Below are 109,433 nucleotides of genomic sequence, written 5' to 3'. Positions count from 1 at the left end.
CATGACCAACATCCGCGCCGTGATCGGCGAGATGGAACTCGACGCCACGTTATCGGGGCGCGAGCGCATCAACTCCTCGCTGCTCGCAATCTTGGACGGCGCGACCGACCCCTGGGGCGTGAAGATCGCCCGCGTCGAGATCCGCAAGATCGAACCGCCCGAAAACCTCATCCGCGCCATGAACCTGCAGATGACCGCCGAGCGCGAACGCCGCGCCACCGTCGCCAAGGCGGAAGGCGAGCGCGAGGCTGAGATCAAGCGCGCCGAGGGTGAGAAGCAGGCGCTCATCCTGCAGGCGGAGGGCCGCAAGGAAGCCGCCTTCCGCGACGCCGAGGCGCGCGAACGCTCCGCCGAGGCCGAAGCCAACGCGACGCGCATGGTCGCCGAGGTCGCCGCCGGCGCCGGCACCGACGCGCTGCGCTACTTCATCGCCGACAAATACGTGAAGGCATTCGAGGTGTTGGCCGGCAACACCGCGCAGAAGCTGGTGATCGTGCCGATGGAAAGCAGCGCGCTGGCCGGCGGCATCGCCCAGGCGATGGAATTGCTGCGCGCGCCGGATGGCCAGTTCCCGCCCCGCACGCCGCGCCCGCCCGCCGCCCCGCCGGAGGTGCCCTCGCCATGGACCCAGCGCTGATCTGGATCCTCGCCGGGTTGGTCCTGCTCGGCGCCGAGACGCTCATCCCCGGCGTCTTCCTGCTGTGGGTGGGGCTCGCCGCCATCGGCACCGGCCTGATGCTTCTGCTGATCACGCCGCCCTTCTGGGTGGTCGTGACGGTGTTCATCGTTCTGCTGGCGGCCGGGATCGGCCTCGCGCTGCGGCTGCGGCGTACCAGCCCGACCAGGCCGCAGGTGAATACGCCAAGTTCCGGCCTGGTCGGCCGCATCGGCGTGCTGGCCGAGCCGAATTCCACCGGTCCGCGCGTGCGGGTCGGCGATTCCGATTGGGCGGCACGGCTGGCCGGCGACCTCGCCGGCGTGCCGGCCGGGACGCGGGTGCGGGTGGAAGGCGTTGACGGCACGACGCTGGTGGTGCGTCCTGAATAGCCCGCCTTGTTCCCGATCAAGGCACGCGGCCCCGGCAATGACCATGCTGACGCTGTTGAGGGAGCCAGGTTCCACATGAATACCACCGAAGCAACCATCGAAGGCGGCCACGCGCACCGGCTTTTCGTCGTGGCCAATGGCAGCCACGGCAAGGCCTATCTGAAGCGCCTTGGCGAGACCGGCTACGATGCCGTCCTGGTCTGGGTGTCGCCCGATGCGCGTGCGAAGGACTCGACGCTCGGCGAGGACCGGCCCGGCCGCGCCTTCGCCAGCGCCGGGGCGACCGCGCGCAGCGCGATGGAATATGACGGCAAGGACGACAGCCCCAAGGAACACGCCAAGCGCGACCTGGCGCGGCTGATGGCCGAGGAGATCGCCTCCGCGCTGCGCGCCGGGACGGTGCAAAGCGTCGTGCTGGTCGCCCCCGCGCCGGTGGCCACCGCGATCCGCGAGCATCTGCCGAATGACCTCCGCAAGGCCCTGGCCGGTGAGGAACACCGTGATTTGACCGCCCTGCCGGTCGCGGAAGTCTTCGAGCGGCTGGATGCGCTGCGTCACGGATCGTAACGGCCCTTGATCCGGGGCCGGGCATGGGCCACGTCACTGAGGCTATGGAAACGCATCGCCGCCCCCCCGTGATCGACATGACGCCGGACGGACAGTTCCGAGATCCCGTCCCGCCACGCACCATGGGCACCTTCGACCGGCTGCTCGCCCGCATCGGCGGCATCGCCATGCTGGTGGCGCTCGGCGCCGGGGTGCTGGCGCTGGCCGGCCTCGCCGTGCTGGCGCTGAGCGTGCTGCTGCCGATCGCCCTGATCGCCGGCCTCATTGGCGCCGGGTCGCTGTGGTGGCGCATGCGCCGCCATGGCGGCCAATCCGTCCGCTTCGTCTTCATCCGCCGCTGACAATCGCCAGCGGGCCCGCGCCGCGATAGCTTCTCGCCCGGAAAACCTGGGGAGGGCGGCGCATGGCGCTTTGGGTTCGATTCGCGCGGCATGACGGGGCCGAGGGCTTTGGCACGCTCGGCGAGGCGGCCGGCAGCGTCGCCGCCCATGTCGGCGATATCTTCGACAGCCCGACCCCTACCGGCGAGACGCTGCCGCTCGAGGCCATCCGCCTGCTGGCCCCCCTTCGTCCGGGCAAGTTCATCGGCCTGTGGAACAACTTCCACGACCTCGCCGCGAAAACCGGCGCGGCGATCCCCGAGACGCCGCTGTGGTTCCTCAAGGCCGGCACGTCGTTGCTCGACCCCGAGGGCACCATCCGCCCGCCCACCGGCTACACCGGCAAGGTGCTGTATGAAGGCGAACTCGGCCTGGTCATTGGCCGCCGTTGCAAGGATGCCGGCGAGGCCGAGGCCGCTGCCGCGATCTTTGGCCTGACCGCGGTGAACGACGTCACCGCGCTCGACATCCTCACCTCCGACGCGTCCTTCCCGCAATGGGCGCGCGCCAAGTCCTGCGACAGCTTCGGCCCGGTCGGGCCTGCGATCGCGACCGGCCTCGACTGGTCGGTGCTGCATGTGCGCGTGGCGCTGAACGGGCGGGTGCGGCAGGACTATCCGCTGGCCGACATGATCATCCCGCCGGCGCGGATCGTGTCGCTGATCTCGCGCGAGGTGACGCTGGAACCGGGCGACCTGATCGCCTGCGGCACGTCGGTTGGCGCATTGCCGATGCGGGCGGGAATGACCGTCGAGGTCAGCATCGAGGGCGTGGGCACGCTGCGCAATGTGATGGCGGGCTGACAAACAGGGAGGGTCTTCTGCCTCTCCAAACCACCCCGCCGAACGGCCGAGGACTTTGGATGCCGCAACCCCGCCTCGCCAAAGGGTCGCGTTCAATGGCGTCGCTGCGCGACACGATCTGGACGAGTTGGTGAGGGCGGCCGGTCGGCACATTCCAGCGTGATTGTCACGACCATCCACAAGAAAGTTGGCTGTTCGAAACCAACGGCCTGAGCGCGCGGCACGAACCGCGCCGCCGGGTTCCGGGCTTGCCGCCACTGAGCCATGGGGCGACTGCCGGCAGGGGCCTCAGAAGTCGGCTGCGACAGTCGCGACGGAACCCTCACGCGTCGCCATGTCAGTCGCGTGCTTGTGGGGTGCCGACTGCAGGGCTCGACCCGCCGGCCTTGCTCCACACTGGACCGCCATCGCTCGTGCGGTCCGGTCGTGGCGGGATGGCGGCAATCCGGCCGCCCTGCGCGTGCAGCTTCCGTGTGATGTGATCGGCGGATCGCTTCAGATCCGAACGGTGCGGCTGCGACGCCAACATGGGTGCCAGGGCATCGAGGGCATCCCGCAATCGTCCCTGCGATTCGAGAGCCTTGACGAGATGGATTCCCAGCCATCGAATTGTCGGGAACCGCTCCATTTCCAGCCGTATCACCGTCTCGGCTTCCTCCGGGCGGTTCATTTCAATCAGAATGGCAGTCAGCAGCCATGCGGCGCCAGGTACACGTGCCGTCAGCCGATCGGCCCGACGCGCAGCGCGTTCGGCTTCGTCCAAGCGTTTCAACCGAAAGTACCGTCGGGCGCGTGCCCACAAGATACGCGTTTCAAGATCAGGGAGTAACCGTCGCCTTTCACGAACAATCCTGTAAATGCGTGATACATCATCGGCGAAGATGGCGTCGAAAAGGGCGCGCATTGTTGCAGATGACAAGAACAAAGCCCACGTATCATGTCCGGCCAGCGACGCTGGAATTTCAATGATGTCAGTTGCGGCGGCAATTCTCTTGGCGTGGTGACTATCAGAATTCATATCATCGTAGATTAGGTATATTTTTCCCCCACAATCATCTTTAACAACTTCCATGTTCTCCACGCATTCGTCCAGGAAATGCAGATAGCGGCGTTCCCAGGGCGCAACGTCGGGTCGGATAGACCATTGCGGAGACATGGCAAGGACGTGAGTCGCTCCCAGAATTCGACTGTGCTTGATCGCGCCGTAGCCCCCCATGCTGAAACCATAGGAGATCCGGCGAGGATACTGTGCCAATATCGGCTCCAATAACGGCAGGACGACCTCAATATCCGCCCTGGGATACCAGTTTCCTTGCTTTGGCATGAACCCAATGGCGGGCATATTGAGACTGGTCGCCACAGGCTGGCCGATAAAACGGACCCCGTCTGCCCGTGATTTGAGTCCGCCAAAGGCCATAAGTAGACCGTCAGCCTCTCCAGGTTGATAAAGAACCTGAATTCGTGACGTTTCTGCTATTACTTCAGCTGTCCCTGCAATCATTTTTTGCTCCAGCGTTATAGAAATGGCTAAGTAAGAGCGTCTTGCCGGACACCAGGCTCGGTCATGCTATCCATTTGCGCGGATTTCGTAAGTTCTGATATCCATTATTAGAATCTGCCACATCCGATTTCAAGCAAATACCGTACTGTCTTTCAGGCGATGCCATAATCACAGTATGGAGCGCGAAAGGAAGCGCAGTGAACATTCAGAGGAAGATTGTTCTGTGCGGAATTTGAGTCAGTTATCGAAAATCCGTTTCGAATGCATTTAGAGATCAATAAGCAGATTGATGAAAGATATGATGACCCTGCCTTGCGCGTCGATCGTCTCGATCTGAGATCTTTCGTAATTTAAGTAGCGGAATTGACCAAAAAACGGTATTTCGACCATCTGGGCGCTTAGTACGACGAGATCCCATCAATGGCCGCCGCTCGTGCGCCTCAAGCGACGCGGCATCTCTCGTCGCGCCGTTCAGCGCTCCGGCATCTCGCGAGATGGAATCCCCGTCCGGCCAGGGCAGCTCGACCAGCCCGGAGCCCGGAATCGGCCTAGAACGGCCTTGGCCCTTTTGCCGCGGCGAAGCGCCCTGCGTAACCCGTCGTGTGACGGCGCCTACGCCGCCGCCATCGCGGCGTCATCGGCGCGCATGCCGAAGACGTCCGCCAGCAGTGTGTATGATCGCCGCCGCGCCGCCGGATCGTGGCAATGGGTGATCACCGCGAATTCCGCAATGCCGCCATGGGCCTCCGACAGCGCCTCCAGCTTTGCCTTCACCTGCTCCGGCGTGCCGACCATCGCACCAGCGCGCATCGTCTCCACGCGGGCCAGTTCCAGTTCTGAATAGACGTAGTCCTCCGCCTCCTCGACGCTGGGCAGCGGCAGGTAAAGCCCCCGGTCGCGTTTCAGCCGCCACAGCTCGCGCGAGCGGAACAGCCGCTTCGCCTCGGCCTCGGTATCCGCCACCAGGCAATAGACCCCGAGCGCCGGATGCGGCGCCGCCAGGCGTCCCGGCATGTCCGGCTTGGCCTGAAAACTCTCGCGATAGACCGCGACCGCCTGTTCCGAGCCGCCGCCATCGGAGAAGAAATGCGCGAAGCAATAGGGCAGGGCGAAATACCCCGCGACCTGCGCCCCGTAGTCGGATGAACCGAGGATCCACATCTGCGGCCGCGTCTCCACCGCCGGCTGGGCGATGATCGACCGGAACGGGTGGTTTTCAGGCAGCCCGTCGCCAAGCCAGCCGAGCACTTCCATCACCTGCTGCGGAAATTTGTCGGCCGCCTGGTTGGCCTGCGGGTTCAGCGCGAAGGCGGTGCGCCCATCCGAGCCCGGCGCCCGCCCGACGCCGAGATCCACCCGCCCCGGTGCGATCGCCTCCAGCATGCGGAACTGCTCGGCGACCTTCAGCGAGGCGTAATGCGGCAGCATCACCCCCGCGCTGCCGATGCGGATGCGTTTCGTCGTCGCGCCGATGGCGGCGAGCAGCACCTCCGGCGCCGTGCCGGCATGGGACGCGCTGTTGTGGTGCTCGGCGCACCAGTACCGCCGGAACCCCAGCGCGTCGCAATGCTGGGCGAGGGCGATGGTCTCGCGAACCGCCTCGCCCGGGGTACGGCCGGAGGCGACGGAGGATTGATCAAGCGCGGACAGCGTGAACCTGGTCATGCCCGTAAGCCTAGAGCAGATCCCGATCGGGTGGGATCACCTGATCGGCCGACGATGCGGCCAAGGATCATGAGTAGGGGTGCGGGCACATAATGGCCTTGGGAATGCGTCTTAGGACGCGCTGCCGAACGAGCTCTCAGGCGACGTCCACGTGCGGGCCGGGCAGGGGGATCACGGCGGCCTGGCTGGCGGCCGACAGCATCGCGGGGCGCGCGCCATCCGGCAGCAGCGCGTCGAGCTGGGCGCCGACCGGTGGCGGCGCATCGTAATGCGACAGCACCCGGCGCAACGCCTCCAACCGCTGAAACGGCGCCGTGGCGCGCAGCGACATGAGGATGGCGTGCTCCTCCTGTCGGAGTTCCTCGATCAGCCGATGATCCATGTCGCCCTCCCGCGATGACCGGCCACCTGCAACGCAGGCCAAGAACTAGTGAACGTGCATGACGAATAGTGAATCGCCGCAGGGTTGCGGGCAAGGCTCAACCTATGTGTGCGCAGGGCTCGTCTTGCGATCCTTGTGAGATAGCCGCCGCTGTTGCTCGCCGGCCACAAATGCTGACCGGACAATTCGTTCTCGCATCGGGCTATGCGATCGGGTGAAGATGCGAAGCACAACGCGGCGGAGGATCGATGGCGGAGGCAGGGTTCATGCGAGGCACCGTCATGCCGGCCCGCGACGCACCAAGGCGTCGCCCGCGCGCACCGGCGATCCACCAATCGACGCCCCAGGCCGGCGAGGTGCCGTCGTGAGCGGCCCACCCCCCGGCGCGCTCATCCTCGCCGTCACCGGCGTACAGGGGCCGGCCGACGGCGCCGCGGTGGAAACCGCGCTGCGGCGGCGCGACCCGACCATCCGGATGTGGACCGACTGGCCGCGCGGCCGCGTCGCCATCCAGTCAGCCGCCTCGGTCAAGACGTTGTGCGCGGCGGTCCAGGGCGCGGGCTATGGCGTGCTGGTTCAGCGCGCCGATGGCCGGCCGGCGGCGCGCGGCAGTGTCGGCGGCATTTTCGGGCGGATCCTGCTCTATGCCGTGCTCGGCGCCGTGCTCGGCGTGGCACTCGGCGTCGGCGTCGGCCTGGCGAACTCCCTGCTCAATCCGGACTGCACGCGGCCCGGCAGCAGCGGCAATTGCGCCATCGGGGTCGGGGTGTTCGGCTTCCTGTTCGGCGCCGGCGGCCTGCCGCTGGGCGCGCTCGCCGGGCTGGTCCACGGATTGATCCGCCGCCATGGCTGACACCCCATGACCGTCGCGCCGCCACCTGGCGCGGTGCTGCTGGCCGTCAGCGGCCTGCAGGGCGCGGCTGACCAGGCCGCCGTGCTGTCCGCCATTCGCGGCCGCGACCAGGCCGCTCATGTCGATGCCGATTGGCCGCGCGGCCTGCTCATCGTGCAATCGGACCAGCCGCCCGACGCGCTGCGCCTCGCCGTGCAGGATGCCGGCTTCATCGCCGCCCGGCTCACCCACCTGCCGCGCGAGGTCACCGCCCGCGGCGTGGCAGCGGCCCTCATGCGCATCATCGGCTTCGGCTTCGCCGGCGTGGTGACCGGCACGCTGCTGGGCACCGTCGGGGCGATGGCGCTGATCGCGCTCGACTCGACCTGCGCGGGCTCCGGCAATTCCGGTGGCTGCGCCATGGGCATCCCGCTCTTCGCGATCGGTGCGGGGATGATCGGCGGCGTGCTCGGTGTCTTGCTGGCGGTGATCCGCGGCCTATGGCGGCGCTGACGCGCTGGCCGGGGCCTCGCACCCGGCGCAGGATGCGGCGTGGCCGGACAGGGGTGGGTGCCGATGCTGACCGTCTGGGGGCGCAAGACATCGTCCAACGTGCAGGCGCTGATGTGGTGCATCGGCGAACTCGGCCTGCCCTATCGGCGGCACGATGCCGGCCACCGCTTCGGCGGCACCGACACGCCCGAATTCCTGGCCATGAACCCCAACGGCACCGTGCCCGTCCTGCGTGACGGCGGCAGCGAACCCTTGTGGGAGACCGGCGCCATCCTGCGCTACCTGGCCGGCCGCTACGGAGCCGCGCCGTTCTGGCCGGCCGAGAGCCTGGCGCGGGCGCACATCGACAAATGGGCCGAGTGGGCGAAGATCAACGTCACCCTCGGCTTCACCGAGCCGGTCTTCTGGCGGGTGGTCCGCACAGCACCGGCGAAGCGGGACCCGGCGGCGATCGACCGGGCCGTGGCGGCGCTCGACCGCATCCTCGCCGTCGCCGAGGCGCAGCTTGCGCGCAGTGCCTTCCTCGCCGGGGAAGCGTTCACCCTGGCCGATATCCAACTGGGCCATGTGCTGTTCCGCTACTTCGACATCCCGATTGCCCGCCCGGACCGTCCGGCCCTGCGGCGGTACTACGACACCCTGGCGATGCGCCCTGCCTTTCGCGAGCACGTCATGGTCTCCTACGAGGAATTGCGCGTCCTCGACTGAATCCCGCCGGGCCGTGTGCTGGATCACCGGGCAACGCGGCCGATCGGCCTTGCGGCGAAAACAATTCCCGCGGGGCCTCGGTATCGGGGCAATAGGGTGACAGCCTGCCGGGACCGCCGCATGGCGTGATCCCACCGCCGCGGCATCGCCGCATGGCGGCCGGGCGGGCAGGACAAGGCGACGTCGCGATGGGTGCCGTACAGAACCTGCTGTCGATTTTGCTCGGGTTTGGCATTCCGGCACTGATCGGCTTGTGGATGCCGAAGCGCTGGCGGGTGGTGGCGCTGATCCTGTGGTTGCTCGGCCCCGCCGTCGTGCTGCTGGTGCTTGGTGGGATCGAAGCCGCGAGCAACCCGACGCAGGACGACCTGGCCAAACTGCTCCAGGGCCTGGCGTTGATCGGATCAGTCCTGGTCCTGCCTTGGATGGTTGCCGGCCTCACCGGCTTCACCCTGGGTAGCGTGCTGCGCGGCAGGCGAGGGGCGACTGTTCTTGCGCCAGCTCGCCCGGCCCCGGCGCATGATGACGGCCCCCTGCGGGCCAATGCCGCGGTTACCCGTCTCACGGCGCCGGATGGTTCCCTGATGGTCGAACTGGAAGCCATAGAATGGCGCAACGGCGATTGGGTCCAGGCGCCGCGCGTCACCGAACTCGCGACAGGCCGCCGGCTGCTTGACCTCAGGGGGTCGGACTGGCACGCCGGCGCGACATTTCCGCGTGAGCAGGCGGTGCGCCTTTCGATGCATTCCTATCGCCGCGGCACCGCGTTCGCGCTGGAGATCGACTTGGTGACGGGCCGCTACACCGTCGAGGGGAGCGCCGATTCCGGCGCCATTGCCGACCTCCCTGCCGTGTTCGACGGCGACGCGCGCGACCCGCACTTTGGGCCGTATGCCTCCAGCCGTTTCCTGCCACCCGCCAGGCCCCGCGCAACGCCACGCGCCTATGGGGTTGCCTTCCTTATTCTCCTCGGTGCGCTCCTCGCCATCGGCGCGGCGACCTATCTCACGCTGCGGCTGGCCCCCGATCACCGGCCGCAGAAGCTCGATCGCGTGCCGGCCATGCCTCGGTTCTGACAAGGCGCCACCAATAGCGCCGGCTGCCGCGCCTACCCCGCCACCCGCCCGAACACCGCGCTCAGCAGCGCGAACAGCGCCCCGCCGGCGAGGAAGCCCACCAGCGTCCCGTTGATGCGCACATACTGCAGGTCGGCGCCCACCCGCAGCTCGATCTTGTCCGCCGCCGACTTCGCATCCCAATTGCCAACCACGCCGGCGATGAAATCCGATAGCTGCGCCTGCGCGCTCGGCAGCAGCCGCAGCAGCACACCCTCGACACTGCGGTTCAGCTTCTCGCGCGCCGCCGGGTCGTCGGCGAGAAGCGCCCCCGCATTGGCGAACAACCCCGACAGTAGCGTCACAGTCCGCCCATCCGGCCGTGCCGCATCAGCCAACAGCGCGGCACGCAGCCGCCCCCACACGTCAAGCAGCCACACCGCGACCGAAGGATGCGCCAGCGCCTCCCGCAACACCCGCCCTATCGCCGCGGCGCGTTCCGGGTCGGTTTCCAGCCGCTCGATCTCATGGCCCAGCCATTCGGCGAAGGCGGCGCGCAGGTCGGAATCCTCGGGCTCGACCTTGCCGAGCTCGTTGTTGATTGCTGCCAATACGCGCTTGGCGACCGTCGCCCCGGCCAGCCAGCCGATCACCGCGCCACCCTCGGCGCGGATGCGCTGCTCGATCACCGTGCGCAGCGATTCCTCGCGTGCCGTCAGAAGCACCTTGAGTTGGCCGATCGCCAGGCTGAACACCTCCTGATGCCGCCCCGAGGCAACGAAGGCGCGCAGCACCCGCGCCACCAGCCGCGCCCCCGCCGGGCCGGAGACGATCCGCGGCAGCAGCCGCACCAGCAGCTTGCGCGCGCGGCCATCCTCGAGGCTCGCCAGCAGCTTCGGCATGCTCGCCGCCAGCGCCTCGGCGGCCGGGCGCGAGGCCGCCGGGTCGGCAAGGAACTTCTGCACGATGCGCGCCAGATCCAACTGCGCGATCACCCGCCGCAGTTCGGTCTCGGTGAATACATGTGACGAGACGAAGCGCCCCAGCGCGCGCCCCAGCCTCTCCTTCTGGTTCGGCACGATGGCGGTATGCGGGATGGGAATCCCAAGCGGATGGCGGAACAGCGCCGTCACCGCGAACCAGTCCGCCAAGCCGCCGACCACCCCCGCCTTGGCCGAGGCCTGCAGCAGGTCCGTCCAATACCCCGCAGGCATGAAATAGGTGCCGACCAGCAACCCCGCCATGCCTCCCAACATGCCGGTGGCCAACAACCGGTGGCGACGCAGGCTGCGGCGAAGGTCGGCATCGGGGTCGGGGATCGTCAGGCTGCCTTGCATCATACGCGCAGATTAGCCGCCCCGCCGCCCTTGCCCAGCCGGGGCCGTATGTTACATCATAACCTTATGACGCTGCTCCCGACCGATCCCCTGGCGCTGTCCTCCGGCGTGGCGTCCCGCCTCGTCATGGCGGGCGGCGTGGCCGTGTTGTTGTGGGTGGCCGTGGCCTGGGCGTTGGCGGCATGACCTCCACGCGCAACCCCGCCGGCATCCGGCTCGTCGACCTGACGCTGACGCACGGCCGCCGCCCCGCCGTCCATCACGTCTCGGGCCATTTCGCGCCAGGCAGCCTGACCGCCGTGGTCGGGCCGAACGGGGCGGGCAAGACTACGCTGCTGCGCGCCCTCGCCGGGCTGCACAAGCCCGAGAGCGGCACCATCGCCCAGGACGGCACCGCCCGCATCGCCCTGCTGCCGCAACTCGCCGCCCTCGACCGTGCCTTCCCGATCGCCTGCCTCGATGTGGTGATGCAGGGGCTGTGGCCGCGCCTGGGCGCCTTCCGCGCCGCCTCCACCCAGGACCGCGCGCGCGCCACCCAGGCACTCGCCGCCGTCGGCCTCGATGGCTTCGAGAAGCGCCCGGTCGGCTCGCTCTCCGCCGGCCAGACGCAACGGCTGCTCTTCGCCCGGCTGCTGGTGCAGGACGCCGACATCCTGCTGCTCGACGAACCCTTCAATGCGGTGGATGCCCGCACCTCGGCCGACCTGCTGCGGCTGGTGCGCGAATGGCACGGGCAGGGGCGCACCGTGGTGGCGGTGCTGCACGACCTCGACCTCGTCGCCCGCGAATTCCCCGAAACGCTGCTGATCGCGCGCGACGCCATCGCCTGGGGGCCGACCGCGCAGGCGCTGACGGCCGGCAACCGTCTCAAGGCGCGGATGATGGCGGAAGCCTGGTCGGACGAGGCGGAGGTCTGCGACCGCGCAGCGTGACCGGGAAGGGCTTTGCCCCTCCCGGACCCTCCCCACCAAAGGCCTAAGGGCCTCTGGACACCTCGATTTGGCGCTTGGCGCCGCGGGCAGGATCAGTGCCGAAATCCACCTTTGTGCACGGCGCGCCCTTCGCCCGCCCGGCACCCATAAATGGCATTCCAAAGGCCCCGGGCCTTTGGTGGGGGAGGTTCGGAGGGGGCAACGCCCCCTCTGACGCGCCATGCACGACCTCCTGATCGCCCCCTTCGTCGAGTTCGGCTTCCTGCGCCGCGCGCTCGTCGGCTGCCTGGCGCTGTCCGTCTCCGCGCCCGTGCTCGGCGTCTTCCTCGTGCTGCGGCGCATGAGCCTGACCGCCGACGTCCTCGCCCATGGCGCCATGCCCGGCGTCGCGCTGGCCTTCCTGCTCGCCGGCTTCTCCGCCCCCGCGCTCTGGTTCGGCGGGCTCGTCGCCGGGTTGCTGGTGGCGGTCGGCGCCGGGGCGCTCTCTCGCGCGACCGGCGGGCGGGAGGATGCGACCCTCGCCGCGCTCTACCTGCTGGCGCTTGGCGCGGGCGTGGCGATCATCTCGATCGGCGGCGGCGGCGGGGTGGACCTCGCCCATATCCTGTTCGGCAGCGTGCTTGGCGTCGATGACCCTGCGCTCCTGCTGATGGCGGGCGTGGCGACGCTGACGCTGGCGGTGCTCGCTTTGGGCTGGCGGCCGCTGGTGCTGGAATGCTTCGACCCGTCCTTCGCCGCCGCGGTCGGCGCGCGGGGGGGCGCCTGGCACCTGGTGTTCCAGGCGCTGGTCGTGCTGAACGTGATCTCCGCCTTCCAGGCGCTCGGCACGCTCATGGCGGTAGGGCTGATGATGCTGCCGGCGATCGCCTCGCGGCATTGGGCCCGGCAGGTCTCGGGCATGGCCTATGCGGCGGTGGGCATCGCGGTGCTGGCCTCGGTCACCGGGCTGCTGGTGTCCTACCATGTGGATGTGCCGACCGGGCCGGCCATCGTGCTGATCGCGGGGGGCATCTGGGCAGTTTCGGTTCTGGTGGGGCCGGTCGATGGGCTGGCGCACCGGCTGCTGCGGCGGCGGCATCTGGCGGGGTAGCCCCACCCGTTCCATCCTGCGCGCAACCAATCGCCCAGGAGGACATCCCGCATGGGATCCAAGCTGTTTTCGCCGCTGACCTTGCGCGGCCTGACCATCCCCAACCGCGCCACCATCCCGCCGCTGTGCCAGTATTCGGCGGTCGAGGGCATGGCCAATGACTGGCACATGGTCCAGCTCGGCCGCTTCGCGGTCGGCGGCTTCGGCCTGGTCTTCTCCGAGGTTGTCTCCGTCCTGCGCGAGGGCCGCATCACCCATGGTGATCTCGGCTTGTGGTCGGACGACCACATCGCCCCGCTCAAGCGCATCACCGACTTCATCCGCGGCCAGGGCGCGGTACCGGCGGTCCAGCTCGGCCATGCCGGCCGCAAGGGCGCGATGCAGCGCCCCTGGGAGGGCAATGGCCCACTCGGCCCCGACCAGTTCGCCCGCGGCGAGACCCCCTGGGACATCGTCTCCGCCGCCGCCACCCCGATCGGCGAGGGCCACCTGACGCCCACCGCGCTCGATGCCGCCGGCATGGCGCGCATCGTGGAAGGCTTCGCCATCGGCGCCCGCCGCGCTCGCGCCGCCGGCTTCGACGCGGTGGAAGTCCACTGCGCCCATGGCTACCTGCTGCACCAGTTCCTCTCCCCGCTGACCAACACGCGCAATGACGGCTTCGGCGGCGACCTCGCCGGCCGCATGCGCTTCCCGCTGCAGGTCATTGAGGCCGTCCGGGCCGCCTGGCCGGAAAACCTGCCTGTCTTCGTGCGCATCTCCGCCGTCGATGGCGTGGATGATGGCTGGACGATGCAGGACAGCCTCGCCTTCGCGGCCGCGATGAAGCCTCTCGGCGTCGATGTCATCGACTGCTCCTCCGGCGGCATCGGCGGCTCGGCGACGGGCTCGAAGCGTATCCCGCGCGGCTATGGCTTCCAGATCCCCTACGCCGCCCAGATCCGACGCGACCTCGGTCTCGCGACCATGGCCGTCGGGCTAATCATCGGCCCGCACCAGGCCGAGGCCGCCCTCGCCGCCGGCGAGGCCGACCTCATCGCCATTGGCCGCGAGGCGATGAACAACCCGAACTGGGCGCTGATGGCCCGCGGTGTGCTGGAACCAGGCAACACCGAGGAGGTCTTCGCCCCCTGGCCGCCGCAACATGGCTGGTGGATGGAAAAGCGCGGCGCGGTGATGGCGGCACTGGGCACGCCGCCGGGGTAGGTAGGGGGCCGCCGCCCCTCGTGTTCAATACTCGAACTCGAAGGACAGCCCGATCCGGTCCCCCGCGCTGCTGTTGCCGCCGGTCTCGGCTTCCACCCGCACGCGCGGCAGCACATCCACCTGCACGCCGACGCGCGGCGGCCCGCCATCGGTCCCCTGCCGCACGCCGAGATAGACGCCATCGGCGACATACCGCCCGGTCTCGAGCGAGGCGCCCTGGTTCCGGCTGTTGCTGTTCTCCTGGCTCTGGTCCGTGCCGACCGCCAGCCGGTCCAGCGCCAGGAACCGCCGGATGCGATCCAGGATGCCGCCCGCCCCGGGCGTCTCCAGCCCCGCCGCCCCCGCCAGCACCTGCGCCAGCTGCGCCAACTGGAACGGGCTGAGTTCACTGGCCCGCCGGTCGAACAGCAGCCGCGACAGCACCTCGTCCTGCGGCAATTCCGGGGTGGAGGAGAATTCCAGCTTCGGGTCATTCGCCGGCCCGGTCACCGTCACATTCACCGTCACCTCGCGTGCCCGCGCCGTGGCCAGGAAGTCGAGCGACGGCACCAGCGTCCCGGCATCGAAATTGATGGTCCCGCGCCGGAAATCGAGTTGCCGGTCGAAGACGGAAATCCGCCCGCGCCGCATGGTCAGCCCGCCGGTCACCAGCGGCGCGGCGATGCTGCCGCCAATGCCGAGCGTCCCGCCGAATTCCGCATCGATGCCGCGCCCGCGCACGAACACCGCACGCGGCGCCGCGACCTCGATCTCCAGCGCGATATCCGGCAAGGCGGACCCCGCCGTCACCGGCGCCGGCGGCGCCAGCGGCGGCGTGCCCGCAGGCCGCTGCCCGACTTCCCGCACGCCTTCGAGCGTGCGCACGCTCGGCGGTAACCCCTCCGGCACGGTGATGTCCAGCCGCCGCACCGTCACCGTCCCGGTCACCCGCGCCTGCTCCGACAACCGCCCGGACAGGCGCAGATCCGCATCGAACAATCCGGTCACGATGTCCGAGCGCAGCGGCCGTGCATTGCGCGCCGTCAGGGTGATCTCGGCCGGCAACCCCGGTGCGGCCGGCGAGAGCGACCCGCCCGCATTCAGCGTGCCGCCGCCCGGCGTGCGCGCCTCGAAGCGGTCGATGAGCACCTGGTCGCCCTCGCCGCGCAGTTCGGCGGTGATGTTCGACAGTGTCACCCCTTGCGCCAGGTCGCGGAACGACCCATTCGCCAGTGACAGCCGCCCCGACGCCTGTGGCGCGGCGACGGTGCCCGTCACGGACGCGCGCAAGGTCGCCCGGCCACTTACGCGCTGGGCGCCGGCGGCCAGCAGCGGCCCGGCGATCACGCCGACATCGGCATTGGCGTCCACCTGAGCACTGATCGGCGCATTCCCCGCGAAGCCGCCCGGCAGCCGGGCCGTGCCGGTGGCGCGCAGTGCGGCGCCGGCATTGGCCTCCATCCGCACCTCCGCCGCCTTCGCGCTCGCCGTGCCTTCTACGACGATCCGTGCAGCCGGCAGCCCCCGGGTGTTGGGGTTCACCACGCGCAACCCGCCCCCCTCGATCCGGAACCGAGCGGATGGATCGCCGACCGGTCCGGTGATGCTTGCCTCGCCGCTGATGCTGCCTTCCGCCGTCAATTCGGGTGAGGCCAGCGCCGCCAACCCCGCCACCGGCAGCGCCGCGAGCGTCGCGCGCAGATCCGCCTGTTCCGGCCCCCAGCGCCCTTCGGCGCGCAGCGTGCCGCCGCGGCTGGTGGTCAGCGCCAGCGCCTCGATTGCCACCCCGCCATCCGCCGCGACGAGGATGCGCGCCGGCGCGACCAGCCGCAGGCTGTCCGCCCCCCGGCGCAACAGCAGTTCGGGCACCTCGACGCGCCGCGCCGCGCCATCCTGCGTGATGCGCGCCTGGGTGGTCAGCCGCGCATCCTGCGCCCGCCCTTCCAGCCTCGCCTCCAACGAGGCCAGCGTGCCCGCCGCCTTCAACGTGCCGCCGAGCGGCGTGCCGCCGATGCTCGCCTGCGGCACGTCCAGCGACACATCGAAGCCCTGCACCCCGTCGCGCAGGTCGAGCGTCGCGCGCATCGCCCCGCTGCCGGTCATCGGCGTGCCGGCTATCGCGGCGAAGGGCGCCAGTTCCGGCACATCGAGGCTCGCCTCGCCGACGAAACTCGCCGCCTGCGGGTCGAGCAGCCCCTGCGCCGCCAGCTGTGCCGGCCCGAAGCCGGCGGTCAGCGCCTCGATGCGCAGCTTCTCGCCCTCCGGCAGGCCGCGCAGGTCGAGCGTCACCGGCAACCCGGCATAAGTCGCCCGCAGCGTCCCCTCCGCGCGCGGCGCCGACAGCGGCGTGGCGACGCGCAGGTCGAGGTTCAGCGCCTCCAGCGCCTGCCCCCCGCGTTCCAGCCTTTCGCCCTGCGCCGTCAGCGCCAGGGAAGGATCGCCGCGCGGCCCGGTCGCGCGCAGTTCCACCTGCAGCCCGCCGGCCAGTCCCGGCACCAGTGGCGCGAGGTCCGCCACGGTCGCGCGCAGTGTGGTATCCAGCGTCTCGCCCACCTGGCCCTCGGCGGTGACGTGCAGCGCTGCACCCTCCAGCGTCAGCGCCTCGATCCGATCAGGCAGGGTGGCCCGCACGGCCAGATGCGGCGACGGCCCCAACGCGGCGACCACCTGCGGAATCGCGCTGCCGAAGCCCTGCGTCGTGAGGTCGAGCGCCACCGCCGGCGCCGCCATCGCCCCCGTGGCCCGCGCCTCCAACCGCAGCGATTCCCAGCGCGCCGCATCCGGCACCAGCGCGCCGAGCACCGCGCTGCTCCTGGCCTCGACCGTCCCGCCGATGTCGATCGTCCCGGCCGCGAGATCGGCGCTGCCTTGCGCGCTGACCCGCCCGAACGGCGCGCGCAGCGTCAGCCCACGCAGCGCAACCTTCTGCGCGGCATCGATCCCGGCATCGAGCGTGACGCTCATCGGCATGGCGGCGGCGCGCAGATCCGCCGGCAGCAACGGCGCGGCGGCGACATCCATGGTCAGCCGCGCCCCGGCCGCGCCATCGGGCGCGGCATGTACATCGCCCGTCGCGGTCAGCGTGATGTCGGGCCCCAGCGTCGCGCGCAGATCGAGCCGCGCCCCGCTCGCCGGCCCATCCAGCGTCAGCAACGCCTCGGTGGCGCGGTCGGGCAGGCCGAGCATCGTCGCCAGCAGCCCACCCGGCGGTTCGCGCGCCTGCAGCCGCGCTACCAGCCGATCCGCCCCGGGGGCCAGGTCCAGCGTCAAATTGGCCTCGGCCGGCGCATCCAGCCGCAGCACGTCGACCCGCGCTGACAGCCGCCCCTCGGCATAGACCGCCTCGCCATCCAGCCCGAGCACCGCCGCCACCCCGGCCACGGGTTCGCCGAGTTCGATCCGCTCTACCGCCAGCCGGTCGATCCGCACCGCCACCGGCAGTTGCGGCAGGGCGGGGATCAGCGGCGCATCCGGGTCGGGCGGCGGCGGCTCGGCGGCGGGCGGCAGTCGGTGCACGGCCACGCGCCGCGCCGTCAGCGCCGTGACCCGCGCCTGCGGATGCAGCAGCGCCGGCAGGTCGAGCGCCAGCACGGCGTCCTCCAGCTCCAGCCACGGCCCATCGGCATCGGCCATCACCAGCCGCCCGACGCCGAGCCGGCCGGGCAGGGGGCCGCTCATCCCTTCGATGGTCAGCCCCGGCACGAGGCTGCCCGCCAGCCGCTCCACGGCCGCACGGCCGGGACCGGTATTCACCCAGACCAGCGCGCCGGTGACCAGCACCAGCACCAGCATCGGCATGCCGAGGAACAGGAAGATGCCCAGGCGCAGCCCGGCGCGCAGCACGCCATGTGGCGTCGGAACCAGGCGGCGCATCATCCCGGCCACTCGCGGCATTTCAGAAGGCCTGCCCGATGCCGACATACAGCCCATAGGCCGGGTCGCCCTGCTGCGGGTTCAGCGGCACGCCGATATCGACGCGGATCGGCCCGATCGCGGTCAGGTACCGCAGCCCGGCGCCGACGCCCACGCGCAGCGTGCCGGTTCCCGGCGTCTGGTCCTCGCTGACGGTGCCGGCATCGACGAAGGCCACCGCCCCCCACGGGCCGGAGATCACCTGCCGCCATTCGGCGCTGAGTTCCAGCAGGCTCGCCCCCCCCAATGGCCGGTTGCCCGCATCGCGCGGCCCGATCGACTGATAGGTATAGCCGCGCACCGACCCACCGCCGCCGGCATAGAAGCGCTTGTCCAGCGTGATCTGGTCAAAGCTCGCCCCGAGCGCCGAACCGACGGATGTCCGCAGCGCCAGCACCCCGCGCTGGTCCCCGGTCACGTCGAGATAGGTGCTGCCGGTCGCCTGCAGCCGCACATAGCTCGTGCCATCCAGCAGCGAGTAGTACGGCGTGGCGTTCACATTGATCCGGTAGCCACTGGTCGGGTTCAGCAGGCTCGTGGTGGTGTCGTAGCGCAGCCCGGTGACGAAGCCGAGCAGCGTATAATCCTCCAGCACGCCATAGCGGCCGATCCGCCCCGTCTCGAAGGTTGGTCCGGCCTGGGCGGTCAGCCGCTCGGTCAGCCGCCGCTGTGCGATCGCCGAGGCGATGAAGGCATCGCGGTCATAGGCTTCGAGGTTCTCCTTCACCGCGCCGACCCGCGCGACCATCTGGTAGTCGCGCTCGAACAGTTCCGGCAGCGTCAGCGTGGCGAAGGTCCGGTACGTCGCATTGCCGAAACTGCCATCGGAAATGCGCGACGCCTCGGCCTCCAGCCGCAGCCGCTCCGCCCCCCCGAACAGGTTGCGGTGTTCCCAGAACACGCTGACGGCGAGGCCGAAATTCGTCTCATAGGCCACCGTCCCGCCCACCGCGCGCAGCGGCCGTTCACTCACCACGAAGGCGATCGGCAGCGTCCCATCGGGCCCGACCTCGGTGCCGGCCTCGACCCGCACGCTGTCGAAGACGCCGAGCGAAACCAGCGCGCGCCGCGCCCGCTCGACCGCCGCGGGCGAATAATCCCGCCCCTCGACCTGCCGCGCGACGGTCCGCCGCAGCAGCCCGGTATCGGTGCGGTCCTGGCCGCGCACATCGGGCGTGGCGAAGCGCGCGCGCGGCCCCGGCGCGAAGCGCCAAGCGATGTCCATCGCGCGGCGGTCATGGTCCACCGTGATCTCGCGCCCCGCCACGGCGGCCAGCGGATGGCCCGCATTGCGCAGCGCGTCGCGCATCGCCGTCTCGGCGGCAAGCACCGCTTCGGCGCGGGCCGGATCGCCTTCCATGAAGCCGGCCGCCTGCGCCGCCTCGCGCACCACATCAGTGTATGCCGCCGGCTCGGCGGTGATGGTGACGCGCCCGACGCTGTAGCGCGGCCCAGGCGTGAGCGTGATCACCACCGGCACCGGCGCGCGCGCCGCCTGCAGTCGGGCGGGCAGCGCCGGGTCCTCGGGCGACAGGCCATCGATCGTCGCGCCGACCTGGCCGCCCCAATACCCCTCGGCCCGCAGTGCTTCCTGCAGGCGCGGCAGATCCGCCCGTACCCGGCCGATCAACCCGAAGGCATCGGTCGGCGCGCGCTCGCGCAATGTCACCGTCTGCGCCACCGCCTGCGCCGTCGCGGCCAAGCCCGATTCGTCGCCGGCACGGACCTCGGCGGTGTAGTCGACATTGGGCGGCTCGGTGCTGGCGGGCGCGGCTGCCTCATCCGGCGTCGTCGCCGGCGCCTCCTCGCCCTCGACGAAGGCAGGGGCGGCGCACAGCACCACAAACAGCGCCGCCGCCGAGCGGTGGGCTGTGGTGCGGTACGGCGCGGCGGGATAGGCTCTTCTGGTCATGCACAACAATCTCGCCGCGACCCTTACATCCTGGCGCCGCCATCTGCACGCCAACCCAGGCCTCACGCTTCACGAAGGAGAGACGGCGGCCTTCGTCGTCGCCCGGCTGAAGGAGATCGGCCTTACCGACATCGTGGAGAACGTGGGGGGCCACGGTGTGGTTGCCACGATCCAGCGCGGCGGCGGCAACCGCTCCGTCGGCCTGCGCGGCGACATGGATGCGCTGCCGATCCAGGAGCAGAACGAGGACATCCCCTGGAAGTCCACGAATCCGGGCGTCATGCACGCCTGCGGCCATGACGGGCACACCACCGCGCTGCTCGGCGCCGCCCGGGTGCTGATGGACGACCCGAGCTGGACCGGCACGGTGCGCCTGGTGTTCCAGCCGGCCGAGGAAGGTGGCGGCGGCGCCCGCAACATGATCGCCGACGGCCTGTTCGAACGCTTCCCGATGGAACGCATCTTCGGCTGGCACAACTGGCCCGGCCTCGCGGCGGGCACCATCGCCGTGCACGACCGCGCGGTGATGGCCGCCGGCGCGCGGTTCGAGATCGTCTTCGACGGCCATGCCGGCCACGCCGCGCTGCCGCACCTCACGCGCGACCCGATGATCGCCGCCGGCCACGCCATCGTCGCCATCCAGTCGATCATCGCCCGCAACCTCGACCCGCTGGCCGGCGGCGTGGTGTCGATCACCGTCGTCGAGGGCGGCGAGGCACAGAACCAGATCACCGCCCGCGTCACGCTGAAGGGCACTGCCCGCTGGCTGCGCGACGAGGACCAGGCGACCATCGAGGAAGGCCTGTCGCGCATCGCCCACGGCGTCGCCGCGACCTATGGCGTGTCGACCACCTTCTCCTTCCGCGCCGGCGTGATGGTCACCGCGAACCACCCGGCCGAACGCGACCTTGCCGCCGAGGCCGCCGCCGCCGTGACCGAGGTGCGACGGGACATGCTGCCGGCGATGACCGGTGAGGATTTCGCCTGGTACCTGAAATGCGTTCCCGGCGCCTTCGTCTGGATCGGCAATGGGCCGGCGGATAACGGGCGGGAACTGCACCACCCGCGGTATGATTTCAACGACGAGGTGCTGCCGACGGCGGCGAAGTTCCTGGCGGAGACGGCGAAGCGGGCGCTGGCCGGGCAATAGCCTGCGGGGCCGGATCACGGGCACATTGCTGCATCGCAGCAGGACAATTAGGCTGTCCGCATGCAATCCTTGCCCGCCCCGCTCCCGAGCTTCGACCTGCTGCCGGACGCGGCCGACAGGTTGCGTGCGTTGGAGGCGCGGCTGGCCGAGGAACTCGTCTTCCTCAACCTGCCGGGCAAGCCTTGGGTGCCGTCGACGCCCTGGGCCGGGGGTGAATTGCTCGACGTCGCCATCATCGGTGGCGGGCTGAACGGGTTGTGCGCGGCCGCGTCGCTCAAGCTCAACGGCGTCTCGCGCATGGCGGTGCTCGACCGCGCCCCGGCCGGGCGCGAGGGGCCCTGGATCACGACGGCGCGCATGAACACGCTGCGCACGGCCAAGGAGGCCGCCGGCCCCGCCCTCGGCATCCCGTCCCTGACCTTCCGCGCCTGGTTCGAGGCACAATACGGCCGCGAGGCCTGGACCGGCATGTTCCGCATCCCGCGGGCGATGTGGATGGACCATCTGGTCTGGTATCGCCGCGTCATGGCGCTGCCGGTGCGCAACGGTGTCACCATCACCGCGATCCGGCCGCAGGGCGAGGCGCCGATCGCCATTGCCACCGAGGCGCATGGCACGCTGCATGCGCGACGGGTGGTGCTCGCCACCGGCATCGACGGGCTTGGCGGCCCCGCCATCCCGGCGGTCTTCGCCGGGCTGAGCCGGGCGGTCTGCGCGCATTCCTACGACGAGATCGACCTGGCCGCGCTGGCCGGCAAGCGGGTCGGCGTGATCGGCGCCGGTGCCTCGGCGATGGACAATGCGGCGAGCGCGCTGGAAGCCGGTGCGGCCTCGGTCGACCTGCTGATCCGCCGCGCCGCCATGCCATTGGTGGACAAGTTCACCGGCATCGGCAGCAAGGGCATGGCGCATGGCTATCTGGGCCTGCCGCCGGCCGATAAATGGGCGCTGTTCCATGCCGGCAACCAGGCGCAGCTGCCCGCGCCGCGTTCCTCGGTGCTGCGCGTCTCGCGCCATCCGAATGCGCGCTTCCACTTCGCCTGCCCGGTGCTGGCGGCGCGCGAGGAGGGCGACGGGCTGCGCGTGACCACGCCGCGCGGCACGCTGCGGCTCGATTTCCTGATCCTCGCCACCGGCTTCGAGGTGGCACCCGAGAAGCGGCCGGAACTCGCCGCCATCGCGCCGCATATCCGCCGCTGGTCCGATGCCTTCGCCATGCCGCCAGGGCAGGAGGATGCGGGCCTTGCCGCGCACCCCGACCTTGGCCCCGGCTTCGAATTCCTCGAACGCACGCCCGGCGCCTGCCCGGGGCTCGACCGCATCCACTGCTTTGCCTTCCCCGCCGTGCTGTCGCACGGCAAGGTCACCAGCGGCATCCCTTCGGTCACCGAGGCCGCGCGGCGCCTGACCGAGGCAATCGCCCGCAGCCTGTTCGTCGAGGACCGCGCAGCGATCCGCGCCGCCTTCGACGCCTATGACACGCGGGAACTGCTCGGGGATGAATGGACGCCCTGGGAAGGTCCGCTCGGAGAAGACAGCCATGAAGCCGCGTGATCCCCGCCCATGACGCTCGCCCATGATGATCCGGAGATCATGGCCCGTGCCGCCGCGCTGCATGCCAGCGCGGTGGTCTTCGACGGCCTGAGTACCTGCAATTGGAGCCGCACCATCTTCGAGGAGATGCGCGCCGGCGGCGTCACCGCCGTGAACTGCGCCTCCTTGCTGTGGGAGGATCTGCGCGGCGGTCTCGACAACGTGCTGTTCTGGAAAAGCATGTTCGAGGAACACGCCGACCTGCTGCGGCCGGTGAAGACCGTGGCCGACATCCACGCCGCCAAGGCCGAGGGCCGCACCGGCATCTCCATCGGCTGGCAGAACACCTCGCCGATCGAGGACCGGCTGCACGACGTCGCGATCTTCAAGGATCTCGGCGTCAACATCATGCAACTGACCTACAACACGCAGAACTACTCGGGCGCGGGCTATCTCGAACTGACCGATTCCGGCCTGACCGGCTTCGGGCGGGAGGTGGTGCACGAGATGAACCGCGTCGGCGTGCTCTGCGACCTCAGCCATGTCGGCGAGAAGACCAGCTTCGATGCCATCGCCTGGTCGAAGCAGCCTGTCTGCATCAGCCATGTCCTGCCGCGCGCGATGCATGACGTGCCGCGCAACAAGACCGACGCGCTGCTCGCCGCCTGCGCCGAGCGCGACGGGCTGATCGGCATCAGCCTGTTCGCCCCCGGGCTGCGCGCCGGCAACGACGCGACGGTCGAGGACTACATTGACGCCATGGAGCATGTGATCGCCCTGGTGGGCGAGGACCATGTCGGGCTCGGCTGCGACTTCTCGCTCGACCACCCGCGCCCCGGGCCGTACCAGAACTACGCCAGCCGCGACAAAGGCTATGCGCGCAACCTGACCGAGTTCGCCACGGCGAAGATCAACAAGCCGCGCGGCATCAGCCGCACCAACGAGATCCCGCACATCACCGCGGCGATGCTCCGGCGTGGCTGGAGCGAGGCCACCATCGTCAAGCTGCTCGGCGCCAACTGGCTGCGGCTGCTGGAACGCGTCTGGGGCGTGGCGGCATGACGTCGCGCGATCGATCGAGGAACACCGATATGACCATCTCGCGCCGCGGCGCGCTCGCTGCGACCCTTGCTCTTGGCGCGCTGCCGGCCGCCGCGCAGGCGCCCTGGGCCCCCACCCGGCCGGTGCGCATCGTCATGCCATTTCCGCCGGGGCAGGGGTCGGACATCCTGATGCGGATGCTCGCCGAGCGGCTGCAACCGCTGCTCGGCCAACCGGTCGTGGTGGAGAACCGCGCCGGGGCCGGCGGCACCGTCGGCATGGAATACGGTGCGGGCCAGCCGGCCGACGGCACGACCATCATCATGGGCGGCAGCGGCCCGACCACCATCGCGCCGAGCCTTTATCCGCGCCTGGGCTATGACCCGCTGCGCGACATGACGCCGATCTGCCTGATCGCCTCCGTGCCGCAGCTGTTCATCGTGAACAACGACTTCCCGGTACACGGCATCCAGGACCTTATCACGCGCGCCAAGGCCAATCCGGGCGGTGTCTTCTATGCCTCCTCCGGCAATGGCACGACGCAACACCTGAATGTCGAGTTGTTCGCCTCGATGACCGGCACGCGGCTGACGCATGTGCCCTACCGCGGCTCGGGCCCCGCGCTGGCCGATTTGATGGCCGGCCAGGTGCCCTTCATGTCCGACACGCTGGCGGCGGTGGGCGAGATGGTGCGCACCGGTCGGGTGCGCGCGATCGGCGTGACCTCGAAGGAACGCTCGCCCTTCTTCCCCGATGTTCCCTCGATCCATGAACAGGGAGTGACGGGCTATGAATCGGTGGGCTGGATCAGCCTGCTCGGCCCGCGGGCCATGCCTGATGCCATCGCCGCGCGCTTCGAGACGGAGGTGGCGAAGGTGCTGGAACAGCCCGAGATCCGCCAGCGCCTGACCGAGCAATCCTTCACCCCGACCTTCCTCAATCGCCGCGACTTCACCGCCTTCATCACCAGCGAGACCGCCAAGTGGCGTGCCGTCGTGCAATCGTCGGGCGTCACAGTCGATTGAGCCGCGGCGGCGGCGACACGCACAATCCGGTCAGGCAGCCGGATTGTGGAACGGCCGCCCCGCCCAACCCTCATGCAGCGGCGCCAGGAAGTAGAAGGTCAGCCGCCGCGCGGCGAAGCGCCACACGCCGTCCCGCTTCACCATCTCATCGTCGTAATGCCCGGCCGAGACGTAGGACACGCCGTTCATCACCGACAGATACTCCATCGAGATCCGGCCGCTCGCTCGGTCACCCTCCAGCACCACCGTCCCGTTCGAGCAGAAATGCCAGAACTCCTCGGTCATCGCCGGCACCCGATGGGCAAAGAACTCAGTCAGCGCCGCCCGGCCACGCACCGCCGATAGCCCCTCGAACACGCCATCCTCGGTGAACAGGTCGATGAAGGCAGGCCATTGCCGGCCATCGAGCAGATGGCAGTACCGCCCCCGCAGATCAGCGATGGCAAGCTGGTCCTCGACCGCGCGAAGCCGGTCCTCGATGCTGCCCATGTCGCGCTTCCTCCTGATTCATCGGGACGATAGCCGCCCCCGCGCCATTCCGCCCAGCCGCCAGCCAAGGCTATCCTGACGCGATGCAGCATGACCCCCCGCCCGGCCTCCGCGCACTCGAAGCCCGCCTCGCCGAGAGCCTGGAACGCCTCCAGGAACCCGCCACCGACTGGGTGCCGCCGACCTTCGCGCCGGACGGCTCGACCGCGCTGGACGTGGCGATCCTCGGCGCCGGCATGGCCGGGCTCGCGGCCGGCTTCGCGCTGAAGCGGGACGGCGTGCTGCGCGTCGCCCTGTTTGACCCCGCACCGGAAGGCGAGGAAGGCCCCTGGGCCACCTATGCCCGTATGCGCACCCTGCGCAGCCCGAAACAGCTCGCCGGTCCGGCGCTCTCCTTGCCCGACCTCACCTTCCGCGCCTGGCACGAGGCGCAGCATGGCGCCGCCGGCTTCGCGGCGCTGGGTAAGATCCCGACGCTGATGTGGATGGACTACCTGCGCTGGTATCGCCGCGTCTCGGGGCTCGATATCCGCAGCGGCGTCGCCGTCACGCTGATCGAACCGGACGACGCGCTGTTTCGCCTGAGGCTGTCGGACGGCGCCACGGTCTTCGCCCGCTATGTCGTGCTCGCCACCGGGCGGGACGGCCTGGGCGGGCCGCGCCTGCTGCCGGGCTTCGCCCCCGAATGGCGTGGCGCGCTCTGGGCGCATTCCGCCGATGCGGTGGAATTCGCGGCGCTGGCCGGCAAGCATGTGGTCGTCATCGGCGCCGGCGCCTCCGCCTTCGACAACGCCGCCGAGGCGCTGGAAGCCGGCTGCGGCCGCCTGACCATGCTGCTGCGCCGTGCCGCTCTTCCGCGGGTCAATTCCGGCAAGGCGCTGGAGGGCCGCGGCATCTGGCATGGCTGGCACGACCTGCCGTCCGAATGGCGCTGGCGCCTGGCGCTCGCCGTCGAGCGCCGCCAGACCCCGCCGCCGCATGAAAGCGTCCGCCGCGTCGCCGCCCACGCCCATGCCACGCTTTTGACCGGGGCCGGGATCGAGGCTGTCGCGCGTGATGGCGATGCCCTTCTGCTGACAACGCCGCGCGGGAAATACCGGGCCGACTTCACCATCCTTGGCACCGGCTTCCTGCAGGATGCGGTGCTGCGGCCGGAACTCGCCATCATCGCTGGCCAGATCCGCCTGTGGCGCGATGCCTATGCGCCGCCCGAGGCGGAACGCGATGCGACGCTCGGGCTGAATCCCTGGCTCGACGACGCCTTCGCCTTCACCGAACGGATGCCTGGCACTGCGCCGCACCTCGCCCGGCTGCACTGCCTGAACTTCGCCGCCACGCTGAGCCACGGCAAGCTGACCGGTGACATCCCGGCAATCAGCGCCGGGGCGCAGAAGCTCGCGCGCGGCATCTGTGCCCGACTGCTGGCCGCCGACATCGTCCACCACGCCGCCCGCCACGCCGCCTTCGACGAGCCGGAGATCACCGGCGATGAATGGCCTGGCGTCGCGTTATAGAGCGCGATTGGTTCACCAACCTCGCTCTGACCGTTTGTCTGATCGCGTGATTCAGACCTTCGGTGGCTTCGCACCTGCGGCCATCACGCCCTCGCCTTCGCTGCCCCAGAGGCCCGCTGAAGGCGGGCCGACAGCCAGAAAAAGGAGGGGGATTCGGGGGAGTTCTCTCCCCCGACCTTGCTTTTCCTAACGCGCAAACCCCGGCTGCGCATCAACGAACCGGTTCGGCTTGAGAAACACGGACAGGAAAACCGCCCCTTCGGGCGCCCGCGCCACATGGGTGTTCCCCGCTGGCCGCCAGACGAATTCGCCTGGCCCGCAGCGCCCTTCATCGTCCTCCAGCGCGCCTTGCAGCACGAAGGTCTGCTCGATGTCGGTGTGCTCATGCAGCGGCACTTCGCTGCCTGGTGCCATGCGGAACAGGATGGTGGACATGCCGCGGGCCTCGTCGCGGCATAGTAGTTTCATGTCGATCCCCGGGAATTCGGTCGGTTGCCAGGGCATGGCATCGGGCGTGAGGTAATGCGAGGCGAGGCGTGGGTCGCCTTTCTGGGCCTCGATGCGGGCGCGGGTCTGGGCGTCGGCCATGATGGTTCCTCCCTGATGGCGGCTGGCGCAGGGTGTCAGGCAAGTGGCTCGTCGAGCAAGGCGGCGGCTTTCGCTACCGCCCGGCCCGATGACGCGGCGCGCTCCATCGCGCACGGCAAGCCAAACCGCAGGCCGGGGGAGGTGGTCAATCGCACTGCCATCCACGAGTCACGCTAACCCGGCAGGAGGTCGATCCGCGCGGCGCGCACCGGGCAATCGTCCGCTCAATCAGCCGAGAGATGCATATCTCGTGCGATCGCCTGCCACCGCATCGCGCTCGCCGCGATCCAGGCATCGCCTTCGGCCACCGGCACGCTGATCGGCTCGACGAAGGCCGTGCGCAGCCGCGCCGCCGTCTCCGGCGTGCCGATCTTCCCCACCGCCTCGCGCAGCCGCGCGACAATCGGCTCCGGCGTCCGCTTCACCACGGCGAGGTTGAACCAGATGCCGAGGTCATACCCCGCCACCCCGGCTTCCTGCATGGTCGGCACATCCGGCAGCGCGCCGGCCCGGCGGGTCGTCGTCACCGCCAGCGCGCGGAAGGCGCCCGAGCGGATATGCGCGGTCGAGGTCGCCGTGGTGTCGAAGCCGAAATCGACATCCTTCGCCAGCATCGCGGCGACCAGCGGCGAGGAACCGCGATACGGCACATGGGTCGCCTCGATCCCCGTCATCTGCAGGAACAGCGCCGCCGACAGATGCGAGGAGGAACCGTTGCCCACCGACCCATAGACCAGCGGCCGGCGCTTCGCTTCCTCGATGAAGGCCGCGACATTCGTCGCCTCGACCCGACCGGGGATGACGGAGAACACATTCGCCACCTCGCCGAGCATGCCGAGTGAGGTGAAATCGCGCAGCGCATCGACGCCGGAGCGCGCATAGACGATCGGGTTGACTCCGAACAACGCCGTCGTGCCGAGCAGGATGGACAGCCCGTCGGCCTCCGACTGCACCACCGCCTGGGTGCCGATATTGCCGCCCGCGCCGGCGCGGTTCTCGATCACCACCGCCTGGCCGAGCTCCCGCGCCAGCGGTTCGGCGACGATGCGCGCGACGATGTCGTTCACCCCGCCCGGCGGATAGGTGACGACGATGCGGATCGGCCGGCTCGGCTGCCAGGGCTGGGCGCGCAGGGCAGGGGCGGCGAGGAAGGTGCCGAGGCCGGCAAGCGCGGCACGACGTGCGATCTCAGTCATGGACGGTCCCGTATTCGGATTGACGCGCACTTCCTAAACCCTGCACCTAGGTAGGGCCAGGGAGGCGCGCGCAAAATCCAGCCGCTGAACCGCCCCGGCGTGCCGCGTCAGAAAGACCGCGTCGCCGAACCAACGACGCCAGATCCCGCCCGCGCCGATGCCGGCACGTCGTCAGCCAAGCATGCGCCCCAGCCAGGCGCCGGCTTCCGCCACCGCCCGATCCGACGCGCCCACATGCCCCATCGCCCGCAGGAAGCCGTGCAGCACGCCGGGGAAGGTGGTCGCTTCAACGCTCACCCCCGCCTCGCGCAGCCGCTTTTCCATCGCGTAGTTCTCCCCCGACAGCACATCGAGTTCCGCGACATGCATCAGGCAGGGCGGCAGGGCGGCGAGGTCGGCCAAATCCGCCCGCAACGGCGCGGCGAGGGGATGCAGCCGGTCCGCCTCGCGCGGCGCATAGCAGCGCCAGTAGAAATCCATCTTCTCGCGCGTCAGCGTGTGACCGGTGGCAAACTCTTCATAGGACGCCGTGTCGAGCCGCGAATCATACACACCGTAATTCAGCAACAGCCCGGCGAGCTTCAGCTCCGGGTCGGTCTGCCGCAGCAGCAGCGCGACCGCGATCGCCAGGTTGCCGCCCGCCGAATCGCCGCCGATCACGATGCGCGACGGGTCCAGCCCCCACTCCGCGCCGTGCTTCGCGACCCAGCGCACCACCGCCGCGCATTCCTCCAGCGCCTGCGGGAAGGGCGCTTCGGGGGAGAGCGCGTAATCCGGCCCGACCACCGCGCAGCCCCCGGCGGCGGCATAGCCGCGCATAATGTGGTCATGCGTGTCGATGCTGCCCCAGACCCAGCCGCCGCCATGGATATAGACCATCACCGGCAGCGGCGCGTCGCCGCTCGGCTTGTGCACCCGGCATGCCAGCCGCCGCCCGCGCACCGCGAGCCACCGATCCCCGCTCTCGGCCATCTTCGGCCCGCTGACCGCCGCCAGCGCTGCCCCGGGCCCGTCATTCGACACCCGCGCCCCATCGAGCGGCAATGCGAGCGTCACCGGCGGGAAGGCGCGACCGCGCTCCTCCATCATCGCGGTGAAGGCGCGCATTTCGGGGTCCCAACGATCCTGGCTCATTCCACCATCCCTCATGATGGCGCAGTGGAAGACGCCTGGACGAAACCGGCAAGATGCCGGCGGCACCGATACGAAATCCCGGGTTGCCGCGCCGCGCCCTCAACGCCATGTTGCACTGCACAATGCCCGAATTCCTGACCCTTGCCCCGCGTGGTGGCTTCCGCCCTTCCGCCCTGTTCCACCCGTCCAGCGTCGTGCTGGTGGTGGGTGAGGGCAGTGCCGAGGCGCCCGTCCTCGCCCGCAACCTCGCCGCTGGCGGCTTCCGCGGCCGGCTGATGGCCGTCGGCGCCAGCCCGGATGGCTTGGAAGCCTTCCCCGACATCGCCGCGCTGCCGGTGACACCCGACCTCGCCGTCCTGTGCCTGCCGCCCGAGGCGCTGGAAGCCGCCATGACGGCCCTGGCCGCACGCGGCTGCCATGCCGCCATGGTGCCCGGCCCGGCCCCCGACCTCGCCGCGCTGGAGCGGCGCACCGGCATGCGGGCGCTGGGGCAGGGCTCCTTCGGCATCGCGGTGCCGGCGATCGGGCTGAACGCCACGCTGTCGCATGTCCAGCCGGCCAAGGGGCGTCTCGCGCTGGTAACGCAGTCCTCGGCCATCGCGCGGGCGGTGCTCGACTGGGCGGCCGCCGAGGCGGTCGGCTTCACCCATGTCGTCGGCATCGGCGGCAACCAGGGGCAGGGCTTCGCCGGCGTGCTCGACTGGTTGGCGCGCGACCCGGGCACCGGGGCCATCCTGCTCGACATCCGGCGCATCAAGAACCGGCGGATGTTCATCTCCGCCGCCCGCGCCGCGGCGCGCACCCGCCCCGTGGTGGCAATCCGCGCCGGCGGGCGCCTCGCCGATGCCTCCGGCCAGGCCGATGCGGTGATGGAAGCCGCGCTGCGCCGCGCCGGCGTGCTGCGCGTCGCCGGGCTCGAGGACCTTCTCTCGGCCGCCGAGACCCTCGCACGGGTGCGCGTCTCGCCACGCCCGCTGGCCGGGGCGGGGGACCGCATCGCGGTGGTCACCAACGGAGTCGGCCTCGGCAGCCTGGCCTCGGACGCGGCGCTCGCCGGTGGCGGAAGGCTGGCCGAGATCGACGACGACGCGATGGCCGCGATCGCGGTCGGCCTGCCGGCCGGCTGGAGCGGTCGCAACCCGCTCGCGCTGGCGGCCGGCTCGGCGCCGCGTCTGGGCGAGGCGGCGGCGATGCTCGCCGGCCTGCCCGGCGTCGATGCCGTGGTCGCCCTCTGCGCCCCCGAGCCCGACAGCGACCCCGCATTGGTGCGCGAAACCCTGACGGCCGCGGTCAAGGCCAGCCGTGGCGCCCCGATCCTGGTCGGCTGGCCGGGCCAGGCCACCGCCGGCTCTCAGCGCGCGCGTCTGGCCGAAGCCGGGGTCGCCGTTTTCCCCACCCCCGAGGCCGCTGTTCGCGGCGCGCTGCATTTGGCGCAGGACCGCCGCAACCGGGCCGCTGCGGCCGAATTGCCGCCCCGCGCGGTGCTCAACCTCGCCCCGGACCGCGCCCGCGTGGCGCGCATCTTCGCAACCGCCCGCGCCGCCGACAGGCGGGAACTGACCGAGGAGGAAGCGCTGTCGGTGCTCGCCGCCTATGGCATCCCGACCGTGCCGGGCCGCGCCGTGGCCGGGCCGGCGGAAGCCGCCGACGCCGCCGCCATGCTCGGCTTCCCGGTGGTGCTGAAGATTCTCAGCCCCGATATCGGCCGCAAGACCGAGGTCGGCGGCGTCACCCTCGGCCTGTCCAGTCCGGCGGCGGTGCGCGTGGCGGCCGAGGCGATGGCGGCCCGCGTCGCGGCGGCGCGGCCCGAGGCGCGGCTGACCGGCTTCCTGGTGCAGCGCCAGGCCGGGCGGGTGCAGGAACTCCGTCTGCGCCTGGGTGATGACACCATGTTCGGCCCCTGGATTGCCTTCGGCCGCGGTGGCACCGCGGCCGATATCGACCCCGATGAGGGCTTCGACCTGCCGCCGCTGAACCTTACCCTGGCCCATGCGCTGATCCGCCAGACACGCACCGCGCGGCTGCTGGACGGCTGGCGCGACCATCCGCCGGCCAATGTGCCGGCGATCGCCGATGCCCTGGTGCGGCTGTCGCAGATCGCGGTGGATTTTCCCGAGATTGAATTCTTTGGAATCAATCCGCTGGCGGCCGATGCTCAGGGTGTGCTGGCGCTCGACGCCTCCCTGCTGCTGCGCCCGTCGGGCCAGTCATCCCTGCTCGCCATCCCGCCCTATCCGGCAGAGCTGGCGCGCTCGTGGCGAGGCAAGGATGGCCGGAGCGTCGTGGTCCGCCCGATCCGCCCCGAGGATGCCGCCGCCCATGCCGAGGCCTTCCGTCGCCTGACGGCCGAGGATGTCCGCTACCGCTTCTTCTCCGCCATGACCGAGCTTGGCGCGGCACAGATCGCCCGGATGACGCAGATCGACTACGACCGGGAGATGGCCTTCGTCGCCGCCGAGCATGTCGAGGGCGGGCCGGACCTGACGGTCGGCGTCTCCCGCCTGATCCGTGAACCGGGGGGCGAGAGCGGCGAATTCGCGGTGATCGTGGACCCGAGCTGGAAGGGCCAGGGCCTGGCGCGGCACCTGATGGAGCGGCTGTTCGAGTGGGGCCGGTTGGTCGGCATGAAGGCGATCGTCGGCCAGGTGCTGGCGACGAACCGCCCGATGCTGGGCTTCGTGCGCGCCCTGGGCTTCGAACTGCATATCAGCGCCGAGGATCCGGACATCATGGAGGCACGCAAGCAGCTGTAAGGACTGGGGCACCGCCCCGGCTGCGTCCTGGCGGCACGGGTTGAACGGCACCCGCGACAGCCCGCGGCGCAATACGAGGGGCAGGATCAAGGAAGCCCACGGCAGGGGGTCCGGGAACGGTCGTGTCTTCGGAAAGGGCTGCCCCCTCCAGGTTGGAAAGAACATCAAATAACATATCTAACTATATGCCTTTAAATGTTTTGTCTTCGCTGACGCTACTGCGCCGCCGCCCTTGCAAGGTCGATCCGCCCCTCAGCTCCGGCGCACCTGTCCCGGCGACAGGCGGCACCGACTGATCCGGCCCGGTGTCAGGCCGCGGCGTGCAGGCGGATCAGCTGGCGCACCCGCGCCGCGGCCTCGGCGCCCTTCAGGGCGTCCCGCCAGGCGGCCTCGGCGACGCGCTGATGGGTGCCGACCGCCTCGTCGGCCGAGGTGATGAAGGCGACGCCGGCGGCGGCGGTGGGATGCGCGTCCGGGGCAAAGGCGCTGCCGATGACGTTGGCGCGCTCGCGCCCACGCAGCACCAGGAAGGGCCCGCTGGGTTCGGACCCGGCGATCAGGCCGAGCTGCAGGCCGATCGGCACGGTCTCCATCTGGTCGGCGATGGCGTCCGCTTCCGACCGCGCGGCGAGACGGCAGCGCATGCGCGCGCGCTCGGACAGCGGCAGGCCCGCGGCGATCCCGTCGGCCAACAGCCGCGCAAGGGTCGTCTCGCCGAGCAAGGCGATGATGTTCGGCTTGCGCGCCTGCTGCAGCTTCTTGCGGGCGGCCAGCAGGCCGAGCATCTGCTCGACCTGGGTCCGGGCCAGCAGGCGGTCCGGCTGGCCGTCAGCATGCTCGGTCCAGGCCTCCGCCAGCGCGCCGTCGAACGCTTCGGACGTGACCGGGTAGCAAAGGCCGCCACCGACCTGGAGCACCTGGTCAGCTTGTTCCTCGACCTGTCGCAGCCGTTCCTGAAAGGCGGCCGGGCGACCGAAATATTCGACGCCGATCCCCAGCAGGGACAGTGGCGAGATCTTCAGCAATTCGGCGAGACGGCGGATGGTGTCGAGCTTGATCACCTCGCCCTTCTCGTAGCGATAGAGCGCCGCCCGTGACACACCAAGACGCGCCGCGATTTCCTCGGCACGAAGGCCGGATTCCAGGCGGTAGGCCCGCAGTTGCTGACCGATTTCGGCGAATCGCATTTCAATCATCCCGTCGTCGGAGAGAATTCACGTTACTGGGTTTCAGGTTGATTTCCGAGACATAATCTCACGCACGCGGCTTCGTGACGATTTCTATCCACGGGTCGCGCGCACCGAATGCCGAGCCGTCACCCCGTGGGTCGTCGCCCGAACGGCTAGGCGCGCGACGAAACGCGCCACACGGCGCGACGCTGCGTCCGGCTCGCCGCTCGGAGCAGATCCCGATCAGCCGGAATCGCTCGGTCGGATTAAAATATTCGTAAAAACAATATGTTATGGCGTCCTCCAATCAAACGACATCGACCCGCATCCCCACCCAGCCGTCCAGGTCAGTATCCTGGAATGGGCAAGGCTGCGGGCCGGTGCCGGACGTGAAACGCGCCGGATGGCCAGTGCCGAACGGACTCTCAGGCGTCCTCGGCAACCTTGTGGGCGGCGAGCGTCTCAAGCGCCTTCACGAGACTGGAATGGTCCAGCTCCGCCCCGCCCGCCGCCGACACCGCGGCGAAAAGCTGCTGGGTCGAGGCCGTGTTGGGCAGCGCCACGCCAAGGTCCCGCCCGGCCTGCAGCGCCAGGTTCAGGTCCTTCTGGTGCAGCCGGATACGGAAGCCGGGCGCGAAGGTGCGCTTGATCATCCGCTCGCCATGCAGTTCCAGGATGCGCGAGGTAGCCAGCCCGCCCATCAGCGCCTGGCGCACCTTGGCGGGATCGGCACCGGCCTTGGAGGCGAAGGTCAGCGCCTCGGCCACCGCCTCGATGGTCAGCGCGACGATGATCTGGTTGGCGACCTTGCAGGTCTGCCCGGCGCCGACCGGCCCGACCAGGGTCACGTTCTTGCCCATCGCATCGAACAGCGGCTTGGCGCGGGCGAAGGCGGCGTCCGACCCGCCGACCATGATGGTCAGGCTGGCCTGCTTGGCGCCGACCTCGCCGCCCGAGACGGGCGCGTCGAGGTAGTCGCCGCCCTTGGCCGCGATCTTCTCGGCGAAGGCTTTCGTCGCGGTCGGGCTGATCGAGGACATGTCGATCACCAGCGTGCCGGGCTTCAGCCCCTCGGCGACACCCTTCGCGCCGAACAGCACGGCCTCGACATCGGGGGTGTCGGGCACCATCAGGATGGCGACCTCGGCCCCGGCGGTGGCGGTGGCGGCATCCGGGGCGACGGCGAAGGCGGCGCGGTCCTCGGCGGTCAGGCTGGCGCGCTCGACGACGGTGATGTCATGGCCGGCGGCCTTGAGGTGGCCGGCCATGGGGCGACCCATGATGCCGAGGCCGATGAAGGCGATCTTCATGCGTTTCTCTCCGTAAGGGGCGGGCGGCGAGGCCCATGGATCGGCGCCATCCGGAGCCGGCCCGCACAGATAGCGGAGTCTCGCGCGCGGGAACATGCGAGGCTCGGCGTCCCGTCATGACGGTCTTCGCCTCCGAGGGCGGAGGGCCGCGCGTCAGGCTGACGGCGCGGCGGCCGAAGCGGGCCGGCTACGCCTTGTACGGCGCGAACCAGCCCAGCCCGGCCACCGTCTCGCCCGCCGGCCGGTATTCGCAGCCGATCCAGCCGCGGAAGCCGAGTGCATCAATCCGCTCGAACACGAAGGGCCAGTTGACCTCCCCGGTGCCCGGCTCGTTGCGGCCAGGATTGTCGGCCACCTGCATATGAGCGATCAGCGGCAGGTGCTTCTCGACCCGCTTGACCACGTCGCCTTCGGTGATCTGGCAGTGATAGAGGTCGAACTGCATCCCGAGCTTCTCCGGCCCGACCGCGGCGATGATCGCCGCCGCCTGGTCGGTGGTGTTGAGGAAGAATCCGGGAATGTCGCGGTGGTTGATCGGCTCGATGATCGGCTTCACGCCGACCTTCGCGCATTGCTCCGCCGCCCAGGCGAGGTTGGCGCCATAGACCGCCGTCATCGTGTCATGCGCGACACCCTCGGGCTTCAACCCGGCCATCACATGCAGCCGCGGGCATTCGAGCTCCACGCTGTATTCCAGCGCTCGGGCGATGGCGTCGCGGAACTCGCTTTGGCGGCCGGGCAGGGCGGCCATGCCGCGCTCGCCCTTTGTCCAGTCGCCCGGCGGCGCGTTGAACAGCACCTGGGACAGGCCGTTATCCTTCAGCCGCGTGGCGATCTCGGCGGCCGGGAAGTCGTAGGGGAAAAGGAACTCCACCGCCTTGAAGCCGGACTTGGCGGCCAGCGCGAAGCGGTCGAGGAACGGCACCTCGTTGAACATCATCGAGAGGTTCGCGGCAAAACGAGGCATTCCGGCTTTCCCCCAAGGAAGCGTTATGCCGGCAGGCTACCGCCACCATGGCCGGCGGGCCAGCCCCGGGCTCGCCGCAGCCCCGCGCTTCGGGCAGGATGACCGCATGCCCATGGATACACCGCGCGCCGCGCGCATGATCGGGATCACCGCGCTGGCCGCGCTCGCCGCGGCGTGCCTGCTGGTGCTGCGGCCCTTCATGTCCGCCCTGCTGTGGGCCGTCATCCTCGTCTTCTCCACCTGGCCGGTCTTCACCTTCGTCTGCCAGCGCGCCCGTCTGTCGCGCGGGGCCGGCGCGGTGCTGATGGTGGCCGCCCTGTTCCTGCTGATCGGGCTGCCCATCGTGCTCGCCGCGCCGACCAGCCGCGAGGAGGTCGAATCGCTGCGCGCCAGCATCGAGGCGCTGCTGACCGAAGGCCTGCCCGGCCTTGGCGCCTGGCTGTCGAGCCTGCCGGTGGTCGGCCCCTGGATACACACCTGGATCGGCGAGACGGAATTCGACCTGCTCGGCCTCGCCGGCCTGCTGCGGCCCTACGCCGGCACGCTGACGCAACAGGCGCTGTCCGTGCTGCTCGCGGTGCTGTCGGGGCTGGCGGAACTGCTGCTCGCGATCCTGCTGGCCTTCTTCTTCTATCGCGACGGGCCGGCCATGGCCGTCCGCGCCAAGGGCCTGATGCACCGCCTCGGCGGCGCGACCGGCATCCGCATGATGAACCTCGCCGCCGACGTGACGCGGGGTGTGGTCTGGGGCCTGGTGGGCACCGCGGTGGCGCAGGGCATCCTGGCGGGCATCGGCCTGTCGATCGCCGGAGTGCCGCAGGCGGGGCTGCTGGCCGTGGTCACCGGGGTGATCTCGATCTTCCCGGTCGGCGCGCCGCTGGTCTGGATCCCGGCCAGCCTTTGGCTGCTGACCCAGGGCCAGACCGGCTGGGGCATCTTCATGGCGCTGTACGGGGCGCTGGTGATCTCCTCGGTCGACAACATCATCCGCCCCTGGGCGATCGCGCGCGGGGCGAACCTGCCGCTGCTGCTCACGTTGATGGGCGCGCTGGGCGGCGTGCTGGCCTTCGGCTTCCTCGGCTTGTTCCTCGGGCCGGTGGTCCTGGCGGTGGGCTATACCCTGCTGCTCGAATTTGCGAGTGGTGTCGAGGAGGAAGCCTCGCAAACCTCTTCCGTGCCGCCACCGCCGGCCCTATAGCCGAAGACTTGCGCCAAATCCGGCCCACAAGGTGCCGGGGGCCGGGAGACATGGAGGCAACAGGGATGCGTAAGCTGCTAATGGCGGCCGCACTGGCCGTGGGGCTGAGTGCCGGGATGGCGGAGGCGCGCACGGTGCGCTGGGCCGCTTCGGGCGACCCGAACACCATGGATCCGCACAGCCAGAATGTCGGCACCGTTACCATGGTGCTGCAACAGATCTACGACCCGCTGATCCAGCGCACGCAGGAACTCGGCCTCGCCCCGGGCCTGGCCACCCGTTGGGAGCAGGTTGAGCCCAACCGCTGGCGCTTCTGGCTGCGCGACGGGGTGAAATTCCACGACGGCCAGGCCTTCACCGGCGAGGACGTGGTGTTCAGCATCATGCGCGCGCGGGAGCCGACCTCGAATTACGGCATCTATGTCGACACGGTGGAGCGCGCGGTCCTCGCCGAGCCGATGGTCGTGGACGTCATCACCAGCACGCCCGACCCGATCCTGCCGAACAAGATCGCCTCCGTGATGATGATGTCGCGCGCCTGGTCGGAACAGCACAACGCCACCCGCCCACAGAACACCCGCGCGCGGGAGGAGATGTTCACCACCCGCAACACCAACGGCACCGGCGCCTTCCGCCTGCAGTCCCGCGAGCCGGACGTGCGCACCGTGATGGTGCGCAACACGGAATGGTGGGGCTGGAACGAACCCGCCAGCCGCGAGGCCAACATCACCGAGATCATCTACCGCCCGATCACCTCGGATGCGACGCGCGTCGCCGCCCTGCTGTCGGGCGAGGTGGATTTCGTGCTCGACCCGCCGCTGCAGGACCTCGCCCGACTGCGCGCCGCGCCGAACATCAAGGTGACGGAAGGGCCCGAGGTCCGCACCATCTTCATCGCGATGGATGTGAACCGCGACGAACTGCTCTATTCGGACGTGCGCGGCCGCAATCCGCTGAAGGACCTGCGGGTGCGCCAGGCGCTCTACCAGGCGATCGACATCCAGGCGATCCACCGCACCACCATGCGCGGCCAGTCGGTGGTGACCGGCACGCTGTTCCCGCCGCAGGTCAATGGCTACACCGCCGCCGAGGATGTCCGCCTGCCCTACGACCAGGCCCGCGCCCGCGCCCTGCTGGCCGAGGCCGGCTATCCGAACGGCTTCGAGATCACCCTCGACTGCCCGAACAACCGCTACATCAACGATGAGCAGATCTGCCAGGCGGTGGTGGCGATGTGGGCGCGCGTCGGGGTGCGCGCGCGGCTGAATTCCATGCCGCTCGCCCCTTTCTTCGCCAAGATCCAGCGCGACGACACCTCCATCTACCTGCTCGGCTGGGGCGTGCCGACGCTCGATGCGCTGTATTCCTTCCAGTCGCTGCTGCGCTCGCGCGATGGCGGCGCGGGCAACGGCATCTGGAACTATGGCCGCTATTCCAACCCGCGCATGGACGAGTTGATCGTGCGCATGCAGACCCAGTCGGGCGAGCCGCGCAACGAGGCGATCCGCGAGGCGCTGCGCCTCTATCGCGAGGACGTCCCGCACATCCCGCTGCATCACCAGATGATCCCCTGGGCGATGCGGTCCACCTTCACCATCCCGCACATGGCGAATAACCAGCCCTACTTCCGCTGGGCGCGCATGAACTGAACAGCATCGCAGGCGCGGCGGGATGGCCGGCCGCGCCTGCACCGGAGTGAATGAATGTTCGCCTTCATCATCAATCGCATCCTGCAGGCCATCCCGGTCATGCTCGCCGTCGCGCTGATCTCCTTCGCGATGTTCGCCTATGTCGGCGACCCGGTGGCGATCATGCTGGGACAGGACTTCACCGAGGCGCAGCGCGACGCGCTGGTCCATGACCTCGGTCTCGACCAGCCCTTCTGGGTGCAGTTCGCGACCTTCACCGGCCACGCCATCCGCGGCGAATTCGGCCTGTCCTACCGTCTTTCGCGCCCGGTCGCCGAACTCATCGGCGAGCGCGCGCCGGCCACGCTGGAACTGGCCTTCTGCGCTGCGGTGCTGGCGCTCGCGGTCGGCGTGCCGATGGGCGTCTATACCGGGCTGTACCGTAATTCCTGGCTGTCGCGCTTCTTCCTGACCTTCTCGCTGGTCGGTGTGTCGCTGCCCACCTTCCTCATCGGCATCCTGCTGATCCTGGTCTTCGCCGTGTGGCTCGGCTGGCTGCCCTCCTTCGGGCGGGGCGACACGGTGCAACTCGGCTGGTGGTCCACGGGCTTCCTCACCTGGTCGGGCATCAAGGCGCTGATCCTGCCCTCGATCACCCTCGGTCTGTTCCAACTCACCCTGATCATGCGCCTGGTGCGCGCCGAGATGCTGGAAGTGCTGCGCACCGACTACATCAAATTCGCCCGCGCCCGCGGCCTGCCGAACCGGGCGGTGCATTTCGGCCATGCGCTGAAGAACACGCTGGTGCCGGTCATCACCATCGTCGGGCTGCAACTGGGGGCCATCATCGCCTTCGCCATCGTTACCGAGACGGTGTTCCAATGGCCGGGCATGGGGCTGCTGTTCATCCAGTCGGTCGGCGTCGCCGACATCCCGGTGATGAGCGCCTACCTGCTGCTGATCGCGCTGGTCTTCGTCTCGATCAACCTGATCGTCGACCTGCTCTACTACGCCGTCGACCCGCGGCTGCGGATCGGTCGCGGGAAGGGGGGGCACTGACCATGGCCGCTGCCATCGCGCGCTTCTTCGATTCCGACGTCTGGTGGTCGTTCAAGCGGTCGCCGGTCACGGTCGCCTCGGCCATCGTCGCGGCGATCTGCATCATCGGCGCGGCACTCGCGCCCTTCATCGCCCCGCACAACCCCTTTGACCTCGCCTCGCTGAACCTGATCGACGCCTTCAAGCCGCCCTCCTGGGCCGAGGAAGGCACGGCGGAATACCTGCTCGGCACCGACGACCAGGGCCGCGACATGCTCTCGGCCATCATGTATGGCGCGCGGGTGTCGCTGCTGGTCGGGCTGTCGGCCACGCTGTTCGCCACGCTGCTCGGCGTCTCGGTCGGGCTGCTGGCGGGCTATGTCGGCGGCGCGGTGGATGGGTTGCTGATGCGCATCTGCGACGTCCAGCTCACCTTCCCCTCCATCCTGGTCGCCCTGCTGGTCGATGGCGTCGTCCGCGCCGTCGTGCCGCGCGAGGTTCATGACCAGATCGCGCTCTTCGTCGTCATCTTCGCCATCGGCATCAGCGAATGGCCGAAATTCGCCCGCACCGTGCGTGGCTCCACCCTGGTCGAGCGCAACAAGGAATACGTCCAGGCGGCGCGCGTGATCGGCGTGCCGAAGCTGCGCATCATGGCCAGCCATGTGCTGCCCAATGTCGTCGGCCCGGTGCTGGTGGTGGCGACGCTCAATCTCGGCCTAGCCATCCTGGCGGAAGCGACGCTGTCCTTCCTCGGCGTCGGCGTGCCGCCGACCCAACCCTCCCTCGGCACGCTGATCAGGATCGGCAACGACTTCCTGTTCTCCGGTGAATGGTGGATCACCATCTTCCCCGGTCTCGCCCTCGTCGCGATGGTGCTCTCTGTCAATCTGCTGGGCGACTGGTTGCGCGACGCCCTCAACCCGAAGCTCCGCTGATGTCCAACACCGCCCCCCTGTTGCAGGTGAAGAACCTGCGCGTCGAATTCCCCACCCGGCGCGGCACGCTGGTCGCGCTCGACGACGTGTCCTTCGACATCGCGCCCGGCGAGGTGCTCGGCGTCGTCGGTGAATCCGGCGCCGGCAAGTCGATGACCGGTGCCGCCATCATCGGCCTGCTGGAACCGCCCGGCCGCATCGCGCGCGGCGAGATCCTGTTCGCCGGCAAGCGGATCGACAACCTGCGCTACGAGCAGATGCGCCGCCTCCGCGGCAAGGAAATCGGCGCGATCTTCCAGGACCCGCTGACCACGCTGAACCCGCTTTACACCGTCGGCCACCAGCTGGTGGAGACGATCACCACCCATCTGCCGCTCAACCCGGCCGAGGCCCGCAAGCGGGCCATCGAATGGCTGGAACACGTCGGCATTCCGGCGGCGGCGCAGCGCATCGACAGCTACCCGCATGAATTTTCCGGCGGCATGCGCCAGCGCGTGGTGATCGCCCTCGCGCTCTGCGCCGAACCGAAGCTGATAGTCGCCGACGAACCCACCACCGCGCTCGACGTCTCCATCCAGGCGCAGGTCATCGCCTTGTTGAAGACGCTGGCGCGTGAGAAGGGCACGGCGATGATGCTGGTCACCCATGACATGGGCGTGATTGCCGAGACCGCCGACCGCGTCGCCGTCATGTATGCCGGCCGCATCGCCGAGATCGGCCCGGTGCGGGAAGTAGTGAAGCACGCCAACCACCCCTATTCCGCCGGCCTCATGGCCTCCATCCCGCCGCTCGACCGGCGCGTGGAGCGCCTCGCGCAGATCGACGGCGCGATGCCACGCCTGTCGGCCATCCCGCAGGGCTGCGCCTACAATCCGCGCTGCCCGCAGGTCTTCGGCAAATGCCGCGAACTGCGACCGGACCTGCTGGATGCCGTCACCACCCGCGCCGCCTGCTGGCTGTATGACACGGAGACCGCCCGTGGCTGACGCGACCCCGATGTTCGAGGTGCGCGACCTCGCGCGCCATTTCGACGTCTCCCGCCCCTTCCTGCAACGGCTCGTCGCGCGCGAGGAGAAGCGCATACTGCGCGCGGTGGACGGCATTTCCTTCGCCATTCCCAAGGGCACGACGCTGTCACTGGTGGGTGAATCCGGCTGCGGCAAATCGACCGTCGCCCGGCTGTCGGTCGGGCTCTACACGCCCACCGCCGGGGCGGTGATCTTCGACGGACGCGACCTCGCCGAGGCCCGCGCGCTGGCCGACCAGCGCCGGCGCATGCAGATGATCTTCCAGGACCCCTACGCCTCGCTGAACCCGCGCTGGCGCGTGGCGGACATCATCGCCGAGCCGATCCGCGCCTTCGGCCTCGTCACGTCGCACAGCGCCCAGCAGGACCGTGTCGCCGAACTGCTGACGCAGGTCGGGCTCTCCCCGCTCGACCGGCAGAAATTCCCGCATGAATTCTCCGGCGGCCAGCGCCAGCGCATCTCCATCGCCCGCGCGCTGTCCTCCAACCCGGAATTCCTGGTCTGCGACGAACCGACCAGCGCGCTCGACGTCTCGGTCCAGGCGCAGATCCTCAACCTGATGAAGGAACTCCAGCAGCGGCTGGGCCTGACCTACCTGTTCATCAGCCACAACCTTGCTGTGGTGCGCCAGGTCAGTGACCGCATCGGGGTGATGTATCTCGGGCGCCTCGCCGAACTCGCCCCGGCCGAGACGCTGTTCCGCACCCCGCGCCACCCCTATACGCGCGCCCTGATGGAGGCGATCCCGGATCTCGAGATGACGGGGCGCGAACGCATCCCGGTCGGTGGTGAAGTGCCGTCGCCGATCACGCCGCCGTCGGGCTGCGCCTTCCATCCGCGCTGCCCGCTGGCCAATGACCGTTGCAAGCGGGAGCGGCCGGAACTCAAGCCGGCCGGCGATGCGATGGTCGCCTGCCACGCGGTAGAGGAAGGCCGCGACGACGCCATGCCGATGCCGGCGATCGCGCGCGACGCTGCGTGAGGTCGGGGAGGGCGCCGGGGCAGATCCTGATTAGGTGGAATCATCAGGTCGGGTAACGATACGCCCGACAACAAATGGTCTGAGCGATTTCCGTGAGCCCATGCGACCGGAATCACCTCCAGCAGCCCCACGGTGGAACCGAAGAACGCTTCGCCCCTCTCCGGACCTCACCCCGCCAAAGGCCTGAGGGCCTATGGAAACCTCGACTTAGTGTCGGGCGCGACTGCTTGTCCCGGCATGTGAGTGTCGCCCGGGACAGCGTAACCAATATTGGCACCGATCCTGGCGGCCATGCCACCTGGCACGTAGCCTTCCAAAGGGCCCGGGGCCTACGGAAAGCCCCCTGCCGCCCTGCCCGAGAGACATCGCTGGATCTGGTCGTGAGTTCTTGGTATGTTCACTCCATCGCATGGCGTTCCGCATCCAGCGGCAACGGACGTCGAGGCCGATAAAATCCTAAAATCTTAAAATGAGTAAAATCAGAGACTTGATTCGGCGTCGCCGCTGGACCCAGGCGCCAGGTTTCGGTTTCCAGGGCCGCGGGCCATTGGCGGGATGAGGTCCGGAGAGGGACGGCGCCCTTCTCCGTGCCACCGTGGCGTCACCGATACGGCACCACCGCCACCGCGTTGAACGGCGACCCTTCAACCAGCCGGGTCGACCAGGCGAGATAGACCACCGCGTGCTGTTCCTCATCGATGAAGCGCTGCACGCGTGTCTCCTTGAAGAACAGCGATGTGTTGCTCTCATAGACCTGCGCGCCGCGCTCGCCGCGGCGCGCGGCATCGGACACGCGCACCTCGCCGGTGCTGACGCAGGTGAGCGAGAAGCGCCCCGGATCCTCGGCGAGCCCCACCATGCCGGACACGCCCCCGGTGCGCGCCTGGCTGATGTAGCAGGACACGCCCGAGACCTCGGGGTCGGCAAAACGCTCGACCACCACGCGATGGCTGCGCGTCAGGCCGAGATTGGTCATGGCGGTGTTCACATAGCCGATCTGGCGGGTCTCCTCGGCCCGTGCGGGGGTGGCGAGAGTCAGCGCCAGCAGGGCGGCAAGGGCGGCTCGGGTCATGGGTTGCTCCTTCATCCGCATCCTACAACGCGCCAGGGGCCGTTCAGTCACCGATCGCCACGCCCTCGCGACGCGGGTCGGCGCCACCGAGCAGCCCGTCGGGCGTCACGCGGATGATCTGCAGGCCCGAATTCATCTCGGCAGGCCGCACTTCGTGGCCCATCGCGCGCAGGGCGGGGGCCAAGGCCACGGCCGCCGTGCCGGCTTCGAGGTCGATCGGCCCGCCCAGCGTCCCGACATGCGGCAGAGACGCCGCCTCCTGCGGGGTCATGCCCCAATCGAGCAGCGCCACCAGCGCCTGGCCGACATACATGATGATGCGCGCCCCGCCCGGCGCGCCAACCACCGCATTCAGATGCCCTTCGCCATCCAGCACGATGCTTGGCGACATTGAGGACCGCGGCCGCTTGCCGCCCTCCACGCGATTGGCGATCGGCCGGCCGTCGCGGTCAGGCGAGAAGGAGAAGTCGGTCAGCTCATTGTTCAGCATGACGCCGCGCACCATCAGCCGGGCGCCGAACAGCGCCTCGACCGTGGTGGTCATCGAAACCGCATTGCCATCCGCATCGACGATCGAGACATGGCTGGTGCCGGTCTCGAAATCCTGCATCTGTGGGGCGAGACTGGTTTCGCGCCAGGGCGGGTTGCCGGCGCGCGGCGCAGCCACCGCGTGGTCGCGATCCATCAATTGCGCGCGCACCGTGAGGTAGCCGGGGTCGGTCAAGCCACGCGTCGGCACCGAGACGAAATCCGGATCGGCGACATAGGCATCGCGGTCGGCGAAGGCGAGCCGTCCGGCATCGCCGAGCAGATGCGCCGCCGTGGCACCCCGCGGGTCGAGCCGCGCCATGTCGAAATGCCCCAGCAGCCCGAGGATCTGCGCGACCGCGATGCCGCCCGAGGATGGCGGCGGGAAGCCGCAGACGCGATAGCGGCGATAGCCACTGCAGATGACCTCGCGCCGATGCGGCGCATAACTCGACAGGTCGGTCGCCGTCATCAGGCCGGGATTGGTCGGGTGGCTGGTGATGGCGGTGACGATGGCCTCCGCGACCGGGCCGCGCGCCAACGCCTGCGCGCCTTGGGTGGCGATGGCGCGCAGGGTTTCGGCGAGCGCGGGGTTGCGCAGGCGATGCCCGGCCGGCAGCGGCGCCCCGGTCTCCGAGAAGAAGTACGCCCTGGCCTCCGGGTCGCGCTGAAGCCGGCCGGCATCGGCGGCGATGTCGCGTGCCAGACGCTCGCTGATCGGGAAGCCGTCCTCGGCGAGGCGGATCGCGGGGGCGATCAGGCGTGGCCAGGGCAGGTGGCCATGCTCGCGATGCGCGGCTTCCAGCATCGCGACGGTGCCCGGCACGCCAACGGCCCGGCCGCCGACAACGGCTTCGATGAAGGGCATCGGGCGGCCGTCGCGCAGGAACAGGTCGGGGCCGGCGGCGGCGGGCGCGGCCTCCCGCCCGTCCCAGGCGGTCACGCGGCCCGTGCCGGCATTGAACTGCAACAGCAACGCGCCGCCGCCGATGCCGGAGGATTGCGGTTCGACCAGCGTCAGCACCATTTGTACGGCGATGGCGGCATCGACGGCATTGCCGCCATCGCGCAGCACCTCGACGCCGGCGGCGGCGGCGAGCGGATGGCCAGCGGCGACCATGAAATGCCGTGCGGGTGCCTGCGCCGAGGCGGCGCCGGTCACCAGGAGGAGCAGGAAGATGGCGCGGCGCAGGATCATCGCGGCAGGATAGCGCAATGAGCGATCGCGACGAGCATGCACCTCGGCTGTTGCGCGGCCGCCGCGCCGAGGCGTCCGGGCGGGATGCGGAGGGCATCGCGGCTGCGGCGCTGCTGGGTGAAGGCTGGGCCGTGCTGGCCCGGCGCGCCCGCACGCCGGCCGGCGAGATCGACATCGTGGCGGAACGTGATGGGCTGCTGGCCTTCGTCGAGGTGAAGGCGCGGCCGTCGCTGGCCGAGGCGGCCTTCGCGCTTGGGGCCAGGCAACGGGCGCGGCTGATGGCGGCGGCGGAATGCTGGCTTGGTGCGAATCCCAGCCATGGCGCGGCGGGGATGCGGTTCGATGTGGTGATCGTGGCGGCGGACGGCACGGCCCGACGCATCGCGGACGCATTCCGGCTCGGGGACTAGCAGGCTGCGGAATCTCTCCATCGGACGCGCAGCGACCGACGCCAGGGAATCTATCCGCGTCGTCGCCTGAATCGTCCTCTCGTGCCGGGAGAGACCCATGAATCAATGCTGCGTCGGCCGCCGTCGGAAATCGAACTTCGGCAGCCGTCTGGAGCAGGGCGCAATCAGATGGAGCGACATGATCGGGTGACGACGCTCGCTACCACAATGAGCAAAAGCGCAACTCGTCAACCGGAGTGAACGGGGCCCGCTGCAGGCCCGGATCAGCGCGCGCTGGCCCCGTATCCCAACCCAGCCAACCATTCAGTATCTCGTCTTTGAATGGCCGGGCGGGTGCGAGGACCAATGCCGTATCCGGCAGGAGGTGACGTGGTCTACGCGACCGCCGCGCGCCCCGGCACCCGGTGGCGAAAGGCGAGCGCCTCGGCGACATGCGCGCGTCGGATCGTCGCGCTGGCGGCGAGGTCGGCCACGCTGCGGGCGACGCGCAGCGTCCGCACATGCGCGCGCGACGACAGTCGCAGCCGCGTCGCCGCCATTTCCACCAGCGCGCCGGCCTCGGCATCCAACAGTGGCATCAGGTGACCGATCTCGGCCTCCGCATTGTTGCGCGGCCCATCATTGCCCCAGCGCGCGCGCTGGGCATCGCGCGCCGCCTGCACGCGGGCGGCGACGACCGCACTGGTCTCGCCGGCCGGCGCGCGGGTCAGCTCGGCGGCGGGGATCGGCATGACCTCGATCGTCAGGTCCATGCGGTCGAGCAGCGGGCCGGAGAGTCGGCCCTGGTAGTCCTCGCCACAGCGCGGCGCGCGGCCGCATTCACGTCCCGCATCGCCCAGATAGCCGCAGCGGCAGGGATTCATCGCCGCGATGCATTGGAACCGTGCCGGGTAGGTGACATGGGCATGGGCGCGGCTGATCGTGGTGCGCCCGGTCTCCATCGGCTGGCGCAGCGACTCCAGCGCCGGGCGCGGAAATTCCGGCCATTCGTCGAGGAACAGCACGCCGCGATGCGCGAGGCTGATCTCGCCAGGCCGGGCGCGATGCCCGCCACCGATCAGCGCCGGCATCGAGGCCGAATGATGCGGTTCGCGAAAGGGCGGTCGCGTCACCAGCCGCCCGCCTTCGAGCTTGCCGGCGATGGAATGCACCAGGGAGACCTCCAGCGCCTCTGCCGGTGAAAGGTCTGGCAGCAAGGCCGGCAGCCGGGCGGCGAGCATGGACTTTCCCGCCCCTGGCGGTCCGACCATCAGCAGGTTGTGGGAACCGGCGGCGGCGATCTCGATGGCGCGCTTCGCACTTTCCTGGCCCTTGACCTCGGATAGGCAGGGGCCGGCGCGCGGCGCGGCATCGAGGTTCGGCGGCGCCGGCGGGGAGAGCATCTGCGTGCCGCGGAAATGGTTCAGCAGGGCGAGGATGTCGGGGGCGGCCAGCACCTCGATCTGTCCGGCCCAGGCGGCCTCGCCACCCTGCGCGGCCGGGCAGATCAGGCCGAGGTCGCGCGCGCTGGCGCCGAGCGCCGCCGGCAGCACGCCGGCCACCGGCATGATCGACCCGTCGAGCGACAATTCGCCGAGCGCCGCATAGCCCGCCGCATCCTCCTTCGGGATGATGTCCATCGCGGCCAGCAGGGCGAGGGCAATGGGCAGGTCGAAATGCGAACCTTCCTTCAGGATGTCCGCCGGCGCCAGGTTCACCAGCACTCGTTTCGGCGGCAGCGACAGGCCGAGCCCGGTGAGCGCCGCGCGCACCCGTTCCCGGCTTTCGGCCACGGCCTTATCAGGCAGGCCAACCAACAGGAAGGCAGGCAAGCCGGGGGCGATCTGCACTTGCACCTCGACCGGCACCGGTTCGATGCCGGAAAAGGCGAAGGTGGCGATTCGGGCGATGGTCATGATGCCCGGTCAGGGTGAAGTGACTTTGCTGGAAAATCAACCAACGCGAGAATTAAGTGACGAACGATTTCCGGTAACCGGTTTTTTCGCCCGACCCTGGCCATTGTCATTCGCAACGACCGGCGCGGACACGCCGGCGTCGAAGGCGGTCACGCGCGCGGCCAGCGGCCATTGCTGGGCGGCGAGCGGGGCCGCGATGAGCAGAAGAGCGACGAGGATGACATGTCGCATGGGCGTGCATCTCCCTGACGTGTTGGAGAGACGCGGTTCAGCCCATGGCCGCGTGCCGCGCGAGCCGCATCATCCGGCGAAAATTGCCCGACCAGAGCAGGTCGATCTCGCGCGGACCATAGCCGCGACGATGCAGTTCCGCCGTCAGGTTCATCGTCTGCGAGGCATCGGTCCAGCCCGGGATGCCACCGCCGCCATCGAAATCCGACGACAGGCCGACATGGTCGATACCGATCCGTTTCACTGCGTAATCGACGTGATCGACCATGTCCGTCACGGTCGCCGGCGACTTGCCGCCCGGCGGTGCCGCGCGCAGGAAGGCATCGAGCGCGGTGATCTGCACCAGCCCACCGGTCGCCCGCAGCATGTCGAGTTGTTCGTCATCGAGGTTGCGCGGATGGTCGCACAGCACGCGGCAGCAGGAATGCGTCGCCACCACCGGCACGCGCGACAAGTCGGCCGCCTGCATCATGGTGGACTTCGCGCTGTGCGAGACATCGACGAGCATGCCGAGGCGATTCAACTCGCGCACCACATCGCGCCCGAAGGCGGACAGCCCGCCATGCTCCGCGACACCATCTCCCAGGTCGGGCTTCGGCCGCGCCGCGTCGGCGAGATCGTTGTGCCCGTCATGCGTGAGGGTCAGGTAGATGGCGCCGAGATCGCGCCAGAGCTTCAGTCGCGACAGGTCGCGCGCCAGGGCATTGCCGTTCTCGACCGCGCTGAGCACGGCCAGCGCGCCGGCCGCATGCGCGGCTTCAAGCTCGGTGGCGGTGGTGCAGAAATGGCGGGTCGTGCCATTCGCGCGGGTGCGGATGTGGCGCAGCATCGCATCGGCGCGGGCGGCGACGGCCGCGAGGCTTTCATCGTCTCGCTTGCCTTGGGCGGTATAGGCGATGAACACCGCCGCCTTTAGCCCGCCGCGCTGCATTTTCGGGAAATCGACGCGACGGTCGGTCTCGCCCGTGGCGTCCGGCGGCTCGGGCCAGCGGATGTCGATATGGGTGTCGAGGGTCAGCGCCGCGGCGTGGATCGTGGCAGCGTCGGTCATGCGGCGCTGCTCCAGCCGGTCAGGAAGCGTTCAAGCAGGGTGCCGATCGTATCGACATTGTAGCCACCCTCTTGGGTGATGGCGGTCGGCAGCTTCAAACCCCCGATCATGGCACCCGCCCGCGCGAAGCCATCCTCGGTGACGGCCAGCGCGCCGAGCGGTTCGTCCTTCGACGCATCGAAGCCGAGCGGGACCACCAGCGCATCCGGCTTGAAGTCGCGAATGGCGGCGAGGGCGTAGCGCAGCGCGTCGAGCCAGCCATCATCGGCGGTGCCGAAGGCGAGCGGCATGTTCATGTTGCGCCCGTCACCGGCACCCGCGCCGCGTTCGGCGGTGCGTCCAACGAACCACGGATAATAATTGTCGGGGTCGCCATGGATCGAGATGGTCAGCACATCGCCGCGTTCCCAGAAGATGCCTTGGGTGCCGTTGCCATGATGGCTGTCGATGTCGAGCACGGCGACGCGGCCGGCCCCGGCATCGCGCAGCGCCTGCGCGGCAAGGGCGGCATTGTTCACATAGCAATGACCGCCGGCACGCGCGGCATAGGCATGGTGGCCAGGGGGGCGGCACAGCGCATAGGCGGTGCGGCCCTGCGCGGCCTCGCTGGCCGCGGCCAGCGCACAGGCGGCCGCGCCTTGGATCGCCGCCCAGGAACCCGGGCCGATCGGGCAGGCGGTATCGGCCGTGTACCAGCCGGTCTGCGCGATGATGCTGGCACCGACCCGCGCACCCTGCGCGATCATCTCGGGTGCGGGATGGATGTTGGCGACGACCTCCGGCCCCGGTTCGGGCAGCTTCGCCCAGGCAACCGCCGCGCCGGCGAGGAAGGCGAGGTAGTCGGGCGTATGCACCGCCTCGATGGCGCGCGGCGGCAGCGGCGGCGGTGCGGCGGGTGGCAGGCCAAGCCGATGCAGCGCCGTCTCGAGCGCGGCGGCACGTGCCGGGATCTCGAAATTGCGGCGCACCTGGCCACGCTGGAGAAAGAAGGTCGGGGTGTGCCCTGCCTGATCGGCATGCGCGAAGGTCTTCATGGTGATGCGAGGCTAGGCAGCGGCGTGCGCCTTGTCCATGCGAGGCATGGATCGGCACCTTGTCCCGGTGTGCGTCGGGGGGATAGCCTCGCCGCATCGTTCTGGGAGAACTCACGATGGCCTTCTCGCGCCGCGGCCTGATGGCCGCCGCTGCTTCCGCGCCCGTGCTGATGCGTGCCTCCGACGCGCTGGCGCAGGGCATCGCCCCGCGCCGCGGCGGCACCTTGCAGATGATGCTGACCCCGGAGCCACCGGTGCTGCAGATCGGCGTGAACCAGCAGGGCCCGACGCTCGCGGCCGCGCCCAAGATGTTCCAGGGGCTGGTCACCTTCTCGCCGACGCTCGAGCCGCTGCCGCTGCTGGCGAAGTCCTGGACGACCAGCCCGGACGGCAAGGAATATGTCTTCAGCCTGCAGGAGAACGTGAAGTGGCATGATGGCCAGCCCTTCACGGCCGACGACGTCGTGTTCTCGATCATGAAGTTCCACACGGAACTGTCGCCGCGCGCGCGGGCGATCTTCACGCTGATCGAGACTTGCGAAGCGAAGGACCCGCTGACTGTGCGGATCGTGCTGAAGCAGGCCTTCCAGCCCTTCATGCTGATGTTCGACGCGACGGCGGCGGCGATCGTGCCGAAGCATCTGTTCGACGGGCGCGACTATCGCACCGCGCCGGCGGTGCAGCACCCGATCGGCACGGGCCCCTTCAAGTTCACGGAGTGGCAGCGCGGCAACTTCGTGCGCATGGACCGCTTCGACGATTACTGGAAGCCGGGGCAGCCTTACCTCGACACCATCATCTACCGCATCATACCCGACAGCCAGAGCCGGCGCCTGGCGCTGGAATCCGGGCAGGTGCTGCTGAGCCAGGCCTCGGACATCGAGCCCTTCGACATTCCTCAGTTGCGCCAGCGGCCGAACCTTGAGGTCAACATCAAGGGTTGGGAGTACTTCTCGCCGCTGTCCTGGGTCGAGCTCAACCATCGCGTGAAGCCGCTCGACGATGCGCGGGTGCGGCGTGCGATGTCGATGGCGATCGACCGCGCCTTCATCGTCAACCGACTTTGGTTCGGCGTCGGCAAGCCGGCGACCGGGCCGGTCGCCTCGACCACGCGTTTCTTTGATGCCGATGCGAAGATCGCCGCCTTCAATGTACGGGAGGCGAATGCGCTGCTGGATGCCGCAGGGTATCCGCGCAAGGCCGATGGCACGCGCTTCACGCTGAAGCACATCCCATTGCCCTATGGCGAGATCTGGACGCGGCTGTCGGAATATCTGCGCCAGGCGATGCGGCAGATCGGCATCGCCTTCGACCTCGAAAGCACCGATGCCGGGTCCTGGGCGCGGCGCGTCGGCAACTGGGAATACGAGACGACGATCAACTTCGTCTATCAGTTCGGCGACCCGACGCTCGGTGTCGAGCGCACCTATGTCTCGACCAACATCCAGAAGGTGACCTTCACGAATACCGGCGGTTATTCCAACCCGCAGGTGGATGCGCTGTTCCTGCAGGCGCGCAGCGCGGCCGCGGCGGCCGACCGCCAACGCGCGTTCAGCGAGGTGCAGAAGATCCTGGTGCAGGAAGTGCCGCAGATCTGGCTGACGGAACTGTCCTTCCCGACTGTGCACGACAAGAAGGTGCAGAACGTCATCACCACGGGCCTTGGCGTCAGCAAGTCCTTCGACGACGTCTTTATCGCCGGCTGACGGATGGAGCTGTCCCGGCTGCCGGGCTTCCTGCTGCGGCGTGGTATCAAGGCGATGATCGTCATCCTGGCGATCGTCGTCTGCAATTTCCTGCTGATCCACGCCGCCCCCGGCGACCCGGCGAGCGTCATCGCCGGGCAGTCGGGTGCGGCCGATGAACGCTTCCTCGCGCAGCTGCGCGAGCAGTTCGGGCTCGATCGGCCGCTGTACGAACAGCTTTGGATCTATCTGAAGGGCGTGCTGACGCTTGACCTCGGCTTCAGCCATCGCCAGCAGCAACCGGTCTGGACGCTGATCAGCGAAAGGCTGCCGGCGACGCTGATCCTGACCGGGGCGGCCTTCGCCTTCGCGATCGTGGCGGGGGTCACGCTCGGCACGCTGGCGGCACGGCGCGTCGGCAGCTGGTGGGATTCGGTCATCACCGTCATTGCCCTGACCTTCTATGCCACGCCGCTGTTCTGGGTCGGGCTGATGCTGGTGCTGTTCTTTTCCGTCTGGCTGGAATGGTTGCCGAGCTTCGGCATGGGGACCGTTGGCGTCGAGATGCACGGCATCGATGTGCTGCTTGATCTAGGCAAGCACCTGATCCTGCCGGCGGCGACGCTCGGGCTGTTCTACCTCGCCGTCTACGCGCGGCTGACGCGCGCGACGATGTTGGAGGTGGCCGACCAGGATTTCGTCAAGACCGCGCGCGCCAAGGGCGTGCCGGAAGGCCAGGTGGTGCGCCGCCATGTGCTGCGCAATGCGCTGCTGCCGGTCATCACCTTCGCGGGCATCCAGGCGGGCCAACTGGTCGGCGGATCGATCCTGGTCGAGACGGTGTTCGCCTGGCCGGGCATCGGGCGGCTCGCCTTCGATGCGCTGCTGGCACGCGACTACGCCGTTCTGATGGGCGTGTTCTTCTGCACATCGGTGATGGTGGTGGGCTTCAACCTGTTGACGGATTTGCTCTACGCCGTGGTGGACCCGCGCGTGGAGGTGGAAGGATGAGCGACTTCTGGCGTCGCTTCCGCCGCAATCGCGGCGCGGTGGTCGGGCTGGTGATCCTGGCCCTGGTCTTCGCCATGGCGGCCTTTGCCTCGGTGCTGTTCCCGGGCAGCCCGTGGGACATGGCGACTGCACCCTTCGTGCCGCCGGGCGAGGAAGGCATGCTGCTCGGCTCCGATAGCCTAGGGCGGGACGTCGCGGCGGGCATCGCGCATGGCGCGCGGATCTCGCTGATGGTGGGCGCGGTCTCGACCGTCGCTGCACTGTTCATCGGTGTCACGCTCGGGGCCGTCGCAGGGTATCTCGGTGGCTGGGTGGATGATGCGGTGATGCGCTTCACCGAATTCTTCCAGACCATCCCCTCCTTCGTCTTCGCGATCCTGCTGGTGGCGATCTTCACGCCGACCATCGGGTCGGTGGTCTTCGCCATCGCCGTGGTGTCGTGGCCGCCGGTCGCACGCGTGGTGCGGGCGGAATTCCTGTCGCTACGCTCGCGCGAATTCGTCCAGGCGGCGGAGGTGCTGGGCAAGTCGCGCATCGCCATCGTGGTGACAGATATCCTGCCGAACGCGATGTCGCCGATCGTGGTGTTGTCCTCGCTGATGGTGGCCTCGGCGATCCTGCTGGAATCCGCGCTGTCCTTCCTCGGTCTCGGCGACCCGAACCTGATGACCTGGGGCTTCCTGATCGGGTCGGGGCGATCGGTGATCCGCATCGCCTGGTGGATGTCGGTATTTCCGGGACTCGCCATTTTCGTGACCGTGTTGGCGCTGAATCTGGTGGGAGAGGGGTTGTCGGATGCGCTGAACCCACGCCTCGCCCGTCAACGCGGAGGCGCGGCATGAGCCTGCTGAGTGTCGAAGGCCTGTCGGTCGCGCTGCCGCCGGGCGGTGACCGTCCCTTTGCGGTGGAGGACATCACGCTCTCCGTCGATGCGGGCGAGATCGTCTGCGTCGTCGGTGAATCCGGCTCCGGCAAGTCGATCACCGCCAATGCCGTAATGGGGTTGCTGCCGAAGGCGCTGCCGGTGCGCGCGGGACGCATCTCCTTCGAAGGCAGGGAATTGCTGACGCTCGGCACCGAGGCGATGCGCAGGCTGCGCGGCGACCGCTTGGCCATGATCTTCCAGGAGCCGATGACGGCGCTGAACCCTGTCATGCGCGTTGGCGAACAGATCGCCGAAGCGATGCGCGTGCACGGCTTTGGCGGCGATGCTGCGAAGCGTGTGCCGGAATTGCTGGCGGCGGTGAACCTGCCGGACCCGGCGGCGACAGCGCGGTCCTATCCGTTCCGACTCTCGGGCGGGCAGCGGCAGCGCGTGATGATCGCCATGGCGCTGGCACTGGAACCCTCGCTGCTGATCGCCGATGAACCGACCACGGCGCTCGATGTCACGACGCAGATGCAGATCCTGCGGCTGATCCGCGAGATCCAGTCGCGTCGCGGCATGGGCGTCATGTTCATTACCCATGATTTCGGCGTGGTGGCCGAGATCGCCGACCGTGTCGCGGTGATGCAGAAGGGCTGCATCGTCGAACAGGGCAGCGCGGCGGAGGTGCTGAACAACCCACAGCACCCCTATACGCGTGCGCTGATCGCCGCCGTGCCGCATGGCGCGCCATCGACGGCCGGGGCATCGACCGCTCCGTTGGTGCTGGAAGCGCGCGGCGTCGAGAAAACCTATCGCCGCCCGGGTGGCTGGTTCGGCCCGAAGCCGGTGGTGCGGGCGGTGCACGATGCGGATTTCATCCTGCGTCGCGGCGAGACGCTGGGCCTGGTCGGCGAATCCGGTTCCGGCAAATCCACGCTGGCGCGTTGCGTCGTGAAGCTTGTGGAACCGGAGAAGGGTGAGATCATCTTCGAAGGTGAGGATCTGCGCCCGCTGTCGCGCGGCGCGTGGAAGCCGTTTCGCAAGAAGATCCAGATGGTGTTCCAGGATCCCTTCGCCTCGCTGAACCCGCGCCGGCGGGTCGGCGACATCATCGCCGAGGGGCCGATCACGCACGGGCTGGAACGTGGCGCGGCGATGGCGCGGGCCCGCGATCTGCTGCGGCTGGTGCAACTCGACCCTGGCGCGATCGACCGATACCCGCATGAATTCTCCGGTGGGCAGCGGCAGCGCATCGGCATTGCGCGCGCCTTGGCGATGGAGCCGGAGTTGCTGATCGCGGATGAGCCGGTCTCCGCGCTGGATGTCTCCGTGCAGGCGCAGGTGCTCGATCTGCTTGCCGATATCCGCGCACGTCTTGGCCTGACGATGCTGTTCATCACCCACGACCTGCGTGTCGCGGCGCAGATCTGCGATCGAATCGCAGTGATGCAGCGCGGCGCCATCGTCGAACAGGGCCCGACGGCGGAGGTTTTCGGCAATCCGCAGCACGCCTATACGAGACAGCTGCTGGACAGCATTCCGGGCCGTGCCTGGACGCCGCCCGTCATCGCTGCCTGAGGAGTAGGCCTGTGACCGAACCGCTCGACCCCGGCGCGCGCCGCGCGATCCTGGCAGCCGTGGACGCGCTGCGTGACGACGCGGTGCATACGCTCGAACGCCTGGTGCGCTGCCCGTCCACCCTGGGCAATGAGGCCTCGGCGCTGAATGAGATGGCGCGCGTCTATGAGGGGCTGGGTCTCACGCCGCGCCGCGTGCCGACGGTGCCGGAACAACTCGCCGCGCATCCTGGCTTTTCGCCGCCGCTGGTCCCCTATGAGGGTCGCGACAATGTCGTCGCCGTGCATGTGCCGCGCGAACGCAAGGGCCGCAGCCTCGCCCTGCAAGGCCATGTCGATGTGGTGCCGGAAGGCGCCGCCGACATGTGGGAGACGCCACCCTACCAGCCCGTCATCCGCGATGGCCGCTTGTATGGCCGCGGCGCCGGCGACATGAAGGCGGGCATCGTCAGCTATGTCAGCGCGTTCAAGGCGCTGCGCCTCGCCGGCCTGCAACCGGCCGCCGAGGTGCAGATGCAATCGGTCATCGAGGAGGAATGCACCGGCAATGGCGCGCTCGCCGCCATGCTGGCCATGCCGCGCACCGATGCCGTCATCATCCCCGAACCCGGCCCGGGTCTGCCGGCGATGTATTCGGCGGAGGTCGGTGTGGTCTGGGCCTGGGTCACCGTCTCCGGCCGTCCGGCGCATGTGCGCGACATGCAGGCGGGGCTCAACGCCATCAAGGCCGCCAACGCCATCGCCGCGCGCTTCGAGGACTACCAGGCCGAGATGAACAAGGCCGAGCGCATCCATGCGAGCTTTCGCGGCGTGAACCATCCGGTGAACGTCAATTTCGGCACGATCGAAGGCGGCGAGTGGAATTCCTCCGTGCCGACGCGTGCCCGTATCGGCATGCGCGTCGGGGTGATGATGGGCTACACGGCGGCGCAGACGAAAGCCGACATCGAACGCCTGGTCGCCGAGGCCGCGCTCGACCCCGCGCTCAAAGGCGCGACGGTGAAGCTGGAATTCAAGGGCTTCATGGCCGACCCCTGCGTCTTCGACATGAATGCGCCGATCGTGACCATGGCCAAGGGCCATTTCGCCGATGTCTCCGGCGGTTTCCTGCGCGACTATCCCGCGACGGGTCTGACCGACGGTCGCTTCTTCACCCTGTACCAGGACACGCCTGTCGCCTGCTTTGGTCCCGATGCGCAGGAAATCCACGGCATCGACGAAAGTGTTGGGCTGGACTCGATGCATGACATCACCCGCACCATCGCGCTGACCATGGCCGAATGGTGCGGGGTGGAGAAAGCCGCATGACCATCGCCTTCAACACCGACCGTTTCTGGGACAGCCTCGACCAGATGGCGCGCATCGGCGCGACGCCCGATGGCGGCGTGAAACGCCTCGCGCTCTCGCCCGAGGATGACCATGCGCGCAGGCTGCTGCGCGACTGGGCGACCGCCGCCGGCTGCACCGTCACCGTGGATCGTCTCGGTAGCATGTATTGCACCTATCCGGGTGCCGATCCGCAAGCCGCGCCGGTCGCGGTGGGCAGCCATCTCGACAGCGTGCCGACGGGCGGCAAGTACGATGGGCCTTATGGCGTACTGCTCGGCCTTGAGATCGTGCGCGCGCTTCATGAAGCCGGGCGCCGGACGAAAGCACCGATCGTCGTGGTGAACTGGACGAATGAGGAAGGCTCGCGTTTCAGTCCCGCCATGTCGGCGAGCGGCGGCGCGATGGGTGTGATCGAGGAAGCCAAGGTCCTCGCCGCGCCGGACAATTTCGACCCGTCTTTCACCTATGCCGACGCGTTGCAGGCGACCGGCTGGGCCGGCACGACCGACCCCGCCGAGGCGCGAAACTTCGCCGCCTATTACGAAGCGCATATCGAGCAGGGCCCGATCCTCGAACGCGAGGGCATTCCCATCGGCGTTGTCACCCACTGCATCGGCGTCGAGCAATGGGACGTGACGGTGACCGGCACCGATGGCCATGTCGGCTATCCCATGGCGGGGCGGCAGGACGCGCTGGCGGCGGCTTCCGAACTCATCCTCGCGCTGGAACGCACGGCCATCGAGACCGGCGGCATGGGCACCGCGACGCGCATCACGCTGCAGCCGGATGCGCGCGGCAACATCCCCTCGATGGTGCGGTTCGCGGCGAACATCCGTCACCCGGATGCGGACGGCAATGCGCGCATGGAAGCCGCCTTCCGCCAGGCCGCGGCGGGACTCTCCGCGCGACGCGGCGTGCGGGTCCACATCGACCGCGTCGGCGGCTATCCCCGCGTACCCTTCGCGCCGCCGCTGCTCGACACGCTGCGCCGCGCCGCCGATGCCGCGCAACTCAAGCATCGCGACATGCCCGGGCCGATCCCGCAGGATGCGCTGCATGTCGGCATCGTTGTGCCGTCGGTGCTGATGTTCATCCCCTGCCATGGCGGCGTCAGCCACCACCCTTCCGAGAGCATCTCGCGCGACTGGTGCGCGGCGGGCCTCAACACCATGGGCCCGGCAGTGATCGAGACGGCAGGAGGCCTCGCATGACCAACATCCCGCTTTCCGGCGCCCGCCTGTGGGACAGCCTGATGGAGATGGCGCGCATCGGCGGCACCGCGAAGGGCGGCAGCAACCGGCAGACGCTGACTGACCTCGATTCCGAAGGCCGTCACCTGCTGCAACGCTGGGCCGAGGCCGCCGGCTGCACCATGCAGGTCGATCGCATCGGCAACATGGTCCTCACCCGCCCGGGCCGCGATCCGTCGCGCAAGGCGGTTGCTATCGGCAGCCATCTCGACACACAGCCCACCGGGGGCAAGTTCGATGGCGTGCTCGGCGTGCTCGCCGGGCTCGAAATCCTGCGCGCGGTGCAAGAGGCCGGCATCGAGACCGAAGCCCCGCTCATGCTGGTTAACTGGACCAATGAGGAAGGCGCGCGCTTCTCCCCGCCCATGATGGGCAGCGGCGCGGCGATGGGCATCTTCACGGAAGCCGAGGTGCTTGCCACCGCGGATTCCGACGGCAAGTTGTTTGGCGAGGAACTGACGCGCATCGGCTGGCAAGGCGATGCCGACCCGGCCTCGCTGCAGACCATCGGCGCTTATTTCGAGTTGCACATCGAACAGGGCAAGCTGCTGGAGGATGCCGGCAAGCAGGTCGGCGTGGTGACCCAGGCGCTGGCGCAGACCTGGTACGAGGTGACGGTCGAAGGCGAGGAATCCCACGGCGGGTCCCCCATGGCGGGCCGCCACGACGCGATGATGGCCGCCGCCCCTCTGATCGCTGCGATCGAGGAGATCGCGCTCAACGCCGTCGCCGCCAGCGGTGAACCTGGCCGCGCGACGGTCGGGCGCCTGACCGTCTATCCCGACAGCCGCAACATCGCGCCCTCGCGCATCTGGTTCAGCATCGACACGCGCCACGCCGACCCGGACCTGCTCGCGAAGATGGGCTTGGAGATCCGCGCCAGGGCCACCGCCATCGCCGCCGCGCGTGGCGTTGCGATCACCGTCGCGGATTTCTGGCACTCCCCGATGGTGCCGTTCGACGCCACGCTGGTCAGCCGCGTGCGCGATGCCGCGCAACGTCTCGGCCTGCCCTACATGGAAATGCCGACCGCCATTGGCCACGACGCTGTCTATGTCGCGCGACGCCTGCCGGCGACGATGATCTTCTGCCCGTGCCATGGCGGCATCAGCCACAACGAAGCCGAAAGCATCACCCCCGAATGGGCCGAGGCCGGCCTGCGCGTGATGGCGGATGCGGTGCTCGCCACCGCGGGCGTTGCGAAGGAACAGTGACCATGCGTATCGCCATCGGCGGCTTTCAGCACGAAAGCCATTCCTTCGCCCCGCGACCGACGGCGTGGATGGATTTCGTCAAGCCCGGCGGCTTTCCGCCTGTGCAACACGCGGCAACCCTGCTCGACACGCTGCGCCCGACCGGCGTGCCTTCCGCCGGCGCCATCGCCGCAGCCGAGGCCGAGGGGGTGGACCTCGTCCCGCTCGCCTGGGCCTTCGCCAACCCGGCGGGCCCGGTCACGCGCGAGGCCTTCGAACGCATCACCGCGCTGATCGTCGCCGCCCTGTCGGACGCGCTCGATGCGGGCCCGTTGGATGGCGTCTATCTCGAACTGCACGGCGCGATGGTCTCGGAGGATTTCCCCGATGCCGAGGGCGAAGTGCTGCGCCGCGTGCGCGCCGTGGTCGGCCCCGATGTGCCGATCGCCGCGAGCCTCGACCCGCATGCCAACAAGACCGCGGCGATGGTCGCGCTGTCGGATGTGCTGGTGCCCTATCGCACCTACCCGCATATCGACATGAAGCCGGCCGGCGCGCAGGCGATGCGGTTGCTGCTGCGCATGGCGCGCGACGGCTCCCGCCCGGCCAAGGCGTTTCGCGAACTCGACTTCTGGACCCCGCTCCCCGGCCAATGCACCATGGTCGCGCCGATGGCCGATGTGATGGCCGAGCGCGCGCGCCTTGGCGAGACTGATGGCGTCTGGGAACTCGGCTTCTGCTTCGGCTTTCCCTATGCGGATTTCCCCGGCTGCGGCATGGCGATCGCCTCCTATGCCGACACGCCCGACCAGGCCGTCGCTGCCGCCGAAGCCCTGGCCGGTTTCATCGCGAGCAAGGAGCCCGACTTCGCCCTCGGTGTCGCACCCGCGGCCGAGGGCGTCGCACGCGCCATGGCGACCCGCGATGCGACCGGCCCGGTCATCCTGGCCGACACGCAGGACAATCCCGGTGGCGGCGGCCATGGCGACACGACGGGCCTGCTCGCCGAACTGATCCGGCAGGACGCGCAGGGTGCGGTGCTCGCGCCGATGAATGACTCCGAAGCCGCCGCCGCCTGCCACGCGGCGGGGGAGGGAGCGGAAATCACCCTCGACCTCGGCGGCAAGAGCGACGGCGCGCCGTTGCGCGTCACAGCGCTGGTCGAGAAGTTGTCGGATGGCCGCTTCACGCTCACCGGCCCGATGGGCAAGGGCAACCCCGCCGATCTCGGCCCCTCGGCATTGATCCGCGTCGCACCCGGCGTGCGCGTGATCGTCGTCAGCCGCAAGATGCAAGCGCATGACCAGGCGCTGTTCCGCTTCATCGGCATTGAGCCGGCCGACCAAAAGATCGTCGCGGTGAAGTCGAGCGTGCATTTCCGCGCAGATTTCCAGCCGATCGCCTCGGAGGTCATCGTCGTTACCGCGCCGGGCCCGGTCGTCGCCGACCCGGCCGTGCTACCCTTCACCAATCTGCGGCCGGGGTTGCGCCTGCGGCCGGGGGACAATCGGCGTACCGGCTGACGCGCCGGAGATGCGGATCAGTCGCGTGGCGACGCTGCCCGAGGGGCTGCCGGACCTTGCGCGCATCGCTGCGGCGGAAGGGTTCCGCATGCTTGATGTGCTGGCGCGCGACTGGGCCGATGGCTCCAACCGCTTCACGGCAACAGGCGAGGCGCTGTTCGCCGCGCATGACGGTGCGGGTCGATTGCTCGGCATGGGCGGCATCACGCGCGACCCCTGGGTGGAGGCGCTGCGCATGCGTCGCTTCTACGTCCGGCCTGTTGCGCGTGGCGACGGCGTCGGGCGTGCGCTGGCCGAGGCGGCGCTCGATCATGCGCGTGCATCGGAGATCACCATGGTCCGGCTCCGCGCGCCCGCTGTTGCCTTCGCCTTCTGGGAAGCGTTGGGCTTCGTGCGGCTGCCGGGGGATCCGGTGGCGACGCATGCCCTGACGCTGCGGCACGTCTAGAGCGGTTCCCCCCGAGAGTGGAACCGCTCTCTCCTTGTTTGAGCAAGCATCTTCACTCGCCGGGGTGATTCCACCCGGACGGGATCTGCTCTAGCGGCCGGCCGCCTCCATCTCGCGCAGCACCGGCCGCAGCACAGGCGGGGCATGGCCCATGCTCCACATCACCGCATGCGCCTTGCCCTGCCAGTGGCGGGTGATCGAGCAGGTCATGTCGGACGGCGCGTCGGGCGGCATCCGCTCGGAGCCTGCCTCGTCGAGCAGCACCGCGATGCGGTCATAGGCCGCGTTGGTGTCGAGCCTGGTCTCCTCGATCGGGGCGCCGGCCCGCGCCCGGCCCAGCCGCAGCACGGCGCTGTCTGCCTCGATGCGCAGGCCACCGCCACCGCCGGTGACGCCGCCGCCGCAATAGCTGACGATATCCTCCGCCGCCGCCTGCCTCGCGCCGCCGAACAGCAGCGGCAGCACCAGCAGGGCGGCGAGGCGCGCGCTCATGGGCCGAGCAACGCGCGCACCGCCGCCTCGCGCGGTATCGGCGCGACCGCGCCATAGCCGGTGGTGGACAAGGCGGCCGCCGCATTGGCGTAGCGCGCGGCGGCCAGCGGGTCCTCCCCGGCCAGCAGCCGCGCGAGCAGTGCGCCGGCGAAGGTATCCCCCGCACCGGTCGCATCCACCGCATTCACGCGATGCGCGGGGATGCGGCTGCGGCTGTCGCGCGTGGCGACGACGCAGCCTTCGACACCGCATTTCAGCAGCACCAGCGGGCAGAGCCGCAGGTAGAAATCCGTCACGTCATCCGGGTCGGTCAGGCCGGTCAGCGCCGTCGCATCGTCCAGCGAGGGCAGCGCGATGTCGGCCAGCCCGATCGCTGCATGGATCACGGCGGCGGCGCGCGCCGGCGGCCACAGGCGCAGCCGCAGATTGGTGTCGTAGGAGACCCGCACCCCGGCCGCCCGCGCCACGTGGATGGCATGGAACACGGCGTCGCAGGCGCTTTCCGAAATGGCTTGGCTGATGCCCGACACATGCAGGATGCGCGCGGCGCGGATCGCGTCCTCCGGCACGTCCTGCGGTCGGTATCGCGCGGCGGCGCTGCCGTTGCGATAGAAGTTGAAGTGGTGCCCGGCCGGGCCATGGGTGACGAAATAGATCCCGGTCGGTGCCTCGGGGCGGCGGATGACTGTCGCCGTCTCGACGCCCTCGCGCGCCCACAGCGCCATAAAGCTCTCGCCGGCAGCATCGGTGCCGACCGCGGTGATGTAGCCGACCGAGGCACCCGACCGCGCCGCGGCGATGGCGGTGTTGGAGGTGTCGCCGCCATGGCCTTCAAGATACAGCAGCCGCCCCTCGGGGTCAGGGGGCTGTTGGTTGAACTCCAGCATGGGTTCGCCCATGCAGAGCAGGTCGGCCATGTCAGGTCCTCACGATGCCGAGGGCTTCCTCGGCGGCGCGTTGCACGGCGGCACGGTTGCCGGCGGCGATCAGGGCTTCGTCCACCAGCCTGCCGCCCATGCCGACGAAGGCCGCCCCGGCGGCGATGTAGTCCGGCACGTTGCGGGCATCGACCCCGCCGGTCGGGCAGAAGACGACATCGGGGAAGACGGAGCGCAGTGCCTTCACATGCGCCGGCCCGCCGACCGAACTGGCCGGAAACACCTTCACCACATCGGCCCCGGCGGCGATGGCGGCGCGCACCTCGGTCGGCGTCAGCGCGCCGAGCATCAGGCAGGCGCCGGCATCCTGCACGGGTGCGACGAGTGTTGCGTCGACCCAGGGTGCGACGATGAATTTCGCTCCGGCATCGAGGCATTGTTCGGCCATGCGGGCATCGGCGACGGTGCCGGCGCCGACCAGCAGGTCAGGGTCGGCGGCAAGGGCGCGGATCAGCGCGGGGGCCTCGGGCACCGTCATGGTGATTTCGAACACGCGCAGCCCGGCTTCCTGGAGCCAGGCGACGGCTGTCGCGGCCCGGGCGGCGGTGGAGGTACGCACCACCGGGATGATGCGGGCCTCGCGCAGACGCGGGATCAGGGGATGCATGGCGGCGGTTCCTCCGGCGGCCATGCTGGGCCGGGCCGAGGCCCGACGGCAAGGGGGGCGCTAAACCACCATGCGGTCGGCGGTGGCCTGCAGGCGGCGGCTCGCGGCCAGCGCTTGTTCGATCTCGCCGGCGGCATTGTCGAGCGCGCCGCGGAAGCCGGCCACGGACTCGCCCAGGCGGGACATGGTGCGCGACAGGTCGCCGATCGCATCCCGCAAGCCGGCGGCGGCCATGGATTGTTCGCCGATTGCCTCGTCCAGCCGGCGCAGGGCCAAGCGGAGCCGATCCTCGGGGCGCTGCGGGAAGACAGCGACGATCGTCGCGTCGGCACCGTCGGTCTTTGTAGTGGGATCCGGCATGGGGCCTCGAACTCGCGTGTTAAGGCTTTCTTAATCGAGAGTTGCGACCGATGCGAGCAAAAATTGTCGCGTAAATCGAGCATTGTCTCGAAAAACGATGAACTCGACGCGATGCGATGGCCTGGGATACGGTCCGGGTCATCAGGCATTTACGAATGCACCCCTGGCTCTCACGGCAAGCGTGATGGCCCATCGCCCAGGCCGGGCAGCCAGCCAGCACGGCCGATGCGTTCCATCCGGTGCGGTTTTCCTCTAGAAGCCGCGCGGAGGGTCTTTCTCACCCATGGGCACAGCCCTCGAAATCGGCGTCATTCTGCTGCTCGTTCTGGTCAATGGCGGCTTCGCCATGAGCGAACTGGCGATCGTCTCCTCGCGGCGCTCACGCCTGATGGCGCTGCAGCGGCGCGGCAGCCTCGGGGCGGAGGCCGCCCTCGCGCTGGCCGACGACCCGCAACGATTCCTGCCCACGGTGCAGGTCGGCATCACGCTGGTTGGCATTTTCGCCGGCGCCTTCGGTGGCGCCAGGCTCGCCGGCACGCTGGGGGAGGCGCTCAGCGTCGTCCCGCTGCTCGCCCCCTATGCCCCCGAGATCGCCTTCACGCTGGTCGTGATCGTCATCACCTATCTCAGCCTGATTCTGGGCGAGCTGGTGCCGAAGCAGGTCGCGCTGCGCAATCCGGAACGCGTGGCCGTCTTCGTGGCTCGGCCGATGGCGGCGCTGTCGCGTTATTCATCGCCGGTGGTTTGGGTCCTCGGCAAATCCTCGGCCGTCGTGCTGCGGCTGTTCGGCCCCGCCGTCCCCGGCGAGCAGTCGGTGACCGAAGAGGAGGTGAAGGCCGTGGTCGCCGAGGGCGCCCAGGCTGGCGCGCTGGAGACCGAGGAGCAGCACATGATCGAGCGCGTGCTGCGCCTCGCCGACAAGCCGGTGCGCGCGCTGATGACACCGCGCAATGACCTCGCCTGGCTCGACCGCTCCGACCCGCCCGAGGAGATCGCGGCGCATCTGCGCGCCAGCCGCGTGACGCGCTTCGTGGTCGCCGATGGCCGGGTGGACAATGTGGTTGGCGTGGTGGCGGCCAAGGATCTGCTCGACCAGATACTGGAAGGCGCGCCGATGTCGCTCGCCGCCGCGCTGCGCCAGCCGCTGGTGCTGCCCGATACGCTGACCGCGCTCGATGCGCTCGAGCGGCTGCGTGGGGACCAGCTCGGCATGGCGCTGGTGATGGATGAATACGGGTCCTTCGAGGGCGTGGTCACGGCGTCCGACCTGTTGGAGGCGATCGTCGGCGACCTCGGCCCGATGGAGCCGGTCGAGGATGGCGTGGCGATCGAGCGGGCTGACGGGTCGCTGCTGCTCGATGGCTCGATGCCGTCGGACGAATTGCGCGCGCGGCTCGATTTGCCGGAATTGCCGGGGGCGGGGACCTACCACACGGTGGGTGGGCTGATGCTGGCGCTGCTGAAGCGGGTGCCGAAGGAGGGCGACCGCATCGTCTGGGCCGGCTGGCGGTTCGAGGTGGTGGACATGGATGGCCGCCGCGTCGACAAGGTGCTGGCCAGCAAGGAAGAGGCGGTGGCCTGACGCCGCTACTTCGCCGCCGATTTCGCGATCGGCGCGATGAATTGCGGCTCGGTGTCCCACGGGAACATGATCCAGGTGTCCTGGGACACTTCCGTGATGAAGGTGTCGACCAGCGGATTGCCGGCGGGCTTCGCATAGACCGTGGCGAAATGCGCCTTGGGCAGCAGGGTGCGGACCACGCGGGCGGTGGTGCCGGTATCGACCAGGTCGTCGATGATCAGCCAGCCCTCGCCATCGCCGGCGGCGGCCGGCGGCTTGGCCACCTTGGGTTCGCCGCGAACCTCCTCGTCATAGGTGACGATCGAGACGCTTTCGATCAGCCGGCAATCCAGTTCGCGGGCGATGATCGCCGCGGGGATCAGCCCGCCACGGGTGATCGCGACGATGCCGCGCCAGGGGCCTTTCTCCAGTAGCCGCCAGGCCAGCGCCTTGCTGTCGCGGTGCAGCTGGTCCCAGGTGACCGTATAGTAGCGCGGCGCCATCTCAGAACATCCTTCCGCCATTCGGCACCTGGAGGTCCGGCTTCACCAGCACAACGGCGCCGCTTTCATCCGGCACGCCGAGCACCAGCACCTCGCTCTCGAAGCCGGCGATGCGCCGGGGCGGGAAATTCACCACCGCCATGACCTGCCGGCCGATCAGCCGGTCCGGCGCGTAATGCACGGTGATCTGCGCGGCGGAGCGCTTCACCCCGATGGTGCCGCCGAAATCCACCCACAGCCGGATCGAGGGCTTGCGCGCCTCGGGGAAGGGCTGGGCATCCACGATGGTGCCGGCCCGGATGTCCAGGCGGTCGAAATCCTCGATGGTCGCGGCTGTGTCCATGTCTCGCGTCTAGACCGGAACGGGCGGATGCGCGAGGGGCAGTGACGCTGCAGGAGTGGGGCGGGTTCTGTCCCGCCCGGACCTTGGCGACAGTGGCGCCCCTCCGTTCCCGGCGCCAGCGCAAAGCGCGCGCCCCGTTCGTTTCACTTTTAGACTTTTAGGATTCTACTTCTTTTCGACATCGACGTGACAGACGCAGGGCTGCCGTTGGCTGAAAAGAACATATCGCGAACGAAGCGCCGAATGCCACATCCCGGAATGGGCCTTCGGGGCCGGCCACTGCCGGATATGAGAATGCGCCATTGGGCGCATCCTCAAACGGACACTCGCATCAGATGCCGCCCGAGGCATCGTACGATCTCCGCGAAGGCCTCCGCTGGCGCCGGTACACCGGCGTCGCGGAACTGCGCCCTGTTCCTCAGAGAATTTGCAGAGCGGCCGCTACTCCGGCGCGGCGCAGGGCGCGGTGGGCGCGTGCCGTGTCGCTCAGCGGCCCGCCTCCGGGCCGAACGGCCGAAGATGCCCATGCGGCGCGGGGCGCGCTCGGCCACCAGGGCGCGCCAGACCGCGATGGCATCCTCCAGCGCGGCCGGGAAGGGGTGGTCGGGCCTCTCGTCTTGCGATGGCCGATAATCGGCTGGTGCCGGCGGCACGGTGCGACCCGTGACGGCGTGATCGACGCCGTCCGGACCGGGCTTTACGACGCGGTGGCGGCCGTGCCAGCCGTCGCGCCAAGGCCGAGCTCGGCAGCGATGCCATTGCCAAGCGGTGAGCCAAGGCCGCAGCAGGCATTCCACGGCGCGCCGGCCGGATAGCAGGCGTAGGGCGTCATCTGACCATCAAGGCCGGGCGGCGGTCCGTTGTTGCCATTGAGGATCGGCGTGCAGCAGGCCGCGCCGGCGCCTTGCTGCGCGTACAGCAGCGGCGTCAGGAAGCCGATCGCCTGTCCGGCGTTGCGTTCGACCAGCAACGCCGCCAGGGCGGCCCATATCGGCGCGGCCGCGCTGGTGCCGAAACCGTCGCCGGTGCCCTGGGGGCTCAGCGCATAACCGCTTCGGCTGGCGGCATTGCCCGCGACATCCGGCATGCCGCGCCCCGCGGGCTGGCCCGGATTGAACGGCGGCGGCAGGGTGATCCCCTGCTGGTACTCGGGGACGGTGAACAGCGTGCTGATGCCGCCGCCGGTTGCCCGCTTCTCGCCGGGAGCCTGCATTTCGTTCCACACGACCTCGCCGGTGAGGACGCGCGCGCCACCCTGATCCTGCAGCAGCAACTCGGTGCCGCCGCAAGCGAGGCAATAGGACGAGGAGGCCGGAAAGGCGCAGTTCTGGGCATAGGCGCCGTCCGGATTGCCCGGCGCGCCGTAGTCGCCCGAGGCAACGCAGACGGTGACGCCGAGCAGGCCGGCGATGGCGAACAGCACGTGCACGGCGAGTGCGGTCTGTTCCGACCAGTTTGATTCCGGCTGGCCCAGGCTGATCGACATGACGTTGCAGGGGTCGGTGTCATTGTCGAGCGCGGCTACGAGCGCATCGATCCAGGGATCGGAGGAATAGCCGTAGGATTGCGCGAGGCTGTAGCCGACCAGGGTCGCGCCGGGCGCCACCGCGCCGACGAGCTTGAGGTCCATCATCGCCTCGCCGTTGAGCGTCGGTGTGTCGCCGTCGGCGGAGGCTGCATCCGGTCGCTCCAGCACGATGGTCACCGGCGGCAGGCCGAGGCTGGCGAAGAAGGCCTGGATGGCAGCGAGGTCCACCACGAGGTCGGATTCCATGAAGGCGACGATCGCGCCCTTCCCGGTCACGCCCTGTGGATACTGGTAGTAATCGAAGGCAACGGTGGTCGGCAGGTTGCCCGGGATCGAGGGAGGTTCGGTGTATTCCATGCCCGCCCGACGTCCGGCGGCGAGGCGTGACACCTCGTCGAGGCCAAGCACCGCCGCGACATGTGGTGCGAGTTCGGCGGGCAGGCGTAGAGCGCCCTCATAGGCGCGCAGCAGGTGCCCGCCCATCCGGTAGAGCCCGAGTTCGACCCCGAAGGCGCGGCCGAGGTCCTGGGCACGCCCGGCGACGGTGACGAACAACCCGCCGAGGGCCGAGCGTTGCAGCTCAAGGCTGTGGTCGTCGCAGAATGCCGCGACGGCCTTCGCCGCCTCGGGCGAAGGGCCGAATGCCGCGGCGAGCGATGGACGCGGCAGGTGACGGCGAGCCGCCGGCATCTGCCCGCCGAGACGCATTGCAGCGTCGAGCAGCGCCTGGTCTCCGCCGCGTGCCGCAAGGCGTAGCGTGACACGGAGCCTCTGCTCCGGATCGGCCGCGCCGGTCCGGGCCTTCAGGAGATGCGCCGGCAGGGCGCTGCCCGCCAGGGGTGACGTCCGTTCCTGCTGCCGCACCGGTCGCTCCCATCCTTAAACGAGGGGCACAAGGCTAGCGCATGACGCGTCATGGTTGAGAATTGGAATAACGATGCGCGCGGGCACGATGTCGTGGGGTTCGGCCCGGAGGTTGCGACGGAGCGACATAGCCGTCCGGCCGGCCATTCCTCCGGTGCAGGGCAGGCCAGCCATTGGCCCGGCCTTTCCAACGCCCCCGTCCCGTTGCATGGAGAGGGTAACACTTGCTGGAAACGGACCCTCCGATGCGCGATTTCCATCTGCCTGGCCGCTCGGCCGCCTATGGCACCAACGGCATGGCCGCCACGTCGATGCCGCAGGCGACGCTCGCCGCGCTCGACATCCTGCGTGCCGGCGGCAATGCGATGGATGCCGCCATCGCCGCCTGCGCGGTGCAATGTGTGATCGAGCCGGCCTCGACGGGCATTGGCGGCGACAATTTCTGCCTCTACGTCCCGGCGGGGTCGTCGAAGGTCATCGCGATGAACGGCTCGGGCCGCGCGCCGGCGGGGGCGACGCCGGAAGCGCTGCGCGCCGCCGGGATGACCGCCATGGTCAATACCTCGGCCCATTCGGTGACGGTGCCTGGGGCGATCAGCGCCTGGGACCTGCTGAACCGGACGCATGGCAAGCTCGGCCTCCACCGCATCCTGCAGGCGGCGATCGGCTATGCGGAGGAAGGCTTCGCCGTCTCCCCGCGCGTGGCCTGGGACTGGCAAGGTTCGGTGGGGAAGCTGTCGAAGCATCCGGCCTCGGCGCGGCGCTTCCTGCGCGATGGGGAGGCACCGGCGCTGGGCAGCCGCTTCACCCAGCCGGAACTGGCCAGGACGCTGCGGGCCATCGCGGCGCGCGGCAAGAAGGCCTTCTATGAGGGCGAGGTCGCGGCCGACATCGTCGCCACGCTGCGCGCCGCTGGCGGGCTGCACACCGAGGAGGACTTCGCCCGCGGGGCGGATGTCGCCGAGTTCGTCGAGCCGATCTCGATCAAGTGGCGCGATGTCGAGGTGTTCCAGTGCCCGCCGAACGGCGTGGGGATGCATGTGCTGCAGATCCTCGGCATCCTCGGCAAGAAGGCGACGCCGGAGCAGGGGCCGCTGAGCGCCGAGCGCTTCCATCGCCACATCGAGGCGGCGCGGCTGGTGTATCGCGATCGCGACGCCTTCCTCGCTGATCCGTCGATGGTGGATGTGCCGGTCGAGAAGCTGCTCTCGGACGAGTATCTCGGACGGCTGGCCAAGATCATCAGCGATGAGCAGGCCATGGCGACGCTGCCGCCGGCCGGCGAGAGCGACCTCGCGAAGCACAAGGACACGGTGTACCTCTGCGTGGTGGACAAGGACGGCAATGCCTGTTCCTTCATCAATTCGCTGTTCGAAGGCTTCGGCACAGGCATTCTCGCCGAGGGCGCGGGCGTCATGCTGCAGAATCGCGGCTTCGGCTTCCGCCTGCAGGAAGGCCACCCGAACTGCATCGCGCCGAACAAGCGGCCGCTGCACACCATCATCCCCGGCATGGTGATGAAGGATGGCCAGGCGATCATGCCCTATGGCGTGATGGGCGGGCGCTTCCAGCCGACCGGCCACACGCTGTTCCTGACCAACCACTTCGAGTTCGGCATGGATGTGCAGGAGGCGATCGACTTCCCGCGTCTGATGCCGCAGGACGGGCCGAAGGGCGACAAGGTGCAGGTGGAGCGCGGCATTCCGGGCCAGGTGGTCGACCGGCTGAACAGGCTCGGCCATGATTGCGAACTGGTGGACAAGCCGCATGGCGGTGGCCAGGCGATCTTCATCGACCGCGAGAAGGGCTGCCTGGTGGGTGGGTCGGACCCGCGCAAGGATGGGTGTGCGTTGGGGTACTGATCCCCGGCGCGGGTCAGCCGGCGGGGGCCATGGCCCCGTCCACGAGGCGGAAGCGCTCCCTGCGCCGCTGGCTCGGGCAGCAGCGCGGGTCGCGGGGGCCATAGGCGAGGCCGTTCACCTCGATCGCGCCATGGGTGACGGTCGCCGCGTCCACCATGAAGCCCGGCGGGTGCGGCTGCGGCACTTCGGTGACGCGGCCGTCCTGTTCGTAAAACACGCCGAAGACGCGGTTCCAGTCGTTGCTGCCGCCGCAGCCCTCGAGCGTATAGACCACCACCACCACGGGGCCGGGTGCACCGGGCAGGGGGCCACGATAGGTCTCCTCCGGCCGGTAGATGTCGCAGCCGTGATTGGCGCGCGCGATATGCGCGCGGATGGCATCGGCGCTCTGGGCCCGGGCGCTCGTCGCGGACAGCAACGCCATGGACGCGAGGCCGATGATGCGGAGCATGCTGTCTTCCCTCAGGTCCGGTCCGAGCATGCCGCCACAGGCAGGTCCGCGGCGTCAACGCAACGGCAGGTACAGCATGGTGACCGCCTCGTGGGCCGGGACGTCCGGGAAGATGTGCACCCGCTTGCAGAAGGGCGGCGCGTCGCGCGCTTCCTCCCCGCTGGCGGGCAGCCAGTCACGATACAGGAACAGGGCGGCGGGTTCGAGATCCTCTCCATTGCCGACCACGCGCAGCGCGGCACAGCGCCCGCCGGGGATCATGCCAGCGGTCACGCCCTGGTCGTTCGGTGCGACGGGGCGGTCGGTGCCGGCACAGAGATCGAGACGGAAAGCCCCGGGCGGCTCGATGTCGGGCGGCGTGTGAAAGACGTTCCAGGTCGTGCTGACCTTGGGCGGCAGGCCGGCCGCGCGGCGCCAGGCGATGAAGCGGCGGATCGTCTCCGCCATCCCCTCGGGCGGGCCGCGATGCGTCATCACCGCGACGGGGGTGTCGGGCAGCGCGACGATGGTCACCTGGTCGGTCGAAAAGCTCTGCGTCATGAGGAGGCTCCGGGCCGTCTTGAAGGGGGCGAGGGTGGTGCGCCAGGCGGCGATGTCCGGCGCTGCGCGGAAGGCCGAGGGCGTCTGCCCGAAGCGCTGGCGGAAGGCGCGGGCGAACGCATCGGGGCTTTCATAGCCGGCATCGAGGGCGATCTCCGTCACCGGCTGCCAGCGCAGATAGGCGAGCTGATGCGCCGCGCGCCCGAGCCGGCCGAGCTGCACATAGCGGTGCACCGGCAGGCCCGTGCAGGCGCTGAACTGCCGATGGAAATGGCAGGGGGAAAAGGCCGCGATGTCGGCAAGCGTGGCGAGGTCGAGATCGGCCGCCGGATGCCGGTCGATATGGGCCAGCACGCGGCGCATGCGGGCGCGGTATCGGTCGGCGGCGTCGTTCGTCGTCATGTGGCGCTTATGGCGTGCCGCGTCTCCGCGCGCCCGGCCGATCTTGCGTTTCGGCTTGAGGCCCGCGCGCCGTCATGCCACGCAGCCGGGCAGGGAGGTGCCACCACATGACCCTGCGCGCGATCCAGGCCGACATCACCACGCTGCCGGTCGATGCCATCGTCAATGCCGCGAATGACAGGCTGCTGATGGGCGGCGGCGTCTGTGGCGCGATCTTCCGTGCCGCGGGGGCCGGGGCGCTTGCCGAAGCCTGCGCACGGGTCGCGCCATGCCCGACCGGGCAGGCGCGCATCACGCCCGGCTTTGCCCTGCCGGCGCGGTACGTCATCCATACGGTCGGTCCGGTCTGGCAGGGTGGCGGGGCAGGGGAGCCGGCGCTGCTGGCGGCCTGCTATCGCGCGAGCCTCGCCCTGTTGCGCGCGGCCGGCGGTCGGTCGGTGGCCTTCCCGGCGATCTCGACCGGCATCTTCGGCTATCCGGCCGATCGCGCGACCCGGATTGCCGTCGCGGCGGTCCGGGAGGATGTTGCGCGCCACGGTGACCTCGACATCACCTTCGCCTGTTTCGACCAGGCGATGCTGGATCTCTACCGGAAGGAACTTGCGTCATGACTGAACCCTGCGACCTCTCCGCGCTCGAGGCGCGGCGCCTGATCGGGCGCAAGGCGCTCTCCCCGGTGGAGCTGATGGAGTCATGCCTCAAGCGCATCGGCGAGGTGAACCACGCCGTCAACGCGATGGTCGCGATGGATGAGGTCGCGGCGCGCGCCGGGGCCAAGGCCGCCGAGGAGGCGGTGATGCAGGGCGGGCCGCTCGGCCTGCTGCACGGCTTGCCGGTCGGCATCAAGGATCTTGAGGAGGTGAAGGGGCTGCGCACCACCTATGGCAGCCCGCTCTTCGAGGATTTCGTGCCCGAGGCGGATTGCATGATGGTCGCGAACCTGCGCGACGCGGGTGCGGTCGTCATCGGCAAGACCAACACCCCGGAATTCGGCGCGGGCGCCAATACGCGCAACGCCGTCTATGGCGTGACGGGCAATCCGTTCGACCAGACCAAGTCGGCGGCCGGGTCGTCGGGTGGGTCGGGCGTGGCGCTGGCTTGTGGGATGGCGCCGATCTGTTCGGGGTCCGATACCGGCGGGTCGCTGCGCAACCCGGCGGCGTTCAACGGGATTGTCGGGTATCGGCCGTCGCCGGGGCTGGTGCCGTCGGAGAAGCGCGCGCATGGCTGGTCGGGGCTGCCGGTGCTCGGGCCGATGGCGCGCAACGTGCCGGATGCGGCGCTGATGCTGGCCGCCATGGCGTCGGATGATGCGATGGATCCGCTCGCCTACACCCTGCCGGAAGGGCCGGTGCGCGGCGTGCCAGAGGCGTTCTTCCCGATGCAGCCGATCGACCTGGCGTCGCTGCGGCTGGCGATCAGCGTCGATTTCGGTCAGGCGCCGGTCGAGAAGTTGATCCGCGAGGCCTTTGCCATCCGTGCCAAGGCGATCGCCCCGCTGTTCGGCGCGGCCGAGGAAGCTGACCCGGATTGCCGTGGCGGTGACGAGGCCTTCGAGGTGCTGCGTGCCATGGCCTTCCTGACCGCCCATGCGCAGAAGGTGCGCGACAAGCCTGACATGGTCGGCCCCAATGTGCGGGCGAATGTCGAGGAAGGGCTACGCTACACGCTGGAGGATGGGTCGAAAGCGGCGGCGGCGCAGACGCGGATGTATCGCGCCTGGCAGCACTTCTTCGCCCATCATGACGTGCTGATCACGCCGGCGATCACGCTCTCACCGCGGCCGTGGAAGGAGCTGTACCCGGCCGAGATCGACGGCAAGCCGACGCGCACCTACTACCACTGGCTCGCCTGCGCCTATTACGTGACGCTGTGCGGGCATCCGGCGATTTCGCTGCCGATGGGCGTGGATCGGCTAGGGATGCCGTTCGGTTTGCAGATCGTCGGGCCGCGCGGCGGCGATGCGCTAGTGATGCGCGTGGCGGCGGCGATCGAGGAAGCCTTCGCCGGTGACGCCGTGCTGCGGCGGCCGGTGCCGGACCTCGCCGCGCTGGCCGCGGCACAGCCGGTCAAGGCGATGCCGGGCGCGGTCGGCTGGGACTGAGCCCTTACCAGCGGCGGTAGTAGCCCCGGTCGCGCTCGGCATAGCGCGGATAACCGCGATAGCGGGGCTGCTGGTAGTAGCGGTCGTTGTGGTTGTTGTTATTGGCGGCGACCGCGACCAGCCCGACCAGGGCCGCCGCGCCGATGCCGAGCGCGGCGGTGCTGCCCCAGTCGGTCTGCCCGTCCGGGGTCTGACAGGCGCCGAGGGCGAGGCTGGCGGAAAGGGCGATGGCGGGGAGCAGGCGCATGGCGGGGGTTCTCCTGGCTTGCGCATCATCCGTCGGCGGCGTGTCGGTCCTTAGGCGGAACAATGGCATGGCGGCGGTGTCTTTGCGGCGGCGCCGCCATCATTGATGTCCGCAAAGAATCGATTGTCGAAAATCGCAAATCGAGTCATTCCTGGCTTCATGAGCCCGACCGACATCCTCGCCTCACTCGCCACACGCCACCTGGCTGCCACCCGCTCCATCCCGGCGGCGGTGGCGGAAGCGCTACGGGAAGGCATCCTGACCGGGCTGCTGCCCGCGGGTGCGCAACTCAAGCAGGATCACCTGGCGCGCCATTTCGGCACCAGTCGCGCGCCGGTCCGTGAAGCGCTCCAGGTTTTGGCGGGGGAGGGGTTACTGACCGTCAGCCGGCATCGTGGCATCGCCGTCGCACCCGCAGATCCGGCGGACCTGCAGGAGATCACCGAACTGCGCAGCCTGCTCGAAGGCCATGCCATGCGCTTGTCGATCCCGCACCTGACCCGTGCCGACAAGGACGCCGCCGCGGCCGTGCTGGCGGAAGCCGAGGCCGCGCCCGCCGACCCCATACGGCAGTCCGACCTGCATTGGCGCTTTCACCGCATCCTCACCTCCCGCGCCGACCGACCGCGGATCATGGCGCAGATGGAGCACCTGCATATCGCTGTGTCGCGCTACCTGATGCCGGCCTGGACCGCGGCGGGGCTGTCGGTCGGATGGGTGCGGTCCCATCGCGACATGCTCGAACTCGCGGGGCGCGGCGACGCCGCCGGCGCGGCGGCAATGAACGCCGGCCAGGTCGAGGAGGCGCGCGCACGCGTTGCACAATGGCTCGCAACACAGGAACAGGCATGACCTTCGACACGACCATCGACGCGACCGACCGGCGCGTCCTGACCTTCGATTGCTACGGCACGCTGATCGATTGGGAGAGCGGCATCACCGCGCGCGTCGGCCCCTGGATCGCCGAAGCGGGGCGTCGCGAGATCCCGCCCGACCTCATCCTTGTCGCCTTCGCGCTGCATCAGTCGCGGCACCAGCAGCCGCGGCCGGCATTGCCCTATCGGGAGGTGCTGGCTCGCAGTTGGGCGGATGTCCAAGCGAGTTTCGGCCTGCCGGAGGACGCGGCGCAATGCGAGGCCTTCGCGCAATCCTGCGGCGACTGGCCGCCCTTCGCCGATACGGTCGCGGCGCTGCGGCGCCTGGCCTCCCGCTTCGCCCTTGGCATCCTGTCCAACGTGGATGATGCCTCACTGGCTCGCAGCCTGCGGCTGCTCGAGGTTCCCTTCCTGCTGACCGTCACTGCTGAGCGTGTCGGGTCCTACAAGCCCGGGCTGCCGCATTTCGAGACCGCGGTGGCGGAGCTCGAAGAGCAGGGCGTGCCCAAGGAAGCGATCCTGCATGTTGCCCAAAGCCGCCACCATGATGTGGAACCGGCGGCGCGGCTCGGCATACCCACGGTTTGGGTTGATCGGCGGCATGGCAAGCGCGGCATCGGCGCGACCATCGCGAATACCGCCCAGCCCGCGGCGCGGGTGCCCTCGCTGGCCGCCCTGGCGGATGCCCTCGGTGTTTGATTTTCGACAATCGACAAATCGGAGATTGGCATGATCGGATTGCTTCGTTCACTCGGCGTCGCTGCCCTGCTGTTCGGCGGTGCGGCGCAGGCCCAGGCGCCGGCGACGTTGTCGCCGACCTTCGATGCGGTGCGCGCGCGTGGACACGTCGTCTGCGGCACTGCCCCCAACCTGCCGGGCTTTGCCGCGGTGGACAGCCGAGGCGCCTGGTCGGGTCTGTATGTCGATGTCTGCCGCGCCGTCGCCGCGGCGATGTTCGGTGATGCGTCGAAAGTACGATACGTCGCTACCACCACGCAGAACCGGCTGCCGATGTTGCAGGCGGGCGAGATCGATATCCTTGCCTCCAACACCACCTGGACGCTGACGCGCGAGGCGAGCCTCGGCCTCGAATTCACGGGGGTCACCTTTTATGACGGACAAGGCTTCCTGGTTCGCCGCTCGCTTGGCGTGTCCGCCGCGCGGCAGTTGGATGGCGCGACGGTCTGCGTGCAGCCCGGCACCACGACTGAGTTGAATCTGGCCGACTACTTCCGCCGAAGCGGAATGCGCCTGACACCACTCGTCATCGACACGCTGGAGGAATTGCGCACCGCCTTCCTCGGCGGTCGTTGCGACGCCTACACGATCGGGACGGCAGCATTGGCCGCCTTCCGTGCCGGTCTTGGGGAGCAGGGGCAGGACTTCATGCTGCTGCCCGACGTCATCAGCAAAGAGCCGCTCGGGCCTGTGGTTCGCAAGGGGGACCAGCGCTGGTTCGACCTGGTGCGCTGGGCCGGCTTCGTGCCGCTGCTCGCCGAGGAATTCGGCATCACCTCCGCCAATGCCGAGGCCCGGCTCGACGATCCCGACCCCGAGGTGCGGCGCTTCCTCGGACGCAGCGGAGGGTTCGGCGGTATGCTGGGCGTGGGTGACGATTGGGCATTCCAGATCGTCCGGCAGGTCGGCAACTATGCCGAACAATGGGATCGAAACGTCGCGCCGCTCGGTCTGCAGCGCGGGGTGAACCGGCTATGGACCGATGGCGGCGTCCACTACCCGCCACCGGCACGCTGAGGGCAGGGCGTCAGGGCCGGTCGCGGGCGTCCGTGCGCGGCTGTGACACCGCCCCACCCGCCGTGCCGACCGACCCGCCTACACTCATGGTCAGCGACCCCGGGCGCGTCGCTGTCGGCGTCGTGCCCGTTCCCGTGCCACCGCAACCCACCAGGACTGTGGCGCACAGCAGCAGTGCCGGCCAAGTTTGGATGGCAGGGCGCATGGCGTCAGCCCCGCGCCCCGGAGAAGGCGTTGAAGGTCTGCAGCGTGTAGGTGTCCTTCACGCCGGGGACGGTCTGCACCGTCTCGACCACGAATTCGCCGATGTCGCGGTCGGGGGCGAGGTAGAATTTCCCGAGCAGGTCGTATTGGCCGGAGATGGAATGCATCTCCGACAATTCCTCGATGGTGTCGGCCATGTCGCGGGCCACGCGGTAGGCTTGGCCCATCTCGCATTTGATCATGACGAATATCGCGCGCATCGCCGGTTCCGTCGCTGCGGCGCGGCGTGAGTGCCGGCGCCTACTTCGCCGGCTTGTACATCATGCAGCGGTCCCAGTCCCAGAACAGGTGGCTGTTGAACCAGGCCACCGTCTCGGTGCCGCGCCGGCCGTCGTCGCCGCCCTGCTGGTCATCGGGGTCGTTGATGTGCAGCGTATCGCCCTCGATGCCGGTCAGCACGATGGCATGGCCGAAACCGTACCAGTCGCCCACCGCCCAGATCGGGCCGTACTGCACGAGCCAGCGGAAGATGTCCCAATTCGTGGCGGTGTGCGCGCCGGTGGGCAGCGGGACGGGCTCCAGCCCCTCAACGGCGGCGAGGCGGGGGAAGTCCTGCTCGACAATGCCGCTATCCGCGTTCCATTCCCGCGGCAGGCCGAGGCGCGGGCCGGCTTCCTGGTAGTAGGCGACCATGCAGGCGGCGGCGTACCAGCAATCCATCGACCGCACCTGGCCGACCACCGGCACGTCCAGCACCAGCGACGGTCCGCTTGAGGAGATGGCATTCGACCGGCTGCGCCCCGGAAAGCGATGGGCGCCGATGGTGAGCGACATGATGAAGCCTCCTGCCAGGCTGGTTGGTCCGATCCGGCGTTGAAACTGGCATCGAATCGGCGGCCTTGCCCATGAAGTGTTGCGTAACCGCGATGCCGCTCGCGCGGGCGGACCGCCCATGGCTTGTGCAACCTGGCCGCACCGGGCGGAGTTGGTCCTTGCCGGGGCGCGGCATGGCGGTTGCTTGCCTCCTGGCCATGAGCAGCATCTCCCAGTCGCCCGACCGTGGCGGACCCGCGCAGCCCCTCCTCTCCGTGACGGGGCTGGTGAAGCACTTCCCGATCAATGGCGGGCTGTTCGGCCGCCAGGTGGCGGTGGTGCGGGCGGTGGACGGGGTGGACCTGTCGATCCTCAAGGGTGAGACCCTCGGCATCGTCGGTGAATCCGGCTGCGGCAAGTCCACCACGGCGCGGCTGCTGATGCGCCTGATGGATGCCAATGCCGGCACCATGGTCTTCGATGGCGAGGAAGTGGGCGGCAACGACCAGACCGGCGGCGTCGCGCTGCGCGACTATCGCCGCCAGGTGCAGATGGTGTTCCAGGATTCCTATGCCTCGCTGAACCCGCGCCTGACCATCGAGGAGACCATCGCCTTCGCCCCCAAGGTGCATGGCGTGCCGGCCGCCGAGGCGCGCGAGCGGGCGCGCGAGCTGCTCGCCGCCGTCGGCCTCGCGCCGGCGCAATTCGCGCAGCGCTACCCGCATGAGCTTTCGGGCGGGCAGCGGCAGCGCATCAACATCGCCCGCGCGCTGGCGTTGCAGCCGCGGCTGGTGATCCTGGACGAACCGGTCTCCGCCCTCGACAAATCGGTCGAGGCGCAGGTGCTGAACCTGCTGATGGATCTCAAGGAGAAGTTCGGCCTGACCTATGCGTTCATCAGCCACGACCTCAGCGTGGTGCAGTACATCTCCGACCGCGTGCTGGTCATGTATCTGGGCAAGGTGGTCGAGCAGGGGCCGGTGGACGAGATCTACGAACGCCCCGCGCACCCTTACACCCGCGCGCTGCTGGCCTCGCGCCCCTCGATGGACCCGACGAAGCGGCGCACCGTGCCGCCGCTGACCGGCGACCCGCCCAACCCGGTGAACCCGCCTTCCGGCTGCCGTTTCCGCACGCGCTGCCCGATGGCCGAGGGGGTGTGTGCCGAACGCGAGCCGATCGCGGCGACGCTCTCGCCCGGGCATGAGGCCGCCTGCCATGCGGTGACGCCCGGCAGCGGGCACACGCTCGCGCCGAGGATGGCGGCATGAGCGCGGCGGTGAAGATGGACGCCGCCACGCCGCTGGTGCGCGCGCGCGACCTGTCGGTGCGCTTTGTCAATCGCGACACCACGGTGCACGCGGTCAATGGTGTCGACCTCGACCTCGCGCAGGGGGAGGTGTTGTGCCTGCTGGGTGAATCGGGGTCGGGCAAGTCGGTCACGCTGCGCGCGCTGATGAAGCTGCTGCCGAAGCAGGCCAAGGTCGGCGGCTCGATCGAGGTCGCCGGCCGCGATGTGCAGGCGATGTCGGAGGGGCAGCTCTCGGCCTTCCGCGGCGGCGATGTCGCGATGATCTTCCAGGAGCCGATGACCGCGCTCGACCCGGTCTTCACCATCGGCGGGCAGATCGCCGAGGCGGTGCAGCGGCATGAGGGCGCGTCGCGTTCGGCGGCCGATGCGCGGGCGCTCGAATTGCTGGAACTGGTGCAGATCCCGTCGGCCAAGCGACGCCTCGCCGCCTACCCGCATGAGTTGTCAGGTGGGCTGCGTCAGCGCGCGATGATTGCGGTGGCACTCGCCTGCAAGCCAAAGTTGCTGCTGGCAGATGAACCAACCACCGCGCTCGACGCCACGGTGCAGATCCAGGTGCTGCTGTTGTTGCGCGAGTTGCAGGAGCAACTCGGCATGGGCGTCATCTTCGTCACGCACGACCTTGGCGTCGCCGGCGAGATCGCCGACCGCATCGCCGTGATGTATGCGGGGCGCGTCGTCGAGGAAGGGCCGGTCGTGCCGTTCATGGCCGGCCCGCTGCACCCCTATCCGCAGGGCCTGCTGGGCGCGACGGTGCATGGCGGCATGCGCGGCAAGCGGCTGACGACCATCCCCGGCGCGCCGCCGAGCCTCGACAGGTTGCCGACCGGCTGCGCCTTTGCGCCGCGCTGCGAAATCGCCGAACCGGCCTGCCTCGATGGCGTGCCGGCAATCCGGCCTTTGGGTGGCGGGCGGATGGTTCGTTGCATCAAGGTCGGAACTTCTTGACGCGCTGCCCATCGGCGTCTTGCCGAATGCTTGCCTTGCGGTCATGTATTCGGCGTCGGCAGGTGGGCTCACCATGAGAACAATGACGCAATTGGCGATCCTTGCCGCGATCGGCGGGGCTGGGGCGGGCTGGCAGATCTATGGCGAGCAGTTCGGTCTGCGGCCGCCGCTCGAGATGTTGGGCCTTCGCCAGGCGTCGACCCAGGGCGGGGCCCGTGGCGGCGTGCAGGGCGGCCCGGTCGCGGTCATCGTGCAGCCGGTGCGCGTCGGCCAGGTCGTCGAGCGGGTCGAGAGTGTCGGCACGGTGCGCGCCCGCGAAGCCGTCACCATCACCACCAAGGTCGCCGGCATCGTCGAGGCGATCCGCTTCACCGAAGGCGAGCGGGTCGACGCCGGGGCGACGCTGGTGCAGCTCGACGCCGCGGCGCTGCGCGCGGAACTCGACCAGGCGCGCGCCATGCTGGATGATTCGCGAAGCCAGCTGGTGCGCGGGCGCCAGCTCCAGGCGGGGGCGACGATCGCCGCCCAGCGGCTCGAAACCCTCGAAGCCGTGGCCCGCCAGGCCGAGGGGCGGGTGCGCCAGGCGGAGGCGCGGCTCGAGGAGTTGCGCGTGATAGCGCCCTTCGCCGGCCGCGTCGGCCTGCGCCAAGTGAGCCCCGGTGCGCTGATCCAGCCGGGGACGGTGATCACCACGCTCGACGACACCGTCCGCGTGCGCGTCGAATTTTCGGTGCCCGAGGTCTATCTCGCGCGCATCCGCGTCGGCAGCGGCGTGACCGCCCATAGCAGCGCCTATGAGGGACGACGCTTCCAGGGCACGGTCGCGGTGATCGATACGCGCATCGACCCGGCGACGCGCTCGGTGCGCGTGATCAGCGAATTCGACAATGCGGATGAGGCGTTGCGCCCCGGCCTGTTCCTGACGGTGGAACTGGTGCTGGAGCAACGCGACCGCGCCCTGTTGGTGGCCGAGGAGGCGATCGACCCGGTTGGCGACCATGCCTACGTCTATGTCGTTCGCGATGGCCGCGCGCGGCGGCAGGAGGTGCGGCTCGGCCTGCGCCTGCCCGGCGAGGTCGAGATCCGCGACGGGCTGAATGCCGGCGAGCCGGTGGTGGTGCGCGGCGTCCAGCGGCTGCGCAACGACATTCCCGTCCGGGTCACCGAGACCCTGACGCGACCGACGAGCTGACGGGAGCGAGGCGCCGATGGTTCTCTCCGACGTCTCGATCAAGCGCCCGGTCTTCGCCACCGTCATCAGCCTGATGCTGACGGTGCTCGGCATCTTCGCGCTGCTGCGCATGCCGATCCGCGAATACCCGGCGATCGACCCGCCCGTCATCCAGATCACCACGACCTATACGGGCGCCTCGGCGCCGGTGGTGGACAGCCAGATCACCGAGCTTCTCGAAGCTGCCGTCGCGGGGATCGAGGGGATCAAGACGATCTCCTCGCAGTCGCGCGACGAGCGCAGCCAGATCACGCTGGAATTCCAGCTGACGCGCAATGTCGATGCCGCGGCGAACGACGTGCGCGACAAGGTCGCCCGCGCGCTGGCCCGGCTGCCCGAACAGGCCGACACCCCCGTCGTGGCCAAGGTGGATGGCGACAGCCGCCCGATCTTGTGGATCGCGCTGGCCTCGGACCGGTTGACGCCGCTCGACCTCACCGACCTCGCGCGGCGGCGCATCGTTGACCGCCTGGCCATCGTCGAGGGTGTCGCGCAGGTCATCATCTCCGGTGAGCGGCGCTTCTCGATGCGGGTCTGGCTCGACCGCCAGGCCTTGGCGGCGCGCAACCTGACGGTACAGGACATCGAAGAGGCGATCCGCCGCGAGAATGTCGAGCTGCCCGGCGGGCGCATCGAGAGCCAGCAGCGCGAGCTGACCGTGCGCACCGACAGCCGCATGTCGCGTCCCGAGCAGTTCCGCGAGATCGTCGTGAGCCGCAATGCCGGCGGCGCCCAGGTGCTGTTGGGCGAGGTGGCGCGCATCGAGGTCGCCGCCGAGGACACCCGCGGCGGCTACCGCATCAATGGGCGTCCGGCCATCGGCCTCGGCATCCTGCGGCAATCCACGGCCAATACCTTGTCCGTCGCCAATGGCGTGAAGGCCGAGATGGCGCTGATCACCCCATCCCTGCCCGAGGGCGTGGACGTGATCACCGGCTATGACGAGAGCCTGTTCATCAGCCAGTCGATCTATGAGGTCGAGCACGCGCTGATGATCGCCCTCGCGCTCGTCATCGGCGTCATCTTCCTGTTCCTGCGCTCGGTGCGGGCGACGATCATCCCGGCGGTCGCCATCCCGGTCTCGATCATCGCCTCCTTCATCGCGATGTCGGCGCTGGGATTCTCGGTGAATGTGCTGACGCTGCTGGGGCTGGTGCTGGCGATCGGCCTGGTGGTGGACGACGCCATCGTCGTGCTGGAGAACATCCATCGCCGCATCGAGGAAGGCGAGGAGCCGTTGCTTGCCTCGCTGCTCGGCGCGCGGGAGATCGCCTTCGCGGTCATCGCGACGACGCTGGTGCTGGTCGCGGTGTTCGTGCCGCTGTCCTTCATGGGGGGCAATACAGGGCGGCTGTTCACGGAATTCGGGCTCGCATTGGCGGCCTCGGTGCTGTTCTCCGGGCTGATCGCGCTGACGCTGACGCCGATGATGTGTTCGAAGCTGCTGAAGGCGCATCAGGGCGAGACCTGGTTCGTGCGGGTGACGGAGCCCTTCTTCATCGGCCTGAACGGGTCGCTGCGCTGGACGCTGGACCGCGCGCTGCGCGCGCCGGTGCTGGTGCTTGGCGGGGCGGCGGCGCTGTGCGGGCTCGCGGTGGTGCTCTATGCGATCCTGCCCAAGGAATTCGCGCCGACCGAGGACCGTGGCGTGGTCATCATTCCGACCACCGGGCCGGAGGGGGCGTCCTTCGGCTATACCATCGACCATGTGATGCAGATCGAGCACCTGCTGCAGCGCTATGTGGACAGCGGCGAGGCGAGTGCGGTCTTCGCCACGGTCGGCGGCTTCCAGCGACCGGCCATCGGCAATATCGCCAACATCTTCATCCGCCTCGCACCCTGGGCGGAACGCAGCCGCAAGCAGCAGGTCATCGCCGCCGAGGTCTTCCCGCTGATCGCCGGTATCCCCGGCATCCGGGGCTTCGCGCTGAACCCGCCCTCGCTCGGCGCGCGCGGCTTCCAGCCGCCGGTGCAGTTCGTCATCGGCGGGCCGGACTACGATACGCTGGTTGACTGGCGCGACCGCTTCTTGGAGCGGGCGCGGACCAATCCGCGGCTGCTCAACCTCGACCACAATTTCAAGGAGACCAAGCCGGAGATCCGCGTCAGCATCGACCGCCGCAAGGCGGCCGATCTGGGTGTGTCCATCGCCGCGGTGGGCCGCACCATCGAGACCATGCTGGGCTCGCGCGAGGTGACGACCTACGTGGTCGGCGGGCAGGAATACAAGGTGCTGCTGCAGGCGCCGGAGGAACTGCGCCTGTCGCCCTATGACCTGCAGAATGTCTTCGTGCGGACCTCGTCGGGCGGGCTGGTGCCGTTGTCGAATGTGGTGACAATCTCCGAACGCGCCCGCGCCCAGACCCTGGCGCGTGAGGATCGGGTGCGCGCCATCACCATCACCGCCTCCCTCGCGCCGGGCTATTCGCTGGCCGATGCGCTGGGCTTCCTCGACGGCGTCGCGCGGGAGGTGCTGCCGAGCGAGGCGCGTATCGCCTATCGCGGCCAGTCGCTGGAGTTCAAGGAATCTTCGGGCGCGCTGTATGTCACCTTCGCCATGGCGCTGCTGGTGGTGTTCCTGGTGTTGGCCGCGCAGTTCGAGAGCTTCATCCACCCCTTTGTCATTCTGCTGTCCACGCCGCTCGCCATCACCGGCGGGCTGCTGGCACTGTGGTGGACTGGGCAGTCGCTCAACATCTTCAGCCAGATCGGCATGATCCTGCTGATCGGGCTCATGGCGAAGAACGGCATTCTGGTCGTCGAATTCGCCAATCAGTTGCGCGACCGCGGCATGACCATTCGCGACGCGGTGCTCGAAGCCTCTGTCGTGCGGCTGCGGCCGATCCTGATGACCTCGATCGCGACGGTGTTCGGGGCGTTCCCCCTGGCGATGGCGACAGGGGCGGGGGCGGAAAGCCGGCAGGCGCTCGGCGTCGTCATCGTGGGCGGCATCAGCCTGTCCACCATCGTCACGCTCTATGCTGTGCCGGCGCTGTATCTGCTGCTGGCACCTTATACCAAGCCGATCGGGGCGATCGCGGCGAAGCTGGCGGATCTGCAGGCCGGACACGGCCCTGCCGGCCATGGCCATGGGTCGCAGCCGGCGGAGTGACGGGCGGGGCGGGAGAGGCTAGCCTCCGCCCCGATGGTTTCCGAATCACGGGAAGGATGTCCGTATGACTGAGGGTCGGCGCGCCACTACGGGGCGCACGGGGGGCAAGCTGCTGGCCGATGCGCTGGTGGCCCAGGGTGTGACACACGCCTTCTGCGTGCCGGGCGAATCCTATCTCGACCTGCTCGACGGTCTCTATTCGGTGCGCAACCAGCTTCAGCTGGTGACCTGCCGTTTCGAGGCCGGCGCGGTTCATATGGCCGAGGCCTACGGCAAGCTGACCGGCAAGCCGGGGGTGGCGATCGTCACGCGGGGCCCGGGTGCCTGCCATGCCGCGATCGGCGTGCATGTGGCGTTCCAGGATTCGACGCCGCTGGTGCTGCTGGTCGGGCAGATTCCGGTCGATGAGACGGATCGCGAGACCTTCCAGGAAGTCGATTACCGCCAGATGTTCGGCCCGCTGGCCAAATGGGTGACGCAGATCGATGACGAGAAGCGCATCCCCGAATTGATGGCGCATGCCTTCGATGTCGCGACCTCGGGCCGACCTGGCCCAGTGGTGGTCGCCATCAGCGAGGAGATGCAGAAGCGTCTCGCCAATGTGCCGGATATCGGCCCGGCCGAGGTGCTGCCGGCCAACCCCGCGCCCGAGGCGATGCCGCGGGTGATGAAGATGCTGGCGGCGGCAAAGAAGCCGCTGGTGGTGCTGGGCGGGTCGCGCTGGTCGGAGCAGGGCAAGGCCGACATCCGCGACTGGCTGCTGGCCAATGACCTGCCGGTCTCGGTGGCGTTCCGCCGCATGGGGCTATTTGACGGGACCTCGGCGAATTACGTCGGCGACCTGGGTGTCGGCGCCGATGGCGGACTGGTCGCCAAGGCGAAGGAGGCCGACCTCATCCTCGCCATCGGGACGCGCATCGGCGAGCCGGTGAGCCAGGGCTACACGTTGCTCGACATGGCGGGGGCGACGCCGATCGTCCATGTCTATCCGGACCAGGCGGAGATCGGGCGCGTCTATCGGCCCGCGCTCGGCATCGTGTCGGAGGTGAATGCCTTCGCCGCGGCGGCCAAGGCGGCCGGGGCGGTGGCCAAGCCAGCCTGGGGTGGCTGGACCAAGGAACTGCGCGCGCTGCGCGTCGCTCAGGCGGTGCCGCCGGTCTATGAGGGGCCGCTGAACCTCGCGACTGCCTTGCAGGAGCTGGAGGCGGTGCTGCCCAAGGACACCATCTTCACCACCGATGCCGGCAATTTTGCCACCTGGCCGAACCGCTTCATGCATTTCAGCGAGAAGCAGGATTTCCTGGGCCCGACCAATGGCGCGATGGGGTATTCGGTGCCGGCGGCGATCGGCGCGAAGATCACCCATCCGGATCGCACCGTGGTCGCCTTCGTCGGCGATGGCGGCTTCATGATGACAGGGCAGGAGATCGCCACCGCGTTCCACCATTCGGTGAACCCGATCATCCTGGTGTTCAATAACCAGATGTACGGCACGATCCGCATGTATCAGGAGCGCACCTATCCTGCCCGCGTCTCCGGCACCGCGCTGACCAACCCGGATTTCGCCAAATTCATCGAGGCGTTCGGCGGGCATGGCGAGATCGTCGAGACCACCGAGCAACTGGTCCCGGCGGTGAAGCGGGCGATCGCGTCGGGCAAGCCGGCGCTGGTCGAGGTGCGCACCAACCCCGAGCAGGTGACCAATCGCGCCACCATCGCCGACCTGCGCGCGCAGGCGGCGAAGTCGGAGGGTGCCGCGGCGCCGGCGGCCACTAGCCGGACGGCGCCCGCACCCGCACCGCGGCGCACCGGGCCACGCATCCGCTAAGGAAGATCGCGCCTGGCTGGTCTCAGTCAGGCGCGTGACGATGCTCGAACAAGGAAGAGGCGGTTTAGGGCGAGGTCGGTGTCGCGCCGACCTCGCGCAGGACGTCCTCGGCCGTGCGCATCGCCGCGATGGCGGCGGGGAAGCCGGCATAGGCGCAGGCATGGGTAATAACCTCGGCGATCTCCTCGGGTGTGCAGCCATTGTTCAACGCACCGACCAAGTGGCCGCGCAGTTCGTGGTGCTGGCTCATCGCGACCAACATGCCGATCGTCACCATGGAGCGTTCGCGACGCGTGATGACGTCGCGCGTCCACAGCGAGGCGTAGGGGAATTCCTCCGACAAATGGCGCAGCGCCTGGTTCAGCGGCGTGGTGGTGGTGTCGCGGCGGGCGGTGTAGGCCTCGCCCAGGACCTCGGTCATCGCCTGGCGGCCGGTCGTTTGCAGCGCGTCATGCGCAGCCTTGTCGGTCATCGTGGTTCCTCCTGCATGATGGGACGCGAGCATAGACGCGAGGGCCTGCGATGACGAAGACGCTGCTGGTGGTGTTCCATTCGATGACCGGCGGGACGCGGCAGATGGCGCAGGCGGCGGCGCGCGCGGCGGCGGGCGAGGGCGTCGCCGTGCGGTTGCTGGAAGCGCGGGACACGACGGCGGAGGATGTGCTGGCGGCGGATGCGTACATCTTCGCAACGCCGGAAAACCTCGCCGCCATCGCCGGGATGATGAAGGACTTCTTCGATCGCACCTATTACGCGGCGCTGGGGCGGGTCGAGGGGCGCGCCTACGGCTTGATGGTCTGTGCGGGCAGCGATGGGAGCAACGCGGTGCGGCAGGTGGCGCGCATCGCGACGGGGTGGCGGCTACGGGCCGTCGCCGAGCCGATCATCGTGTGCACCCATGCACAGACGCCGGAGGCAATCCTCGCGCCGAAGACGATCGCAGCAGAGGACATCGCGCGCTGCGAGGAACTTGGTGCGACCATCGCCGCCGGGCTGGCGATTGGGATGTTCTGAGGAAAGATCGAGAGGCGCCGCCCCTCGAGCACCCCGCCAGGAAACGGAGGTTCCTGGACCTTCGGGCGGTTGCTGCGCAATCGATCAGGGGCGGTGCCAGCCGATCCAATCGCAGACGGCGCCACCCATCACACGCTCCAGCGCGGCACCGTGCAGCCAGGGCAATTCCTGGGTGAACAGTGTGATGCATTGGGTCCATGAACACGGCATGCGGGTGATGTCGGTGCCCCAGAAGAATCGATCCGGCCCGAAGGCGTCATACAGCCGGTGCAAGCCGTCATGGATGTCGCGGAAGGGGTAGCCTTGCTGCGAATAGCCCGGTGCACCCGTCGCCTTCAGCGCGACATTCGGCAGTCGCGCCAGGTCCGTGACGGCGTCGATGTTGGAGAAGGCGGCGGCGCCCTTCTCGTGCCGGATCAGGCCGCAATGGTCGATGATCAGGCGCAGTTGCGGATGGCGTTCGGCGATGCGGGCGAATTCCGGCAGGAAGCGCCAGGCCATGGTGGCGACGGGAAGGCCCTCGGCTTCCGCTACGGGCCAGAGCCAGTCGAGCGTGCCGTCGAAGGGCCAGTCCTTCTGGTCGGCACGGATCAGCGGGTAGCGCAGGCCACATTGCCCGGGGCGGTCGCGCCAGCCCTCGAGCAGCGCGCGGCTGGTCTCCGGCGTATCGAGTGGCACCTGGCCGAGCACGGCGAAGCGGCCGGGGTATCGCGCGGCGGCAGCTTCAGCCAGCGCATTGGCGTCGGGGTCCCAGGAAACGGGCGGGTGGATCACTGCGCCATCGACGCCGGCTTCCGCCATTTCGACGAGAAGTTCGTCAACGGTGAAGGACGACACCTGGCGATGGTCGCCGCTCGGCGTGCCGCTGGCCCAGATGTGCACCTGCGCGTCGATGATACGCATGGTCATGCTCCCGGCAGCTTCATGGAAGAGAAGCGATTGTCGAGATGTTCGATCTCGAGGAAGCCGGCATCGGGACCGAAGGCCTTGTAGATGGCGAAGGTCTTCAGCATGCCGAGCGTCGCGGCACTTTCGAGCGGCGAGATGAATCCGCAGTCGAGATCAAGGAAGTGCTTCTGCCGCATCCAATGCGCGAGTTGCGGCGCCGAGATCGCGAAGAAGCCGGCATGGGGGTTCGGCGCGCGGCGGAAGGTGACCGGGGCGCGGCCCGGCATCGGCAGATGGAGGAAATCCTCATCCGGCAGCGGGTCGCGCCAGCGTTCGATGGCACCGGGACGTAGGTCGCCATCGATCCAGGTCTTCAGCGTCGGCCCGGCGGGGTTCCATTCGAAGCGGTTCGGCATCAGCAGCCGCTTCGGGCCGAAGGCGTCCTGGAAGGCGCGCAGCCTGTCGATGAAGCCGGCATCGGCGATGCGCAGGTCATCCTCGGAATAGCAGAACAGGTCGTAGGCATGGCGCATGTCGGCAAACAGCCGATGGGCGGCGAAGCCGAGCATGCGCGGGTTGTCCACCTGCGCCGTCACGTGGCGCACGCCGCGTGCCTTCGCGTGCTCCTCATTCAGCAGATGGTCGGTACCGTTGGTGACGACGACGATGTCGAGGCCATCAACCGCGCCGCGCATCCGTTCGAAGCGCTTGGTCTCGATGTTTAGCGTGGTGGTGGCGCCAAGCGTGCCGCGCCAGGAATCGATGACCCGGCGCAGCACCGCCGCGCGTTGCTCGCGGCGGCGTTCATCGGTGGAGGAATGGCGCGAATCGGCCTCGCCCTTGAAGTAGTGCAGCAGGGCGAGAAGGACACGCATCAGCGGCCGACCGCATAGCCCTGCATGCCACGCGGATTGGCGCCGGCGCGGATGGTGCCGTCCGCTTCACGCCGCGCGCCGGTCAGCCGGCCTTCCGACCATTCGCCGCCCATCTCGGCGGCATGGCCGCGGGCGATCAGGTCATCCAGCACCGCCTGCGTATAGCGGCCTTCGATCACCGCCTTGTTGGGCTTGGCGCCGCGCGGCCAGAAGCTGCTGATCCAATGTTCGGAATGGAAGGAGGGCAGGTCGATCGCCTGCTGGATGTTCAGCCCGTGATGGATCATGCGCATCAGCATGATGGGCTGCCACTGGTCCTGCTGCTCGCCGCCCGGCGTGCCGAAGGACATCCAGGGCTTGCCGTCGCGCAGCACCATCGAGGGCGAGAGCGTCGTGCGCGGCCGCTTGCCGGGCTTCAACCCGTTCGGTAGCGTTTCGTCGAGCCAGAACATCTGGCAGCGCGAGCCAAGACAGAAGCCGAGTTCCGGGATCGCCGGCGAGGATTGCAGCCAGCCGGCCGATGGCGTCGCGCTGACCATGTTGCCGTGCTTGTCGATGACATCGACATGGCAGGTGTCGCCGCCGGAAGCGCCGAGGCGCGAGACGGTCGGCTCGCCCGAGCCCATCGCCGCCGCGAGGTCATTCGAACGACGGATCGCCGCGGCGTAGTCGGTGCGCGGCACCAGGCCGTCGGGCTGGCCGGGGCGGAACTCCAGCGACGCCGTGGCGCCCATCAGCGCGCGGCGCGCATCGTTGTAGGCAGGCGAGAGCAGTGTCGCCATTGGCACATCGGTGAAGGCCGGGTCGCCGTAGAAGGCCTCGCGATCGGCGAAGGCGAGCTTCTGCGCTTCCAATACGTAGTGGATGAAGTCCGCGCCGACGGGGTCCATCGCGGCGACATCGAAGCCGCCCATCAACGCCAGCGTCTGAAGCATCGCCGGGCCCTGGCTCCAGGGGCCGCATTTCAGGACGGTGTGGCCGTGATAGTCGAGCGTGGTCGGGGCTTCGATGCCGGCATGCCAGCGCGCCATGTCGTCGGCGGTCAGCACGCCGCGATTGCGCCGGCCGGAGGTGTCCATCGCCTCGGTCGCGGCGACGAACTTGCCGATCGCCTCGGCGACGAAGCCGCGATACCAGGCATCGCGCGCAGCATCGACCTGGTTCTCGCGCGAGCCACCGACGGCCTCGGCTTCGCGCACGACGCGTTCGTAGGTATCGGCTAATGTCGGGTTGGCATAGAGGCCGTTGGGCTCCGGCCCACCATCGCGCAGCCACAGCGCGGCGGAGGTGGTCCATTCCGTCTCGAACAGTGGGCGGACGCTTTCGATCGTTGCGCGGATGCGCGGGACCATCGGCGCGCCGTTCCGCGCATAGCCAATGGCGTAGGCCAGCACCTCGCGCACGGACCAGGTGCCGTGGTCGCGCAGCATCACCATCCAGGCATCGAAGGCGCCGGGGACAGGCGTGGCGAGCAGGCCGGTGCCGGGCATGATCTCCATGCCAAGCTTGTCGCGCATCAGGCCGACGGTGAGGCCGGATGGCGCCGGGCCCTGGCCGCAGATCACCTGCTGCGTCCCGGTGCGCACGCTGTGCAGGATGATCGGGCAATCACCGCCCGGGCCGTTCAGATGCGGTTCGACGATCTGCAGCGCGAAGCCGGCGGCGGCGGCAGCGTCAAAGGCATTGCCGCCACGTTCGAGCACCGACATGCCGACCTGGCTGGCGATCCAATGGGTCGAGGCAACGGCGCCGAAAGTGCCGATGATCTCGGGGCGGGTGGTGAACATGCTCGGCGCCTCCTTGGCGGGGAAGCCGATCATTTCCGGCGTGACGACGGACATGTGGGCGGTTCCTCGATCTTGCGGTGAAACTCGTCGCGCGGCAGAGGGGGCGCGTCAATCCTACGCGGGGGCGTGCGACGATGTTGATGGCGGTGGTGGGGCCTTCGGGTGCCGGCAAGGACACGTTGATGGCGCTGGCGCGCACGCAAGTGGAAGGCGATGCGCGCTTTCGCTTCGTGCAGCGCGCCATCACGCGGCCGGCTGAGGCGGGGGGCGAGGCGCATCGCCCGCTCAACCTTGCCGCCTTCGAGGCAGAGCGGGAGGCCGGCCACTTCGCGCTGTGGTGGAACGTGCACGGTCTGTTCTATGGCATTCCGCGTAACATCGAGCAGGATCTCGCGGCGCGGCGCGTGGTGGTGGCGAATTTGTCGCGCGGCGTGCTGGCCGAAGCGGCGTCGCGCTACCCGCTGCGCGTGCTGGTGGTGAGCGCGCCGATCGCGGTGCTGGCGGCTCGGCTGACGGCGCGCGGGCGCGAGAGCGTGGCGGATATCAAGGCGCGGTTGCAGCGCGAGATGACACTGGCGCCGGGCCTCGACATCGCCACGGTGATGAATGACGCCACACCCGAGGAAGGTGCGGCGCGCGTCGTCGCGGAACTCAGCCGCGCAGCGGAAGACGCTCGGCGATCGTGAAGGGCGCGCCGGGGGCGGGCTGCACGAAGAGGCTGAGCGTGCTGACGCGCCGCGCGAGACCCGGCGCATCGCCGAGGTAGTCGGTGACGGCCGGCATGACCACGGCCTTCTCCCCGGCGGTCAGGCGCCGCGTCAGCGTGACGTGGAAGCGCCATTCCTCGAAGACGTAGGGGTAGCCCCAGCGGGTCAGGTGTTCGCGCTGCGGGGCGGTCAGGCGGTCGGGGCGGCGGCGGGCGAGTTCGGCCTCGTCGGGCGGCGTGCGGTGGTCGTCGAGGCCGGTGACGCAGGCATCGGCGAAGGCGTGCAGGGCCGGGCAGGGCGCGGTCTCGCGCAAGGCGAGGAAGCCGTCGAGGTCATGCACCGCGAGCGGCGGCAGGTCGAAGGGTGCGGTGCGGGCGGCGAGGGCGGCCGCCGCCTCGCGCGCCGCCGCATAGCCATGGGCGAGGCGGAAGGGCGGCTTCAGCGTGGCGTGCAGGCCGTAGCCGCGCGGGTCGGCGGTCAGCGCGGCGATGTCGTGGCCGGGCAGGGCTGGCTGCAGCAACGGCGCACCGGCCGCCGCGTCACGGCCGAGCCAGGTGGAGCCGCGCGCATGCAGCGCGTCGTCATCCGGCGGCGCCCAATACAGCGCGAGGCGATGGGGCGTCATGCGACGCGGTTGCCCTCGCGCCACACGCGGCGCACCACGGGCATGTCCTGCACCGGGCGGACCTGCACGAGGTCCGCGCGCAGCCCGGCTTCGAGCCGGCCGCGGTCGGGCAGGCGGGCCATGCGGGCCGGCGCGTCGGCGATCATCGCCACCGCAGCCGGTAGGGAAATGCCGGTCTGTTCCACGGTGCGCCAGGCGGCCTCGATCATCGAGGCCGGCACGTAGTCGGAGGCGAAGGCGTCGGCGGCGCTCGCGCGCACCAGGTCGGCGGCGGCGACATTGCCGGAATGGCTGCCGCCACGGACGATGTTGGGCGCGCCGGCGATCACCGCGACGCCCGCATCGCGCGCCGCCTCGGCGGCTTCCATGGCGACGGGGAATTCGCTGATGGCGATGCCGTCGGCGAGGTTGCGGCGCACCTCGTCGGGCGAATCATCGTCATGCGAGGCGATCGGCAGGTCGCGATGGCGGATGCGGTTGAGCAGCCAGGCGCGCTGCGGTTCGCGCAGGCGTTCGCGCTGGGCGAGCAATTCGTCGATACGGCCCTGCACCTGGTCGATCGTCAGGCTGGTCTGCTTGCGGCGCATGGTGACGTAGCGCGGGATGTCGCGGTACTGGCCGACGCCGGGGGAATGATCCATCAGGCTGACCATGCGTACGCGCGGATGGTCGCCGACCGGGTCGAGCGCGGGGACCATGTCGGCGGCGGGCAATTCGCAGCGTAGATGCAGGAAGTGCTCGCTGCGCAGCACGCCGGTATCGGCCAGCGCGTCGAGATCGGCGACGCCGTCGAGGAAGGTCTGCCCGCGGCCCTGGTCGAAGCCGAGGTCGCCGAGGCAGAGCGCGTCGAACACCGTGGTGACGCCGGCGGCGGCGCATTGCGCGTCATGCGCGATCATCGCCGAGCGCGACGGCCAGCGGGCGTTCTGCCGCGGCTGGACCTGGCGTTCGAGATTGTCGGTGTGCACGTCGACCACGCCGGGGATCAGGTGGTCGCCATCGAGGTCGCGCGCGGTGAGCGCGTGGCTGCGGCCAGGCTGGATTTCGGCGATGCGGCCGTCGCGCATCACCAGCGTACCGTGGATCACCTCGTCGGGCAGGACGAGGAAGACGTTGGTGAGGATGGTCTCGTTGGTCATGCGGCGTCCTGCTGGGGGAGCACGTCGAAAAGGCGGTCGGCCACGGCTTCGCGAACTTCGGCATCGTGGACGATGCCGATGATGGCGGCACCCGCGGCCTTCGCCTCGCGGATCAGGGCAATGACGATGGCGCGGTTGGCGGCATCGAGGCTGGCGGTCGGTTCATCCAATAGCAGCACGGGGTAGCCGGGGGCGAAGCCGCGGGCAAGGTTCACGCGCTGTTGTTCGCCGCCCGAGAAGGTGGCGGGCGGCAGGGCGTGCAGGCGCTCGGGCAGGTTGAGGCGGTGCAGCAGGGCGGTGGCGCGGGCCAGCGCCTCGTCACGCGCCATGCCGCGGGCGATGAGCGGTTCGGCGACGATGTCGCGCGTCGCCACGCGCGGAATGACGCGCAGGAATTGCGAGACATAGCCGAGCGTCTCGCGCCGCGCCTCGATCACCGTGCGCGGGTCGGCGGTGGCGAGGTCGAGGTCAGCCCCGCGATGGCGCAGGATGATGCGCCCCGTCCCGGTGCCGTAGTTGCCGTAGAGGCAACGCATCAGCGTCGATTTGCCGGCCCCCGACGGGCCCCACAGCGCGACGCATTCGCCCGGATGGACGGCGAGGTCGACGCCACCGAGGACCGGGATATGCGTGCCGCCTTGGAGGTGCAGGGTGAAGGCCTTGCCGAGGCCTTCGGTGCGGAGAACGGGGGTCATGCCGCGAGCACCGAGGAGACGAGCAGTTGCGTGTAGGGATGCTGCGGGTCGTCGAGCACCCGGTCGGTCAGCCCCTGTTCGACCACCACGCCGCGGCGCATCACCAGGATGCGGTCGGCGAGCAGCCTGGCGGCGGCGATGTCATGCGTCACGATCAACACTGAAAGTCCGAGTTCGCGTGAGAGGGAGCGGATCAGGTCGAGCAGGCGCGCCTGCACCGACACATCAAGGCCGCCGGTCGGTTCATCCATGAACACCAACTTCGGCTGCGTCACCAGCGTGCGGGCGATCTGCAGGCGCTGCTGCATGCCGCCGGAGAAGGTGCGCGGCAGGTCATCGATGCGGTCGGCGTCGATCTCGACCTTGGCGAGCCAGGACAGGGCTTCCCCACGGATATTGCCGTAGTGGCGGGCACCGACGGCCATCAGGCGTTCGCCGACATTGCCACCGGCGGAGACGGCGAGGCGCAGGCCATCGCGCGGATTCTGGTGGACATAGCCCCATTCGGTGCGCATCAGGCGGCGGCGCGCGGCCTCGCCCATGGCGAGCACATCCTGGCCGCGCCAGAGCACGCTGCCGGCATCGGGCGCCATCATGCCCGACAGGACGCGCAGCAGCGTGGTCTTGCCCGATCCGGATTCACCGACGATGGCGACGACCTCGCCGGCGGTGATGTCGATGTCGACATCGATCAGGGCGGGGATGGCGCCGAAGCGCAGGGTCAGGCCCTTCGCGTCGAGAAGGGGGGTGGTCATTCGGCGGCCTCCTGCGCGGTTGCCTGGCGTTCCGCGCAATGGTCGGTGTCGGAGCAGACGAACAGGCGCCCGCCGGCATCGTCGGTGATCACCTCGTCGAGGTAGGTGTCCGTGCTGGCACACAGCGCGCAGGCATGCGGGGCGCGGATAGGGCGGAAGGGGTGGTCCTCGAAATCCAGGCTGCGCACATCGGTATAGGGCGGGATGGCGTAGATGCGTTTCTCGCGCCCGGCGCCGAACAATTGCAGCGCGGCCATGCGGTGCATCTTCGGATTGTCGAAGGCCGGGATGGGCGAGGGCGACATCAGGTAGCGGCCATTGACCATCACCGGATAATCGTAGGCCTTGGCGATGTGGCCGAAGCGGGCGATGTCTTCGTACAGCCGCACATGCATCAGCCCGTAATCGGCCAGCGCATGCAGGCGCTTGGTCTCGGTGCGGCGCGGTTCGAGGCGCGACAGCGGCTCGGGCTGCGGCACCTGGTAGACGATGATCTGGTCCTCGCGCAGCAGCCTTTCGGGGATGCGGTGGCGGGTCTGCACCACGGTCGCCTCGGCGGTGTGTTCGGTGGTCGCCACGCCAGCGACGCGGGTGAAGAAGCGGCGGATCGAGATGGCGTTGGTGGTGTCGTCGGCGCCCTGGTCGATCACTTTCAGCGTGTCGGTCGGGCCGAGGATGGCCGCGGTCACCTGGATGCCGCCGGTGCCCCAGCCATAAGGCAGCGGCATTTCACGCGCGCCGAAGGGGATCTGGTGGCCGGGAATGGCGACGGCCTTGAGCAGCGCGCGGCGGATCATCCGCTTCGTCGCCTCGTCGAGATAGGCGAAGTTGTAGCCCTCTAAGGTCGTGCTCATTCGGCGGCTTCCTGCATCGCCTGTTCGGCGCTGCGGCGGATGGTGCGCAGGTTCTCGAGTTCGCTCTGGAAATCGACGTAGTGCGGCAGCTTCAGATGTTCGACGAAGCCGGTCGCCTCGATGTTGTCCGAGTGATAGAGCACGAATTCTTCATCCTGTGCCGGGGCGGTGATATCCTCGCCAAGCTCGCCCGCGCGCAGGGCACGATCGACCAGCGACATCGCCATGGCGCGACGTTCGCCATGGCCGAAGACCAGGCCGTAGCCGCGGGTGAATTGCGGCGGCTCGGTACGGCTGCCCTTGAACTGGTTGACCATCTGGCATTCGGTGATGCCGATCTCGCCGAGTTCGATCGGGAAGCCAAGTTCCGGCGGGGTGAATTCGACCGCGACATGGCCGACACGGATTTCACCGACGAAGGGGTGGTTGCCGCCATAGCCGCGCTGCGTCGAGTAGCCGAGCGCGAGTAAGAAACCCTCATCGCCGCGCGCGAGGTTCTGCAACCGCAGCGGCCGCGCGGCCGGGAAGGCGAGGGGCTGGCGCGTCAGGTCGCCAGGTTCTTCGTCCTGCTCCGCCTCGCGCTGCATCAGGCCTTCGCGGGCGAGCAGTTCGGTCACGCGCGGCACCTCGGCCACCGGCGTCTCGGCCTGGGGTACCGCGACTGCGTCGCCGGCTTCGGCGGCGAGGGCGAAGTCGAGCAGACGGTGCGTGTAGTCGAAGGTCGGGCCGAGCACCTGGCCACCGGGCAAATCCTTGTAGGTTGCGCTGATGCGGCGGCGCAGGCGCATGCGGGAGGTCTCCAGCGGCTCGGAGGCGCCGAAGCGTTGCAGCGTGGTGCGATAGGCGCGCAGCAGGAAGGCGGCCTCGATCAAATCGCCCTTGGCCTGCTTGATCGCCAGGGCGGCGAGGAAGCGGTCATGGCAGGAGCCTTCCGCCATGACGCGATCGACTGCCAAGCCCATCTGCTGTTCGATCTGCGCGACGGTGAGTTCCGGTACGGCGGGATCGCCGCGCCGCGTCTCGTCCAGCCAGGCATGGGCGGCGCTGATCGCGCGCTCGCCACCTTTGACGGCGACATACATCGTTCAGCCCTCCGCGATCATGGTGGTGCGGGGCAGGGCGGCGAGCCGGTCCCCGACGCAGAGCACGACATCGACACCGAGCGGGAAGCTCGCGCGGTTTACCGCCCAGGCGGCAACGAAACCGGCCGGCGCACCATCGACATGCAGGCGGTGTTCGGTCTCGATGCCCGGACCGATCAGGCGCCAGCCGGTGCCTTCGGTCAGGGCATTCACTTGCAGCACGAGCGTGGCGCCGGCCTGCGGTTCCTCCTCGCTGCCCTGGGCGAGCGACGCGAGCGCCGGCGGTGTGCCGGTGGCGAGCACGAAGGCGGCCTGAGCGCCCGGGACCAAGGGCATGCCGCAATGGAAGCGCAGCCAAGCTTCTGCGGCCACGCCCGCGTCATGCGCGAAGCCGGTATCGGCATCGGCCAGCGTCAGCAGCACCGCCGCCGCCGCCTGGTTGAGCGGTGCGGGTGGGCGCAGCGCGCTGCCGGCACGCTGCACACGGCCGGGGCGGCTCATCGCCTCCAGTACCGCGCGGAAGGTCGCCTGGCCGTCGAGGACGGGGTCGGCGAAGCCGGGGGTTAAGCCAGCATCGGCGAAGCCGGGGGTCAGGCCGTTCATCGCGTGGTCTGCATGGCGAGGAAATCCACCCGTGTGGCGGCGGCGCGGCGGGCTTCGGCCTCGCGTGCCGACTGCTGGCGTGCGGCCAGCGGCGTGATGACGGCGTCCATCAGCGCGTCGTGCCGCGCCGGGTCCTGCAAGGCAGCGTCGAGCACCGCGGCGAGTTCCGCCTGCTGCTTGTCGCGGCCGGCGACATAGGCGTGGCCGACCTGCGCGCCGAGCCGCACCGCACAGCGCGTGACGGTCATTTCGCCGAGGTTGAAGGGCGTGCCGTCGCCGCCCGCGCGGCCACGCACCATGACCAGGCCGGTCTCGGGCGGGCGCAGCTTTTCATGCGCCGGCAAGGGGGGGAGAGGGGCGAGGAGGGCGGTGATCGCCTGGGCCTCGGCACGGGCGAGAACCGCCATCCAATGGCGGCGCTCGGGGGCGGGATGTGGGGCGGATTGGGTCATCGGATTTGTCTAGACAGATAGACATCCATCCGCCACTTAGTCCACACGGATATCCCACGGACATGATCGGTGATGGTTGAAGTTTCCATGACAGGTGCGCCGCTTGCCCGCGGCCAGGGGGTGGCGCTGTGGCGCCAGATCGCGGCGACGATGGAGGCGGAGATCGCCCGTGGCAGCAAGGCTGCCGGCGAGCGGCTGCCGACCGAGGCGGCGCTCACGCTGCGCTTCGGGGTGAATCGCCACACGGTGCGTCGCGCGCTGGAGGACCTTGAGGCGCGAGGCCTCATTCGCGTCGAACAGGGGCGTGGCGCCTTTGTCGCCGAGGATGTGGTGGATTACCGCCTCGGGCCGCGAACGCGTTTTTCCGAACTGGTGCGCCGGGAGAATCGCGAACCCGCCGGGCGCATCCTGCGCGTCGCCGAGATCCAGGCCGAGACGATGCTCGCCGAGGCGCTCGGGGTCCGGCGCGGGCGGCTCGTGCTGCGCGTCGATCGGCTGGGTCTTGCCGATGGACGGCCTGTGGTGCTCGGCACGCATCACCTGCCGCTGCCGCGCTGCGCGGCGGCGCAGGAGGTGCTGGAGAGCAAGGCGTCGATCACCGCGGCGCTCGAGGCCTGCGGCATTCCTGATTATCGGCGGCAATCCTCGCGCATCACCGCGCGGCTGCCGACGCCCGATGAGGCGGATCTGTTGCAGCAATCACGGTCGCGCCCGGTCCTCGTCGCGGAATCCTTGAATGTCGATCCGGCTGGCCAGCCGGTGGATTGGACCATCGCGGTCTATGCCGCGGGTCGCGTGCAATTGGTGGTGGAGCCCTGACGGCATGAACTGGGTATTGAATGGCGGCACCGTCCTGCGGGACGGCGCGATGGATGCTGACGCGCTGGCGTTGGTGGACGGTGTGGTGGCCGAGACGGCGTCGGCCGATGCGGCGCGCTTCGATGCGTCCGGCCTGCTGGTCCTGCCGGGGCTGGTGGACATCCATGGCGATGCGCATGAGCGCCAGTTGCAGCCGCGCCCGGGGGTCGATCTGCCGGTCGGCCTGGCGTTGCGCGATTCCGCCGCGCAGTTGATCGCCTGCGGCATCACCACGGCGTATCTCGGCGTCACGCTGTCCTGGGAGCCGGGGCTGCGTTCGCTGGCCGGGTGGCGGGCGTTGAAGGCGGCGCTGCCGGCGGCGCGGGCGCAAGCAGCGACCGACCTGCGCGTCCATCTGCGCTTTGAGGCCGACAATTTCGACGCGCTCGATGATGCGCTGGCGGGGATCGCCGATGGCTCGGTGCATCTGCTTGGCTTCAACGACCACACCATGGCGATCGTGAAGAAGCTCGGCGATCCAGTGCAGACGGCGAAATACGCTGGCCGGGCCGGCGTCGCGGCGGGCGACTATCGCGCGCTGGCCGAGGCCGTCGCGGGGCGGCGGGACGAGATTCCGGTAGCGCGGCGGCGGCTGGCCGATGCGGCGCAGGCAGCCGGCATTCCCATGTTGAGCCACGATGATGCGACGCTGGAGGATCGCGCGCTCTACCGCGGCATCGGTGCGCGCATCTGCGAATTCCCGATGGCCGAGGCGGTCGCCGCCGATGCGCGCGTGGCCGGCGAGCATGTGGTGATGGGCGCGCCGAATGTGGTGCGCGGCGGCAGCCATCTCGGCTGGGCCTCCGCCGCGCCGCTGGCCGAGCGCGGGCTCGTAACCGTGCTGGCCTCCGATTACGTCTGGCCGGCGATGCTGGAAGCCGCCTTTGCCATGGTGAAGCGGGGCGTGCTCGATCTGCCGCGCGCCTGGGCGCTGGTCTCGGCGAATCCGGCCGCGGCGTGCGGGCTGGCCGATCGTGGCCGGCTGGCGGCGGGGCTGCGCGGGGACGTGGTAGTGGTGGACCCCGACCAGCCGGCGCCGGTCGCCGTGTTTGCCGCCGGCCGCCTGGCCTGGATTGCGCCGGGGGCGGCGGCGCGCTTGGCGGGCTGATGGCGGTCCGGGCGAGAAAGTCTTGATCCGCGTCAAGGTATGAGCATTTCGTTACGCCTAGGAATCCGTGGCGGGTCGGCTTTGCGATGGCCCGCCAAGCGGAGGAGAGCGCGGATGAGCGTTACCGGCGACAATCTGAGCGCGCAGGCGATCTGGGACCAGATCGCGCAGCAGAAGAAGCGGGCCGCGGATGAGGCGCGCGCGCAGGAAGCGGCGAAGAGGGCCGAGCGCGACCTGATCCGCGAATCCTTTGTCACGCGCGAGGTGCAGCCCGAGGCGATGGACCGCATTGCCACCGTGGTGCGCCGTGCCGTCGAGAATGGCGAGAAGCAGGCGCTGGTGCTGCAGTTCCCGTCCGAATGGCTGCCGGATTCGGGGCGGTCGCTGACCACCCATAATCCGAACTGGCATGAGAAACTCGATGGCTTCCCGCGCCGCGCCTATGATTTCTACACCAAGGAACTGGCCCAGCGCGGCTTCCAGCTGAAGTTCGAGATCATCGACTGGCCCGGCGGCATGCCCGGCGATGTCGGTTGGTACCTGACTTGGCAGCATCCCGAGGAAGGCTGACAACCCGCGTCACGACCACTGGGGAGGCAGACAAGATGGCGAAGAAGAACAGGAAGCATGATGACGCCGCACCGGATGGCGAGGTGACGCCCGCCCGTGATGCGCGCTTCCGCGCCGATGGCCGCTTGGCGCGCAAGGAATATGAACGTCTGCTGCACGACCTGCATGTGGAGCTCGTGAAATTGCAGATGTGGGTGCAGAAGACCGGCGCGAAGGTCTGCATCGTCTTCGAGGGCAGGGACGGTGCCGGCAAGGGCGGCGTCATCAAGGCGATCACCGAACGGGTCAGCCCGCGCGTCTTCCGCGTCGTCGCATTGCCGGCGCCGACCGAGCGGGAAAAGTCGCAGCTCTACATCCAGCGCTATATCCAGCACCTGCCGGCCGGCGGCGAGATCGTGATCTTCGACCGCTCCTGGTACAATCGTGCCGGGGTCGAGCGCGTCATGGGCTTCACGTCCGAGAACCAAGTCGAGCGCTTCCTGCAGATGGCGCCCGCGACCGAGAAGGCCCTGGTCGATTCCGGCATCATCCTGCTGAAATACTGGCTTGAGGTGAGCCCGGAGGAACAGACGCGCCGGCTCACCGCGCGCATCGATGACGGGCGGAAGTTGTGGAAGCTCACCGCCATGGATCTGAAATCCTACAGTCGCTGGTACGACTATTCGCGCGCGCGTGACGCGATGTTCCTGGCGACCGATACCGCCTGGGCGCCGTGGTTCGTCGCCCAGTCGGACGACAAGAAGCGGGCGCGGCTGAACATCATCCGGCACCTGCTGCGCCACATTCCCTATGAGGCGCCGAAGCGGGAAAAGGTCGAATTGCCGAAGCGACAGAAGCCGGGCGACTACGTGCCGCCGGAATATGCCTATAAGTTGGTACCTGATCTGGACGGGGCGTCGACGGCATGACGGCCGGGCCGGCCGGACGCGCTCATCGCTGAGGTTGCGTCAGCCGGAGCCTCTGCGTTTCCTTGGCGGCACGACGTCCTGCCGCGCGGGCTGCTCCAACGCGCAGCCGAGTTGCGGGAAGATCCCGCCGGAAAGACCTGTCATTTGCAAGGCGGCTTCCAATCGCTCGCACTCCTCGCGCGCCCGGCGGACGCGGAGCTTCACCGCCTCCAGCGCGTCGCACGCTGCGGTGTGTTCAATACAAGCACGCGCGTAGGCGTCTCGTAGCGCCTCGCCCATTCTCAGCCTCCTTGTTCATTGGGCCCGGAGGCCGTGCGGCAGTGTAGCCGCGTATGGCAGGAATGTTGCCAGTGCATAGGCAAAAATAATCGCCGTGATGTTGAAAATTGATCATATCGCGCCCAACGCGGCGCCGTGACGGGCGACATCGCTTCCCGGTCGCCGCCTGGCGGACGAGCCTGCCACATTACAAACTGTTGCACTGCCAAATGCGCGCTGGCGAAAAATCGGCGACCATCCATCATGTAACGGGAGAAGATCGTAGGCATCGCGGGTGACAGTCGGGCTAAAAATCCTTGTCGAAGGATGGCGTGGAATTAATCATTCCTATGCCATGGTGAATCAATGGCAGATTCTTGAATTGCTGCGACGAGGACAGTCGATACGCTTCAGAGACACGCCATTTTTCAAGCAGCAATGGAACAGACACACTAATTCAGGCGGATTTGACAAGGATCAGGCAGGAGAAATAGCGGCACTACGAGCCCCGGATTACGGAGAAGCAATAGATGCCACCTTCCGTATTGCCTATCCATACGACTTCTCGGCGGCCCGTTTGGGTCGTCTTTTCGTTTTCGGCACAGCAGAGGATGGTTCGATCGACGGCATGGTGCGCGACGGGCTCGATTTCGAACAGGCGCGGCGCAATGGCGTGCGCATCGTCACCCCGTCCGACTGGTCGAAAATCGGCTTCCTCGACTTCGGATTCGCCGAATCGGACATCGATGTCGTGCCGCATGGGGTCGATCCGGGCGTCTTCCGGCCGGCGGACCCGGCCGGGCGCGAGCGCCTGCGCAGCATGCTGGGCTTCGGCCCGGATGAGGTCGTCCTGCTCTCGCTCGGCAGCATGTCGAAAAACAAGGGCGTGGACCTGCTGCTGCGGGCCTATGCGGTGCTGAAGCGGCGCTACCCGCAGTTGCGCCTGGCGTTGAAGGATTCGGCCGACCTTTATGGCTGGCAGGGGCAGGGGATCCTGCGCGGCCTCATGGCCGGCCCCCATGCCGGCGACTTCACAGAGGCGGCGCTGCGCGGCATCGCCTTCATCTCCCGCAACCTCAATGTGCGGCAGATGCAGGCGCTGTATGTCGCGGCGGATTGCTACGTCTCGCCCTACCGCGCCGAGGGCTTCAACATGCCCCCGCTCGAAGCCGCGGCCTGTGGTGTGCCGATCATCGTGACGCGCGGCGGATCGACCGACAGCTATTTCGATCCGCGCCTCGGCTATGCGGTCGAAAGCCGCGTCGTCGCCGAGGGGCGGCGCCGGACGCTGGAGCCTGATTTCGACGCGCTGCTGCACAGCATCGAGACGGCGATCACCCGGCCGGGCGCGGTCGGCGGCGCGGCGGGCAGCGCGCTGGTGCATGAGCGCTTCTCCTGGCAGGCGATTTGCGACCGGCTTCTGTCGGTCATGTTCGACGCGCGCTGACGCGGCGACGCCGCATCAACCGGCGCAGCACGGCGCATCCACGACATTCCTTCAGCGCCGCAGGTCGGTCTCCACCGTTCGCCGCCCCATGGCGAGGGCGGGCAGCGCGGCCGCCAGCAGCCCGACCAGCAGCGCCGCCGCCGGCGCCAATAGGTCCTCCCAGGCCGGCGCCGCCACCACGGACAGATCAAGCGAACCGCCCGCCAGCATGCCCGCCCCGACGCCCAGCGCCCAGCCGAGCGGCAGGCCGGTGGCGACGCCCGCGCCGAGGATCGCGGCTGCTTCCAGCCATGCCGCGCCGGCGATGAAGCCTGGTGGCGCGCCGATCGCCCGCAGCACCGCGAAATCACGCCGTCGGGCGAGGAAGTTGGCCGACAGCGCCAGGAACACTGCCGCCAGCACCAGGGCGAAGCCACCCCAGGCCATGCCGGCCACCAGCCCCCGCACATCACCGAGCGCGCGCAGCAACGGCACCAGCACCTCGGCGGGGAACACCGCGACGCTCGTCCCCGAGCGGTATTGCGAGCGCAGCCGATACGCATCGGCGATGCCGGTGGGCGCCACCACCACGGCCGGCACGCCGGGCGGCGCGATCCAGGGCGGGCCGAGGCGCGTCTCGTCGCCGCCATGGCCCTCGCCGAGGCCGTGCAGTTCCCAGACGCTTTCGATCGGCACCAGGATGGCGCGATCCCAGGCATTGCCCTGCGGCGGTAGGCGGCCGACCACGGTGTAGTCGGTGTGGTCATGGCCGCGCGGCGCTTCATCGGCGCTGCTATGGCCATGGCCGGGCTCGAATTCCGCCCCCGTCGCCAGCGGCACCGCGGCGCCCACCACCGCTTCGAATGGTGCGCCGAACGGCTGGCCCTCGGCGAGCGTCCAGCGGCCGCCGCGCGTCACGAAAGCCTCGGTGACGCCGACGATCGGGTGGCCACGCCAGGAATCGCCGAAGCCGATCGGCGAAGCCCAGCGGATGCCGGGCTCGGCCATCAGCCGCGCCAGCGTCTCGCCGGCCAGCAGCGGCACCGCTTCCGGCCGAAGGAACACCGAGGCGAGCACCAGCTGTGTCGGGCTGCCGGGCGCGCCGACCACCAGGTCGAAGCCAGCGACGGCGCCGATCGAGCCTTGTCGCACGGCGCGTTCCACCGCGCCGACCGCGACGCCGAGGCCGACCGCGAGCGCAACCAGCAAGGCCAGCGCGGCTGAGGTCCAGGGCCGCCGCCGCAGCGCGGCGCGCGCCACTGGCCAGGGATTCATCATGGCGTCACCAGGCAATTGCCGACGATGCGCAACTGCCATTGCAGCCGGCCGAGCAGCGCCCGGTCATGGCTGGCGACCAGCAGCGTCGCGCCGGTTTCGGCGGCGAGGCCGACCAGCAGGTCACCAACCGTGGCGCCGGCTTCGGCGTCGAGGCTCGCGGTCGGTTCGTCGGCGATGAGCACGGGCGGGCGGAACAGCAAGGCGCGGGCGAGGGCGACACGCTGGCGTTCACCCCGGCTCAGCGCCGCAACATCGGCGACATCGCCGCGCACGCCGAGGCGGTCGAGCAGCGCCATCGCGGCGGCGCGTTCGGCGGCGCTTGCGCGCGTGCGGCCGAACAGCGCCGGCAGCAGGACATTGGCCAGGCTGCTGAGGCCCTCCACCAGGTGGAAGTCCTGGAACACCATGCCGACATGGCGTCGCCGCCAGGCGTCGCGCGCCGGCGCGGGCAGGGCGGCGAGGTCGGTCTCGCCCCAGGCGACGCGACCGGCGCGTGGCGTGGCGATGCCGGCCAGGATATGCAGCAGCGTGGTCTTGCCGGCCCCCGAGCCGCCCTCGATGCCGAGGCTGGCGCCGGCTGGCAGGTCGAGTTCCGGCACGGTGAGCAGCGGGCGCCAGCCCGCCGCGCGGTCGGGCACGGCGATCTCGAGACCGCGCAGGCTCAGCGTACCCGATGGTTCAACCGCGGGCGAAGCTGGCATTGCGAAGCCGCAGTTGACTGACGAAACCGGTCTCCGGGTCGGTCCAGGAGCCCGCTTCGAGCCGGCCCGTCACCTCGATGCGCATCGAGGGGTCGAGCGGCAGGGCGCGGCGGCGCAGATAGACCACGACGATGTCGGGCGGCCATTCGGCGTCGGACGAACAGAAGGGGCAGATCGAGAGCGGTTCGCGGGTCAGCACGAAGAAGATCGCCTCGGCCGATAGCGGCGGCGCCATGAAGCCGCGCATCGTCACATCCTGGCCGGCCAGGCGCTGGACCTTGTCGGAAAAGCGTAGGCCGGTCACCGACCAGGCGCCGTAGAGGTCGTCAAAGCCGATCCTCTCCGCCGCCCGGGCGCCGGAGGAGAATATCAGGCCGGCCGGCGCACCAAGGATGGCGCGCCGGCCGCAGCGATGGACGTTACTGGCCAAGCCCGAGCGCCTCGGCCATGCCACGGAACACGTAGGTGTTGTCGACGAAGCCGTGGAAGCGTTCGCTCCCTGGGCCCCAGGCGCGCAGGATGCCGTCATCGACGGCATGGACGCCCTGGTTGACCGAGCGCGGCATGTTGCCTTCGCGCCGCAGCGAACCGGCCTGGCGGCACAGGTCCTCGTTGGCGACGTAGTTTTCGCCCTGGCGCACCGCGGGCACCCGCTGGCCGTCGAGGCTCGGGCGGAAGGTCTCGCAATAGTCGGGGTAGGCCGCATAGAACACCGCGAGGCGGCGGCTGACATCGACGCTTGGCGGATAGCCACGGGCATCGGCCGGCGGGTAGTTGGGGAAGCCGGCCTCGGCATAGGTCCCGACGCGTTCACGCATGTCCCGGCCGGGGCGGTTGTCGTCCACCGTGCCGATGATGGCCATGCCGTGGGTGTGGTCGGGCACGACGACGATCATCGTGTCATTGCGGTCGGCCGCCCAGTCGCGCGCCACGCGCACCGCGTTGTCGAGCATGATGGTGTTGTAGACCGACCGTTCCCAGTCGAGCGGGTGGTTGTCCTTGTCGATCAGGCCGCTCTCGACCATCAGGTAGAAGCCGCCCGGGTTGCGTTCGAGCACCTGCAGCGCGGCGCGCACCTGCTCGGTCAGGTCGGGCTGGTTCGGGAAGCGCTCCACCGTGCCGCGGCGCAGGTAGAAGCGGTCGAGCGGGCCGTCCATGTTGCTCAGGTTGAACAGGCCGAGCAGGCGGCGCGTGCCGGTCTGCGCGGCGGCCTCGGCCAGGCTGCCGGCATCCTCGGCGAAGACGTAGCCCTGCTGGCGGAAGGCATCGAGCATGTTGCGCTGGTCGCGCCGGCGCGACCCCGGCGTGCCCTGCGGCAGCAGGGAGGCGGACCCGCCGCCCATCAGCACATCGACGCCGGAGGCCAGCATCTGGTCGGTGATCGGCAGGTAGTCCGAGCGGCGGCGCGTATGGGCGAAGACCGCGGCCGGGGTGGCGTCCTGGATCTCGGTGTTGGTCACCACGCCGACGGACATGCCGCGGGTGCGCTGGACGATCTGCGCCAGCGTCTCGACGCGCGGATGCGCGAGGGTGTCGCGCGCGCGGCTCGGATAGACGTTGAGCGCGTTGACGCCGGATTTGTGCCCGGTGTTGTAGGCGGCGGCGGAATTGGCGCTGTCGGTCGCGATGCTGTCGACGCCGGAGGTGCCGACCGTCGCCATCACCGGGAAGCCGTCGATCACCAGGCGGCCGTTGTAGCGGCCCTCGCTGATGCCGCGGGAGAGGATGCGCGCGGCGGTGACGTTGGCGACCGTCATGCCGTCGCCGACGAAGAGGATGACGTTGCGCGCCTGGCGCTGGCCGCCGGCATAGACTTCCCACGTTACCGAGGCGGTGTGCTCGCCATCCGTCGCGCGCAGGTTGTAGACGCCCGGGGTGGCGAGGCTGGCATCGCGCAGCACGATGCTGCTGGCGGGCTGGTCGTTTTCGCGTTCGATGAAGTCGGGCGCGCGGCCGAACACCCCGGCCACAGGGCGGCCATTCACCGTGACGGCGACGCGGTCGGCGGCGACGAGGCCGGGGAATTCGACCTTCAGGTCGAAGCGGCTGCCGGCGAGGATTTCCGCGCGGTCGACCGGGAAGATGGTCTGCGCCTGCACGGCGGGGGCAGCAAGCACCGCCATGACGGCGAGCGTGGCGAGGTGATGTCGGCGCATGAATGTCTCCGGCTGGATGCGGCCGGACACTAGCCGCCGAATCCGGGGCTGGGCGGGCGTCGTCAAAATTTCATGGCGGGCCGGGGCGGCGGATTCGGGCACGTCGCGCAACGGACGTCGCGCCTCCCCGCGCACCGGGAACTTGCACCGGTGCGGGGGATGATGGCGGGATATCGGAAGTGGCTTGGCTCCCCGAGTAGGACTCGAACCTACGACCTAGGGATTAACAGTCCCGCGCTCTACCAACTGAGCTATCGGGGAAGGAGCCGGGCGCCGCGTATAGTCTGGCGCGACACCAGTGTAAACCCATCCTGCGCGGTGGAGGTCCGGAGCGGAATCGAACCGCTGTAGAGGGTTTTGCAGACCCTTGCCTGACCACTCGGCCACCGGACCGCGCGGGCGCCTCTATCGGGGCATCGCGCCGCCGGGTCAAGCGCCGGCTTGGCGTGAGGCTACCCGCAGACCTATAACGCCCGCTCAGTTTGCAAGGGCGCTCACAGATGGATTTCGCCGAAGCGCGCCGGTTCATGGTCGAAGGTCAATTGCGGCCGAACCGCGTCGAGGACCCGCGCATCGTCGCGGCATTGCGCGATTTGCCGCGCGAACGCTTCGTGCCGGCCGCGATGGCCTCGCGCGCCTATGCCGATGCGGATGTGCCGCTGCCGGGCGGGCGGGCGATGATGAAGCCGATGGTTCTCGCGCGACTGGTGCAGCTCTCGGCGCTGCGGCGCGGCGAGCGGGCGCTGGTGCTCGGCGCCGGCACCGGCTTCGGCGCCGCGCTGATGGCCGCGATCGGCGCCAGCGTCACCGCGGTCGAATCCGACCCCGTGTTGCTGGCGATCGCGCGCATGGCGATCGCGGCGAGCCTGCCGGCCGGCGCGGTCACCCTGGTGGAAGGGCCCTCCTCGGCCGGTCATGCCGCGGGTGCCTATGACGTCATCATGATCGAGGGCGGCGTCGAGGTGGTGCCCGAGGCGGTACAGGAGCAACTTGTCGAGGGTGGCCGCCTGGTGACCATCAGCCTGGCCGGTGGCCCGCCGGGGCGCGCCCTGCTGATGCGGCGCGCTGGCGGGACGGTGACCACCATCGTTGATTTCGATGCGCATGCGGCGGCGCTGCCCGGCTTCGCGCCGGCGCCGGCCTTCGCCTTCTGAGTATCGTTGGCGGCAGGTGCCCGATGGCGCCTGCCGGGGGTGACAGCCTGCCCGGACAGGGCGGCCAATGCCTTGAAGCACTTTCTTTTCCCACCCCGGGCTGGCGCAGGCCTGTTGCGGTGCGTTAAGACTCCCACGTTAGGCTTCGGGCGCCGCGCGGACCCTGTCCGTGACCGCGCGCCATCCAGTTGGGGGATTGCGGACGTGATGACCAGCCTGCGACGGACCATGCTCCTTTCCGCCGCATTGACCGTGCTGCCCGCTGCTGCGTCCTGGGCCCAGACCCTGCAGGAAGCGCTCGCCGCCGCCTATGCCAACAACCCGACGCTGCTCGCCGCCCGTGCCCAGACCCGCTCGGTGGATGAGGGCGTGCCCCAGGCGCTGTCCGGCTGGCGTCCGACCGTCGTCCTGGGGGCCGCGGGCGGGTATGCCGATACCCAGTACCGCAACCAGTCCACCGTCGCGGTGCAGCGCACCGCCTCGGGCGATGTGGTGAACCTCGACACCGCCGGCGTGCCGTTCTCGCTGTATTCGGATGCACCGCGGAACACCGCCAATGTGACGGCAACCGTCACCCAGCCGCTGTATCGCGGCGGCCGCACCACGGCGGCGACGCGGCGGGCGGAGAATCAGGTCTACGCCCAGCGGTCGCGGCTGCTGGCGACCGAGCAGACCGTGCTGCTCGATGGCGTGCGCGCCTATATTTCTGTGGTGCAGAACCAGGAGGAGGTTCGCCTCAACGAGAACAACGTGCAGGTGCTGCTGCGCCAGCTGCAGGCGACCAACGAACGCTTCCGGGTCGGCGAGATCACCCGTACCGACGTCGCCCAGGCCGAGGCGCGCCTCGCCGCGTCCCGCTTCCAGCTCGACCAGGCGCTCGGGACGCTGCAGGCTTCCCGCGCCACCTTCGTGCGTGTGATCGGGATGGAGCCGACGAGGGTCTCGCCGCCGCCGCCGATCCGTCCGCCGGTGCGCAACCTGCAGGAGGCGATTCGTCGCGCGACGGCGAACAGCCCGGCGGTGGTCGAGGCGACGTTCAACGAATCGGCGGCGCGGGACAATATCGACCTGCAATTCGGCGCGCTGCTGCCCACTGTCAGCGCGCAGGCGCAGGCTTTCCGGCTCGACAACAATACCGTGCGCGGGTCGCGACAGACCGGCGCGCAGATCACCGCGAACCTGTCCGTACCGCTGTATCAGGGCGGCGCCGAACATTCCGCGGTGCGCCAGGCGCGCCAGCAGGCCCAGCAGGCGCGCCAGGTGTTGGCCGATGCGCGGCGGGTGGCCGAACAGGACGCGACGCGAACCTGGGAGGCGCTGAACACGGCGCGCGCCCAGGTTGAAAGCTCGCAGGCGGAAATCCGCGCGCAGGAAATCGCGCTCGATGGCGTGCAACGCGAGGCCGTGGTCGGCAGCCGCACGACGCTCGACGTGCTGAATGCGGAACAGGAACTGCTCAATGCCCGCGTGCGCCTGGTGCGCGCACTGGCGACGCTGATCAATTCCTCCTACGAGCTGACCGCGTCGCTCGGGCGGCTAACGGCACAGGATCTGTCGCTGCCGGTGCAGATCTATGACCCGCGGAACTACTACAATGCCGTGCGCGACCGCTGGGTCGGCACCGGTGACTACAACGAATCGGTGCCGCAGGCCGCGGTCGTGCCGCAGACCGTCATCGCGGTGACGCCGCTGGTCCCCATCACCCCGGCCCAGCCTGCTCAGCCGACGCGCCGGCAGCCATGAGCGGCGAGGGCACCCCAACACCCGGTGGCACGCCGCCCGGGGTGGCCTCGGACCAGTCGATGGAGGATATTCTCGCCTCCATCCGCCGCATTCTGAACGAGGATGAGATCGC

The 109,433-nt window shown here is 69.3% G+C and carries 104 protein-coding genes and 2 tRNA genes (2 of these 106 only partly in view); 56 read left to right on the top strand and 50 right to left on the bottom strand.

Going from position 1 to position 109,433, the window contains the following annotated elements; all coding sequences use genetic code 11:
• From IEY36_RS01885 to IEY36_RS01865, 5 genes are all read left to right on the top strand, one after another.
• Positions 1–637: the 3' portion of an SPFH domain-containing protein gene (locus tag IEY36_RS01885; RefSeq protein ID WP_188965206.1), read on the top strand. Its footprint begins 362 nt before the window's first position; 637 of the gene's 999 nt are visible here — the last part of the coding sequence; its start codon lies off the left edge, out of view; the stop codon is at positions 635–637.
• A complete protein-coding gene (locus tag IEY36_RS01880; protein WP_188965205.1) occupies positions 622–1,047 on the top strand; it encodes an NfeD family protein in 426 nt (141 codons plus the stop codon). The genes IEY36_RS01885 and IEY36_RS01880 overlap by 16 nt, the downstream gene beginning before the upstream one ends.
• Positions 1,048–1,122: 75 nt before the next feature.
• Positions 1,123–1,614, top strand: a complete 492-nt coding sequence (locus IEY36_RS01875; RefSeq protein WP_188965204.1) for a host attachment protein — start codon at positions 1,123–1,125, stop codon at positions 1,612–1,614.
• Positions 1,615–1,637: 23 nt separating this feature from the next.
• Positions 1,638–1,955 carry a hypothetical protein gene (locus IEY36_RS01870; protein WP_229681024.1) on the top strand — a complete coding sequence of 106 codons (318 nt, stop codon included), beginning with the start codon at positions 1,638–1,640 and terminating at the stop codon, positions 1,953–1,955.
• Between the two features lie 62 nt (positions 1,956–2,017).
• Positions 2,018–2,797: a fumarylacetoacetate hydrolase family protein gene (locus tag IEY36_RS01865; protein WP_188965203.1), complete on the top strand. Its 780-nt coding sequence runs from the start codon at positions 2,018–2,020 to the stop codon at positions 2,795–2,797.
• A 337-nt stretch (positions 2,798–3,134) separates the two neighbouring features.
• Here the strand turns inward: IEY36_RS01865 and IEY36_RS01860 are convergent, their stop codons facing one another.
• From IEY36_RS01860 to IEY36_RS01850, 3 genes are all read right to left on the bottom strand, one after another.
• Positions 3,135–4,298 carry a hypothetical protein gene (locus IEY36_RS01860; protein ID WP_188965202.1) on the bottom strand — a complete coding sequence of 388 codons (1,164 nt, stop codon included), beginning with the start codon at positions 4,296–4,298 and terminating at the stop codon, positions 3,135–3,137.
• Between the two features lie 612 nt (positions 4,299–4,910).
• Positions 4,911–5,963 carry an LLM class flavin-dependent oxidoreductase gene (locus IEY36_RS01855; RefSeq protein WP_188965201.1) on the bottom strand — a complete coding sequence of 351 codons (1,053 nt, stop codon included), beginning with the start codon at positions 5,961–5,963 and terminating at the stop codon, positions 4,911–4,913.
• Positions 5,964–6,099: 136 nt separating this feature from the next.
• Entirely contained in the window at positions 6,100–6,345 is a 246-nt protein-coding gene (locus IEY36_RS01850; RefSeq protein ID WP_188965200.1) for a hypothetical protein, read from the bottom strand.
• Positions 6,346–6,709: 364 nt separating this feature from the next.
• Here IEY36_RS01850 and IEY36_RS01845 point away from each other — a divergent pair, with 364 nt between their 5' ends.
• From IEY36_RS01845 to IEY36_RS01830, 4 genes are all read left to right on the top strand, one after another.
• Entirely contained in the window at positions 6,710–7,198 is a 489-nt protein-coding gene (locus IEY36_RS01845) for a hypothetical protein (protein WP_188965199.1), read from the top strand.
• A 6-nt stretch (positions 7,199–7,204) separates the two neighbouring features.
• Positions 7,205–7,690, top strand: coding sequence for a hypothetical protein (locus tag IEY36_RS01840; RefSeq protein WP_188965198.1), 486 nt, complete (start codon positions 7,205–7,207; stop codon positions 7,688–7,690).
• Between the two features lie 39 nt (positions 7,691–7,729).
• Entirely contained in the window at positions 7,730–8,398 is a 669-nt protein-coding gene (locus IEY36_RS01835; protein WP_229681023.1) for a glutathione S-transferase family protein, read from the top strand.
• A gap of 152 nt (positions 8,399–8,550) precedes the next feature.
• Entirely contained in the window at positions 8,551–9,474 is a 924-nt protein-coding gene (locus tag IEY36_RS01830; RefSeq protein WP_188965197.1) for a hypothetical protein, read from the top strand.
• A 32-nt stretch (positions 9,475–9,506) separates the two neighbouring features.
• On the opposite strand, the gene IEY36_RS01825 is transcribed toward IEY36_RS01830, so the two are convergent.
• On the bottom strand, positions 9,507–10,793 hold the full coding sequence (locus IEY36_RS01825) for a DUF445 domain-containing protein (protein ID WP_188965196.1): 1,287 nt from the start codon (positions 10,791–10,793) through the stop codon (positions 9,507–9,509).
• 179 nt (positions 10,794–10,972) lie between these two features.
• Between IEY36_RS01825 and aztA the strand changes: the two genes are divergently transcribed.
• From aztA to IEY36_RS01810, 3 genes are all read left to right on the top strand, one after another.
• Positions 10,973–11,722, top strand: coding sequence for a zinc ABC transporter ATP-binding protein AztA (gene aztA / locus IEY36_RS01820; protein WP_188965195.1), 750 nt, complete (start codon positions 10,973–10,975; stop codon positions 11,720–11,722).
• Between the two features lie 220 nt (positions 11,723–11,942).
• Positions 11,943–12,812 (top strand): metal ABC transporter permease, encoded by an 870-nt coding sequence (locus IEY36_RS01815; protein WP_188965194.1) that lies wholly within the window; start codon positions 11,943–11,945, stop codon positions 12,810–12,812.
• A gap of 51 nt (positions 12,813–12,863) precedes the next feature.
• Entirely contained in the window at positions 12,864–14,018 is a 1,155-nt protein-coding gene (locus IEY36_RS01810) for an NADH:flavin oxidoreductase/NADH oxidase (RefSeq protein ID WP_188965193.1), read from the top strand.
• A 24-nt stretch (positions 14,019–14,042) separates the two neighbouring features.
• Here IEY36_RS01810 and IEY36_RS01805 read toward each other — a convergent pair whose 3' ends face one another.
• Both IEY36_RS01805 and IEY36_RS01800 read right to left on the bottom strand, forming a co-directional pair.
• Positions 14,043–17,873, bottom strand: coding sequence for a translocation/assembly module TamB domain-containing protein (locus tag IEY36_RS01805; RefSeq protein ID WP_188965192.1), 3,831 nt, complete (start codon positions 17,871–17,873; stop codon positions 14,043–14,045).
• Between the two features lie 19 nt (positions 17,874–17,892).
• Entirely contained in the window at positions 17,893–19,821 is a 1,929-nt protein-coding gene (locus IEY36_RS01800) for an autotransporter assembly complex protein TamA (protein ID WP_188965191.1), read from the bottom strand.
• Here IEY36_RS01800 and IEY36_RS01795 point away from each other — a divergent pair.
• The 4 genes from IEY36_RS01795 to IEY36_RS01780 are packed head-to-tail and all read left to right on the top strand — an operon-like array spanning position 19,820 to position 24,570.
• Positions 19,820–20,971 carry an amidohydrolase gene (locus tag IEY36_RS01795; protein WP_188965190.1) on the top strand — a complete coding sequence of 384 codons (1,152 nt, stop codon included), beginning with the start codon at positions 19,820–19,822 and terminating at the stop codon, positions 20,969–20,971. The genes IEY36_RS01800 and IEY36_RS01795 overlap by 2 nt on opposite strands.
• A 60-nt stretch (positions 20,972–21,031) precedes the next feature.
• Positions 21,032–22,525: an NAD(P)-binding domain-containing protein gene (locus IEY36_RS01790; protein ID WP_188965189.1), complete on the top strand. Its 1,494-nt coding sequence runs from the start codon at positions 21,032–21,034 to the stop codon at positions 22,523–22,525.
• A gap of 9 nt (positions 22,526–22,534) precedes the next feature.
• A complete protein-coding gene (locus IEY36_RS01785; RefSeq protein ID WP_229681022.1) occupies positions 22,535–23,566 on the top strand; it encodes a membrane dipeptidase in 1,032 nt (343 codons plus the stop codon).
• A gap of 29 nt (positions 23,567–23,595) precedes the next feature.
• Entirely contained in the window at positions 23,596–24,570 is a 975-nt protein-coding gene (locus IEY36_RS01780) for a Bug family tripartite tricarboxylate transporter substrate binding protein (RefSeq protein WP_188965188.1), read from the top strand.
• Between the two features lie 30 nt (positions 24,571–24,600).
• Here the strand turns inward: IEY36_RS01780 and IEY36_RS01775 are convergent, their stop codons facing one another.
• Positions 24,601–25,059 (bottom strand): nuclear transport factor 2 family protein, encoded by a 459-nt coding sequence (locus tag IEY36_RS01775; RefSeq protein WP_188965187.1) that lies wholly within the window; start codon positions 25,057–25,059, stop codon positions 24,601–24,603.
• An 83-nt stretch (positions 25,060–25,142) separates the two neighbouring features.
• Between IEY36_RS01775 and IEY36_RS01770 the strand changes: the two genes are divergently transcribed.
• A complete protein-coding gene (locus tag IEY36_RS01770; RefSeq protein ID WP_188965186.1) occupies positions 25,143–26,573 on the top strand; it encodes a flavin-containing monooxygenase in 1,431 nt (476 codons plus the stop codon).
• 186 nt (positions 26,574–26,759) lie between these two features.
• Here IEY36_RS01770 and IEY36_RS01765 read toward each other — a convergent pair whose 3' ends face one another.
• The 3 genes from IEY36_RS01765 to IEY36_RS01755 all read right to left on the bottom strand — a co-directional run bounded on the left by IEY36_RS01765 (position 26,760) and on the right by IEY36_RS01755 (position 29,491).
• Entirely contained in the window at positions 26,760–27,161 is a 402-nt protein-coding gene (locus IEY36_RS01765) for a cupin domain-containing protein (RefSeq protein ID WP_188965185.1), read from the bottom strand.
• Positions 27,162–27,385: 224 nt separating this feature from the next.
• Positions 27,386–28,357: a Bug family tripartite tricarboxylate transporter substrate binding protein gene (locus tag IEY36_RS01760; protein ID WP_188965184.1), complete on the bottom strand. Its 972-nt coding sequence runs from the start codon at positions 28,355–28,357 to the stop codon at positions 27,386–27,388.
• A gap of 171 nt (positions 28,358–28,528) precedes the next feature.
• Positions 28,529–29,491 (bottom strand): alpha/beta hydrolase, encoded by a 963-nt coding sequence (locus IEY36_RS01755; protein WP_188965183.1) that lies wholly within the window; start codon positions 29,489–29,491, stop codon positions 28,529–28,531.
• Positions 29,492–29,613: 122 nt separating this feature from the next.
• Here IEY36_RS01755 and IEY36_RS01750 point away from each other — a divergent pair, with 122 nt between their 5' ends.
• Entirely contained in the window at positions 29,614–32,244 is a 2,631-nt protein-coding gene (locus IEY36_RS01750) for a bifunctional acetate--CoA ligase family protein/GNAT family N-acetyltransferase (protein ID WP_188965182.1), read from the top strand.
• Positions 32,245–32,552: 308 nt separating this feature from the next.
• Here IEY36_RS01750 and IEY36_RS01745 read toward each other — a convergent pair whose 3' ends face one another.
• The 3 genes from IEY36_RS01745 to otnI form a co-directional block, all read right to left on the bottom strand.
• Positions 32,553–33,431 (bottom strand): helix-turn-helix domain-containing protein, encoded by an 879-nt coding sequence (locus IEY36_RS01745; protein ID WP_188965181.1) that lies wholly within the window; start codon positions 33,429–33,431, stop codon positions 32,553–32,555.
• A 407-nt stretch (positions 33,432–33,838) separates the two neighbouring features.
• Positions 33,839–34,723 carry a 2-hydroxy-3-oxopropionate reductase gene (locus tag IEY36_RS01740; RefSeq protein ID WP_188965180.1) on the bottom strand — a complete coding sequence of 295 codons (885 nt, stop codon included), beginning with the start codon at positions 34,721–34,723 and terminating at the stop codon, positions 33,839–33,841.
• A gap of 187 nt (positions 34,724–34,910) precedes the next feature.
• On the bottom strand, positions 34,911–35,690 hold the full coding sequence (otnI, locus tag IEY36_RS01735) for a 2-oxo-tetronate isomerase (protein WP_188965179.1): 780 nt from the start codon (positions 35,688–35,690) through the stop codon (positions 34,911–34,913).
• Positions 35,691–35,796: 106 nt separating this feature from the next.
• Between otnI and IEY36_RS01730 the strand changes: the two genes are divergently transcribed.
• From IEY36_RS01730 to IEY36_RS01705, 6 genes are all read left to right on the top strand, one after another.
• Positions 35,797–36,888 carry an AI-2E family transporter gene (locus tag IEY36_RS01730; RefSeq protein ID WP_188965178.1) on the top strand — a complete coding sequence of 364 codons (1,092 nt, stop codon included), beginning with the start codon at positions 35,797–35,799 and terminating at the stop codon, positions 36,886–36,888.
• Positions 36,889–36,953: 65 nt separating this feature from the next.
• The gene (locus tag IEY36_RS01725; RefSeq protein WP_188965177.1) at positions 36,954–38,537 is read left to right on the top strand and encodes an ABC transporter substrate-binding protein; all 1,584 of its coding nucleotides are present in this window, start codon (positions 36,954–36,956) and stop codon (positions 38,535–38,537) included.
• Between the two features lie 54 nt (positions 38,538–38,591).
• Entirely contained in the window at positions 38,592–39,575 is a 984-nt protein-coding gene (locus tag IEY36_RS01720; RefSeq protein WP_188965176.1) for an ABC transporter permease, read from the top strand.
• A gap of 2 nt (positions 39,576–39,577) precedes the next feature.
• A complete protein-coding gene (locus IEY36_RS01715) occupies positions 39,578–40,492 on the top strand; it encodes an ABC transporter permease (RefSeq protein ID WP_188965175.1) in 915 nt (304 codons plus the stop codon).
• On the top strand, positions 40,492–41,478 hold the full coding sequence (locus IEY36_RS01710; RefSeq protein ID WP_188965174.1) for an ABC transporter ATP-binding protein: 987 nt from the start codon (positions 40,492–40,494) through the stop codon (positions 41,476–41,478). The genes IEY36_RS01715 and IEY36_RS01710 overlap by 1 nt, the downstream gene beginning before the upstream one ends.
• The gene (locus tag IEY36_RS01705) at positions 41,471–42,502 is read left to right on the top strand and encodes an ABC transporter ATP-binding protein (protein ID WP_229681021.1); all 1,032 of its coding nucleotides are present in this window, start codon (positions 41,471–41,473) and stop codon (positions 42,500–42,502) included. The genes IEY36_RS01710 and IEY36_RS01705 overlap by 8 nt, the downstream gene beginning before the upstream one ends.
• 601 nt (positions 42,503–43,103) lie before the next feature.
• On the opposite strand, the gene IEY36_RS01700 is transcribed toward IEY36_RS01705, so the two are convergent.
• Together IEY36_RS01700 and ggt (IEY36_RS01695) are read right to left on the bottom strand one after the other, a co-directional pair.
• Positions 43,104–43,574 (bottom strand): CreA family protein, encoded by a 471-nt coding sequence (locus IEY36_RS01700; protein WP_229681020.1) that lies wholly within the window; start codon positions 43,572–43,574, stop codon positions 43,104–43,106.
• Between the two features lie 43 nt (positions 43,575–43,617).
• A complete protein-coding gene (gene ggt / locus IEY36_RS01695) occupies positions 43,618–45,318 on the bottom strand; it encodes a gamma-glutamyltransferase (RefSeq protein WP_229681019.1) in 1,701 nt (566 codons plus the stop codon).
• Here ggt (IEY36_RS01695) and IEY36_RS01690 point away from each other — a divergent pair.
• Positions 45,318–45,710 (top strand): YraN family protein, encoded by a 393-nt coding sequence (locus IEY36_RS01690; protein ID WP_188965171.1) that lies wholly within the window; start codon positions 45,318–45,320, stop codon positions 45,708–45,710. The genes ggt (IEY36_RS01695) and IEY36_RS01690 overlap by 1 nt on opposite strands.
• 374 nt (positions 45,711–46,084) lie before the next feature.
• On the opposite strand, the gene IEY36_RS01685 is transcribed toward IEY36_RS01690, so the two are convergent.
• The 4 genes from IEY36_RS01685 to IEY36_RS01670 are packed head-to-tail and all read right to left on the bottom strand — an operon-like array spanning position 46,085 to position 49,921.
• Positions 46,085–47,605, bottom strand: a complete 1,521-nt coding sequence (locus IEY36_RS01685; RefSeq protein ID WP_188965170.1) for a YifB family Mg chelatase-like AAA ATPase — start codon at positions 47,603–47,605, stop codon at positions 46,085–46,087.
• A 36-nt stretch (positions 47,606–47,641) separates the two neighbouring features.
• Entirely contained in the window at positions 47,642–47,836 is a 195-nt protein-coding gene (locus tag IEY36_RS01680) for a hypothetical protein (protein ID WP_188965169.1), read from the bottom strand.
• Between the two features lie 37 nt (positions 47,837–47,873).
• Entirely contained in the window at positions 47,874–48,887 is a 1,014-nt protein-coding gene (locus IEY36_RS01675) for a dipeptidase (RefSeq protein ID WP_188965168.1), read from the bottom strand.
• Positions 48,884–49,921, bottom strand: a complete 1,038-nt coding sequence (locus IEY36_RS01670) for a histone deacetylase family protein (RefSeq protein WP_188965167.1) — start codon at positions 49,919–49,921, stop codon at positions 48,884–48,886. The genes IEY36_RS01675 and IEY36_RS01670 overlap by 4 nt, the downstream gene beginning before the upstream one ends.
• Before the next feature lie 116 nt (positions 49,922–50,037).
• Between IEY36_RS01670 and IEY36_RS01665 the strand changes: the two genes are divergently transcribed.
• From IEY36_RS01665 to IEY36_RS01625, 9 genes are read left to right on the top strand one after another with little or no spacing between them, the layout of a single operon-like run.
• The gene (locus IEY36_RS01665; protein ID WP_229681017.1) at positions 50,038–51,627 is read left to right on the top strand and encodes an ABC transporter substrate-binding protein; all 1,590 of its coding nucleotides are present in this window, start codon (positions 50,038–50,040) and stop codon (positions 51,625–51,627) included.
• A 3-nt stretch (positions 51,628–51,630) separates the two neighbouring features.
• Positions 51,631–52,617, top strand: a complete 987-nt coding sequence (locus IEY36_RS01660) for an ABC transporter permease (RefSeq protein ID WP_188965166.1) — start codon at positions 51,631–51,633, stop codon at positions 52,615–52,617.
• Positions 52,614–53,459: an ABC transporter permease gene (locus tag IEY36_RS01655; protein ID WP_188965165.1), complete on the top strand. Its 846-nt coding sequence runs from the start codon at positions 52,614–52,616 to the stop codon at positions 53,457–53,459. Before IEY36_RS01660 ends, IEY36_RS01655 begins: the two co-directional genes overlap by 4 nt.
• Positions 53,456–55,063: an ABC transporter ATP-binding protein gene (locus IEY36_RS01650; protein ID WP_188965164.1), complete on the top strand. Its 1,608-nt coding sequence runs from the start codon at positions 53,456–53,458 to the stop codon at positions 55,061–55,063. Before IEY36_RS01655 ends, IEY36_RS01650 begins: the two co-directional genes overlap by 4 nt.
• A gap of 11 nt (positions 55,064–55,074) precedes the next feature.
• Positions 55,075–56,370: an ArgE/DapE family deacylase gene (locus IEY36_RS01645; protein ID WP_188965163.1), complete on the top strand. Its 1,296-nt coding sequence runs from the start codon at positions 55,075–55,077 to the stop codon at positions 56,368–56,370.
• Complete coding sequence (locus IEY36_RS01640; protein ID WP_188965162.1) at positions 56,367–57,602, top strand: Zn-dependent hydrolase; 1,236 nt, start codon at positions 56,367–56,369, stop codon at positions 57,600–57,602. Before IEY36_RS01645 ends, IEY36_RS01640 begins: the two co-directional genes overlap by 4 nt.
• Positions 57,599–58,855 (top strand): Zn-dependent hydrolase, encoded by a 1,257-nt coding sequence (locus IEY36_RS01635; protein ID WP_188965161.1) that lies wholly within the window; start codon positions 57,599–57,601, stop codon positions 58,853–58,855. The genes IEY36_RS01640 and IEY36_RS01635 overlap by 4 nt, the downstream gene beginning before the upstream one ends.
• A 2-nt stretch (positions 58,856–58,857) precedes the next feature.
• Entirely contained in the window at positions 58,858–60,357 is a 1,500-nt protein-coding gene (locus IEY36_RS01630; protein WP_188965160.1) for a M81 family metallopeptidase, read from the top strand.
• Between the two features lie 10 nt (positions 60,358–60,367).
• Complete coding sequence (locus IEY36_RS01625; RefSeq protein ID WP_188965159.1) at positions 60,368–60,805, top strand: GNAT family N-acetyltransferase; 438 nt, start codon at positions 60,368–60,370, stop codon at positions 60,803–60,805.
• Between the two features lie 90 nt (positions 60,806–60,895).
• Here the strand turns inward: IEY36_RS01625 and IEY36_RS01620 are convergent, their stop codons facing one another.
• The 4 genes from IEY36_RS01620 to IEY36_RS01605 are packed head-to-tail and all read right to left on the bottom strand — an operon-like array spanning position 60,896 to position 63,118.
• Positions 60,896–61,297: a hypothetical protein gene (locus IEY36_RS01620; protein ID WP_188965158.1), complete on the bottom strand. Its 402-nt coding sequence runs from the start codon at positions 61,295–61,297 to the stop codon at positions 60,896–60,898.
• Positions 61,294–62,214, bottom strand: a complete 921-nt coding sequence (locus tag IEY36_RS01615; protein ID WP_188965157.1) for a sugar kinase — start codon at positions 62,212–62,214, stop codon at positions 61,294–61,296. Before IEY36_RS01615 ends, IEY36_RS01620 begins: the two co-directional genes overlap by 4 nt.
• Before the next feature lies 1 nt (position 62,215).
• Complete coding sequence (locus tag IEY36_RS01610) at positions 62,216–62,842, bottom strand: bifunctional 4-hydroxy-2-oxoglutarate aldolase/2-dehydro-3-deoxy-phosphogluconate aldolase (RefSeq protein ID WP_229681015.1); 627 nt, start codon at positions 62,840–62,842, stop codon at positions 62,216–62,218.
• Positions 62,843–62,902: 60 nt separating this feature from the next.
• Positions 62,903–63,118: a hypothetical protein gene (locus IEY36_RS01605; RefSeq protein WP_188965155.1), complete on the bottom strand. Its 216-nt coding sequence runs from the start codon at positions 63,116–63,118 to the stop codon at positions 62,903–62,905.
• Positions 63,119–63,485: 367 nt separating this feature from the next.
• Here IEY36_RS01605 and IEY36_RS01600 point away from each other — a divergent pair, with 367 nt between their 5' ends.
• Positions 63,486–64,784, top strand: coding sequence for a hemolysin family protein (locus IEY36_RS01600; RefSeq protein ID WP_188965154.1), 1,299 nt, complete (start codon positions 63,486–63,488; stop codon positions 64,782–64,784).
• 5 nt (positions 64,785–64,789) lie between these two features.
• Here the strand turns inward: IEY36_RS01600 and gpt are convergent, their stop codons facing one another.
• The 3 genes from gpt to IEY36_RS01585 all read right to left on the bottom strand — a co-directional run bounded on the left by gpt (position 64,790) and on the right by IEY36_RS01585 (position 68,001).
• On the bottom strand, positions 64,790–65,266 hold the full coding sequence (gene gpt, locus IEY36_RS01595) for a xanthine phosphoribosyltransferase (protein WP_188965153.1): 477 nt from the start codon (positions 65,264–65,266) through the stop codon (positions 64,790–64,792).
• A gap of 1 nt (position 65,267) precedes the next feature.
• A complete protein-coding gene (locus IEY36_RS01590) occupies positions 65,268–65,609 on the bottom strand; it encodes a tRNA-binding protein (RefSeq protein WP_188965152.1) in 342 nt (113 codons plus the stop codon).
• A 697-nt stretch (positions 65,610–66,306) separates the two neighbouring features.
• Positions 66,307–68,001 (bottom strand): S53 family peptidase, encoded by a 1,695-nt coding sequence (locus IEY36_RS01585; RefSeq protein WP_188965151.1) that lies wholly within the window; start codon positions 67,999–68,001, stop codon positions 66,307–66,309.
• Positions 68,002–68,246: 245 nt separating this feature from the next.
• Between IEY36_RS01585 and ggt (IEY36_RS01580) the strand changes: the two genes are divergently transcribed.
• On the top strand, positions 68,247–69,863 hold the full coding sequence (gene ggt, locus IEY36_RS01580) for a gamma-glutamyltransferase (protein WP_188965150.1): 1,617 nt from the start codon (positions 68,247–68,249) through the stop codon (positions 69,861–69,863).
• A gap of 13 nt (positions 69,864–69,876) precedes the next feature.
• On the opposite strand, the gene IEY36_RS01575 is transcribed toward ggt (IEY36_RS01580), so the two are convergent.
• Positions 69,877–70,314, bottom strand: a complete 438-nt coding sequence (locus IEY36_RS01575) for a hypothetical protein (RefSeq protein ID WP_188965149.1) — start codon at positions 70,312–70,314, stop codon at positions 69,877–69,879.
• A gap of 54 nt (positions 70,315–70,368) precedes the next feature.
• Positions 70,369–71,256 carry an AraC family transcriptional regulator gene (locus IEY36_RS01570; protein ID WP_188965148.1) on the bottom strand — a complete coding sequence of 296 codons (888 nt, stop codon included), beginning with the start codon at positions 71,254–71,256 and terminating at the stop codon, positions 70,369–70,371.
• A 107-nt stretch (positions 71,257–71,363) separates the two neighbouring features.
• Here IEY36_RS01570 and IEY36_RS01565 point away from each other — a divergent pair, with 107 nt between their 5' ends.
• On the top strand, positions 71,364–71,867 hold the full coding sequence (locus IEY36_RS01565) for a macro domain-containing protein (protein ID WP_188965147.1): 504 nt from the start codon (positions 71,364–71,366) through the stop codon (positions 71,865–71,867).
• Positions 71,864–73,360: an amidase gene (locus tag IEY36_RS01560; RefSeq protein WP_188965146.1), complete on the top strand. Its 1,497-nt coding sequence runs from the start codon at positions 71,864–71,866 to the stop codon at positions 73,358–73,360. Before IEY36_RS01565 ends, IEY36_RS01560 begins: the two co-directional genes overlap by 4 nt.
• Positions 73,361–73,364: 4 nt before the next feature.
• Here the strand turns inward: IEY36_RS01560 and IEY36_RS01555 are convergent, their stop codons facing one another.
• Positions 73,365–73,607, bottom strand: a complete 243-nt coding sequence (locus IEY36_RS01555; RefSeq protein ID WP_188965145.1) for a hypothetical protein — start codon at positions 73,605–73,607, stop codon at positions 73,365–73,367.
• Positions 73,608–73,766: 159 nt separating this feature from the next.
• On the opposite strand from IEY36_RS01555, the gene IEY36_RS01550 reads away from it, so the two are divergent.
• From IEY36_RS01550 to IEY36_RS01540, 3 genes are read left to right on the top strand one after another with little or no spacing between them, the layout of a single operon-like run.
• On the top strand, positions 73,767–74,459 hold the full coding sequence (locus IEY36_RS01550) for a GntR family transcriptional regulator (protein WP_188965144.1): 693 nt from the start codon (positions 73,767–73,769) through the stop codon (positions 74,457–74,459).
• The gene (locus IEY36_RS01545; protein WP_188965143.1) at positions 74,456–75,181 is read left to right on the top strand and encodes an HAD family hydrolase; all 726 of its coding nucleotides are present in this window, start codon (positions 74,456–74,458) and stop codon (positions 75,179–75,181) included. The genes IEY36_RS01550 and IEY36_RS01545 overlap by 4 nt, the downstream gene beginning before the upstream one ends.
• A 30-nt stretch (positions 75,182–75,211) precedes the next feature.
• A complete protein-coding gene (locus tag IEY36_RS01540; RefSeq protein ID WP_188965142.1) occupies positions 75,212–76,237 on the top strand; it encodes an amino acid ABC transporter substrate-binding protein in 1,026 nt (341 codons plus the stop codon).
• A 209-nt stretch (positions 76,238–76,446) separates the two neighbouring features.
• Here IEY36_RS01540 and IEY36_RS01535 read toward each other — a convergent pair whose 3' ends face one another.
• Positions 76,447–76,701, bottom strand: coding sequence for an Lrp/AsnC ligand binding domain-containing protein (locus IEY36_RS01535; RefSeq protein ID WP_188965141.1), 255 nt, complete (start codon positions 76,699–76,701; stop codon positions 76,447–76,449).
• A gap of 40 nt (positions 76,702–76,741) precedes the next feature.
• Positions 76,742–77,275 carry a papain-like cysteine protease family protein gene (locus tag IEY36_RS01530; RefSeq protein ID WP_188965140.1) on the bottom strand — a complete coding sequence of 178 codons (534 nt, stop codon included), beginning with the start codon at positions 77,273–77,275 and terminating at the stop codon, positions 76,742–76,744.
• A gap of 197 nt (positions 77,276–77,472) precedes the next feature.
• Here IEY36_RS01530 and IEY36_RS01525 point away from each other — a divergent pair, with 197 nt between their 5' ends.
• The 5 genes from IEY36_RS01525 to IEY36_RS01505 all read left to right on the top strand — a co-directional run bounded on the left by IEY36_RS01525 (position 77,473) and on the right by IEY36_RS01505 (position 85,685).
• The gene (locus IEY36_RS01525) at positions 77,473–78,525 is read left to right on the top strand and encodes an ABC transporter ATP-binding protein (protein WP_188965139.1); all 1,053 of its coding nucleotides are present in this window, start codon (positions 77,473–77,475) and stop codon (positions 78,523–78,525) included.
• Entirely contained in the window at positions 78,522–79,514 is a 993-nt protein-coding gene (locus tag IEY36_RS01520; RefSeq protein ID WP_229681013.1) for an ABC transporter ATP-binding protein, read from the top strand. The genes IEY36_RS01525 and IEY36_RS01520 overlap by 4 nt, the downstream gene beginning before the upstream one ends.
• Before the next feature lie 73 nt (positions 79,515–79,587).
• On the top strand, positions 79,588–80,706 hold the full coding sequence (locus tag IEY36_RS01515) for an efflux RND transporter periplasmic adaptor subunit (protein ID WP_188965138.1): 1,119 nt from the start codon (positions 79,588–79,590) through the stop codon (positions 80,704–80,706).
• Between the two features lie 16 nt (positions 80,707–80,722).
• Positions 80,723–83,857: an efflux RND transporter permease subunit gene (locus IEY36_RS01510; protein WP_188965137.1), complete on the top strand. Its 3,135-nt coding sequence runs from the start codon at positions 80,723–80,725 to the stop codon at positions 83,855–83,857.
• 64 nt (positions 83,858–83,921) lie between these two features.
• A complete protein-coding gene (locus tag IEY36_RS01505) occupies positions 83,922–85,685 on the top strand; it encodes a thiamine pyrophosphate-dependent enzyme (protein WP_188965136.1) in 1,764 nt (587 codons plus the stop codon).
• 64 nt (positions 85,686–85,749) lie between these two features.
• On the opposite strand, the gene IEY36_RS01500 is transcribed toward IEY36_RS01505, so the two are convergent.
• On the bottom strand, positions 85,750–86,157 hold the full coding sequence (locus IEY36_RS01500) for a carboxymuconolactone decarboxylase family protein (RefSeq protein ID WP_188965135.1): 408 nt from the start codon (positions 86,155–86,157) through the stop codon (positions 85,750–85,752).
• Positions 86,158–86,207: 50 nt separating this feature from the next.
• On the opposite strand from IEY36_RS01500, the gene IEY36_RS01495 reads away from it, so the two are divergent.
• Complete coding sequence (locus IEY36_RS01495; protein ID WP_188965134.1) at positions 86,208–86,699, top strand: flavodoxin family protein; 492 nt, start codon at positions 86,208–86,210, stop codon at positions 86,697–86,699.
• A gap of 84 nt (positions 86,700–86,783) precedes the next feature.
• On the opposite strand, the gene IEY36_RS01490 is transcribed toward IEY36_RS01495, so the two are convergent.
• From IEY36_RS01490 to IEY36_RS01480, 3 genes are read right to left on the bottom strand one after another with little or no spacing between them, the layout of a single operon-like run.
• Complete coding sequence (locus IEY36_RS01490; protein ID WP_188965133.1) at positions 86,784–87,602, bottom strand: amidohydrolase family protein; 819 nt, start codon at positions 87,600–87,602, stop codon at positions 86,784–86,786.
• Positions 87,603–87,604: 2 nt separating this feature from the next.
• Positions 87,605–88,462, bottom strand: coding sequence for a hypothetical protein (locus tag IEY36_RS01485; protein ID WP_188965132.1), 858 nt, complete (start codon positions 88,460–88,462; stop codon positions 87,605–87,607).
• Entirely contained in the window at positions 88,462–90,303 is a 1,842-nt protein-coding gene (locus IEY36_RS01480; protein ID WP_308423098.1) for a gamma-glutamyltransferase family protein, read from the bottom strand. The genes IEY36_RS01485 and IEY36_RS01480 overlap by 1 nt, the downstream gene beginning before the upstream one ends.
• Before the next feature lie 80 nt (positions 90,304–90,383).
• Between IEY36_RS01480 and phnN the strand changes: the two genes are divergently transcribed.
• Positions 90,384–90,935 carry a phosphonate metabolism protein/1,5-bisphosphokinase (PRPP-forming) PhnN gene (phnN, locus tag IEY36_RS01475; RefSeq protein WP_188965131.1) on the top strand — a complete coding sequence of 184 codons (552 nt, stop codon included), beginning with the start codon at positions 90,384–90,386 and terminating at the stop codon, positions 90,933–90,935.
• On the opposite strand, the gene IEY36_RS01470 is transcribed toward phnN, so the two are convergent.
• The 8 genes from IEY36_RS01470 to phnG are packed head-to-tail and all read right to left on the bottom strand — an operon-like array spanning position 90,901 to position 97,161.
• Positions 90,901–91,581 (bottom strand): DUF1045 domain-containing protein, encoded by a 681-nt coding sequence (locus IEY36_RS01470; RefSeq protein ID WP_188965130.1) that lies wholly within the window; start codon positions 91,579–91,581, stop codon positions 90,901–90,903. The genes phnN and IEY36_RS01470 overlap by 35 nt on opposite strands.
• A complete protein-coding gene (locus IEY36_RS01465) occupies positions 91,578–92,720 on the bottom strand; it encodes an alpha-D-ribose 1-methylphosphonate 5-triphosphate diphosphatase (protein ID WP_188965129.1) in 1,143 nt (380 codons plus the stop codon). Before IEY36_RS01465 ends, IEY36_RS01470 begins: the two co-directional genes overlap by 4 nt.
• Entirely contained in the window at positions 92,717–93,415 is a 699-nt protein-coding gene (gene phnL, locus IEY36_RS01460) for a phosphonate C-P lyase system protein PhnL (RefSeq protein ID WP_188965128.1), read from the bottom strand. Before phnL ends, IEY36_RS01465 begins: the two co-directional genes overlap by 4 nt.
• The gene (gene phnK / locus IEY36_RS01455) at positions 93,412–94,170 is read right to left on the bottom strand and encodes a phosphonate C-P lyase system protein PhnK (protein WP_188965127.1); all 759 of its coding nucleotides are present in this window, start codon (positions 94,168–94,170) and stop codon (positions 93,412–93,414) included. Before phnK ends, phnL begins: the two co-directional genes overlap by 4 nt.
• On the bottom strand, positions 94,167–95,024 hold the full coding sequence (locus IEY36_RS01450) for an alpha-D-ribose 1-methylphosphonate 5-phosphate C-P-lyase PhnJ (protein WP_188965126.1): 858 nt from the start codon (positions 95,022–95,024) through the stop codon (positions 94,167–94,169). Before IEY36_RS01450 ends, phnK begins: the two co-directional genes overlap by 4 nt.
• A complete protein-coding gene (locus IEY36_RS01445; RefSeq protein WP_188965125.1) occupies positions 95,021–96,106 on the bottom strand; it encodes a carbon-phosphorus lyase complex subunit PhnI in 1,086 nt (361 codons plus the stop codon). The genes IEY36_RS01450 and IEY36_RS01445 overlap by 4 nt, the downstream gene beginning before the upstream one ends.
• A gap of 3 nt (positions 96,107–96,109) precedes the next feature.
• Positions 96,110–96,709 carry a phosphonate C-P lyase system protein PhnH gene (gene phnH, locus IEY36_RS01440; RefSeq protein ID WP_188965124.1) on the bottom strand — a complete coding sequence of 200 codons (600 nt, stop codon included), beginning with the start codon at positions 96,707–96,709 and terminating at the stop codon, positions 96,110–96,112.
• Complete coding sequence (phnG, locus tag IEY36_RS01435) at positions 96,706–97,161, bottom strand: phosphonate C-P lyase system protein PhnG (RefSeq protein WP_229681009.1); 456 nt, start codon at positions 97,159–97,161, stop codon at positions 96,706–96,708. The genes phnH and phnG overlap by 4 nt, the downstream gene beginning before the upstream one ends.
• 72 nt (positions 97,162–97,233) lie before the next feature.
• Here phnG and phnF point away from each other — a divergent pair, with 72 nt between their 5' ends.
• From phnF to ppk2, 4 genes are all read left to right on the top strand, one after another.
• A complete protein-coding gene (phnF, locus tag IEY36_RS01430; protein ID WP_229681008.1) occupies positions 97,234–97,980 on the top strand; it encodes a phosphonate metabolism transcriptional regulator PhnF in 747 nt (248 codons plus the stop codon).
• 4 nt (positions 97,981–97,984) lie between these two features.
• Positions 97,985–99,127, top strand: coding sequence for an alpha-D-ribose 1-methylphosphonate 5-triphosphate diphosphatase (locus IEY36_RS01425; protein ID WP_188965123.1), 1,143 nt, complete (start codon positions 97,985–97,987; stop codon positions 99,125–99,127).
• Between the two features lie 114 nt (positions 99,128–99,241).
• Positions 99,242–99,697 carry a hypothetical protein gene (locus IEY36_RS01420; protein WP_188965122.1) on the top strand — a complete coding sequence of 152 codons (456 nt, stop codon included), beginning with the start codon at positions 99,242–99,244 and terminating at the stop codon, positions 99,695–99,697.
• 35 nt (positions 99,698–99,732) lie between these two features.
• On the top strand, positions 99,733–100,605 hold the full coding sequence (gene ppk2, locus IEY36_RS01415) for a polyphosphate kinase 2 (protein WP_188965121.1): 873 nt from the start codon (positions 99,733–99,735) through the stop codon (positions 100,603–100,605).
• A gap of 39 nt (positions 100,606–100,644) precedes the next feature.
• Here ppk2 and IEY36_RS01410 read toward each other — a convergent pair whose 3' ends face one another.
• On the bottom strand, positions 100,645–100,884 hold the full coding sequence (locus tag IEY36_RS01410; RefSeq protein ID WP_188965120.1) for a hypothetical protein: 240 nt from the start codon (positions 100,882–100,884) through the stop codon (positions 100,645–100,647).
• 556 nt (positions 100,885–101,440) lie between these two features.
• Between IEY36_RS01410 and IEY36_RS01405 the strand changes: the two genes are divergently transcribed.
• Complete coding sequence (locus IEY36_RS01405) at positions 101,441–102,310, top strand: glycosyltransferase family 4 protein (protein ID WP_188965119.1); 870 nt, start codon at positions 101,441–101,443, stop codon at positions 102,308–102,310.
• 51 nt (positions 102,311–102,361) lie between these two features.
• Here IEY36_RS01405 and IEY36_RS01400 read toward each other — a convergent pair whose 3' ends face one another.
• From IEY36_RS01400 to IEY36_RS01375, 6 genes are all read right to left on the bottom strand, one after another.
• Positions 102,362–103,567: an FtsX-like permease family protein gene (locus IEY36_RS01400; protein ID WP_229681006.1), complete on the bottom strand. Its 1,206-nt coding sequence runs from the start codon at positions 103,565–103,567 to the stop codon at positions 102,362–102,364.
• Positions 103,564–104,268: an ABC transporter ATP-binding protein gene (locus IEY36_RS01395; RefSeq protein WP_188965118.1), complete on the bottom strand. Its 705-nt coding sequence runs from the start codon at positions 104,266–104,268 to the stop codon at positions 103,564–103,566. The genes IEY36_RS01400 and IEY36_RS01395 overlap by 4 nt, the downstream gene beginning before the upstream one ends.
• The gene (locus tag IEY36_RS01390) at positions 104,246–104,698 is read right to left on the bottom strand and encodes a hypothetical protein (protein ID WP_188965117.1); all 453 of its coding nucleotides are present in this window, start codon (positions 104,696–104,698) and stop codon (positions 104,246–104,248) included. Before IEY36_RS01390 ends, IEY36_RS01395 begins: the two co-directional genes overlap by 23 nt.
• The gene (locus IEY36_RS01385; protein ID WP_188965116.1) at positions 104,688–106,424 is read right to left on the bottom strand and encodes an alkaline phosphatase; all 1,737 of its coding nucleotides are present in this window, start codon (positions 106,422–106,424) and stop codon (positions 104,688–104,690) included. The genes IEY36_RS01390 and IEY36_RS01385 overlap by 11 nt, the downstream gene beginning before the upstream one ends.
• Before the next feature lie 185 nt (positions 106,425–106,609).
• Positions 106,610–106,685: transfer RNA gene (locus IEY36_RS01380), tRNA-Asn, on the bottom strand.
• 58 nt (positions 106,686–106,743) lie between these two features.
• Positions 106,744–106,817, bottom strand: a tRNA-Cys gene (locus IEY36_RS01375).
• Between the two features lie 107 nt (positions 106,818–106,924).
• Between IEY36_RS01375 and IEY36_RS01370 the strand changes: the two genes are divergently transcribed.
• From IEY36_RS01370 to IEY36_RS01360, 3 genes are all read left to right on the top strand, one after another.
• A complete protein-coding gene (locus IEY36_RS01370; RefSeq protein ID WP_188965115.1) occupies positions 106,925–107,578 on the top strand; it encodes a protein-L-isoaspartate O-methyltransferase family protein in 654 nt (217 codons plus the stop codon).
• Between the two features lie 207 nt (positions 107,579–107,785).
• Positions 107,786–109,321, top strand: coding sequence for a TolC family outer membrane protein (locus tag IEY36_RS01365; RefSeq protein ID WP_188965114.1), 1,536 nt, complete (start codon positions 107,786–107,788; stop codon positions 109,319–109,321).
• Positions 109,318–109,433 carry the 5' portion of a DUF2497 domain-containing protein gene (locus IEY36_RS01360; protein WP_229681005.1) on the top strand. 442 nt of this gene lie beyond the right edge of the window, so only the first 116 of its 558 coding nucleotides appear in the window; its start codon is at positions 109,318–109,320; its stop codon lies off the right edge, out of view. The genes IEY36_RS01365 and IEY36_RS01360 overlap by 4 nt, the downstream gene beginning before the upstream one ends.

This window comes from Neoroseomonas lacus (assembly GCF_014644535.1).
GTDB classification, from domain to species: Bacteria; Pseudomonadota; Alphaproteobacteria; order Acetobacterales; family Acetobacteraceae; genus Neoroseomonas; species Neoroseomonas lacus.
This window is presented reverse-complemented; position numbering and strand designations above follow the sequence as displayed.

What these genes read in the sequence shown, in the direction of transcription:
- IEY36_RS01880 (WP_188965205.1), top strand. Translation starts at nt 622, where the DNA reads ATGGACCCAGCGCTGATCTGGATCCTCGCCGGGTTGGTCCTGCTCGGC.
- IEY36_RS01875 (WP_188965204.1), top strand. Translation starts at nt 1,123, where the DNA reads ATGAATACCACCGAAGCAACCATCGAAGGCGGCCACGCGCACCGGCTT.
- IEY36_RS01870 (WP_229681024.1), top strand. Translation starts at nt 1,638, where the DNA reads ATGGGCCACGTCACTGAGGCTATGGAAACGCATCGCCGCCCCCCCGTG.
- IEY36_RS01865 (WP_188965203.1), top strand. Translation starts at nt 2,018, where the DNA reads ATGGCGCTTTGGGTTCGATTCGCGCGGCATGACGGGGCCGAGGGCTTT.
- IEY36_RS01860 (WP_188965202.1), bottom strand. Translation starts at nt 4,298, where the DNA reads ATGATTGCAGGGACAGCTGAAGTAATAGCAGAAACGTCACGAATTCAG.
- IEY36_RS01855 (WP_188965201.1), bottom strand. Translation starts at nt 5,963, where the DNA reads ATGACCAGGTTCACGCTGTCCGCGCTTGATCAATCCTCCGTCGCCTCC.
- IEY36_RS01850 (WP_188965200.1), bottom strand. Translation starts at nt 6,345, where the DNA reads ATGGATCATCGGCTGATCGAGGAACTCCGACAGGAGGAGCACGCCATC.
- IEY36_RS01840 (WP_188965198.1), top strand. Translation starts at nt 7,205, where the DNA reads ATGACCGTCGCGCCGCCACCTGGCGCGGTGCTGCTGGCCGTCAGCGGC.
- IEY36_RS01830 (WP_188965197.1), top strand. Translation starts at nt 8,551, where the DNA reads ATGGCGGCCGGGCGGGCAGGACAAGGCGACGTCGCGATGGGTGCCGTA.
- IEY36_RS01825 (WP_188965196.1), bottom strand. Translation starts at nt 10,793, where the DNA reads ATGATGCAAGGCAGCCTGACGATCCCCGACCCCGATGCCGACCTTCGC.
- aztA (WP_188965195.1), top strand. Translation starts at nt 10,973, where the DNA reads ATGACCTCCACGCGCAACCCCGCCGGCATCCGGCTCGTCGACCTGACG.
- IEY36_RS01815 (WP_188965194.1), top strand. Translation starts at nt 11,943, where the DNA reads ATGCACGACCTCCTGATCGCCCCCTTCGTCGAGTTCGGCTTCCTGCGC.
- IEY36_RS01810 (WP_188965193.1), top strand. Translation starts at nt 12,864, where the DNA reads ATGGGATCCAAGCTGTTTTCGCCGCTGACCTTGCGCGGCCTGACCATC.
- IEY36_RS01805 (WP_188965192.1), bottom strand. Translation starts at nt 17,873, where the DNA reads ATGATGCGCCGCCTGGTTCCGACGCCACATGGCGTGCTGCGCGCCGGG.
- IEY36_RS01795 (WP_188965190.1), top strand. Translation starts at nt 19,820, where the DNA reads ATGCACAACAATCTCGCCGCGACCCTTACATCCTGGCGCCGCCATCTG.
- IEY36_RS01800 (WP_188965191.1), bottom strand. Translation starts at nt 19,821, where the DNA reads ATGACCAGAAGAGCCTATCCCGCCGCGCCGTACCGCACCACAGCCCAC.
- IEY36_RS01790 (WP_188965189.1), top strand. Translation starts at nt 21,032, where the DNA reads ATGCAATCCTTGCCCGCCCCGCTCCCGAGCTTCGACCTGCTGCCGGAC.
- IEY36_RS01785 (WP_229681022.1), top strand. Translation starts at nt 22,535, where the DNA reads ATGACGCTCGCCCATGATGATCCGGAGATCATGGCCCGTGCCGCCGCG.
- IEY36_RS01780 (WP_188965188.1), top strand. Translation starts at nt 23,596, where the DNA reads ATGACCATCTCGCGCCGCGGCGCGCTCGCTGCGACCCTTGCTCTTGGC.
- IEY36_RS01775 (WP_188965187.1), bottom strand. Translation starts at nt 25,059, where the DNA reads ATGGGCAGCATCGAGGACCGGCTTCGCGCGGTCGAGGACCAGCTTGCC.
- IEY36_RS01770 (WP_188965186.1), top strand. Translation starts at nt 25,143, where the DNA reads ATGCAGCATGACCCCCCGCCCGGCCTCCGCGCACTCGAAGCCCGCCTC.
- IEY36_RS01765 (WP_188965185.1), bottom strand. Translation starts at nt 27,161, where the DNA reads ATGGCCGACGCCCAGACCCGCGCCCGCATCGAGGCCCAGAAAGGCGAC.
- IEY36_RS01760 (WP_188965184.1), bottom strand. Translation starts at nt 28,357, where the DNA reads ATGACTGAGATCGCACGTCGTGCCGCGCTTGCCGGCCTCGGCACCTTC.
- IEY36_RS01755 (WP_188965183.1), bottom strand. Translation starts at nt 29,491, where the DNA reads ATGAGCCAGGATCGTTGGGACCCCGAAATGCGCGCCTTCACCGCGATG.
- IEY36_RS01750 (WP_188965182.1), top strand. Translation starts at nt 29,614, where the DNA reads ATGCCCGAATTCCTGACCCTTGCCCCGCGTGGTGGCTTCCGCCCTTCC.
- IEY36_RS01745 (WP_188965181.1), bottom strand. Translation starts at nt 33,431, where the DNA reads ATGCGATTCGCCGAAATCGGTCAGCAACTGCGGGCCTACCGCCTGGAA.
- IEY36_RS01740 (WP_188965180.1), bottom strand. Translation starts at nt 34,723, where the DNA reads ATGAAGATCGCCTTCATCGGCCTCGGCATCATGGGTCGCCCCATGGCC.
- otnI (WP_188965179.1), bottom strand. Translation starts at nt 35,690, where the DNA reads ATGCCTCGTTTTGCCGCGAACCTCTCGATGATGTTCAACGAGGTGCCG.
- IEY36_RS01730 (WP_188965178.1), top strand. Translation starts at nt 35,797, where the DNA reads ATGCCCATGGATACACCGCGCGCCGCGCGCATGATCGGGATCACCGCG.
- IEY36_RS01725 (WP_188965177.1), top strand. Translation starts at nt 36,954, where the DNA reads ATGCGTAAGCTGCTAATGGCGGCCGCACTGGCCGTGGGGCTGAGTGCC.
- IEY36_RS01720 (WP_188965176.1), top strand. Translation starts at nt 38,592, where the DNA reads ATGTTCGCCTTCATCATCAATCGCATCCTGCAGGCCATCCCGGTCATG.
- IEY36_RS01715 (WP_188965175.1), top strand. Translation starts at nt 39,578, where the DNA reads ATGGCCGCTGCCATCGCGCGCTTCTTCGATTCCGACGTCTGGTGGTCG.
- IEY36_RS01710 (WP_188965174.1), top strand. Translation starts at nt 40,492, where the DNA reads ATGTCCAACACCGCCCCCCTGTTGCAGGTGAAGAACCTGCGCGTCGAA.
- IEY36_RS01700 (WP_229681020.1), bottom strand. Translation starts at nt 43,574, where the DNA reads ATGACCCGAGCCGCCCTTGCCGCCCTGCTGGCGCTGACTCTCGCCACC.
- IEY36_RS01690 (WP_188965171.1), top strand. Translation starts at nt 45,318, where the DNA reads ATGAGCGATCGCGACGAGCATGCACCTCGGCTGTTGCGCGGCCGCCGC.
- IEY36_RS01685 (WP_188965170.1), bottom strand. Translation starts at nt 47,605, where the DNA reads ATGACCATCGCCCGAATCGCCACCTTCGCCTTTTCCGGCATCGAACCG.
- IEY36_RS01680 (WP_188965169.1), bottom strand. Translation starts at nt 47,836, where the DNA reads ATGCGACATGTCATCCTCGTCGCTCTTCTGCTCATCGCGGCCCCGCTC.
- IEY36_RS01675 (WP_188965168.1), bottom strand. Translation starts at nt 48,887, where the DNA reads ATGACCGACGCTGCCACGATCCACGCCGCGGCGCTGACCCTCGACACC.
- IEY36_RS01670 (WP_188965167.1), bottom strand. Translation starts at nt 49,921, where the DNA reads ATGAAGACCTTCGCGCATGCCGATCAGGCAGGGCACACCCCGACCTTC.
- IEY36_RS01665 (WP_229681017.1), top strand. Translation starts at nt 50,038, where the DNA reads ATGGCCTTCTCGCGCCGCGGCCTGATGGCCGCCGCTGCTTCCGCGCCC.
- IEY36_RS01660 (WP_188965166.1), top strand. Translation starts at nt 51,631, where the DNA reads ATGGAGCTGTCCCGGCTGCCGGGCTTCCTGCTGCGGCGTGGTATCAAG.
- IEY36_RS01655 (WP_188965165.1), top strand. Translation starts at nt 52,614, where the DNA reads ATGAGCGACTTCTGGCGTCGCTTCCGCCGCAATCGCGGCGCGGTGGTC.
- IEY36_RS01650 (WP_188965164.1), top strand. Translation starts at nt 53,456, where the DNA reads ATGAGCCTGCTGAGTGTCGAAGGCCTGTCGGTCGCGCTGCCGCCGGGC.
- IEY36_RS01640 (WP_188965162.1), top strand. Translation starts at nt 56,367, where the DNA reads ATGACCATCGCCTTCAACACCGACCGTTTCTGGGACAGCCTCGACCAG.
- IEY36_RS01635 (WP_188965161.1), top strand. Translation starts at nt 57,599, where the DNA reads ATGACCAACATCCCGCTTTCCGGCGCCCGCCTGTGGGACAGCCTGATG.
- IEY36_RS01630 (WP_188965160.1), top strand. Translation starts at nt 58,858, where the DNA reads ATGCGTATCGCCATCGGCGGCTTTCAGCACGAAAGCCATTCCTTCGCC.
- IEY36_RS01625 (WP_188965159.1), top strand. Translation starts at nt 60,368, where the DNA reads ATGCGGATCAGTCGCGTGGCGACGCTGCCCGAGGGGCTGCCGGACCTT.
- IEY36_RS01620 (WP_188965158.1), bottom strand. Translation starts at nt 61,297, where the DNA reads ATGAGCGCGCGCCTCGCCGCCCTGCTGGTGCTGCCGCTGCTGTTCGGC.
- IEY36_RS01615 (WP_188965157.1), bottom strand. Translation starts at nt 62,214, where the DNA reads ATGGCCGACCTGCTCTGCATGGGCGAACCCATGCTGGAGTTCAACCAA.
- IEY36_RS01610 (WP_229681015.1), bottom strand. Translation starts at nt 62,842, where the DNA reads ATGCATCCCCTGATCCCGCGTCTGCGCGAGGCCCGCATCATCCCGGTG.
- IEY36_RS01600 (WP_188965154.1), top strand. Translation starts at nt 63,486, where the DNA reads ATGGGCACAGCCCTCGAAATCGGCGTCATTCTGCTGCTCGTTCTGGTC.
- gpt (WP_188965153.1), bottom strand. Translation starts at nt 65,266, where the DNA reads ATGGCGCCGCGCTACTATACGGTCACCTGGGACCAGCTGCACCGCGAC.
- IEY36_RS01590 (WP_188965152.1), bottom strand. Translation starts at nt 65,609, where the DNA reads ATGGACACAGCCGCGACCATCGAGGATTTCGACCGCCTGGACATCCGG.
- ggt (WP_188965150.1), top strand. Translation starts at nt 68,247, where the DNA reads ATGCGCGATTTCCATCTGCCTGGCCGCTCGGCCGCCTATGGCACCAAC.
- IEY36_RS01575 (WP_188965149.1), bottom strand. Translation starts at nt 70,314, where the DNA reads ATGCTCCGCATCATCGGCCTCGCGTCCATGGCGTTGCTGTCCGCGACG.
- IEY36_RS01570 (WP_188965148.1), bottom strand. Translation starts at nt 71,256, where the DNA reads ATGACGACGAACGACGCCGCCGACCGATACCGCGCCCGCATGCGCCGC.
- IEY36_RS01565 (WP_188965147.1), top strand. Translation starts at nt 71,364, where the DNA reads ATGACCCTGCGCGCGATCCAGGCCGACATCACCACGCTGCCGGTCGAT.
- IEY36_RS01560 (WP_188965146.1), top strand. Translation starts at nt 71,864, where the DNA reads ATGACTGAACCCTGCGACCTCTCCGCGCTCGAGGCGCGGCGCCTGATC.
- IEY36_RS01555 (WP_188965145.1), bottom strand. Translation starts at nt 73,607, where the DNA reads ATGCGCCTGCTCCCCGCCATCGCCCTTTCCGCCAGCCTCGCCCTCGGC.
- IEY36_RS01550 (WP_188965144.1), top strand. Translation starts at nt 73,767, where the DNA reads ATGAGCCCGACCGACATCCTCGCCTCACTCGCCACACGCCACCTGGCT.
- IEY36_RS01545 (WP_188965143.1), top strand. Translation starts at nt 74,456, where the DNA reads ATGACCTTCGACACGACCATCGACGCGACCGACCGGCGCGTCCTGACC.
- IEY36_RS01540 (WP_188965142.1), top strand. Translation starts at nt 75,212, where the DNA reads ATGATCGGATTGCTTCGTTCACTCGGCGTCGCTGCCCTGCTGTTCGGC.
- IEY36_RS01535 (WP_188965141.1), bottom strand. Translation starts at nt 76,701, where the DNA reads ATGCGCGCGATATTCGTCATGATCAAATGCGAGATGGGCCAAGCCTAC.
- IEY36_RS01530 (WP_188965140.1), bottom strand. Translation starts at nt 77,275, where the DNA reads ATGTCGCTCACCATCGGCGCCCATCGCTTTCCGGGGCGCAGCCGGTCG.
- IEY36_RS01525 (WP_188965139.1), top strand. Translation starts at nt 77,473, where the DNA reads ATGAGCAGCATCTCCCAGTCGCCCGACCGTGGCGGACCCGCGCAGCCC.
- IEY36_RS01520 (WP_229681013.1), top strand. Translation starts at nt 78,522, where the DNA reads ATGAGCGCGGCGGTGAAGATGGACGCCGCCACGCCGCTGGTGCGCGCG.
- IEY36_RS01515 (WP_188965138.1), top strand. Translation starts at nt 79,588, where the DNA reads ATGAGAACAATGACGCAATTGGCGATCCTTGCCGCGATCGGCGGGGCT.
- IEY36_RS01510 (WP_188965137.1), top strand. Translation starts at nt 80,723, where the DNA reads ATGGTTCTCTCCGACGTCTCGATCAAGCGCCCGGTCTTCGCCACCGTC.
- IEY36_RS01505 (WP_188965136.1), top strand. Translation starts at nt 83,922, where the DNA reads ATGACTGAGGGTCGGCGCGCCACTACGGGGCGCACGGGGGGCAAGCTG.
- IEY36_RS01500 (WP_188965135.1), bottom strand. Translation starts at nt 86,157, where the DNA reads ATGACCGACAAGGCTGCGCATGACGCGCTGCAAACGACCGGCCGCCAG.
- IEY36_RS01495 (WP_188965134.1), top strand. Translation starts at nt 86,208, where the DNA reads ATGACGAAGACGCTGCTGGTGGTGTTCCATTCGATGACCGGCGGGACG.
- IEY36_RS01490 (WP_188965133.1), bottom strand. Translation starts at nt 87,602, where the DNA reads ATGCGTATCATCGACGCGCAGGTGCACATCTGGGCCAGCGGCACGCCG.
- IEY36_RS01485 (WP_188965132.1), bottom strand. Translation starts at nt 88,462, where the DNA reads ATGCGTGTCCTTCTCGCCCTGCTGCACTACTTCAAGGGCGAGGCCGAT.
- IEY36_RS01480 (WP_308423098.1), bottom strand. Translation starts at nt 90,303, where the DNA reads ATGTCCGTCGTCACGCCGGAAATGATCGGCTTCCCCGCCAAGGAGGCG.
- phnN (WP_188965131.1), top strand. Translation starts at nt 90,384, where the DNA reads ATGTTGATGGCGGTGGTGGGGCCTTCGGGTGCCGGCAAGGACACGTTG.
- IEY36_RS01470 (WP_188965130.1), bottom strand. Translation starts at nt 91,581, where the DNA reads ATGACGCCCCATCGCCTCGCGCTGTATTGGGCGCCGCCGGATGACGAC.
- IEY36_RS01465 (WP_188965129.1), bottom strand. Translation starts at nt 92,720, where the DNA reads ATGACCAACGAGACCATCCTCACCAACGTCTTCCTCGTCCTGCCCGAC.
- phnL (WP_188965128.1), bottom strand. Translation starts at nt 93,415, where the DNA reads ATGACCCCCGTTCTCCGCACCGAAGGCCTCGGCAAGGCCTTCACCCTG.
- phnK (WP_188965127.1), bottom strand. Translation starts at nt 94,170, where the DNA reads ATGACCACCCCCCTTCTCGACGCGAAGGGCCTGACCCTGCGCTTCGGC.
- IEY36_RS01450 (WP_188965126.1), bottom strand. Translation starts at nt 95,024, where the DNA reads ATGAGCACGACCTTAGAGGGCTACAACTTCGCCTATCTCGACGAGGCG.
- IEY36_RS01445 (WP_188965125.1), bottom strand. Translation starts at nt 96,106, where the DNA reads ATGTATGTCGCCGTCAAAGGTGGCGAGCGCGCGATCAGCGCCGCCCAT.
- phnH (WP_188965124.1), bottom strand. Translation starts at nt 96,709, where the DNA reads ATGAACGGCCTGACCCCCGGCTTCGCCGATGCTGGCTTAACCCCCGGC.
- phnG (WP_229681009.1), bottom strand. Translation starts at nt 97,161, where the DNA reads ATGACCCAATCCGCCCCACATCCCGCCCCCGAGCGCCGCCATTGGATG.
- phnF (WP_229681008.1), top strand. Translation starts at nt 97,234, where the DNA reads ATGGTTGAAGTTTCCATGACAGGTGCGCCGCTTGCCCGCGGCCAGGGG.
- IEY36_RS01425 (WP_188965123.1), top strand. Translation starts at nt 97,985, where the DNA reads ATGAACTGGGTATTGAATGGCGGCACCGTCCTGCGGGACGGCGCGATG.
- IEY36_RS01420 (WP_188965122.1), top strand. Translation starts at nt 99,242, where the DNA reads ATGAGCGTTACCGGCGACAATCTGAGCGCGCAGGCGATCTGGGACCAG.
- ppk2 (WP_188965121.1), top strand. Translation starts at nt 99,733, where the DNA reads ATGGCGAAGAAGAACAGGAAGCATGATGACGCCGCACCGGATGGCGAG.
- IEY36_RS01410 (WP_188965120.1), bottom strand. Translation starts at nt 100,884, where the DNA reads ATGGGCGAGGCGCTACGAGACGCCTACGCGCGTGCTTGTATTGAACAC.
- IEY36_RS01400 (WP_229681006.1), bottom strand. Translation starts at nt 103,567, where the DNA reads ATGATGAATCCCTGGCCAGTGGCGCGCGCCGCGCTGCGGCGGCGGCCC.
- IEY36_RS01395 (WP_188965118.1), bottom strand. Translation starts at nt 104,268, where the DNA reads ATGCCAGCTTCGCCCGCGGTTGAACCATCGGGTACGCTGAGCCTGCGC.
- IEY36_RS01385 (WP_188965116.1), bottom strand. Translation starts at nt 106,424, where the DNA reads ATGCGCCGACATCACCTCGCCACGCTCGCCGTCATGGCGGTGCTTGCT.
- IEY36_RS01370 (WP_188965115.1), top strand. Translation starts at nt 106,925, where the DNA reads ATGGATTTCGCCGAAGCGCGCCGGTTCATGGTCGAAGGTCAATTGCGG.
- IEY36_RS01365 (WP_188965114.1), top strand. Translation starts at nt 107,786, where the DNA reads ATGACCAGCCTGCGACGGACCATGCTCCTTTCCGCCGCATTGACCGTG.